The sequence below is a fragment of the Pseudomonas gingeri genome, from assembly GCF_013386165.1.
GTDB classification, from domain to species: domain Bacteria; phylum Pseudomonadota; class Gammaproteobacteria; order Pseudomonadales; family Pseudomonadaceae; genus Aquipseudomonas; species Aquipseudomonas gingeri_C.
In genome coordinates this window covers 1-109,698 of sequence record NZ_JACAOS010000002.1, presented here as the reverse complement: position 1 = coordinate 109,698, position 109,698 = coordinate 1, and the positions used below count along the sequence as shown (strand labels likewise).

The following is a 109,698-nucleotide window of genomic DNA, read 5'->3' as shown; positions in this document are numbered from 1 at the left end:
CGCCGGTATCGACATCGCCATCCGCATCGGTCGCCTGCCGGATTCGCAACTGATTGCCCGAGCGCTGGCGCCCTGCCGGATGGTGCTCTGCGCAGCCCCGGCATTCCTGCAGCGTGAAGGTATGCCGTTGCGCCCCGAAGACCTGCGCAACACCCCGCGCCTGGCCTTCAGCGAAGCTGTCTCCAGCGGCGCCTGGACCTTGAACGACTCACAACGACAACCCCATCTGATCGACGGGCCGCTGCGCATGCACGCCAACAACATGCATATGCTGCTGGCGGCGACATTGGCGGGACTGGGTATTGCCTACGGCCCGACCTTTGTCTTCGGGCAGGCGCTGGCTGCGGGAGATCTGGTAAAGCTGTTGCCCGATTTCAGCATCCCCGACCTGACCATCCAGGCCGTCTATCCGACCGCCCGATACGTGCCGTCCAAGGTCCGCTGCTTTATCGACTACATGGCCGCTGAATTCGAAGGTCTACCGGCCTGGGATCGTTTCTGAAAACGGGCGGGACAGTAACGTCCCGCCCGATATTCGACTCAGAACGCGAAACACGAACAGCCAAAGGCACCCCAGAAACCCTGGAAGTCACTGACCGGCACACTCGACATCCGCGCCCGCTCATGACCGTGGGCATGCACCCCGCAAGGACCGCTGCACTGGTGAACCTGGGCCTGCAACGGCGAGTTCGGCCGCCAGTGCCCCGGCACCTTGACCACCGGCGACCAGTCCGGGGTCACGGGCAGCGTTGGCGGTGCGAGCTTGTCAAAATCCCCCGCCCCATGCACCACCTTGCCGTCGACCACCGTCAACACCGATTCGATCCACTTGATGGCCTCGGCCTCGACGCTGAAATAGTCCGCCGACAGCGCCACCAGGTCGGCCAGTTGCCCGACCTTGATCTGGCCTTTCTTGCCCTGCTCCGAAGAAAACCAGGCGCTGCCATGGGTGTACAGCTCCAGCGCGGTTTCCCGTGGCAAGCCCTCCGGGTAGAGCTCAAGCCCACCGACGGTACGCCCACTGACCATCCAGTACAGCGAGGTCCAGGGGTTGTAGCTCGACACTCGGGTCGCATCGGTACCGGCACCCACCGGCACGCCCTCGGCCAGCATGCGCTTGATCGGCGGTGTCGCTTCGGCTGCCTTGGCGCCATAACGCTCGACGAAGTATTCGCCCTGGAAGGCCATGCGGTCCTGAATGGCAATACCGCCGCCCAGCGCCCGTACCCGCTCGATGTTTTTTGGCGTGATGGTTTCGCAGTGATCGAAAAACCACGGCAGACCATTGAAGGGAATATCCCGGTTGACCTTCTCGAAGACATCCAGCATCCGCGAAATGGATTCGTCATAGGTCGCGTGCAGGCGGAATGGCCAGCGTTGCTCCACCAGATGGCGGACCACCGGCTCCAGCTCCTCTTCCATGGTCTGCGGCAGGTCCGGACGCGGCTCGAGGAAGTCTTCGAAATCCGCCGCCGAGAACACCAGCATCTCCCCTGCCCCGTTGTGCCGCAGGAAGTCGTCGCCCTGGCCGTAGGTCACCTTGCTGGTCCAGTTCTTGAAATCCGCCAGCTCTTCCTTGGGCTTCTGGGTAAACAGGTTGTAGGCGATCCGGACGGTCAGTTGCTGCTTGGCCGCCAGTTCGTTGATGACCGCATAGTCGTCTGGATAATTCTGGAAACCGCCGCCGGCATCGATGGCGCTAGTGACGCCCAGGCGATTGAGTTCACGCATGAACTGGCGGGTCGAGTTGACCTGATACTCCAGCGGCAGCTTCGGCCCCTTGGCCAGGGTCGAGTAGAGGATCATCGCGTTGGGCCGGGCAACCAGCATACCGGTCGGCTCGCCCTTGGCATCGCGGACAATCTCGCCACCCGGCGGGTTCGGCGTATCGCGGTTGTAGCCCACCACCCGCAGCGCCGCACGGTTGAGCAAGGCACGGTCATACAGGTGCAGGACAAACACCGGGGTGTCCGGCGCCGCCTTGTTCAGTTCTTCCAGGGTCGGCATGCGTTTTTCGGCGAACTGGAATTCGTTCCAGCCACCCACCACCCGCACCCATTGCGGCGCCGGGGTGCGCTCGGCCTGGTCCTTGAGCAGGCGCAGTGCATCCACCAGGGAGGGCACGCCTTCCCAGCGCAGTTCCAAGTTGTAGTTCAGGCCACCACGGATCAGGTGCAGGTGCGAGTCGTTGAGCCCGGGGATGACGGTGCGGCCCTTGAGGTCGATCACCTTCGTGGCGCTACCGCGCAAGGCCATGGCCTCACCGTCGTTACCCACGGCGATAAAACGACCGTCCTTGATCGCCACCGCAGTGGCCTTGGGTTGAGCCCGGTCGACGGTGTGCAGACGGCCGTTGTGCAGAATCAGGTCAGCGATCACATTGCTCATATCAGTTCTCCTTGCTTGACGGAATGTAGCGGTCAGCGAAATCAGTGGTTTGCCGGTTGCAGCCAGCGGCTGAACAGGCGGGTCGCACGGGGCATGAACACATAGACCACCAACCCGACAATGCTCATGGTGATCAACACGTTGGATTGCACGTAGCCACCCAGCCAGGGCCACAGGGTGAACACCGGGCGCCACACCATAGGCACCAGAAAAATCAGCGGCATGATCACCAGAAAGGTCACGCAAGCCTGTTTCCAGCGCGGCACCGGGGCTGGCGAGCCGACTTCGGCCGGCGTGAACCAGAACTCGCGGTCGGCGTTGATCTCGGTCTGGTCGCCGTCGGCCAGCATCGGCTGGGCCTCCTCCACCAACTCACGCCGGTCATTGGAGTCCAGCCAGTGTTGCAGTTGTTCGGTAGACGCGAAACGCAGCACGCTGGTAAACAGCGTTTGTCCGTGGCTGTGCCCACGCACCACATCAATGCCAAGGTGCCCAGGATAGCTGCGAGCCATGGCGATGGTGCGACGTAGCCAGGTTTCATAGGCCTGGTCCTGGCCCTTCTTGATCCGATGGCGGACCAGCAAGGTCACCACGCCATCCAATAATTCGATATTCATGGACGTTGACTCCCCAGGCGGGCGAACAATGGGAAACGCCGGTCCAGGGCGATGCTTCCGGAACCGCCGATCAGCAGGGCGAAGAAGACAATCACCAGCAACCAGGCGAACTGCCCTTCGGCCAGGCTCCACTCAGGGTGCACCCAGACCAGCGAAACCAGCAGCAGGAAGAGTAGCGGCAATGTGGCCAGGCGCGTCAGCAGACCGAGGATGATCAACAGCGGACACAACACTTCGGCAAAAATCGCCAGGCTCAGGGTCAGGTGCGCCCCCAGGCCGAAAGGGTCTTCGATCAATGTCAGTTGGTGCTGAAAGTCCAGCAGCTTGGGCAAGCCATGAACCCGCAACAACAAGGCCGAACCGGCCAGGCGTAACCAGAGCAGTGCCCAGTCAGCCGAAATGCGAGAGGACAACAAGGGACTAGCGACCATGTCAGGTCTCCCAGGGAGGGCTCGAGGAAATGAGGCGTCGGGCGCGACCGGCGCGCCCGACTCACTTCACTACTTGGCTTGGCGTTGCGGTGCGTTGTGAACCATGGTGTAGGCATAGTCCACCCCCATGCCGTAGGCGCCGCTGTGCTCACGCACCAGATCCATCACCGCGTCGTAGGTTTCCTTGTGGGCCCAGTCACGCTGGAATTCGAGCAGGACCTGTTGCCAGGTCACCGGAACGGCGCCAGCCTGGATCATCCGTTGCACGGACATGTCGTGGGCCTCCTGGGTGGTGCCGCCGGACGCGTCGGTGACGATGTACACCTCAAAACCTTCGGCCATGGCTTCCAGGGCCGGGAAGTTCAGGCAGACCTCGGTCCACAGGGCGGCCATGATCAGCTTCTTGCGACCGGTGGCCTTCACCGCCTCGACGAGCTTCTTGTCTTCCCAGGAGTTCATCGAGGTGCGCTCGATGGGTTCTGCGCCGGGATTGACCGCCAGCAGCTCAGGCCAGATATAACCGCTGAAGCTCTTGGTTTCCACCGAGGTGTAGATCGTCGGCACGTTGAAGATCTTTGCTGCCTTGGCCAAGCCCACGGTGTTGTTCTTCAGGGTCTGACGGTCGATCGATTGCACGCCGAAAGACATCTGCGGCTGGTGGTCGATCAGGATCAGGGTGGAGTTGGTTGGGTTGAGCAGTTCACGGATAGACATGACGAGTTCCTTTTGGCTGTCGAAGATCTGGGTAGTCTGGTAGCTCGACGCGCTCTGCGCTTGGACGTATGTGCTGCCGGCTTGGAATGGACTTTAGGGTATCGACAAAAAAGGAACAATCACCCTAAATAGAGAATCATTGATTCAATTATTGTGACAATAAAAAGCCCCGGATCTATCGGGCAATCTTTAGCTGTATATTCATACAGATAAAGATTGCCCGACGCGCCAACACTGAGCATCCTGTAGCACTTGCCAGGTACTGATGAAACAAGGTGGTTATGCGGTTGTTCCTCTGCGAGAAGCCCTCCCAGGCCAAAGACATTGCTGCCGTACTCGGTGCCACGCGCCGTGGCGACGGCTGCTGGGTGGGCCCGAACACCACCGTGACCTGGTGCATCGGTCACTTGCTGGAAACCGCCCCGCCGGATGCCTACGATGCCCGCTATAAGCGCTGGGTGCTGGCCGACCTGCCCATCGTTCCGGAAAAATGGAAGATGCAGGTCAAGCCCAAGACCGCCAGCCAGTACAAGGCGGTCAAGCGCCTGCTGGGCGAGGCCTCGGAACTGGTGATTGCCACCGACGCCGACCGCGAAGGGGAAATGATCGCCCGGGAGCTGGTGGAGCATTGTCGCTATCGCGGGTCGATCCAGCGGCTCTGGCTGTCGGCGCTCGACGACGCCTCGATCCGCAAGGCACTGGCGGCGCTCAAGCCCGGCGGCGAAACCTTTTCGCTCTATCATTCGGCCCTGGGGCGCTCCCGGGCCGACTGGCTGATCGGCATGAACATGAGCCGCCTGTTCACCCTGCTCGGCCGCCAGTCCGGTTACCAGGGCGTGCTGCCGGTGGGCCGCGTGCAAACCCCGACCTTGCGCCTGGTGGTGGACCGCGACCGCAGTATCGCCGACTTCGTGCCCGTGGCCTTCTGGGCGATCGACGTCCACCTGCTGCACGACGGCCAGCCCTTCATCGCGCAATGGCGCGCGCCGCAGGACGCCTGTGACGATCAGGACCGCTGCCTCAACCAGACCCTCGCGCAACAGGCCGCGAGCGATATGGGCGCGGCGTCCAGCGCCAGGGTGGTGAAGCTCAAGACCGAGCGGATTCGCGAGGCGGCGCCCCTGCCCTTCGATCTCGGCACCTTGCAGGAAGTCTGTTCGAAAAGGCTCGGACTGGGCGCCCAGGAGACACTGGATATTGCCCAATCGCTGTATGAAACCCACAAGGTCATCACCTACCCGCGCAGCGATTGCGGCTTTCTGCCCCTGAGTCAGCACGCTGACGCGAGTCGGATACTGGCGGCACTGGAGCGGGCCGACCCGAGCCTGGAAAAACTGGCGCCGTATCTCGATCCGACGCGCCGCTCACGGGCCTGGAACGATGCCAAGGTCACTGCCCACCACGGCATTATCCCGACGGGCACGGGCGCCAGCCTCGAGCGCTTGCAAGGCAAACCGCGCGCCGTCTACAGCCTGATTCGTGCCCGTTACCTGGCGCAGTTCCTGCCCAATCACGAATACGACCGGACCCAGGCCGATTTCGATTGTGCAGCGCAGGCACTGCGGGCCGTGGGCAAACAGATCGTCGAGCCAGGCTGGAAACGGGCCTTGCCGGAAGCGCTGGCGCCGGCCAAGGGTCGCGAAGCCCCCGAGCCCCAGGCCTTGCCGGCGTTGCGCGAGGGCACCGAATGCGCGGTGAGCCGGATCGATCTCAAGGACCTCTGGACCCAGCCGCCAAAACCGTTCACCGAAGGCGACCTGATCAAGGCGATGAAAAACGTCGCCAAGTACGTAGAGGACCCGCGCCTCAAACAGAAACTCAAGGACACCACCGGCATCGGCACCGAAGCCACCCGCGCCGGCATCATCCAGGGCTTGCTCGATCGCAGCTACCTGGTCAAGCACGGGAAAAGCCTGTCCGCGACCCCCGCGGCCTTCAGCCTGATCGATGCGGTACCGCGGGCGATTGCCGACCCGGGTACCACGGCGATCTGGGAGCAGGCGCTGGACATGGTGCAAAGCGGCGAGATGAGCCTGGAAGAGTTCGTTGCCAAGCAGGCGGCATGGATGAGCAAGCAAGTGGGACGCTGTGTCGAATTGAAGTTGCAGATCAGCATGCCGGCCGGGATGGCGGGAAAAGGTGCCGCGCCCTGGAAGAAGAAACGCAAGGCCACGGGAGCCAAGACAACAAGGACCCGACGCCCCCCGAAATCAGCGGCTAACGCCTGACGAATCAATCATTCCCACGCAAGAGTGTGGGAATGATCAAATCCGGGCTTAAGTGAGCGCCATTGCAGCTGCCGTCACTTCACCTTTCTGCTCAGGTCATCCACGTTGCGCTTGAGCGCGTCGATAACGCGAGCCTGATCATTGACGATCGTCTTCAGGCTTTCCAACTCGTCGGCATTGCGCTTTTGCAGCGTTTGCATCTTCTGAAAATCATCAACGGTGAAACTGGTGTTGTGCAGCGAATACCCGGACCCCGCGCTGCCATGGAGCGCGGCGAGATTATCGAAACCACGGGCCTGCTGGTTATCGACCTCCACCGCCGCCTGAGCCGGAAGCGCCAAGCCGCCAAGCAGAAGGACCAACAAGCCGGTGACGGGAATCGTGAGAGAGAGCTTGAAACGAGCGAGCATCACTGGGCGTCCTTGTGAAGTGCCGAGATGGCACATAGCTATGACTCGCTTTTCCAGAAGTGGTTCCTCGCCCGCGGCCTCCCGGAAGCAGAAGAATTCCGACCTCGCGCCTGACCGCCACACATCGCAACGGAGGGCGTTTCGATTGCACTCAGGATCTCAGAATGAATAACGCACGGCATTGACCCAGCGGCTTTGCTCCTCGTAGTAACCGAAGCTGCTCCGGCTGCCGTCAAAGACATCGAGCCCGCTGCGCAGTTGCCAGTGGGCATCGAGGTCATAGCGCATTTCCAAGGCAGCATACTGCGCGGACTGCCGTAGGTCCTGGGCGAGGTACGCCGTCAGGTAGAGCCGTCCCTGGAGCATTTCCCGGCGTATCGCCAGGCTGACGATTTCCGAGCGATCCTGGTCAAGGGCCTGGTCGACATCGTCCTTCCACAGGTTGTAGTACTGCACGCCGAAGAACCAGTCTCCCGTGAGGTAGTCGACACCCAGCAACAATTGCTGCTGGCGGTTCTTCTTCACGTCGACGATCCCCGTCTGCGCCTGGTAGTAACGATAGGCATCCGGGGTCAGTGCCGCCTCGCCCTTGACCACCACCGGTCCGACGGGCACGGCAAAGGACCCGCCAAACAGGGTGCGGCGCTGCAATTGCTCGCGATAGCTCAAGCCGCTGCGCGTGAGCTGCGGGGTCAGGGTGTCTTCGGTTTGCCAGCCGTGCCAGGCATTGAGGGAATAGTCGATGCCCGCGGCATTGCCGCTCCAGCGCAGTGCAGGCGTCCAGTCCGCCGGCTTGCGCCAGTCCGGGTCGGACGCCTCGCTACGGGGTACGCCGGTCAGCAGATCGTTGACCCGGGGTTCGGCGAAACGTCCATCGCTGGCCGGCAGCAAGTCTTTGCGGGTCTGCGGAATCAACAACACCTGCAACGACTGGTCCTCGAACACCGAACACTCACTGTTGAGCATCGCTAGCGGCCGGCGCTGCTGGACATAGTCACCGAAGTAACCTTCGCGCCGGTCGAACGGATGAATGACATCCAGCACCCGCAAACGATCGGCACTCCCCCACACCACTTGCTGCACACCAACGGTCGAGGTGCAGCGTTCACCCTGGTATTCGGCGAACAGCTCGCGCGGCTCGATCTCGTGATAGTCGCCGTCGAGCTTGTTCTCCTGCAACGCCCTGACCTGTGCCTTCAAGCGCCAGCCCGACTCCCCTTGCCAAGCACTGCCCAACAGCGCGGAATACTCGTCGAGCCCCCACTCGCCCTCACGGGTCACGGCCTGGCGGGTCTCCAGTCGGCCATTGAAATCCACGGCATCAAGGGCGCCAGCCTGACTGTCGACACTGACCAGCAACAGCAACGCACCCAGGCTCAAGGTTCTGTTGATCATGCGCCGTCCCCACACACGAGCAGCTCATCGAGCACGACCTCCTCATCGGCACGCGGCCGATCGAAAGCACCGATCCGGGCATCGACCCAGCCACCCAGCCCCGCCAGGGAGAAACGCGGCGAGGCCAGATGCTCCCAGTCGCGTTCCGCCGCCGCCAGGCGCGACATCACCCAGGGCCGGCAATGTTCCTCCAGGGCCTGGGCCGACAGCATCAGCCAGGCGACACACTGTCCTAACTGAAGCACCTGCTCGGACAAACGCTCGTTGCCCCGTTGCGGCAGCCGCTCGCCGGCTATCCAGGTTTCCAGGCGCTGGAGGGCCAGTTGACCGTAGGGCGTGAACGCCAGATATGCCCTGATGACAGCCGGTTGCTCCAGCACGCGCTGGCCGATAAAGGCCGCCAGGGTCTGCGACGGGCCCTCGAACAGACGGGTGATGCGCGCATCGCGCCAGAGCTGGCCGATAGGGTTGTTATCGCAGTAGCCACGTGCGCCGAGCATCTGCAAGGCGCTGTCGCTGACTTCACCCAACAGTTCGCTGGCCAACCACTTGACCGCCGCCAGGACCTCGGCCGGTGGCACCGGCTGTCCCTGGTCCAGACCCGTGGCCAGGTCATCGACCCAACCACCCAGGGCGGTAGCGGCGCAGACCGCCCCACCGACCAGCGTCTGTGTATGTTCATGATCCCAGAGCCGCTGGCTGCCCAGGGAGCGGCGTGTGCTGTAGCGAGTCATCAGTTGCACACAGCGCCACAAGGCACCGACGCAGGTGGCGGCAATACCCAGGCGCCCGAAAACCATGGTGTCGCTGGCGACCGCCATCCCGGCGAACGGACTGCTCAGCACCTGCTCCGCACGGGCCTCGACGGCTTCGAAATGCACCTGGTTCTGCACCATACCCTTGAGACCGAGGGTCAGCGCCTCACTGCCCTGGCGCAGGCCAGGCTGGTCGGCGTCCAGGCAAAAGCCGATATACCCGCAGTCACGCCCCTGCTCGTCCAGATGCCGCGCAAACACAGAGATCACCCCGGCCCAGGCGGCAGAGCCACACCAGGACTTGCGCCCGTCCAGACGCCAATGCTCGCCCTGGCGCCGTGCCGTTGCCGCCATGTTCAGCGGGTTGGAACCCGCCCCCTGCTCGGTCAAGGCGAAGGCGGCGAGCATCCGGCCAGTCGCCAGTTGTGGCAGGTAGCGGGCTTTCGCGGCGGCTGAACCGAAGCGCTGGATCGGGCGAATGCCCAGGCCGTTGTTGAGCCCGACGAAAAACGCCAGGGTCAGGTCGATGGCTCCAAGCTGGCGCTGCACCCGCAACAGCTCAAACGTCGAAAGACCAAGCAGGCCACCCTGCTCCTCAGCGACCTGCATGCCGAGTACCCCGCGATTGCCCAAGGCCAGCACCAAGTGCGGCGGCAGGCAACGGCGTGCGTCCATCAAACGGAAATCCAGGCGCCCGGCCCAGTCCTGCAACCACAGGTTCAGCTCGACAACGGCCGGGGTGTCGGAACGTGCCGCCTGGGCAAATGCCGTCCATGCATTCATTGCTCAATCTCCTGTCGGGCCCGCAGCCAACGGGCCGTCTCGCCGACCATCTGTTCCAGTGTCTGCCGGGGCGCGAACCCCACCTGCTGGCGGGCCTTGTGGGTGCGGTAATAGACGTTCATCCCCAGCAGGCGGACGACATCCGCCGAGAGTCGCAAAGGGATGATCGAGGTCAGCAGGTCCAGCGGCCGCAGCAGTGCCACGATCCACTTGAGGGTCGCCCCCGCAGGCAGCCAGCGCGGCTCGGACACGCCCAGCGCCCGCCCCATGCCGGTGAACAATTCGCGATAGCTGACGTTCAGGCTGCTGAGGATGTAGCGCTCACCGCGCTGGCCCTTTTCCATGATTGCCAACAGGCCTTGCACCAGGTCCTCGGCACCGATCACGGCAATCCCGCCAGGGGGGATAAATGGCAGGCGACGCTGGTGCAGGTCGAGCATGACCTTGCCCCAGCCATGCTGTACGTCGCAGTGCGGCGCGATGACCGCCGAAGGGCAAGCAATGACGATGTCCATGCCCTCCTGGCAAAACCGCCGGACCCGCTCTTCGGCCTCGCGCTTGCTGTGCATATAAGCCAGCTTGAAGGCGGCGCCGTTATAGGCCATGTGTTCATCGGCCTCGCCGGCCGGATAACCCACCGCGGCAATCGACGAGACATGCAACACCCTTCGCACACCGGCACGGCGTGCGGCGTGCAGCAGGTTGACCGTGCCTTGCACATTGACCGCGAACATCCGCGCCCGGGCACTTTCGTAAGGCAGTGCCAGGCCGGCGGCGTGATAGATCTGCTCCACGCCCTCAAGCGCACGTTCGAGGCTGGCCGGATCGAGCAGGTCGGCCACCCGCCACGCCACCCGGTCACTCACCTGCGCCAGGGCCGGCGCCGGGTCGTTCGCCAGCACCAGCACGGCAACCACCTCACCGCGGGCCAGCAAGGCCCGCACGATATGGCTGCCCAGGCAACCGCTGGCGCCCGTCACCAGGATCATTGCCCAGGCTCCCCGGCTCGCCCCAGGGCCAGGGAGACATTGAGTCCGCCGAAGGCAAAGGAGTTTTTCAGCCAGGCGTCGACCCGGGCCGGACGAGCCCCTTCGGTGACGTAGTCGAGGTCGCATTCGGCATCCGCCGCCTGGTAATTCAGGGTCGACGGAATCTGGTCCTGCAAGGTCGCCATCAACCCGCCGATCAGTTCCACCGCACCCGCAGCGCCCATCAGGTGACCGATGGCCGACTTGACCGAGGACACCTGCAAGCGGTCCGCGTGGGCGGCAAACACCTGGCGGATCGCTGCCGTTTCACAGCGGTCGTTGAGCAGGGTGCCAGTGCCATGGGCGTTGATATAGGTGAAGCTTTCCGGGGCCAACCCGCTGCTGGCCATCGCCTGGCGCATCGCCAACGCCGGGCCGTCGACCGACGGTTTGAGCAGGTCTCCAGCATCGCTGTTGACGCCATAACCCAGCACCCGAGCCAACACCCGGGCACCCCGTGCCCGGGCATGGGCCAGGGTTTCCATGACCAGGACACCGCCGCCCTCGCCCAGCACCATGCCGCGCCGACCGGCGGAAAACGGCCGACAGGTGTCCGGCGCCATGGCCCGTAACGCTTCCCAGGCTTTCCACACCAGCGGATTGAGACAGGCATCGGTGCCGCCGGCCAACGCCAGGTCGGCATCGCCATGGCGCAGTAGCCGATAGGCCTCGCCGACGGCCTGGGTCGAAGAGGCACAGGCGGTGCTCAAGGTCATCGCCGGCCCCTTGAACCCATGGCGCAGGCTCAGATGACTGGCTGCGGCATTCGCCATGACCCGGGGCACCGTCCAGGGCGCCAGGGTCTGGCTGCCGGCCTGATAAAGATCCAGGTAGGCGCTGTGCAGAGAATCGCTGCCGCCCACCGCCGTGCCCATGTACACCGCACAGCGATGGGCATCGACCGTGGCCATGTCCAACGCCGCCATGCCCAGTGCTTCACGCCCGGCCAGCAGGGCGAACTGGGTCGAGCGGTCGAACATCAGCAATTCGTTGGCGCTGAAACAACCCTCCAGCGCCTGCTCAGGCAGCGCACCGGCATTGCAGTTCCCCGGCAGCCAGGGCACCCGGCCAATCGCACAGCGCGCCTGGGCCAAACCATCCCACAAGGCTTGCCGACCGATACCGAAGGGCGACACACAACCGACGCCCGTGATCACCACCTCATTCATGAAGCGACCCGCAGGCCGGCCAACTGTTCGCAGAGGATCTCGATCAGACGTGCTACCGAGCTGATGTCGGTGTGGCTGTAGCTGGACAGGTTGACCTGGAAGCGCTTCTCGATGGCGTACGTCAGCTTCAGCACGTCCAGCGAGTCGAGCCCCAGTTCGTCGATGCTGAGATGGATATCCAGCTCGGTGATGTCCAGTTCAAGGGTCGTGGCCAAGAGTTCCAGCACCACGGTTTCCAGGGGTTGAGTCGACATGATGGGTACTCGGATCAATGTTCGGTGCGCAGGGCGCGCTGGGTGAAATTGGCCTCGGCGATGCCGGGGTTGATGCTGACCTTCTCGACGATCATCCGAGTGCTCTTGTTCGCGGCCAGGTTGAACATGGTCTGGGCGGTCGGTCGGCTGAAGCCGCCCACCACCTGCAGGCCATCGGTCTTGAGCTGCTTGACCAGCGTGCCCTGGGCATCGAAGTAGTCGATCTGCACCGGGTAGCGACTGCTCTCCTCGAGGTAGTAGACCTTGCGCGAATAACCCGAGATGCGTGCCTCTTCGGTCTGCGCCCGGGCCTCGATCCGGCGGCAGGCCGGCCAGCTCAGACAGGGTTCAGGCTTGCCCAGACTGGCGAACTGGTAACTGGCCAGCTTGTAGTCCTCGAAGTCTTCATAGGTGAAATCGGTGCCCATGAACCAGTTCTGTTTCTGCGAACCGGCCAGGCGTCGCAGGTTCTTGGTCGAGGGGGTGTAGGACCAGATATCGTTGGTCGCCGTACCGCTGTCTTCGATCAACAGCGCGACGTTCTTCACCGCCGCCGGCGCCGTGAAGCGCACCAGCGTGCCGGTGCGGTCGCTCATGCGTTTGTCCAGCCGCGTGAGCTGGCGGGTGAAGGTCAGGTGATCGGCTTCGAACAGCTCCATCCGATAGTCGATCTGTTCATCCTGGGCCTTCATGCGTCGGTCGGAGTCCTGCATGATCGACAGGGCATCGTCGGCCAGCGCCGGCCCGGAGCAGGCCAGCAACACGGGTAAAACGGCAAGCAATCGGCGAGTCATCCGAAATTCCTGAGTTTGAGGGTATCGACCGCGGGGATACGCAGCACATGGCGAATGGCAGGCATCGCCGCGAAGGGAATGATCAACAGCGCGGGCAGGATCACCCGCAGGAAATCGCTCGACGCCGGATCGGTATTGATCTTGAACCAGACATCGGTGAGGCGATGGTTGAGCACCGCTCCCAGCCCGTAGCCCAGGGGCATGGCAACCAGGCCGGCGAGCACGGCGATGCTGAAGGTTTCACAGAGCATGATCAGCGACACGTTACGGTCGCTGAAACCGAGGATGCGCAGCACCCCGTACTCGGCGCGGCGCCCGACAATGCTGAAGTTCATGCTGGTCACAGCGAACAGCAAGGCAATCGCGATGCTCATCAGCGCCGAGATATGGATGATCACCCAGATATGCGAGCTGATTTCGAGGATGGCCGCGACGATGTCCTGCTTGGAGGTCACCCGTACCACGCCCGGTACGGCGTAGATCCGCGCGTCTTCCAGAGCGCCGGCGCCGGCGTCGACCAGATAGGCACCAGTGAACTGCTCATCCAGTGCCAGCATCCGCTGGGCGTAGTCCTTGCTGGTGATCACCTCACCCGGCAGGGCCCCGGAAAACACCCCGACGACCGTCGTCGAGTAGTCGTTGCCACGCACCTTGAGGTTCAACCGATCACCCGGACCGACGCCCTGGGCAATCGCGATGCGGCGCTCGATCAGCACGCCGTCACGATCACCGTCCAGCAGCATGCGGCCTTGCATCAGGTTGACATGACGCACGCCATCGGCCGGCGCTATCCCCAGCAGGCTGGCGTTGTCCAGCTGTCCATGGCCACTGACCTGGGCGCCACCCTTGACGAAGGTCGACCAGCGACTACCCGGCGCCAGCGCCTCCAGACGGGCGATATCCTCATCCCACCAGGGCACATCCAGATCGACCACACGGCTCCAGCTGTCGCGCTCGACGTTGCTGATGGCGGTGCGCTCCATGGAGGTCAGGGAGATGTAGAAGGCAATGGTGATCGCAATGCTCGCCGCCATGGCGAGCACGGTCACCAGGCTGATACGCCAACTGCGCAGCAGGTTGCGCAAGGAGTAACGGAACCAGAACGGGCCGCCGATATGTCGCAGGCAGGCGACCATGCGCTGGGCCAGCGGTTGTTCCTGGCCGGCACCGACATCGCGCAGGGCGTCCATCGGCGTGATGCCCAGGATCGAGCGCATGGGCAGATACATGCCCAGGGCCACGGTGCCGCACAGCACCAGGCCGGCACGCCACAGATAAGGCAACTGGAACACCAGGTGCGGTTTCGGCATGCCGATGGCCCGCGCATAATTCAGGCCGAACGCGTACATGTCGAACAGGGCAAAACCGCAGCCCAGCAGCAGCGCCGCCACGATCAGCATCAACGCCGGCAAGCTGTAGGCCCAGGCAACCTGCCGACGGGTATAACCGAGGGTGAGGAACATGGCGATCAGCGGCCGCTCTTCCTTGGCCCACTGGTACATCAGGAAGAACACCACCAGGGTCGACGACAAGGCGAAGATCAGCACCACCGTGGGCAGGAAGACCTTGAAGGTGTTGAGGTCCAGTTCGAGGAATTTCTGGCTGAACTGCTCCTGGCGCGGCAGCACGTAATCGACCGCCAGGCGGGTCTGTGCCCGTTCGGTCACGGCCTGCTTGATCCGGCCCAGGTCGGCATCCGCCGACAGGCTGAAGAGCAGGCTGTTCACCGCCGCGAACCCCAGTTGCTGGCTCATCAGTGCCTGGTCGGCAAATACCACGCACAACGAACCGTTGCTCGGGACATAGACGCTGGGGTTCAACGGTGCCACCAGGTACTCCGGGCTCTCGACGATACCGACCACCTCGACCGGGTAATCCGCCTGTCCGGAGACGAAATTGAAGCGGTCGCCGACCCGTTTGCCATGGAACTCGGCGCAGTTGCGCTCCAGCACCACCCCGGCGGCATCTTGCCCGTCAGGAAGCCGGCCTTCGAGCACTTTGAGCCGGTTGACCGTGGAGAAATCCTGCGCCGGTGAACTGATCATCAGTGCTGCCACCGGTTGCTCGCCACCCAGCGGCACCAGCCCGGGCATCAGCAGACGCGGATAGGTGGCGCTCACCCCGGGGATGTCGTCGAACGCCGGCAGATTGATCTGCTCGTCCGGGGCGAAGATCACTTCCAGCCCCGCCATCGAGGCCGATGACTGGATGTCCTCCACGGTATTGAACAGGCTGTCGATCGCCGAATAGGCCCCTACCAGCACGCCGAAGGTCGAGGCGCAGATCAGGGCGATGGTCAGCAATCGGTAACGAATGACCAGGATCGAACGCAGCACATGCCGGACCAGCATATTCATGGGGCGGCCCTGTGCAGGTGACCGGAACGCATTTCGTAGACCTGGTCGGCATGCTGTCCCAAGGCCGGGTTGTGGGTGACGATCACCACGGTCACCTGTTTCTCTTCCTGCATCTGGCGCAGCAATTCGAACACCCGCATCCCGGTGTCCTCATCCAGGCTGCCGGTCGGCTCGTCGGCCAGGATCAGTTGCGGTTCCTTGATCAGCGCACGGGCAATGGCCACACGCTGCTGCTGCCCGCCGGAGAGCTTGGCGGGAAACTTCTCGGCATGTTCCTGCAACCCGACCTTGTGCAGGTACTCCTCGGCCCGCCGATGGTCCTGGGCGGTGACCGTGCGGATCGGCTCCAGGCCGGTCAGCACGTTCTCCTTGACCGTCAGCGTCGGGATCAGGTTATGGAACTGGAAAATAAACCCGACCCGCTCGGCGCGAAAACGCGTCAAGGCAACAGAGTCCATGGCGTTGAGCAGCGCATCGCCGACCCGCACCTGCCCTTCGTCGACCCGGTCCAGGCCACCCAGGATATTGAGCAGCGTGGTCTTGCCCGAGCCCGAGATACCGCGGATCACGGTCATGCTGGCCCGCGCGATCTCCAGGTCGATATGGTTGAGCACCAGGCTGCGACCATCGCCGCTGGGGTAATACTTCTTCAGTCCCGTGAGGGAAATCAGGGGTGTGTCCATACGGTTTGCAACTCCGTTTCAGAGCGATGGTTCAACGAGATCGAGGCCGAAAACGCCATAGCGTTTGGTCCGACGCATGCCCAGGTTGCGCGCCAGCACATAGCTGGAAGGGTTGCGGTCATCGATCCACATGGTGTCCACGCGGCTAAAGCGTGGTTCGGCATAACGCACGATCTCCTCGCCGATCAGCCGGCCCAGGCCACTGCCCTGCACGGTGGGATCGGCGCCGATCAGTGCGATCACCGCACCCTCGACGCTGCGTTTGTAGTGGCCCAGCTTGAGCAGGTCGAACAGTCCGAAGCTGCCCTTGAGCTTGTCGAGGATCTGGTTGAGGTCCGGCAGGATCAGGAAAAACGCCACGGCGCGGCCCTCGAGTTCGATCAGCTTGATGCCCTCCAGGTCGATGAAGGTCTTGATGCTGTCGATCTGGAACTTGAAGCTCGCCGTGGAAATCGGCGCCACTTCGTAGTTCGCGGCGAAGGCGCTGTTGAACAGGCAGCGGATTTCGTCGAGGTTGCCGCGCAAATCAGCGCGGGTGGCGGTGCGCACACTGAACTGGCTGCCCGGCATCACCCGGTCACTGCGGCTGGCCTTGCGTCGTACCCGGTACTCCTCGGTGGTCACACCGTAGGTGCTGAAGGTAAAGGCCAGTTCAAAACCCAGGTGCTTGAGGGTGTCGGCATACCAGAGCGGGTTGTAGGTCTGCAGCAGCGTCGGCGCACGGCCGTCGAGATTCTCCAGCAGCAGCGCCGCGTCCTGGGTCGAGGTGTAGCTGTAGGGCCCCAGCAGGCGCGACTTGCCACGCACCTTGGCCCAGTTGCCGACGGCGTCGAACAAGGCACGGGCGACCGCGGGATCCTGCGCGACCTCGAAGAAACCGAAGAACACGTGCTCATCGCCAAATCGCTCGTTGTAGGCGGCATGAATACTCACGCTGATCCGGCCCTGCACCTGCCCCTGAGCATCCACGGCGAGGAAATGCTCGATCTCGGCTTCGCGGAAAAACGGGTTGTGCCGTGGCGAAAGCATGCGTTTCATGTCACTGCGCAAAGGCGCAATCCACAGCGGGTCATTGGCATACAGCCGGAACGGCAACTCGATGAACTGCTTCAGGCGCTTGGCGCTGTCGACGACTTGAACGGCGATCATACGATGTCCAACAGCTGTTGCATGTTGCGATGGCGCGCATCGAAGATGCGGTTCATGTAGTCATTGACGAACAACCGCTCCAGCAATGCACCACCGATGGCCCGGTAGGTGACCCGGTCGGTGTAGAGCGTCCCGCCCTCGGCGGCCTCCACCCGATGCTCATGGCGAAAGGCACTGAGCGGTCCCTTGATCATCTCGTCAATGAAGTGCTGGTTATCCTTGACCTCGCGAATACGCACGGTCCAGTTGGCCGGGATGAAACCGAACATCCAGTGCCGGAAGCGAAACTCGCGGCCTTGCTCGATGCGCAGGTCGGCGATATCGATCTTGCCCAGTGGCGTGACCCGCTCCGGGAAGATTTTCGGAAAGTTGGCGCCTTCCAGGCAAAAATCGAACACTTCGGCGCAACTGCGCCCCTTGATCAACGTGGTCTTTTCCAATACGGGCATGTGAGGTGCTCTCTCTTCAGATGGGTTCGGCAACCGGTTGGAAACGTTCGGCGTAACGCTGCCAGGCCTGCGGGTCCAGGGCCTTGTCGAAACTGCGCAAGCCCGCCAGCTTGAAGCCGTGGCGCCCCGCCAGGCCTTCGATCAGCTCCAGGTCCTCATTGCTCAGGTCCAGCCCGAGGCTCGCATGACGCCACTCGCCTTCAAGGGCGAGCATCATGGTCTCGGCCATGCAAGCGTAGGCCAGGTCGTCGGGGATCCCGTAGCGCGAGCCCAATCGTGCAGCGCCCGGCATCTCGACAATGCCGCCATCGAGCACCAGCACATCGGGCCGGCGAGCGGCGATGTCCTGGCTGACATTGGCCGGCCGCGAGATGTCGCAAAGGATGGTGCCGACAGCAATATCGTCAGCACTGATGAAACGCTCGGCGCTGTTGGTGGCGATCAGTACCAGGTCGGCATCCGCCAATGACGAGTGGACATCGTTGCTCCACTTGAGCGGCGTCCGGCTGCCGTTTTCGTCCAGCAGCGCGCGACCCAGCTCAGCGGTATCCTGGCCCTCCAGACGCTGGGCAATCCGCGCCAGGACACTGCCTTCTGCCGCCACGCTCTGCGCGCCATAGGCCACCAACTGGCTAATCACCGAGGCGAAACGCGGTGTATTGAAGCGTGCACTCTTGGGATTGCCGACCAGGGTCAGCTGGCCGGCCTGGCCGGCGATCAACCGGGCGATGGCCGAACCGATACTGCCCGTGGCTCCGATCACCGCGACACGCATGTCCTGCATGCGCCGCCCCGTCAGGTGCACCGCGCGACAGGCGGCTTCGACCGCGGTGAGCAAGGTATAGGTGTTGCCCGTGGTCAGGGGGATGCCTTTGTCCAACAGGCGCAGGCCACCACCGGTGACGATCGAGGTATGCCCGCCCAGGCCCACCAACTTGGCTCCGCGCCCCTTGGCCATGTCGATGGCCTGGCCAATCAGGGCACAGGACTCTTCCACCGGCATCGCCGCCATCTGCGCCGCCGAACGCGGCACCATGATCAGGTCTCCGCTGACCTTGCGCCCGGTGGCCGGAGAGGTCAGTTCGACCGTGGAGACGAAAAACGGATCGAGCAGCGGGTTGAGGCGATCCTCAAGCAGTTGCAGGGAATGGCGCGAGTAATGAATGAGGCTTTCATCGAACTCGGCGTAGTTCTCCAACTCCAGCGGATGCAGGATAAAGGCGAAATGATTGTCGGCGACCGGCTCGTCAAAACGTGCCACATGTAAAGGCAGGCCACGGGCACCAGGGAAACCGGCCTCGGCCTCCAGCAGGTGAGCGAGCAATGTGCCGGTGCGTCCTTCAGCCACCAGTTGCAGGGTCCGCGCCAGGGCTTGCAGGAAGTGTTCGCACTCGGCACGTCCGGCAATCAATGGCGGCTCTACGCGCATGACACTGGCGCCATTGAGTGTCGGTGCCACGCGTACGCCTTCGACATTCAACAGGTAGCTGGCCAGCACCGGGACCAGGCTTTCCTGTTCGCCCATGATGCCGGTGAAACCACCATGGAATTGCGGGTAGTGACTGCGGTCGAGGGTGAACTCGATGCCAATCAGGTAACCGGCACCACGCACCTCGCGGATAAACGTCGGGTAACGCTGCGCCAGCGCCTGCAGTTGCTCCAGCAGATAGGCACCATTGTCGCGGACGCCGTCCAGCAACTCGGGCTGGTCGCGCAACAGGTCCAATACTTTCAGGCCGATGCGACAGGCCAGGGTATTGCCGCCGAAGGTCGAGGAGTGCCGGTTCTGGAAATCTTCGCTGTAGGCGCTCTCCGCCAGCAGGCAGGCACCGATCGGCATGACCCCACCGCCCAGGGCCTTGGCCAGCAGCAGACAGTCGGCCTGCACACCTTCGCTGGCGAAGAGCTTGCCGGTGCGCCCGAGCCCGGTCTGCACTTCGTCGATGATCAACAACGTACCGTGACGATCACAGGCCGCGCGAACAGCCTGGAGGTAATCGGCCGGCGGCAGGTTGATGCCGCCCTCGCCCTGGATCGGTTCGACGATGATGGCCGCGTAGGCACCCGGATAGCGCTGCAATTGCGCCTCGATGGCCTGGATATCGCCGTAGTCGACAAAGTCGAACCCCGGCAGCGGTGCCTGGAAGCCTTCCTGGTATTTATCCGAACCGGTGGCGGACAACGCGCCCAGGGTCTTGCCATGAAAACTCTGATGGGTCGACAGGATGCGCTTGCGACCGGTCTTCACCAGACAGGCTTTCAACGCCGCCTCGACGGTTTCCGCGCCGCTGTTCTGGAAGGTCACGCTGCGGTATTGGCCCGGCGCCAGTTCCAGCAGGCGTTGGGCCAACCGGCCGCTGGCCGCCAGGCAGGATGGCTGGACGAAGATCGGCTCACGGCTGATTTGGAAGCTCGCCAGCTCAGCCAGCAACGCATCCGGGCTATGACCGAAAGGCAGCGCTCCATAGGCGCCGAGGAAATCCAGATAGGCCTTCCCCGCCGCGTCATAGAGATAGCAACCCTCACCCCGGACAAAGGTCTTGTCGAGCCCAACCCGGCGGATCAACTCACCGATGGCCGGGTTGACATGCTGTTCGAAGGGACTGATTTCTTGCCAGCGGCTCATGAAGGATTCTCTGTCGGGTAAGGAGTGGAAGTCGGCGCCAGGTGCGCCGCGGCGGTCTGCCGGTACAGGTCGGCGGCCACGCCGTCTGCCGCCATGACCCGCTCATGGGCGGTCTTGAGGGCGTGATAGGGCAACGCCGGGAACAGGTGGTGCATCGCGTGATAACGCTGGCTCAAGGGTTCGAACAACTCGATCCAGCCACCCTGGCGGGCATGGGTGGCGGAGTCGCTCAGTTGCCATTGCAACGAAACGGGATGACCGGGCGAGGCATATCGGTGCGCCAGCCAGGTGCGAAACATATTGATGAACAGCACCCCGTAGATCACCGCGAGGAACCAGCCGATCCGGCTCCAGGGCAGCAAGGCAGTGCCCGCAGTGGCCACCAGTGCCCAGGCATACAGGCAGGTCAAGCCTTCGAGCAGGCGGTTATAAGCCTGGCTGGCGGACAGCCGCGCCGGGTTGTTGCGGTAGGCGGCATGCAAGGTCACGGCGCTGTAGCGTTCGACCACCACACGCCGCAACGCCGGCACAAACCAGGACAGCGGGCCTGCCAGGGCGAAGCGCACCCACAGCAACAACGGGGTCAGCAATGTGCCCAGTGCCAGGGTCGCCATACTGCTGGCGAAACGCCGTTCGAACGGCAGGTACTCCGGGTCCTGGCGCGTGCCGTAACGCGCCAGTGTGTGATGGTCCATATGGCTGAGGTAAAGGAACGACGGCAGCAACAGGGGGATGCCACAGGCCAGGTTCCACGCCAGGTTGAATCCGCGCACCGCACGCCGGGGCATATGGCTGAGTTCATGGATAAACATCGCGCAGCGATACAGGGTGAACACCGCCACCAGGTAACACCCGGCCTGAAGCCACGGGCCGACGATCTCCAGCAGGGACAACGCCACCCAGAACGCCGCGATGTTCACACCGAAGTCCAGCCAGTAACGCCAGGCCTGATGACGGCGCAGGTCGTCGACCAGCGGCCGCAGGGCCTCGATAAAGCCGCGCTCACCTCGCCCGGGCGCTGTCGGCCTGCGATTCAAGGACGCTTCCAAATCACACCGTCCAGATAAAAGTGGTGGAGGACGACGATCAAGGGCAGCAGCCCGACCGAAGGCATTTCCAGACTCAGGACCAACAGGCTGGCCATCCCGAGGCTGGCGAACCAGATCCAGGGCCGCTCGCCCATCTGCCTGACCCAGCGATGGCCCGCACCGAGAAGACCTGCCGGTACCGGCTGTTCGCGGGTTCTGCGCAAGCCGGCCTGCACGGTCGACGTGCAGACCAGGTGATATTGCAAGGCGTGGATACTGGTGCCGATCAGGATCAGCGCGTACAGATCACCCACCAGCAGGTAGGCCGCGTTGTAAAGCCCCAGCGAGACCGCCAGCATCACCAGCACGAACCTGGGCAAGGCCTCGCCACACTGACTCTGGCGCCATTGCATGCCGATAAACCGCAGGGTCACGACGGCGAACACGCCATAGGCCAGGACCGCCCAGATCGGATCAATCGGTGGCGTGGGGATGGTGATATTGGCAAAGGGCAGCGCTTGTCCGAAGAGCTGGTAGTCGCCGAAATGAAAGCCGCCGTGACTGATCCGGTACAGCAGCGGCGCGGCGAATCCGGCCAGCACCATCGTACGGATCGGCGCGGTCGAGTGCTGGTAGCCGGATTTGCGCGCATACAGCGCGGCCACACCAAAGTGTTGCTTGCACACGTGATACGGCTGCCAGTACACCCAGATCGCCACCAGCCAGGCAAAGGCACCGAACGCATACAGCCCGAGACACAGGGCACTGATCAGCCCCAGGCTGGTCCAGAAACGCACCTTGTGCCGTCGGTACTCCAGCGGCTCGGCCAGCAGCCGCACATGGGTGTGCAGCACATGGGGGATATCCAGGAACAGGGCGAACAGCAAGGCGCCGATCAGAAACGCCGGGCCGTGCAGGATCGCCAGCAACAAGGCCACGGAAATCAGCGGGCCACCGATCAGGATGGCCAGGGTGTCGGCCCTGGCGCTGACGAACCAGCTAGCCGCTTTATTGGAAAGACTGGACATGTTCGTGCCCCCTCAGATGGCCGGAGACAGGTCGAACACATTCGCCCCTTCAAGCATTTGCGCCAACTCGTGCAAGGTCGTCATGCCGTCGAGGAGATCAGACGGAAGGCTGACCTCCAGGCGCCCGCGCAACTCGGAGAGCAAGGTCAATTGGCTGAGGGAATCCAGCCCGAGGTCGAGCAAGGCGTCGTCGGGTTGCAACGGCATGCTGTTCAGATGGGCTGGCAGAATGCCTTGCAGCGAAAGACTACGAATCGTCTGGCAGATAACGTCGAACACAGGTGCTCCTTGCACGCAGGCAATCCATGCGGCTAAGTGGGTTAGATGGAAAGAGGGCTCGGGGTCGCGCCAACAGGGCTCAATTCGCCGCCGAGATAGCGTCGACACAAGGCCTGGCGTTGGATCTTGCCGCTGGTGGTCCTGGGAAAGTCCGCGCGCCGGATCAGCACCAGTTCATCGACCTGGACGCCCGCATGGCGGACCGCCGTACGGGCCACCTCACGGCGCAGATCGTCCAGCTCGCGCCCGGCCAGTGCGTTGCTGGCCATGACCACCACCACACTCTCCCTGGCCAGACGGCTGTCGATGCAGGAAAAGGCGGCGACCGAACCGGCGGCCAGTCCGAGTGTGCTTTCAAGGGCCCATTCGATGATCTGCGGGCTGACATTGACGCCAGCACGGGTAATGAGGTCCTTGGTGCGCCCGGTGATATAGATTTCGTTGTCGAGCAGAAAGCCCAGGTCACCGGTGCTGTACCAGTCGCTGTCCTGGCGGCGGACCGGCTCGACCTTCAGGTACTGGCCGATCACCGAAGCCCCGCGAATTTCGATATGGCCCAGGCTGCCCTCACCCAATGCGAGCCCGTGCTCATCGGCAATGCGCAACTCGACCCCATCGACCACCTCGCCGTTCCCCAGGTAAGCAGCGGCACCCGGCGCGCCCTCGCTCAGTTCGATGACTTCTCCGAGGGCATGCAAGGCGCGGGTATCCAGCCAACGAACACGCAACTGCTGTCCCGGCGGATTGAGGGAAACCGCCACCACGGCTTCGGCCATGCCATAGGCTGGTTGCACCACCCCGGACTGTAGGCCATGAGGCGCGAACGCGGTTTCGAACTGCCGCAGATGGTCATGGAAGACCGGCTCGGCGCCGACCCAGGCGTAACGCCAGGCGGACAGATCCAGTTCACCGTCACGGACACGTCCCGCCAGACGATTGAGCAAGGCAAAGGCCGAGGTCGGCGCGGGTGACAAGGTGCCCTTGTAGCGCGACAGCGCCTGCAACCAGGCAAGCGGTTGACGGGAAAACTCACGCGTCGGCATCAGGACCAGATCGATGCCACACCACCAGGCGAGGGTGATCGCCGACAAGCCCATGTCGTGGTGCAACGGCAGCCAACTGACCATCCGGTCCTGCGGGGTGACGGCGACACGTTCGGCAATCGCCTGGCAATTGGCACTGAGCATCGCCTGGCTGATACACACGGCCTTGGGCGCACCGGTGCTACCGGAAGTGAACTGCAAAATGGCCAGGTCGGCGGGGACACAACGCGCCGGCTCATGCAGCGCTTGCACGGTACCCAGCGCTTCGCCCAACGCGACATCGGTCAGGAACCGGCTCGCCCATTCATGGGGCAACTGCTGTTGAACAGGCTCACCGCCGAGAATCAGGATCGGTTCGATCAGCTCGAGCATGGCGCTCAAACGACCGTCATCGGACTTGCCGGACGCCCCACCCCACTCATGGGGGATCAGGGAAATGGCCAAGCCTTCGGCCCAAGCTGCCAGGATCATCGACAACACGTCGAAGCCGGACGCCAAGGCAATGGCCACCACCTGCCCACGCTGGAGGCCACGGTGGCGCAGCACACTGCGCACCCGTCCAACGCGGTCGAGCAACTCGGCATGATTGATCGAGGCAGCCGCATCCTGCGTCAGAACAGTGGTTTGACGAGAATGAGAATTGATCAGAAATTTATTGAACAAACACAAACAGGCAGGCTGGACTATTCCGTTAGCCATTTTTGTCGCTCCTTGACACAGGCGGCGCAATTTACAGATTGTCCGACAATGGGTCAATATGGCTTTTCAATGTCACCGAAAAATAATGACTGATAGGTCACTCGACCCAGAACGAGACAGAATGCTGATCGCGGCTTGCGCATCGACCTGAGAGTGGCGTCTCAAAATGGAACAGGTCAGTTGGTTATCATGTCGGACCGCCGATGCCGGCGGTCGTGCAGTTGCCTGAGATCACTGCAACCGGCTAAGCAACCTCAAAATCGATCCAGCTCTTGAATGCATCAAGGGCTGAAACGATTTGCCGGCCAATCAGGGGATCCGCCGCAATGCTCGCTTCATCCATGTCTTTTGCCAGCAGATTTATCGTAATCGACGCTGGTTCGACGATATTCGCCGACATCGTTTCCAGCACCAACCTCAGCGCCGCCTGCGCATGACTTGCCCGTGGCGATGCATTGAACAGGGCCACCGGCTTGCCAGGAAACTCGTGGCTGGCGACAAGCCAATCCAGCGCATTCTTGAACGACCCTGGAATGCCACGTGCGTACTCAGGGCAAGAAATCAGAATGCCATCTACCCGACCGATCAGCTCACGCAGCGCCAAAACGATTGCCGGAGGCGTGTCAGCCAGGTCCGGATCGAAATGTGGCAACTGCCCCACGTCCAGATAATGCTGGATCAACATTCCTTGCGGACTGAGCCTCTCGGCAGCGCGAAGCAACGAGGAGTTTGAAGAGGCGACCCTGAGGCTGCCGGAGACTGCCAGTAACCGAATCATTGATATCCCACCATGCAGCCGAAACGCCCTGGGAAAAAGCCCGCCCGCCAAACGCAAGACGCAAAAAAGGGCCAACCTTTCGATTGACCCTTTCTAGACCGCCCAGCAGAGCGGATTTTATTTGGTAGGCGCGATTGGACTCGAACCAACGACCCCCACCATGTCAAGGTGGTGCTCTAACCAACTGAGCTACGTGCCTGCTGTGAGGCGGCATTCTACGGATTTCCGAAAGGCTGTCAACCCCTTTTCTTTCCGCTAAGCCTATGAATATGCGTATTTTTTAGTGAACACCCGAAAAACAAAAAAGGGCCAACCTTTCGGTTGACCCTTCCTGACCGCCCAGCAGAGCGGATTTTATTTGGTAGGCGCGATTGGACTCGAACCAACGACCCCCACCATGTCAAGGTTGCCGGGAGAAACAAGTTAACTTTATGATTTTTATAGAAAAACATAAAAATCAGCCAAGTCGAAAAAGCACCATTTCACTCTATAAGAATCAATAAGTTACGAGAGGGTTTTGCAAAAGCAATTTAGTCTCAAGAGCCACTCACCCAAGTCCCCCTGCCCGCAGACATGTACCGCGCCAGCCCATCGTAGACCTTGTACTTGCCCTGACCGCGGCAGGAATTGGGAAGGCTTGATCTTGATAACGGTCAGCCTGGTACGCGAGCCGCCATAAATTAATGGATTCCAGGCTGGCCGGCCGAAACACGAGATCACGACTGTAAAAACTTACTGTAAGGGGGCTGAGCAAGCGCTAAGGTGAATAAGAGACGGTGACGGCTGCGCTATCCTGTAACACCACTTAATCTGCGGAGGACGGTCATGACCCTGATATCGATTACCGAAGCAGCAGATTTATTGGGCATTGGTCGAACGACAGCCTATCGCCTGGCAAAAGAGGGGCGAATCCCTTGCGTGCGAAGCTTCGGGCCATTGAGGGTTCACGCTGAAAGACTCCAATCCATGATCGATGCAGAGGCTGATGCAAGCGTTGCGCCAGGACAACCACGCCAAAACCGCAAATGCCACGCCCCTAACTCCAGCAAGCAATCCGAGCACATCGGATCAAGATCTGCAGCTCAAGCAGAACGCGAACTGGACAAGCTACTTCAGATCAGACCCAAATAAACCAAATAACCACCTTGTGCCGCCATTGGGGCGGCATGGAGCTCTACTATGTTTCTGACAGCAGAAGAAGTGGCCGAGCTAACCGGCTACGTGAAGACCTACGCCCAAATCAAATGGTTACGGGCGGAGAAATACGGATTTGCGATTGATGGGTACGGTAAACCCAAGGTCCTGCGCCAGGTTGTACTCGGGCGCCTCGGCGGGGTTCAACTGAAGAAGGAGCCGGAACTCCGGCTTGCATGAGGATTGAGAATACGCGCCCGAAAGAAAGACCAGCATCTGCCGGCGTACATGTATCTGAAGCACCGGGCCTATTATTTGGTGCGCAAGGGGAAATGGACTCGCCTGACTACTACGCTCATCAGTAGTGGTGCTAGCCCTCTCGTAAACTCTGGAGAGAACTTATGGAAGATGAGTGCGAAGTCGTATACGTAGCAGGCTTGGGGAAAATGCTCGGACGAACTGAAGCGTCGGTTAGGGAGGGGATCCGCCGCGGCGTGGACTGGCTGCCCAAGAGCTTCAAGATGGGGGCCAGGCATTGCTGGCTGAAGGATGACGTGCGGGAGTTTTTGCGGGCATGCCGCGACGGGGAGAACAAGGTGCCGAAGGTCGGGCGGAAGAGGCGGGCGCCTCCGACACTGATTAAGTCTCAGGTGCAGTGAATGCCCCGTTTAGAGGAGAACATATGGAACATCCTCAAGAAAAGCCGCCAGTCGAGTTTATCCGCCTATCAGAAGTGAAGAGGCTCACTGGGCTGAGCACCGCGACAATCTACCGTATGGTGGCCGCAGACCGCTTTCCCAAACAGATCAAGCTGGGTATACAAGCCGTAGCGTGGATCCAGTCAGAGGTACTGACCTGGAATCAACAAAAGGTAGACGAGGCACGAGCCTCAGAATCCCCAATGGATTCCGACAGAGCGATTGGCAAAATAGTCCGTGAGTGAGCCGGAGCAACACCCGACAACCTGCACACTATAGGCCACCTCGCACTTCACGTCCTGGGCTCGGGCCTGGTCAAGCAGATCAGTGAGCCGCTTCACCGATGAACGCCTGGGGCCAGGGAACAGCACAACAAGATGATCAGCTGTCGAATGACGTGAACGCCTTGCAAATAGGAGGAGTCCATGAACACCCCGCAAGAAAACCCATCAATTGAGTTTATCCGCCTGCCCGAGGTAAAGAGACTCGTCGGCCTGAAGACCACTACCATCTACAAGATGGCAAACGAGGGGACATTCCCCAAGCAGATTAAACTCGGCGCCCGCTCCGTGGCCTGGATCAAGTCCGAGGTACTGGCCTGGAGTCAACAGAAAGTCGACGATGCACGCGCGTCAGAATCCCCCCTGGGCTCCGTCAGAACGATTGGCAAGAAAACCCGTGAATGAGCTGGGTCAATACCCAGTAACCACCGCACCATAGGCCGCCTCGCACGTCACACCCAGGGTCGGGCCTGATCAAGCCGATCAGCGCACCACTTCACTACTCACCGAAATCAGAGCGCCACGTATGATCGAATTCCTCACCCATGAAGAAGTTTGCGAACTGACTGGATCACACTTGAAGGCCGGGCAGATCAACAACCTTAAGCAGAACAACATCAGGCACACCATAAAGGTCAGTGGGTGGCCCTGCGTCACCGTAGCGGCAATTGTAGGCCCACCGGAGAAGCGGTCTACCAAGCCTGAGGAACCAGTCTGGACTCTCGATCTTTCCAAAATTAAATGAGTACACCACAGGACGCGCCTGAACATGCCCAACACTGACCTGTTACCTGCCCTACTCACCAAGCTCAACGAGAACCAGCTCGCCCTGGGAGCAGCGATCGAGGAATTGTCCAATTGGGTCGAGCAACGCGGCTCTGTCGAGGTGGCCGACAACATCCGCGCCGCACTCTGGCCGCTGGACAACAACCTCGAGTTCATCAGCATGAGCCTGGCGGTGCTCAATTCGCCCGAGTGACACTCGATAGCTCAGCGCTCTTGAGTTCGACTCAAGGTCTTGTTCATACTCAGCCATCACCCGGCCACCATCTGGCGTAGCGGGGTGTGTAGGAGTGTCTATGGGCCTGACGAAACCGAATCAGCAGTTGCAGCGCGACCTCAAAGGGATCGCCTTCAACCTTGAGCAGTCCTGTATCGACCTGGGAAGGCTGGCAAGCCGCCTCAATGAGCCTGATACACTGGAGCTGATGAGGGTTGTGGGCGCCCTGTATGGGGATGCTGATCGACTGAAGGTGTATGCGGATGAGGTGAAGGCTGGGAGGATTGTGCGGGGGAAGGATGAGCAAGCTTGAACAAACGAAACACCATCTTTACACTAGGTGTAATGACGTCACTTGACGGGATTTGCACCTTGATCTAGAGTAGCGCCATGGACGTTGAATTTGACGATGATGACCTGGATAGGCTTGAGGTCGAGGCCCGATTCACAGCAGGTCATTCACAGGATGTGGTTCGCGCCTACCGAAGGCGCATGCAGCAAATTCGAGCATTTAATGATGAAAGAGATCTTTACGCTTTGAAGTCGCTGCATTGTGAAAAATTGAAAGGAAGCAGAGAAGGCCAGCATTCTATAAGACTAAATTTACAGTGGCGTCTAATTCTGGAAATCAGAGGCAATCACCCCTGCAAAGTCATCGGAATTGTTGAAATAGCCGACTATCACTGACAGGAGAATTATTATTATGAGCGCACGCGTGCCTGCTGAAGTTTTTCCGCCGGGAGATTTCCTGCGGGAGGAGCTGGAAGCGCGAGAGTGGAGCCAGCAAGAGCTTGCAGACATACTGGACCGCCCGCCGCGCCTTATTAGTGAGTTGATCGCTGGGAAGCGAGCCGTAACGCCTGAAACTGCGAAGGGGCTTGCCGAAGCTTTCGGAACGTCTGCTGAATATTGGATGAGCTTAGAGAGTCAGTACCAGCTGTCTAAAGTTAAGACAGAGAACAGCAGCGTCGCTAGAAAGGCGAATTTGTATAGTAAGTTCCCGGTACGGGAAATGCTGAGGCGAGGCTGGATTCAAGCAAGTGAGAATCTTGATGTTCTTGAGCAACGGTTTTGTGACTTTTTCAACATTCCTACGCTACAAGACAATCCAAATCTGACCCACTACGCAAAGAAAACGGATGTAGCTTTAGATGTTAGCGCTCTTCAGCTTGCATGGCTCTTTCGTGTCAGGCTTATGGCTGACAGGCAGATCATCACGACTTATAAAAGAGAAAAGCTGCTAGCCGCCGTAGAAAGCTTGAGAACTCTCCTGCTCTCTGCTGAAGAAGTTAGACATGCCCCGAGAATTTTAGCGGAGGCAGGTGTTCGGTTAGTGTTTGTTGAGGCGATATCGGGTTCTAGAATTGACGGCGCCTGCTTTTGGTTATCAGAGGACAAGCCGGTGATCGGCATGACCTTGCGTTATGACCGGATAGATAATTTTTGGTTTGTATTGCGCCACGAGATTGAACACGTTCTGAGGGAGGACGGGCGGCACTCAAGCATGCCGATTGTTGACTTAGATTTAGGGTCTACTGATGGCGAGCTGGAAGAGTGTGAAAAACTTGCCAATGAGGCTGCTCAAGAATTTTGCGTTCCTACAAAGCAGCTAAACGATTTTGTGTCTCGTGTACAACCGTACTTTTCAGAGCAGAAAATCACACTGTTTGCTCAACGAATTAAGGTGCACCCTGGGATAGTTGTAGGTCAGCTCCAGAGAAAGCTCGATCGCCATGATTTCCTCAGAAAGCATCAAGTTAAAGTAAGAGGTTTCGTCCTACCTTCAGCGGACGCTGATGGTTGGGGATCGCTTTCAAGCTGATGGAGTATTTATGACTGCTTATTCCAACCAGATAAAACTGTATCTCGAAAGGTACAAAAAAGAAGTCGGTGATGATGGCTTGATTGATGCCCACGCCATCGCGGCATGGGCTTATAAAAATGGCCTACATAAGCCGAACACTAAAACAATTATCGACGCGATTGCTTCAGATATCTCTCAAGCTTTTCGCGAAGAATACAGAACCAACAAGAATGGTCAGCGCTACCGGGCAAAGCATGCCGTCAGGTCAAAGAAAGGGAATAAGACACTTTCGCTCTGGGCTGATATAGATGATGAGCAGGCACCTCGCGAGCACTTTGTGAGGTCCTTTGCTCAGCGCAGACAGCAAATTGTCGGTGATTGCTATCAGTTGAAAACGGATGTAGATGTCTACAACATGAAGGACCGTGCGCAAGAGCCGATCCAAATTGTTCTCGACTTCACGTACGACGTCGAGGAGCTACAGCTTCCCTTCCAGGACAGCGCTGCCGCTTAAAAAAGCCCGGCCCAGCGCCGGGCTTTTTGTTTCTGCCCTACCCCGCTCCGCCCATGCACTCTGCAGTGCTAGCAAGAGACGTCCCTGTCTGCTGGACAAGCTTTCGCCATTCCTCGCTAGTGATGAGGTCTGCGCGCTCCATGTCGTCGGCCCTCTTCAACAATATGAAATACTTGTCCTCCGCACGAATTTCGCTTACGGCCAGAACGAATAGCTTGCGCCAGGCCGTCATCGCCTGCTCTCGCCGTGCTTCTCTCATTGGAGCCCCTATTAGTATTCTATTGGGGGAGATGTGAGACTACTGGAGCGTTCAGTGCGGCACAGTGCTAAGCGACCAATGGTGGCTCCTTGCCATTAACAGTAAGACGCAGACGCAATTAAGGGAGAGATCGCATGCGCCTAAAAAAGGAGTTCGATGGCACGCCCATAGCCCAGGCCGGTGCTCCGCGATCCCTTCGCTGATCAATAGCAAGCCGAAACCGCCACTACCAACTCCCGTTCGTACCCCATCCTCTGACGTCGCTCGGCCAGCAAAGCCCTCACCTTCACTTCCAGTCTGTCGGCTTTCTTCAGGTCAGAGGCCGCCCAAGGCGGCACCACCACCTCCTGCGTCTTGCACGGCACAGGTACAGGCACCGCCACCTCCACCCGCACGGTGCGCACCTCCGGCTCCCGGGCCGCGCATCCCGCCAGCAACACCACCACACCCACCAGAAACGACTTCATAGCCCCAATTGGCTGCGCGTGTTTCGACGAATGAAATCGAGCTAGGCATAGGTAGTTTTAAACAACGAAAATCCTCTCGCCCCTATCTGAAATATTTGGTTACTCGTTTGCAATGTAGGTCGACTTGAAAGCCATCTAATTGCCACCATCTGAATAGATGCCCCAATTCGAGGGAGCTACCGAGCTGACGAACATGCCTGCACTAACCAGAGCTGACCTGAACTACGAGTACGAATGGACCGCCACGAAGGGCGATGATCCAAAAAAAACAGCGGGTGACAGCCATCATCTGAGCAGAAAGGAAGGGTATGAGATGCTTCCATACCTGAACTCGCTGACCGGGGAAGGCGGGGCCGATCTCAGCAAAAAGACGCGATTAATTGTTGAGTGGATGCTCCATGAGCACTACGAATCCACCGCCCCGAGTAGAGCCACGGTCACAGCATGGGTTAGCAAAAACTTCTCCAAGCTGAAAGATGGCTACCCGTTCTGATAATGTGTCACTCCATGGCTTGGTAGGACTTGCTCCTACCAGCGCCATACCGACGCATAGCAACCGCCGTCAGCTCACAGTCGATACTCTGCAGCAGGTAATTCAATATGCCCCCCGGCGTCCCTGCTGAACGAACACCCTTCCCTATTTCAGCTTCACCAGCGAGTCATACGCTGCCTCGCACGTCATGCCCCTGGCACGGGACTGATCAGCATCTGCCGCCAAGATTCCCGCTCTTTCATCAGCGCGCTTGAACACGTCGGCAAGCACTCTGGCGGCGTGGGCAGCTGCCTTGCCTGCGGCGGCAGTGCAGGAATTGCGGCCGGCCTCACTGGCTGCGAGTCGATTGGCGAGATCATCGGCTGCATCCCGCACCCGGCCAGACTCACGATTAGCAGCAGCAACGGCAGCAGTTGCCGTGTCGATGAACACTTGACCATTTTCCACCACCTTGTTGATTGCATTTTGCCGGGCCTGCTCTTTGTCACGCTCGGCGCGTTCGTTGAGTGCTTTTGCTGCCTGGTCGGCGGCGTCCCGCTTGTTCCACTCGGCCTGCCACCAGTCATTCCTGACCGTCTCGCCATGGTGGTAGGCGCCGAATAGCGCAGCAGCCACCAGGGCCAGGACAATCAGGTAGGGGGCGATTCGCCCCAGTAGAGTCATGCGAGCACCTGCTGCGCCGTCGCGTAGAGGGCCTGGCGGTCAGCGGCGCCGTTCTGGCCGCCGTTGATGCGCTGGGTGATCGCGTCGAAGCTTCCGGCGTCGGCCAGGCCGTTCAGGCCGTTGGTTGCCCAGTACCAGGCCGCCGACAGCGCAGCATATTGCGGCTGCGCCAACAGATCTGGGTTACCAATCAGATCAACGCCCAGGGCATCCCCGCACGCCTGGTAGTTGTCGCGCCCGGTGATCTGGATCAGGCCACGGCCACGGTAATTCCAGCCGTCGCCGGACGACGCATCACCGTTCCCCATGCGCGAGGCATAGGCGATATTCGCGATCTGCTGTGGCTGCCGGGCGACCTGCGCGGCTAGCGTCGAGGTGAATCGGCTTGGCCAAGTCGCGACCAGCGCCTGAGCCCCGTAGTTCAGGTTCTCGACCACCGACCGGAGCTGCCCGGACTCGTGCCCGACCTGCGCCAGGAAGGCGGCAATCCGCTGCGGGGTGATGATCTGATAGGCGTTCATGGCTGTATTGAGCAGAGGAACAAAAACGCCGGCAACAGGGCCGGCGTTCGGGAGGATCTGCAGCAACTGCTGCTGAGTAATCGGCATGGCTTTCTCCAGGCGCAAAAAAACCGCTCAATGGCGGCTAGTGGTGTTCAGATGCTGGTCATGCCGGCGGCGCTGGCCAGTCTATTGTCGTGGGGAATCCGGCCTGGGCCGAAACGCCATTGACTGCAACCCGATATTCCTTCCAGTTCTTCAGGTTTGCCGTGTCGGCGGCTGAGGCGGTTCCGAGATCGACTGCGTCTTGCAGCGGGGCGACGCGAAGTCCGGCGGTAGCCAGAAGCGAGTCACGCTGCGCATTCGCCGCGGCGATAACTTCCGCCGGCGTCGGTGCGTTTGCCGCAGCCTGTGCGGCTCGGAACGCAGTAACTTGGTCATCATCGGCAAGTTCAAAACCTGCCGTTATGAATGAATCTTGAGAACCGTCATCTTCAAGGGCCAACAGTTCGTTCGTAGCACTATTGATATAGTATTTCATTATCGAATCTCCCACCATGACACGATCGACCCAGAGGACTGGGTCACGGTATAAGTCTGCCCAGGTAAAACTCTGAATGACACACTATAATTTGTCGTTGGGCTGGCCATCGGCACAGATTGAATAGTATTACCAGCAACTACTGCTGTCATAAGTGACCCACCCGAGCCACTGTACCCGGTATAACAAACCTCGATTACCCTCCCTGTAGCATTCGGATATGACGTGCCAATTACTCTAGTTGAAGTCACATTTTGATAGGTCTGGCCGATGCCAAACCCGGACATATCGACTGCATACCAGCCGTTGGATCCGTTCGAAACCAGTGTAACCCATGCCCCCTGGGGTACAGCTACCGTGGTGTTGGTCGCGGGAAGATAAATGCTATCCGAGCCAGCAGCTGTAACGGTCATCCCGCCAGCACCATAGCTCCAAAGCTTGATGGCAGTCTTGGACGGCATTGTAGAAGATGCGGGCAGTGTGATTGTCAGCAGCGATGCGGAGTTTGCAATAATCACAGCCCCGGCGTGAGTTGCCGCAGTCAGTGTGGTGTTTGCAGTCGGCGTAAAAATACCGCTGAACTGAAAACCAACACCTTGGACAAATGCAGTAGTAGCCAGAGCTGTGGAGCCATTGAACTGCGCTGGAGTTACGCCTTGAGTCGAGTTTTCAATTGCAAACCAGGCCGACGCCCCATTACCAGCGATAGTGATGTAAGACCCTGTCTGTAGGGTAAAAGAGGTTCCTCCACCAGGGGAATAAAGGCCATCTGCACCAGCACAAATAAGAGTTATAGGCCCAGAATTAAAGTTCCAGAACTTAATAACGGTTTTTGCGGGCATCGACGATACCGCCGGCAGCGTGAGATTGATTGCCGATGAGCTATTCCCAACAATCAGAGCCCCCGCATGCGCAGCAGCAGTAAGCGTCATGCTCGCCGAGGCAAGCACAAGGCTACTGAACTGAAGGCCCACACCTTGTACGAAAGCGGTAGTTGCAAGGTTGGTTGAGTTGTCGAACTGTGACGGAGTAACACCTGACGAGTTCGGCAACTGGTCGAGCACCACCAGGTCGGCTCCGTCATAAAAGACGTCCGAGGTCTGGCCAGCGGCGATAACGGCCGCGATCTTCACGCCGGTCGCCGTGTATTGCTTCAAATTCTTCGGGCCGATTCCCGACACGTTCAGTGTCGGCGCTGCCCCGCCAGCCGCCGCGAATGCCACTTGAAAACGCTGGTTCGCCGCATATGCCGTGATCGCTGGCGAGGGAGTCAGCGTGAAGGCTGGTGCGGTACCGGCGGCGGTGAACGCGGTAAACGCCTGAGTCTGGATCCCAGCCGCCAGTTTTTGCGGGGTGATCGCGGTAGTGTTATCGACGCCGGCGGTCGCGAGGGCACTCGTGGCCAACTTCAGGATACCGGCCGATGTCTCGCTGGCAGCGCCTGCAGCACCGTTTTGTACGATCTTCGCAATCGCCAGGGCGAGTTGGTTGAACTGATTTTTAACAGGAGTAATCCCGGCGGCCGCCAGGACATTCAAGTTCTCCATCATGAGCATGTTCATGAATTCGGAGGGCATGATTGTCGCTGGCACGCCAGTAGCCGGGTTGCCGTCGGTGAAATAGCCGATCGTGCCCAGTGCGGTGCTGGCCGGGATAGCTGCGACCGCCGTTGAGTTGTCGATTTGATACATCTAGGGCCTCACGAATAGTGAAATTGCAGACGGGTATGCGATGGCTTGGCTTCGGTGAGTTCGCACTCGAGTACAGCGTTGCCCCAAGAGGCCAGCGGATCACCCATGGCTGACTGACCTGTGCGGAAGTGGCTGATGGTGTTCAGCTGGCAGTTGACAGCCCAGGTGAAGAACCAGTCGGCCCCCCCGAGTTGCTGTCCGCAGGTGCTTTGCCCGCAACGGAACGGTGCGTATTGAGTGACGGTAATTGCATATCCAAGACCGGCCGCGTATGCAGTGAAGAACTGGATGGACTGGCCGCCGGTATTGGTAAATCGAGCCACCACCTGGTTGCGGCGTCCCTGGAAGGTCGGCGACATCCCGGAGCATGGATCGGGAAGCCCAAGAGTCGCCTCCCACTCTGCGAGGAAGTTCACGGTTGTCGCCGGGAACATGTCGTCGAGCAGTCCTAGCGCAGAATCACTGATCCGTGTGAAGGTCGGAGCAAAGCAGGAGATAGCCTGGGCCTGAACAGATGTCAGGTCCTTCGGCCAAACCCGGCCGCGCGGCAACAGCCCGAGCAGCGCCGATGTGAAGTCGGCATCGGTATAAGACGGTTTTGGCATGATGATCAGCCGTAAGTAATGACGCCCAGGGTGGGCAGATGGCCGAGGGTGTTGGGGATATTTGCAACCGGGGACGTGATCACAAACCCTTGCGTTCCCGCGATCGCGGAAATGGCCGCCCCCACGTCAGAGACGTCGACAGAAGATCCATCAGCCAGCGGTGCGCCCTGGTCAAACAGAACTCCCGAGATTGCGGCAGCTACTGCTGTCCGGGTTGCGGTCGATGCGCCTGTGAGCCCGGTAATCGTCCAGGCAATTGGTTCAGCAATCGGCGCGCAGTGGTAGACCATGGCGGTCACCGGCTGCTGGATATAGACGCTGTTCGCGATGATCAGCTGATCGCCGGCGGCAAGGTTTCCAGATGTGGCCCGGTTGTCGCTCGATGAGATGCCGTTCGTGCCTTGCGGAAAGCCGCCATAGGCAGCGTTGGCATCATCAAGCATCGAGTACACAACCACGGTGCCGGTACCAAACCCGTTGGGCATACACCAGGCTCTGGTAACGCCAGGAACATCCAGCGCCCAGGTCACGTAGTCGTTGTCAGATCCACCGTTTGGGGTGCTCTGATATGCCGCCAGCATACGGCCGAAAAACGCCTCATCAAGTTCCTGGTCTGCGCCGCCGGTAATGACAGTGGTCACCGCGCCGGTGGATTGCACGCCGGTGATGGAAGTGCCCAGCGTCATCAGTCCACCAACCGGGGTATTCCCGGCCTCCCCTGCCAAATCAGCCGTCACCTGGACCACCAGGTTGCTCCCAGGGCCGACAGTAGCTGACGCCTGCGTGGTGAATGTCGCCGTGTCGCTGCGCACCACCTGGGTACCCGCAGGAACTATCGCCCCGGGCGTACCCGGGAACGTGACAGCACCCGACGCAACAGTCGGCGATTTTGGATAGACATTTTTCATGGCTCCCCAGGCATAAAGGAACTCGCCAGAGGCCGTATAGGGGACGCCCTGCTTGGCGATCCAGTCGAGGTAGCCGTAGTTGAGGTAGGCCAGCCCGGCGACAGCCTTGCCGGTGATCTGCAGATTGGAGAAACGCAGCAGGCCGTCGGCCGTCGGCAGGCCAGAGGTGATGTCCGAGGCCACGCGAGCGCGCAGGTCCGAGAGCGTGGGTCGCGGATATGGCATAAGTGGCTTGCTCCAGGCAAAAAAATACCCGCTCAAGGCGGGTTTAGTTGGTTACTCAGAAGTGGCTGTACGAATTTCCAGTAGCGCCTGGCGCAATAGAAATAGTAGCGTTCTGCCTTCACGCAATGGGATTTCCCGGTCCCTTGCCTGCAAGCCCAGGGACTGGGGCGCGCCAATTTCGGCGTATATAGCAAGGAGAGTTGAATGAGCAGCTTTGAAGGCGCACTAATAAAAGAGCAAGGCATCACCTTTGCGATCGTATTGGTCAAGCACCATGTGACGGGGTCTTCTCACGAATCCGGCAAGGTCCGCGAATCGTTCCAGCCACACTTTCCAGGTACGCCCGTCGTTCTGGCGTCACAGGACTCCCGAGGTACATTCCGGTATCAGGGTCGAACTGACTTGGTGGACTTTCTTGCAAGCGTTGATGCTTCTCGCATCCCGTGGAAGAAGTTTTCTTACTGACCATCAGTATGTGATTTTGCATACATCCTCCTAATTGCCTGGCTGCAACAATGCTGCCAGGCATCCGATATGAATCGCTAGGCCTGGTCCCAGACCCAGTTGTAGTTGAGCGCGCTCACGGAGCCGTCGCGATGCGTGATGGTGACGATGGCATTGAGCTGGCTGCGGCCGGCAATGACGGTGGCCGCGCTGACACTGAGGGCCACCTGATCATCGATGAGCCACTTCAACGCCTCTTCGATATAAATCTTGGCGGTGTTGGCCACGGCGGGGGTGAGCCTGGAGCGATCCAGCAGCCAGAGCCGTGAGCCGATGGGCACATCCTCACCAGCATCGCCCCACCAGCCGCGGCGATCGTCCCCGCCGTCAGGTGGAATATCGTCGTCATCGGCCAGGCGATCGGTGAACAGGCTGATCAGCACGGCGCTGGCCAAGTCGTCGCCGCTGGCCAAGGCACCGCCGCTGATCGACCAGTCGCCATTGCCGGTGCTTGCGATCCAGGTGGTGGTGATGTCGGTCATTGTTGTGGTGTCGGCGTGGTGGTGCCGCTCCCGTTGGTGTGCGCGTTGAACAGCACACGGTCGGCGGCCATCGTGCGCACGCCGTCGCTGACTTGGCCGGCGACATGAAGGTCGCCACTGCACGTGACCAGAGGCGTCATGAAATTGATTTGCTCCGCCGCGTTGATCGTGACCGTGGTGGCGTTGTTCACCGTCACCGGTGTGCCCTTGGCTTCTACGACAATCCCGCCTGACTGGGTCAGGTAGACCGACTTGCCCGCCAGGTCGTAGAGCATCGACTCACCCGCCAGCAGGTTGACCGGGCGGCTACCCTGGTGCCCAGTGGCCACGACAACCCCCTTGGATCGGTCGCCTCCCAGGAACACCACCAGCACGTCGGAACCATCAGGCGGTACAGAGGTAAAGCCAAACTCTGCGATCCGCGGGGTGCCGTCCCGCGTTTCCGAATCGTTGAGCTTCACCTGAAGTAGTTGTGCGGTTTTGCTGTCATTCGCAAAGGACACCCTCGCCCAACCAGCCAGAAGCTGTATGCGGCGCTGGAGGCCTTGAAGCACACTCGGCGTGTCAACTTTATTAACCATAATGCCCCTGCGGAACGTCGCCCCAGAGCGGGGTTAGGTTGATTGGTTGTGGCGCGAAAGCTTCAGGCGGCATCAGTGTGAGCTCGGCGGTTGTTCCTGAGTAATCATTTCGCTGAAAGGTCACTTCACTGATTAAGAGCAATGCAGAGGGAAGCTTTAGACGAGGAAGCGAAACCGGAATCAATGTATTAGGCTCCCACAGCGCGCCCGACAAGTCTCGCCAACTATCTACGATGACCTTAACCACTCTAGATCTTCCGAATCTCCGGACCGACTCCCACACCGCACGCTTTTCGGCGATATCAAGTCCCATACTGCCACTTTCGGAAATAATCACCATTCTCCGGTGACGCTTACAATTTATGTCCGAGGCAGTGAACTTAAGATTCCCGCTCGTTCCAGCATCCATAAACAAATCGGTCGACTGCAAGTACACATCATAAGTCGAGTAATTCAGATCAGCAGAATAATCTATATAGGCTCGCTGGACATTCACTCCCTCAGCGACACCACTATCCAGCTGTCGAGTTCCTACCCGGGATAAAAATAAGCTTCCATCAGGCAAGTCATAGGCCAGCACTGCCGAGAACCTGGACATGCGTTCGATGATATCGAACGGGCTTTCTCCAAGCATGATGTTGGTTTGCGGAATGATAGGCAGCAAAAACGATGAAACGTTGGTGGCTACAGCGATCCCTTCCGGAACCCCGTTAGGCCTTGGCCCGTACACAGCAGCGAGCTTCTGCGCAACCTCCAGGACGGTCGCGTTACTGATTTGACCGCCGGCCCACTCCGCTGCGCAGTCAACGAGGTCCGAACATTTCGACCGGCCATTGATTTGAATGGAGTGATCGCTTGGTCCGATGGAGGGCACGTAATGGTCGATATAGCCCGTGACGACAGGATCATCGCCAAGTCGCACCTGACAAGCATCGCCTGGCGACAGAGCGATCTTGTCAAATTCCCCTGGGTGGAGTTCCGTCATTCCAATGCTGAAGTCGCTGGGTAGCCTTTCGATGCCGCGCGTAACGCGAATATCGGTCCACCCGGTGATAGTCAAGCCACCGGAGGTTATGGTTAGATCATCAGAAACCATGGAAAACCCGTAGAAGGTAGGTATGAAAAAACTCTTAATTCTTGGGGCCAGCTTTAGCTACAACACGAAGAGACGCCAGCCAAACACCTGCGTCAAGCTGCGGCCAAGGCATCAATATCGACCAGCGAATAAACAAAAGGACCTCGTAATGCGCTTACTATCCCTCGCCACAACTCTCATTGGCATGACTATCGCAACGGCAGCTTCCGCAGGGTGGTATGTCGATACGAAAGACGACATCTTCTCAGGCGGGAAAAGTGCATTTCTGGCGGGTGACATTGACACCTACCACTCACTGATATTCGACTGCGACTCAGATCATCTGACGATGGCTATCGTCCAAAAGATAGCGAAGAATGATTTGGAGACAGGGAGCTTCAGAATACTGATCAAGACTGGTCAAGAAGCAATACATGAATTTCAAGGAGAGCTATCACAACGCAATGAAAAATACTCTCAGATAGCTACGACCGACGCTGATAAAGATGCACTCCTTAATATATTGAAGGGAATACGAGCTGCCAAGTCTAAAATTCAAGTCGGCGTGCAGCTCAAAGACTCTGATTTCAAATGGTCTGGAGTGGTTTCATCAGCGGGAGCTACAAAAGACGCTGACACATTTATGAGCGCTTGCAAGTTGAAGTGAATGCAAAAAACGGTGCTTACCTTGAGAGTAGCGTCAGAACTACCATCAAGGCTGCACAGGATCACACAACCTAGGGGGCATTGACGCTGGCAATGCCCTTTCATTTGGCCAATGCACTTACCATCGTCGGCATAAAGGCAGGATGAACCGGGTTAGCCTGCTGGATCAGCTCGTCAGCCCGGGTGGAGTCTCGGTAGAGACGATTGGCCATGGACAGGGCATTCATCGGAGCCCGGAAGGAAAACGTCTCCAGGCGTGGCAGCGTTGCACCGGCGGTGGTCAGATCGGTGACCACGGCCTGGCGCAGACCAATCAGCGCGTTATAACTCTCATCGTCCCCCGCATCCCCCGCCACCAACAACTCAGCGTCGATAAACCCAGTGACCACGCCCATGGTGCTGATGGCTTCGTCATAGGAGATCGGAACGTAGGCAGCAACCACCTGACCGATAGAAGCCAGGGCCGCCCGGCGCAGCAGTGCACTGGTGGCATCCTGCGCAACCTCGCGGGCCGCGCCGATAGCACCACCCCCGGCGAATGTTGCCGGCGTGAAGCAGGCCAGCGGCCCCAGCAGCGCGATCGCGTCACCCGGATCAGCGATGCTGGTCACCAGAGCATCCATAACGCCCTGCACGGCATCCGTGAAGGCGGTCCCGCTCGATGCATCCAGGTTCGCTGCGGCGCTCACCAAGGTATTCATGGCCGTGTCGACTGCCACGCGATTGGTGGTGTTCTGGGCGATCAGGTCGGCCATGGTCGCACTTGCGTTCCGGGCGTTCTTGCTGGTAGTGAGCGCGCTGCTGACGTTGCCGTTGGCATAGCGCCCAAAATCGCCAGTGAGCAATGCCCCCAGGCTGGTGATGCTGCGCACGTCATGGGTGATACGCCCGACCAAAACCTTGAAGTCGGCGATCACGCCCACGACCATCCCGACGATGGCCTTGCCGAACTTGATGACCCCTTCAACCGCATTGATCACCGCCGTAACGCCGCCGATCACCTTGCGAGCAAAGTCCAGTGCCGAAGATAGCCCGAGCGCAGCTGCCAGCTTGTCCAGCAGCGAACCGCTGTCCGAGGTGATGGTCGGAAAGACCCGGTCGCCAGACTCGATAAAGCTGAAGCTGATTTCAAAGTAGCGCCCCATGTCCCAGCGCTCGACAACGCTCAACCCCTCGGTCGGGACGCTGACCTTCAACGCCCCCAGGGTTGGATGCACCAGTGCGCCGGGGCCGGCCTTCTCCGCCGCAGCGACGAGTGCATCACGCTGCGCCAGGACACTGCCGCCGCCATAGACCAAGCTGTCGGTCACAAGAAAGCCGCTCATGCGAATCCGGCGCGTCGAGCGGCCCATGTCCTCGATGTACGGCTTATCTCGGCCAGGGTATTCGTGCATAGCCAGACGACGACCGAAGCGCGCATCGCCGCCATAGACTGCGAACGGCACGCCACGGAACGACGCCTGGTTGAGCATCTCGGTCCAGGTCTTGTTGGAGTCCTGGGCGATCTGGATAATGTCGGAAAGCAGGCTCATGCGATTGCTCCCACTCCGTTATATGCGATACGACTGGATGCCTGGGTGTTTCCCTGGGCTTTGACCTTGGCTGTAGTTCCCTCGGGCGCACCCTTCAGGTTCACATCAACCTGTATTTTCCCACCAGAACCGGCCCCCTGAGCAGCGCCTTGGGTATACGGCCCGTCAGGTGCTGGGTTTGATAGCATTTCCGCCAGCTTTCCACGCCGAGCGGCCTCCCAGTCCGCAGCGGCAGGCCGCTCATATTTTCTGGAAACAATCTCACCCGCTTCGCTCGCGGTCTTCGCGCCGCGCAACTGATCCCCGGCGGATTTCTCGGCGCCCTGTGTCAGTTCGTATTGAACAAAGCCCAGCTGCTCTTCTACGCTGGAGCCATGAATGCTTTTGCCCGCCCACTTCGCGAAAGCCTGCTGCCGGTCCTGATGCCACTGGCCAAGGCCGTAAGCGCGCCCACCATCACCATAGGCAGAAGGATCGAAGTTGCTTTCAGCGCCGAGGTTTACCGCAATGCCACTTGCCTGAGCTTTGGTCCAACCATGATCTTCGAAAAACTTGGACACCGACGTGGACTTGTCGCGACCTCCAGGAATCACTCCATTGGATATATCTGTGGTGGCAACAGCCTGCTTGGCTTCGTCATTTCCGAAAAACGCCAGGCCTCTGGCGATCTTGTCACCAAGCCACCCCTGGAATTTAGTTCCCTGAACAAAGTGATCGTTGATCAGCGTGCCAGCACCATAGCCAGCGGCACCTGCCGCCCCCACAAAACCTGCCTTGCCCAGAAATCCGGCAGCAGAGCTTGCGGTCAGCGCACCCTGCGCCGCAGCCGTAGCAGTAGCAGCGGCCTGCCATTGCCAGAGGATGCCGATGAAGGACAGAATCCCAGCACCGCCGGTGACCAGAGTCACGCCGAGCGAAATGACACCGGCGATCAGCCCGGCATTCATGACACCAACCACCAGCAGCGCGGCGTTCTCCCAGCCACCAAGCCAGTCGACGAGCTTACCAACGCCCTTGCCGAAGTTGATGATCCCGTCCCCGACCTCCTTCCAGTCGATCTTATTGATCCAAGTGGCAAAGCCCTTGGCCCAATCAGCGATGTTGGTGGCGATCAGTTCTCGGTTCGTCGCCAGCCAATTGGTGAACTGGTCAATCAACGGCTTCATGATCGGAATCAACTTGTCGCCGATCGCATTCTTGGTACCGTCGACGGCGATGTTCAGGCCAGCCAAGCTTTTGGAAAACTCCTTGCCCTGCTTAACCGCGCTGTCGCTCATGACGTAGCCGAGACGCCGGACGGTGTCCTCGTATTGCTCAATGCCCGCAGCGCCCTCGCGCAAGAACGGCAGCATGCCGCCCAGGCCCAGGTTGTTGGCAATCAGCGCCTGAACCTGGGGGCTCTTCTGTCCGGCCACGGCGTTGGCAATCGCCTTGTACTGACCGACCACATCCCAAGCCCCGTCCTTCGTTTTCTTGAGTCCGATGCCGAGCTTGTTGAGCATCAGCAACGCACCCTGATTTCGGCCCCACTGCGCATCCTGCATGGTGGTAGCCAGGCTATCCATACTGGCAGTTGTGGTCCCAGCGTCGATGCCGACCATCTTGGCGGCGCCCTGGAAGCTCTGGAGCTGCCCGGTAGATATACCGATACCGCGTGCACTGTTGTCGATTGAACGCCCCAGGTTGGCCCAGTTGTTGGCCAGGGCAGCGATACCCGCCACAGTCCCAACACCAGTGAGCGCAGCCATGGGCGCGACGATCATCCCAACGCTTCGGGCTGCGCCGCCGGCCTCGCGACCGATAGTGGTGAGGTTTTTACCGATTCGCTCAAACCCAAGCTCGCGACCGAGACTCTTGAAGGACTTGCCGACCTCTTCGAAAGGCCGTGTCAGGCGACTGACGCCATCATTGACCTTGCGAAATGTAGCCGTCGCCTTGTCTACGGCGCTGATGACTATTTTGAAGTCAGGCATTTTGATTACTCGTCATGCGAATGGCCTGCTTGTTCCATTCGATCAGCTCCGCCAGGGTGAGCGACCACGCATCGCGCGGCCCCCAGTGGTAATACCGGGTCAGTTCGGCAATCAGTTCTGGCCAGCCTCCTCCACCTGACCAGCGTCGGAAAAACCCTCGAGGTACTTGTTCGCAGCGACCAGATCGCGCTTGCTGAACTTCTCGACGACACCGCGCGGAATAACAGCAATCAGGCTGATCAGTGTGATGGCAGCCCCGACCGAGGTATCAGCGCGCGACGCTTTTTCCATCTCGCCGGCAGTGGGTTCGCGAAGCTTGATTTCGTCATAAGTGATGGGGTTGTCGCCCTTGCCAACAATGATGGGCTTGGCAAGGGTGATGGTGATTTCGTCTTCAGGCATGGATTAGTTCTCCGTCACGGAAGGGCCTTCCCACTTGACTTCGATAGTCGCGTCGGAGGACTTGGATTCTTGTTGCTCGGTGGTCCACATGTTGCGACCAATGATCGTTTTGCCATTCGCGAGCTCGGCCACGACGGTGGCGTCGTTCATCGCATTGATGTCGGCAATGCTCAGGTTCGAAGCGTCCCGCAGGGTTGCGGCGATGTAGCCAGGCTGCGGGGTTTCGCTGTAGCCGTGCACCCCGTCCTGTCCCTTCAGGGTTTCGCGGGACACCCCGGAAACCTTGTAGGAGAAGTCGCCAGCCAGCATGTAATTCACGCCATCGATGCTCAGGTAGCAGGTCCCGGCCAGGCGGTTGGTATCAGCCATGTTTTTCTCCAGGCGAAAAAAAACCGCTCAAGGCGGTCGTTGACGAAAGGCCTGGGTTACAGGCGGAATTGGGCGAGCAGCGCGAAGGTGCGCAACTGGTTCATCAGAGTGCCAGGCCAGAGCACATCCACCCGGTTGGGGTTGGTCGCATTCTTCTCGACGATCAGAGCTTGGGCGAAGGCCTTGGTATCCTGCGCAAAGCCGTTGTATTCAAGCGTGCCATACCCGGCGATCAAGTCGGCTCGGATGATGTTTGGGGTGACAATGGCCGAGCCAGGCGCAAACCGAGTGCCATTGGCGGCGAGCTTTACTCGACCATACTTAGACGTGACGATCGAGCGCAAAAAACGCAGCACATACATCAGCGAGAACAGCGTTTCCACCTGCAGGTAGCTATCGTCCGGCGAGCCAAACCCGTTGACCTGGTAGGTAGTGATCAGGTTCTCGATGGCGACAGTGCCGTCGCTGGCCACGGTGAACGTCGAGATGCCGTCCCACAGCAGCGTGTTGCGCTCGCCCAGGTCGAAGCGAGAAGCAGGCGGCGGCGCAAGCACAGTACTCAGCGCCAGGGTCTGCAACGGACGGCCAGGATCCGCACGCAAGGCTACAGCAGCAGTACCCGCCAAGTCCGCAGCCCAGATCCAGGCCGGCGACGGGGAGTCGTAGAATCCCATGATGCTTTCGTGCTGGTTGTTGCGAGCATTGCCGGCGGTGGAAAGCGTCGACAGTGTGCCGCGCTGGGCCGCAAAGACATGGCCATAGAGTTGACTGGCATAGCTCCAGCGCCCAGTCTTGTCGTTGAGCAGGTTCTTCAACGAGTTCAGTGAAGCGGTGTCGGTGTAGGGGCTGACAATGATGTCGAACGCCTCATCACCCAGGGTCGACAACGCGGCGTCCAGCACCGGGTTGGTCGCCCCGCCAGCCATTTGGGTCAGGGTTAGCGTCAAGCCGGCAGGGGTGCTTTCACCACCAGCGGTGCCCAGGTAGTTCAGGCGAAGGTCAATCTCGTTGCCACCGGTGCCCCCGTTCTTCGCAGTGAGCGTCACCGTCGAGGTGGCTGCCGTAGCCGTTACCGGCAGCAGGTCACCCGATCCGTTCACCAGCGCCGCCAGGGCGGTGGCGATATCAGCCGCGAGCTCGCCGGTGGTGACTGTCAGGCTGATCAATTGCCCCCCGATATAGAGGGAGATCACGCCAGTAGCGGTCGGGGTGCCAACGATGGCAACGGTACCCGTGGCAGAAACGGCACCAGAGGCATCCGCCAGCGGCAGAAACCAGACCTCTCCGAAGCTATCCGAATTCTTATAGGCAGCGGTCATCAGTGCCAGCATCGAGCCCAAGCCGCCTTTGGCCTGAGCATCGCTGACGCCCTGGCCAAGCACCGGAACCCCGGGCAAACCGTTGCCAGAGGCAGTAATCTGACCGACGATCAAGGTGCGCTGAGTCTGCGCACCGCTATTGGCCTGGGAGTTGTCGACCTCGGCGTAGAACAGTGGAACCCGCAGGTTCGACGGGATGTTGCTGAACGGGACGGTCATTGACTGTCGCTCCCTTCATGGGTTTCAGGGGGCTCTGCCGAGGGCTGAGTCGGGGTGTTTTTTGCGGGGGCTTTTGGCTCGACGGATATCTCGTCGGGCTGGGTCAACGTGGCATCACCACAACTCAGCCGGCGTAACCAGTAGAGGTCGTCGTCCGGAACCTCGCGGCCTTCGGATGGCAGGAAATCGCGTTTGACCGGGTCGCGTACCAGCAACCCAGGAGAGGCATAAATGCGCATGATCACTCCTGCGGAAATTCGAACGTGAGACCGCCCTCTGCGCGCCCGTCAGGGCCGACAGTGCGCGGAGTTGGTGTAACTGCGCCAGGGAATGGCGGATCGGAATAGGTGCCCGTGGTGTCGACGACGTTGATAAGGTCGGCAGTGACGTTGAACTCGGTCAGCGGCACGATGGGCTGAACAGCGGCAGCGGCCACCGGATCGAACGGCGGTTCATCGGCAGCCCCTTCCAGTGGATAGAAGTCCTCGGGGCCCTGGTAAAACTCCATACCGACATCCATGACCAGTTCGCCAATGTTTTGCTCGCCCTCGCCGTCCTCACGCATATGGGAACGAATGAAGGGGAACTGCTGCAGCCTGCTCATAAGCGGCGGGAAGTTGATCAGCGCCATTTCAATCTGGCGTTGCATGGCTTCCAGCGCCAGAATCATCGCGCCGGCTGCTGCATTCTTCGGGAGCGCCTTGAGTTGCAGTCGAGCACTGATCCGGATCGTGGCCGTCACAGTGAACTGCGGACCGCCCTGACGCCCCAGCGAATCCTTGTCCTCCTCCGGCGCGTGTAGCCAGATAATGGGGTAACTTCCGTTCCAGGTCGGCCAGGTCCTGGCCGCAAAAACATTGGCGCCGGCGGCCGTCCCCACCTTCAGCGCCTCGGCCGTGATCTGCCGTAGTTCAGAGGTAGTCGTCATCACATTTCACTCAGCATGAGTTTGGCCCAGCCGTGACTATCTGGACGAACATCCGTCACCAAAAACCGCTTGCCAACACTGGGGATATAGACCTGATCATCCTGAACTGGGGGTGCCTTAAAGAGCGTCTCAAAAAGAGCGAGGCGAACACCCAGTACCGGCTGAGCCGAGGTTGCCCCGGTCAGCGGATCAGAAAAATCGACGTCGCGATAAGCCGCATCAAAAACGCCATCAATGGGATAGCGCGCGCCCAAGGCTGGATAAAACATCGGTTGGTTATCCGGGCTTTTTCCTTCGCCGAACACTTTCTCCAGCGGCGCCAGCACAGCGCTATCCCAATCAATGGCCATGGCTATTTCAACTTGGCGGACATCAGGACTTCGGGGCGAGTGCAGATGTGCAGCGGGTAGCTGTACGCCTCGACCTTCCACCACGCCTTCCGCTGGATATCGAAGATCGGGAGGATATAAATCGGCTTGCCTGGAGTGTTCACCCACTCGAAGGTCTCACCAGGGGCGTAGGCGACCTTGAAGATGCCTGGAGCACCTTTCGGGAAGAACTTCGCCTCGTTTGGCTTGACGCTGATGGTGGTTGCATCATCCGAGCCACGGTAGTTGAACCAGTTAATGCCCCCGAAGCGCATCGCCTGGAACGCATTACCTTGACGCAGCTCCTGTGCCGCCGCCCAGTTGTAGTAAGTCTTGATCACGTCAGGGTGGTTGGTCAGCGAATCCCAGAAATCATCGCCGCACAGCGCGTATACCTCAGTGGTGCTCAAGAAAGCGCCCTGGGATTTGCGTGCCATGGTTCGCACGATGTTGTTGCACATCGGGCGTACGGTGTTCGGCTTGGTGGCCGAGCCATCAGCAGTGAGGGTCAGGTCGAAAACGATGTCGCTTGGCCTTTCGATGCCAAACTCTTCGAACCAGTCGAACTTGATCGTGCCATCCGCATCCAGGCATTGCCCTTGAATTGCAGCCAGGCGCTGGAACTCCCAGGTAAATTCAATGTTACTGGTCAGGCCGGTGGGACCATTGACGCGGCGGGCGACCTCGGTCTCGATCTGCATCAATTCGGACTCAGTACCGAACGCCCGAATGTTCTGGATCTCTTGGGCGGTGATGGTGTCGTCATGCATCAGGCGCGGCACGTCAAAATGGAGTGCTTTGCGCTTTTCAGTTTCGCGCTGCGTCCCCTCCTCACCACGCTCACTGAATGGGATGAGCATGAGTTTGCCCTGGCGCTGCTCAACAGCCAGCGTCGTGGTACGGATCGGGTTGGGCTCGAACAACTCAAGATCACCGATACCGGTAGGCTTGAAGGGAAACTTCTCAACAGCAGTGGTCAGGGAAATCGTAGAAAAGATGTCCTGATTAAAGACGTCCAACGAGGCCATGGGTTCGGCTCCTTAAAAATGGAAAAGCCCGCAAAAGCGGGCTTCAGTCGACGGGTTAAGGCGCCGGATCAGCGCGAAATTACGCCCTGGGTCTTGAGCCCGAGCGCGGCCGCGTTTTGCTGAGCAGCGGTCAGGGACGTGTCCCAGACCAGTTCAGCCATGTTCACCTCGGCATAGCGCACAACGGCGGTAGCACGGGTGTCGCCATTGGTGGTGTCGACGCCGCCATACAGCAGGCCGTACTGGGTAATGCCACTCGATGAGGCGGTCACTGGAGCCCAGCCACCACCGGTATCAGTGACGGTGATCGTGAAACCGTCGCCTGCGATGAAGGCCGTCGCGCCAGCGGCAATCAGGAAGCCAATGCCCTTCGAGTTGAAAACGATACCGACCGTGCCAGGTCCGGTAACGACCGTGCCGCCTTCAGGATCAACCGTGCCACCCAGGGCCGGAACCGGTTCGCCATTTGGATTGGTCACCATGAACTCGGTGTCCGAGATCATCGAAATGGTGTAGATGCCTGCCACGGCAGGCGCAGTGGCGGCGAGGCCACTCATAGTCCCGTTCCCGGTATTGCCGGTAACGGCAGCTCCAGTAGCGGTGAAAGTTTCGCTGGTGAAGCCAATGACAGAGCCGGCCTGGAGGCGGCCGTGTCCGCCGGCCAAAGTCACACCGTCAATAGACTGGTGACCATTGGAGAGCGAAACGATAAAGCCCGCGGCGTGGCGGTTTTCCACCAGCGGCGTTTGTGGGGTGTAAGCCATGTTGAATCTCCTGGTGAGCTATGAGACGGCGCGATCAGCGGCCGGTGACCTTTGACATGGCACGTTCCCAGCGAGTGGCAATCGTGGCCTCGCGACCAGGGGACTGTTCGCCACCAGCACCCAGGTGCGGATTTCGGTCAGAGCGGCCACCACCAGTAGCGGCGCTACCTGCAGGCGCATCACGCAGCACGCTCAAAGCTTGCTTGCGGGTCATGCTGGTGTTGAAGGCCAGGCTGGCCGCCAGGACAGGATTCTTGGCAGCGAAACGCGAAGCGAAGATGGCGGCGCAGCGCGCACGCTCGCGACGCCGCGCTCGGGCAGCAGCGCTCTTGCCGTGCATTTCGTCTTCATCATCTTCGGCGTCGGCGTCGTCATCGTCATCTGCCGCCGCTTTGCTTTTGGCGCGGCGACCCTTCTTGCCGTCGTCGTCTTCGTCGTCATCCGGATCGTCTTCTTCAGCCCGGTCGTCATCCCGATCATCGTCATCATCATTGGCGTCATCGCCGGCCTTGGAGCCATTGGCGCGCTTGGCGCGGCGGGAACGCTTACCCTTGTCGTTGTCGCGATCATCTTCATCGTCGGGCTTGTCGTCATCATCCTGGGCATCATTTTTACGTTCGTCTTCATCGTCTTCGGCGCGAGCATTCTTGCTGCGCATCGATCCGATTCCGGCCAGGTGGGCGAACGAAAGCGCGCTCGCCACGCGGGAGGAAAGCTTGGTCATGGTGAACCTCAGTATTTAGGGAGGATTGAAACTCAACCCAGCTCGGCGAGCAGGGAACGGAAGGCCTCGTCCGGCGCCATCACGGCATCAGCGAAGCCGATCTCGACGCCAGCGGCGCCAAGAAAGGTAATGGCCTGGGTCCCGCGAACAGTCTTGACCGAGAGCCCCCGATTGCGGGCCACTGTCTTCACGAACAGTTCACCCATGGCATCAACGTCGGACTGGTAGCTTGCGAGTGCTTCTTTCGAAAGAGGCTGAGAATCAGCACCATCGGCCTTTCGGTCGCCATAATGGATCAGCGTCACGTTGACGCCGGCAGCACCCAGAGCCTTCGACATATCGACGTGCATGCAGATGACTCCGACGCTGCCCGTGCCACCAGTACGTGGAACCACGATGTAGTCACAGGCACTGGCCAAGGCATAGGCCGCCGAATAGGCGCTCTCGGTCAGAATGGCCCAGATTGGCTTTTTCCCCCGAGCCTTAAAGATCGAGTCGGCCAAGTCAAAGCAGCCAGCTACCTCACCACCCGGACTGTCGATGTCCAGGACAATGGCTTTCACCTTCCGGTCATCCAAAGCCATGCTCAGACAGGCGCGCAGACCGTCATAGCCGGTCATTCCACTGTAGGGGTGCAAGGTGCCAAGCTTCTGCACCAGGGTACCGGTAACAGGGATGATTGCCACTCCCTGCACCACCTCATAAGCCCGGGCTTCTGCCGGCTCGCCGATGTCGCCATCCCAGTCGTCCAACGCCACTACGCGACCGTCGGCATGGAACAACCGGGCCAGGCCGAACCGGTCAGCCAGGGCAGCCATAACGATCTCGGCCTTCTGCGGAGTGATCGCCAGCGGCACGTTGAAGAGCTTCTGCGCGAGGTGTGGATAATTGGTCATTGTGCTGTTGGCTCTTCTTCAGGGGTCGAGGCGTTCGTAGCGTTGTCACCGAACCAACTCGGCATTGGCAGCCCAGCCTCTCGGAACTGCGCAACCTCTGCCGCGCGTTGCTGGATGACCTCTTCGTAGTCGAGGCCCTGCTCGGCGCACTCGCGCTTGAGCGTGGACAATCCGCCGTCCATACCAAGGATTGCGCCTTGTTTCTCCTTGACCGGGTCGACCCAGCCGCGGGCCACACCGAGCCATTCGCATCGCGAATAGGCCGTGCGAGCTTCCATGAAGTCAGGGGCATCGCTCGGGAGCGGTAGCATGTTGCGATCCATCGCCTCATGCAGCCAGCCGGCATACATAGGGGTCGCGGTACCACTTTTGAACTCAGTATTTCGCCGGGTCAGGGTCTTCCAGCTTTCGAGCAGGGCCGCCCGTGCACTGGAGTAGTTTGTCTTCGACCAGTCCTGGGAAATCTGCTCAGCAGACACGCCTGCAGCGGCTGCGAAGGTGCGCAGCATTTCGTGCGCAAAGTCACCGAAACCGCTATGCGGGTGCTCGGCACCGACCGATGTGATCGACTCACCAGGCGCCAGCGTTGGAATGCGAGCTCCATTCAACATGGCCGGGCGCTGTTCGGCCCAGTCAGCTCGCAAGCCTTGATAAGCGGAAAGCTCGTCAGTGGCCTCAAGGGCCTCCTGAACCTGGTCCGGGTCGTAAGGGCTGGTGACGTAGGTGCCGAAAGTAGCTGCGATCGTCGCCGCTTGTAGCTCGACACCGTAGTAGCGAGCCAACATCTTGAACCGCGCCAGCACCGGGGTGAAGACGCCGACACCACGGTTCTGGCCCGCGCGATCGCGCTCGAAGTCGTGGATCACTCGACGCCAGCCATCGCCGTCCTCACGCAGGACTCGCTCCCACTCCATACTCTCGACCGAGTTGTACCAGTCGTTCTGATGAGCTTTGCGGATGTGGTAGGCCACCGGGACGCCATGCTCGTCGATTTCGACGCCGCCGCGCATATATTTGCTGTCGACCATCTGGTACGGATTTGATAGCCGGTCCGGGTCCACCAGCATGAAAGCCGTGGAGAAATTGGCACGCCCATAGCCAACGCGCTCAGGCATCCAATAGGCGACAACGAGCGAATCACCGTCGACCAACTTGTGGCGCAGCGCGAGACGCAACTGCTGAGAAATCGTCAGTTGCCGGGAAACATCGTTGTACCGCCCAATATCATCGGAATACCCGCGCCATAGAGCTTCAACTTCGCGCCGGAATTCTTCAGCCCACTTAGCATCAAACTTGCGATTTCCGGTCAAGGCAGCCAAACCCCGATAGTCCGGGTTCGCCGACAAGCGCATTGACGCGCCAACGGTGTTGTCGAGAATCCGGGTGATCCCGCCCGCCGCCCACCCGTCATTGCGGACCAGGTCACGGCTACGCGCGACCATCCGGTCGCGGAACTGGTTGATCTCCGAATCAGGGGAACGGATCCACGGGAGCCAATCCCCCATTTCCTGGGTAGACCAGTTGGCCCCTTCATAAGGGAATACCGATTGGCCACCCATCCCCTCAGTCAGGATCGTTGCATTGCCCTTCGCCTTTGGAGGAGCAGGCACCAGGGGCTGCCCCCGGAAATCCACAATCAGAGATGGAGTAGTCATTTAGAACACCGGTCGGATAGCTCTGCGGCGCTTCATGCCGAGGGCATAAAGCAGTGCGTTGATGTGGGCCTGCAGATCACCAAGATTGGCGCGCGTGTAGGTCACTGACTTGGTGCCGTCGCCCTGGGTGTAGCTATACGACTCGCCTTTCCCACCGACGCTCAGATCGTGCAACGCCTGCTGCGACTCCGCCAGCCATTGCTGCAAGGTGGCCGTTGGCACGCCACTGAAGTTATTGAGGCGTGGTGTGAACACAGCGTTCTCCTATGCCATCCTCGAGATCGAAGACGAACGTTTTGTAGGTTGGGTGCGCGGCGGCGGTATGGGCGCCGGTGCGTGCTCAGGAATCTCCTGCGGCGAGACAGCGACACGCTGGATCGGTAACCCGATCAGGGCGTTGACGTCTTCGGCCCGCTTGTTGAGCTTCAATCCCAGGTGCATCAGCCCGCACAGCGCGGCGTATGCGTACACCCTGCAGTCGAGCGCCTCGTTGGCTCGCCCGGGTGGCAACTCCCAGACCCGATAGACCTGGCCGCCGGATGTCTTTCGCACGGACCGCTCGGCCGTGAGCTGAGCAAAATAGTTGATATCTCGGTCAACCGGGAAATGCATGAAGCCCGGGCCGTGTGCGGTAAGGTGTAACCGGGACCGGATAGAGTCCTTCGCGGCATTGACGCCGATGATCACTGGCCGAAACGCAGACTTGTTGCGCTTGCTGGGTGTCTTCGTTGGCCAGATCGGCGAACGCTTGCCACCCACTGCCGATTCGCCTTTGATCGCCCAAACGCGGCGCCCCAAACGAGCCTTGGCGAAGTTGTAGACCTTCTGCGTGTGATGCCCGCCGGAGTCGTGACAAACCGCCATGACTTCGAATCCCCGGCCATCGCCCCGGTACCAGATCCTCTGCAGGTAGGCGTCAAGACGATCCCAGGGATCAGGGGTTTCCATATCGCCTTCGATAACTTCGAAGTCGATGGACCAGCTTTCTTCGTTCATCCCCCAGCCGACCACCTCACATTCGAACCGGTCGTTCTGGGTGTCGACGCCGACAGTCACGACAGCTACACCATCAGGAACCTCTGCGGGCCAGACTTCGCAGCGAGCGGCCAGGCGCTCCTCTTGAAGCGCCCGATCACCGCGATCCTCATATGTTTCCCCGAGCACCAGGTTGACGAAAGTCTGGCGCATCAACGGGTCGTCTTTGACCTCCAGCCACTCAGCCACCAGCTTGTGCCAGGCAGCATTGACGAAGAGGCTATAGGCCGCCCAGATGTGAAAGCCAGCATGACCAGTGAAAGGCTTGGTCGCCCGCCACTCGCCCCGCGCGACCATTTCGTCCTTGTCGACCTCATGGATCACGCAGCCCGTAGCCTTACAGACGTAAAACACGCTCTCGGGAATCCCGAAGCCGTTTTCGTCCTTATCCCATTTCATACCGTAGGGCGTGTCTGGGCCGCCCCACTCCAGAACCTGGTATTCACCACAGTGCGGGCACGGGACGAAGTATTTACGCTGATCGCTATTGGCGTAGCTTTTCTCGATCCGGCTTTCGCCTTTCACCGTGGGCGTACTGCCCAGGATGATCTTCCGATTCCAGAAGCTTTCAGTCCGCTTGATGCCAAGCTTGATCTGGTCGCCTTCCTTGCCGGCACCCATCACGGGGTAGCCGTCGACCTCGTCGAACATCACCACTCGGGCAGTGATGCGGCGGAAGCCACCAGGGCTGTTCGCACCAACGAACGACATTGAGGCGCCGTTGCGAAACATCCGCTTGTTGATTTTCTGCTTCGAATCCTTCTTCTTGAGGTCGCCTACGATCGCCTTCAGCACCGGAGTGTCCCGAAGCATCGGCTCGATTTCGGTGACGCTGTAGTCCTCTGCGTCCTCTACCCGGGGCTGGACAACAAGAACAGGCGCCGGGTCCTGGTGAATGAAGAACCCAGCAGCATGGTCCATGATCTTTGTGTAGCCGACCCTGGCCGACTTCTGCACCGTGACCATTTCGACCGTAGGATCTGTGATCGCATCCATAATCCCGTTTTGGTACGGGAATGCGTGAAATCGACCGGTTTGAGCGCTGGTCTCAGCTGACAGCATCGCGTATTCAGCAGCCCACTGGCTGAGGGTAAGCTTCGGCGGAGGCTGAATGTTACGGCGGCGAGCCTTGAACAAACCGGCTTTCAGCGCTTCATGGCCCTCGGCATAACGGCGGGCGTCATTGGTTGATCCCATCTCCGTCACGGGTCAACTCCTCAAGCGCGTCAACGATAAGCCCATACATGGCGTCCTGGACCTCCAGCACCGTCTTCAGGCGATGAATCCGTGGGGCATTCTCCGATGGGATAGCCAGCAGCTTGGTGCGAACCTTCGCGTACTCCTCGCCGACGGCACGGGTCACATCTTCAACGGCCACCACCAGGCGGGCGTCGCGGTCGTATTCAAGCTGCGCCTGCAGAGCCAGGTAGTTCTCCTTGACCCGCTTCGCCTCATCGATGGTCATGTTCGCGCCAGTGGCCATCAGGATGCGGGTCGTGGCCTGCTCAACTGATTCGCCGGGCTTGATTGTTACCCGCGCAGAAGCTTGGGTAACGCCGGATTTTTTCGGAGAGGGCTTGTTACCCTCTACGTCCTGGGTAACAACCTCGCTCCCATCGCGACGGTATTTCGCGATGAGCGCGTTTGATGCGTCGACATCAAGCTCACCGTCCCGAAACACAAGCCAGCCGCGCTCTTTCCACTTGGTCACGGTCTTGCGACTGACGCCATGGAGGGTTGCGAACTCGCTCTGATTCATGGGGCGCCTTGTTACCTGTTACCCAAATTGAAAAAATTCTCAGCTAGAGAAACAGCGCGGCGCGCAATGCCCTCGGTGCAGGAATGCTCAGGAGGGACCCATGACTAGGGGGGGGGTGGGCATTCCCTGGCGCACCACGGCGGTGCATTTCTCAGCGACACCCCAGACCACGGAGGGTTTCGCTATCCTTGACCGCCAACCCCAACCAAAGGATCGGACAATGCCATCACCAGAACAGATCGAAAGCCATACCATCGATGTCGGTACGCTACTGGATCAACTCAACGGCCTGCCAAGGGATATGCGACTTTCGTTCAGCGGCCTCGACTTCTACCGAGTGAAGCTGCGTGGACCAAACCTCGTGCAGATTGAGTTCAATCAATCGGTGTATCGCACGAGCGAAGATCTCTTGGTGGTTGAAGACCACTCACAATAGCTGTGGCATACACCGCGGCTGTCGGGATCGAAACGGGCGGGTAGCTTTCCTCTATCCGTCCATTACCGATGCGCCTGAAGCTGACACGGTCGTCGTACACATCCACCGTCCAGGAAGAAATGGGTTGTTTGTCGCGGATGTCCATCGTGATCTCCAATGCATGGAACGCTAGCCTACTTGGCCGAGAGGATCGCCCTGCCGATCGACGCACCGAGCACCGCATTGAACCTTCGATCAATCAGCGCCTTCGCGCGACTGCGGTAGTTCAATCGCTTTGTCACAGCAACCGCGTCACCGAAACGAATCAGCAATTTCAAATGAGCCGGCTGTTTCTTCTTCGCTGGGATGCGCTGCCAGACACCATTGACCGGTCCGGACTTCGTCTTGACTGGACCAATGAAGATGTCCTTTCGAGCCTTCAGCCGCTCCAGCACCTTACGAGGCAACTGGCCGTATTGATCGAGCTTGATGTTCTTCGGGTTGAAGAGCGCACGACCAGCCAGAACATGGTTACCGCCGTCTTCGTAGGGCTCGAGGTACTTCGCGGCAATCGGCCTGACGAATACGATTGCTGTGAGCGTGTCCTTGCGAGCGCCTTGCATGCCCACCGACTTCTGAGTGAATGGCTTGGGCTTCTTGAAAGTAGAGGCGATGTTCTGGATCTCATCGGCCTGCACTTCCTTTGCAATTGCGGTCAATGCCAGGGCCGTGGCGAATGGCATTTGTTTATAGGCAAATGCTGATAGCGCCTTGGATATCTCCTTGACGTTTCCACGCACCGAAATGTCGAACGGTCCGGACATGCCTAACTCCTCTCCGCACTGGCTTGGTAGTCACCTTGGATGAGCAAATCCTGGCCATCCATTCTGAAGACGACTGTCAAGATCGGAGAACCATCGGAATCGCTGCCGGTACTCGTGCTGACCTGGCAAGGCAAGATGCTGCCCTGCTCGTCATGTAGCGCGAATGGACGGTGGTCAACGACACGGCGACCGAAATCACTCAGAGGGATTACCGACCGGGGATCGGCTCCAGCACGTTTCAGAACCAGCTTCATAAGCACCTCTCGCGCCACGAATTCAGTTTCACCAAATCGTGGCGCGCACGATCACACCGCTTTCTTGGCCAGGGCGACAGCTTCACGCCAGTACACAGGCAGTTTGTGACCGATAGCCTCGAGGATGCCTTCGAGCTTTTCGATGACGTCTGGCGCCGGCGCGTCCAGATCATCTGCAAGTGCAGCAGCCGCGACGATTGGCTTGGCAGCAACCAGGATGCCGGCGTCAACAACAGACACTTGAGAAGAGCCAGCTTCCTGCGGCTGCAAGGAAGACTGAGCGCCTGCTGGGACGCCAGACTGGATCAGGTCATCGGGCATTTTTGAATCCTCATTTTGAGTTGTGGCCACGCGGCCGGAGAGCCAAGAGTGGATAGTTTTCAGGATGTTCATGGTCGTCCTGCCTTGCGCCTCTCGGCGCCCCGCCACGAGGTGTCGCTCGAGAAGATGTATTGGCGTCTGCCCCAGGCATAAGTGACGATGCCAAGGTGCAGCAAGACAGACCAGCCCGGTACCAAGGCGCCATGAAAAAGGTCGAGCAAGATGCCGAAGGAGCCGATGGCCACCAAATAGAACGACAGGCTCAGAACAGGGTGATCAAGAAGACTCGCCGCGCGCAGGTATTCAAGTGCTGCGCCGATGACCAGCATGCACAGCAGCGCATCAACGACCGTCAGAATTGAACTCATCATGATCAAGCACCTCGCGAGGCCACGAACTGCCCGAGACCGGCCTTGATAGCCGGGATAACGTTCATCGCTGTGAGCCCCAGCACGAACGAGACACCGCACAGCAAATTGTCATTCGGCATCAGCCCAAGCTTTGGGGCCAGCCATGCAGTCACCGGCTGAGTGAGATAGATCGAGAAGAAAAAACCAACCGCTACCGCGGTGGCCGCTTGACCTCTGGTCAAATCTTTCAAGAAACCGAGCGACCCAATCGCACCGATGAAGGCGGCAATGGCCACGCCATACTTGGCCAGCAGCAAGCCGGCAGCTGTGGTGCTCGCTGGTTCAGCCATGGGGATCTCCGGGAATAAAAAAGGCCGACAGGAGGCGGCCAAGAGCGCAGCGAGGTAGCAGCACCGTGAATTTGAGGGCCTTATTCGGCCAAGGTGAAGTCGATGTAGTACGCCCTGCCCGGCTCGAGCTTGTCGGCGACAGACTTCACAATCTTGGCCTTATACTCGGCGACCGGCGTGTACTTGCCGAAAACAGCGTTCTCGCCCGGCGGATCTTTGGGCAGCGCACATACGGCACCGAATCGAATATCACACAGATGGTCGTCGCGCTCTTGATTGGCGTGGCGAGTGTGGGTGATTTCGTGGCAGATCATTTTGCAGCGCATGACTGGGTGCATGATGTTTCCTCGGGTTGTAAGCAGGAGGGCCTATCAGTCTTGCGCCTGCGGGAATGAATCAGCCCTCACAGCACTCCCAGCTAGGAGCAATGGGCGTGGTGGGGCCGAAAACGAAAAAGCCCAGCGCGATGGCTGGGCTTCGATGTTCAAGTTTCCCCTACTGAGAAATCTGTCGGCTGTTTCGCCAGTAAAGGTACGCGAGTCCTAAGGGCGCCACGAAAATTGCAAACGACCAGCACATGACCATTGTGAAAACCTTGACCGCCAGCATCAGCACGGCATTCACGAAGAAGACATTGTTTCCCATGACGTATCCAACGGCGCTTTCGTAAACGAATCGAGAGTACGGGTAAAGCAGCGTGCATACGACTGACATCACAATCAGCCCTGGCTTACCCATGAGACCTGTAGGACTGTGGGCCGCGAGAAAAAGAATCAGGATCGCGAACAGTGACCCGAAAATAAACTGACGGACGTAATAGCTGGTCGTAAGACCGCCAAAAGTCTTCGAAAAAAACGAGTGCATAAGGTCCCTCTAAGACGCTAGTTCTAGTGAGGTGCCACCATATCAGCATCACTTTCCAGCACAAAGAGAAACGATTCAGGAAATGCTAAAAGCCCGACACGATGGCCGGGCTTTCTCTGTGGTGTCGCGCTGAAACAGCTGAACACCGTGCCATGAAAACAGGTCGTTATCCGCGCGGAAAGCCTTTTTTACGCAGCCTCACGAATTCCTTCAAGCGCACAGTCAATCCAGGCAACACCTGTCCTGATCAGCTCGCGAGCCTTGGCTTCGCTCAGGCCGAACTCCCGGCCAACCCTCAACGCTGGCCACTTGGCTCCGAAGTACAGCCAGATGAAATCGCCCATCTGCTGATTGCGCTTCGTAAGACGAGCAACGGCGCCGTCGACCACCAGGGCCAGGTCGTCCGTGATCACGTAAGCCCTGCTCCCTCCCTCGCAGGGCGTGTTCTCCCGGATAAGCGCTTGGAGCGGGGAGACATAGCGCGGAACACCCATCCCATCCATCCGCCACCAGCCCCATTGCTCCAGCAGGTATTCAGTATCGCCAAGGGGCTTGCCCAGGTATGTGCGCTTCTTCATGCCGCTTTCCTCGGATCTGGATCACTCAGGCCAAACAGGTCGCGAAGCAACCGGTCGGCGGGCTTGTTCTTGGCGCCACCATCGATCAGCCACCGCTGACCGAAGTCATGGAAACCAATCTGGGCGCGGCTGCCGTGCCAGCTGGCAACCATGTCCAGCAGGTAGGCCAGCGCGAGAGGCCCGCCAACCTTGACCTCTGCCAGCTCGGTGCCCGCGATCTTCAGGAAGCGGCGCTCAAGGTCGCTCATGCTTTTGCGCGGCAATGCCGCCGTGACGTTACTCATTTGCGGCACTCCCAGAGGCTTTTCCAACCTCCACAATCATGTATTTAGCAATCACCGTGCAGGCCTTGTGTGGCGTGACCTGTAGGCAATTATGTGAATCTTTAAATCTAACACCTGTCTGCTCGGCATCAGGGCTTTGAGCGATCCTGTCTAACGTTTTGATCGTCTTCACTTTGTCCACCTCTGCACGACGAGGTGTCTGCAACCACCCAACTCATCGCGGGCCTGCGCTGAAACTGCCGCCAGCCAGGAATAATATGCATCTTCTGCGGTATCCCCGACGCCAAGCCACGGGTTACCAGGGGAGCAGCACCAGAACACACCATCCCACCGGCATAGTCTTGGGCGCACCGGTCGGCCTGTGAACCCAATCTTGCGTCGTGCAAGCCATGCCTCGACTGCCGGCCAGATGATCGCCTGCTCTGGCTTGGAGAAGTCCGTCTTGCCGTTGTTGTCGTGGACCTCGGCCAGGCCATAATCCTGATTCGCCACCCAGAGTTTGAAGCCGCTCGGAACGTGTCGGAGGTCGAAGCTCTTGCGTGCCCACACCCAATCATCAGGGAAATCTCGAATCGACTGGGCGATGCGCTCGGCCTCTGGATACTCAGGCACGTGGACAATCACCATTCCCGGATCAAGCATGGCTGGCTCACCGTCACGCAATGCCTGCCCAGTGTCATGTAACTCCTGCCGAACAGCATCCACGTTCTCCCGCTCATCCTGTCTCCTCAGCAGGCACCCCAGCAGTTTAAAAACTCTCATCGTTCTTCCTCCCCTTGATACGGCCGGCGAAGGGGCGACTCATTTCAACCTCTTCGTTTGACGGCTCACGATTGCCGGCGAAATTGACGAATCGAGCGAACTGGCCTTGCTGCTGGACCAGGCACGACCCAACCGGCGCATGCCTGCACTTGGGCATGATCAACTCGGTGACGCCGTTCTGGCCCTCCTCGCTGTCCATGTCGCGGTGAACCAGGATGATGCAGTGGGCGTCGGCCTCGATCTGGCCGGAGTCGCGCAGATCCGAAGCGATCGGCTTTTTGCTTGGGCGCTTCGTCGAGTCGCGGTTGAGCTGCGCCAGCAGGATCACCGGCACTTCCAGTTCCTTGGCGATGTTGACGATGCCGGTCGAGATCTTGCCTAGCTCCGCGGTGCGGTTGAACGCCTTACCGTCCGAGCCAATCAGGCCGATGTAGTCGATCACCACCACATCCAGACCGTGCTTTCGCTTGACCTGGCGGCAGATGCTGCGGATCCGCGCGACGGTGAGACCCGACTTGTCGCTGATGTACAGCGGGGCATCCATGATCTTGCTGACAGCCGAGGTAAGCCTGGGCCAGTCATCGTCCTGAAGCTGCCCGTTATCGAGCACCCGAAGATCAATGCTGCCGATGGATGCTAGCGCGCGGTTCCCGATCTCTTCCTCGGGCATCTCCAGCGAGAACACCATCCCGACACCAGCGCCGGAGCAGGCGATGTGCTGGGCGATCTGCAGGCCCAGGGTTGTTTTGCCGCTGCCCGGCAGCCCGGCGACGATGGTCACGGTCTTTTTGCGCAGTCCGCGAATCAGCTTGTCCAGGTCCACCAGGCCGGTGGATAGCCCAGACTGCACAACCCCGTTGAACTTGGCGTCGATGATGTCGACGTTTCGGGCAATCACCTCATTGATGTGCTTGTAGTCCGGCTCCCCGGTGTCCAGATCGCGCAAGTCGGCCATGGCCTGCTGAGCGCTGGCGACGATCTCGGCCACCGGCCGGTTCTCGCTCGCAGAATCGCGAACAGCGTCAGCCGCATCCACCAAGCGCCGCAACACAGCGCGCTCCCTCACCGTTCGGGCGTAGGCCTTCCAGTTCGCGGTGCTTGGCGTGTTACGGGCCAGCTCGATGGCATAGTCCAGGGTCGCGCGACCACTCGGCAGGTATTGCTTAAAATCGGCTACCGTCACCGCATCGATGGGCACGCCCGTACTGCTAAGTTCGATCATCGCCTGGAACAGCGCAGCGTTTTCCGGGTCGTGAAAGTCGGCCGTGGTCACGCTGGAGGTGATCGGGTCGAACAGTTCGCCATCCAGCAGCAGGGCGCCGAGCAGTGCGTGCTCGGCCTCATCGCTGTAAAGCTCGCGGAAGTCGTTCATGCGCGCCTCCGTGCCGAAGCCCAGGTAAAGCCAGCCAGCAGCGCGCCATTCTCGCGAAGCCGATCGAGTGCCCGGGCGCCGATGTACTGCTCAAGGCTTGGCGCGTGCCGCCCTTCTGCATCCTGCTTCGAGGTTGCGGGCAGGTTGGAAACGAGCACCATGGGCTTCACATCCTGATACCGGCGATCAATCACCTCATGCAGGACCGCCAGTTCGTACTGCGTGCCCGCCTGGGCGCCGACCTCATCGAGCACCAGCAGGTCGAAGCTCGCCAGCTCGTCGATCACGTCACCCTCGCTGAACCCTGAGTTGCGATCCATGGAGCGCTTGAACGTGCGAATAACCTCCGCGGCGGTGGTGATGACCGCCACCGCCCCCAGATCGATGACGCGCCGGACAATACCGCTCGCCAGGTGCGTCTTGCCGGTACCCACGTTGCCAGTCAGCAGCAGATTGCGGCCGGCGGCGAAGTGCTCGCCAAAGTTGTCGGCGTACTCCTGGCACAGCTCCAAGGCCTGGACCATGGCCGGGGTGGCGGCGCTGTAACTGGCGAACGTGCTTTCAGCAAACCGAGGGCTGATTCCAGAGCCCACAAGCGCGCTGTTGAGCTTTTCGGCTTGAAGGTGAGCCAGGGCCTGCGATCGCTCGGAGCTACCGGCAGGCGCCACACGCAGGCCATGGTACTGGCACTGCTTGCATGGACGTACCAGCATCGAGCCGTCGAACTGCTCGACCTCGGAACGATCAACTTCCCCATGGATTGGGCAATTGCCGGTGAACATCCGGTGTTCGGGCTGACGGCGGAAAATGTTAGAACGCTGGGCCATTTTCGCCTCCTTGGTACATATCCGGGGTGTGGGTGGGCAGGTTGTTGAATGCCGAGGGTTTACCGTTCTTGGCGCCAGCACCAGGCAATACCGAATCCGGGTAGATGTCCGACCAGCTGCTGGTGGTGGACTTATCCAGCACCGCGTCGGGCTCTGGATGGTTGGCCAGCTTCTTGGCGATCAGCTCACAGGCGCGAAGTGTCAGTGGAGCCCGCTTGGCCTTTCGCATTTCGCAGAAGTCGGCCCAGGCCTGTTCGGATGCATTCGAAGGTCGGGCCGTCAAAGGATCAAACTTTTTACCCTTACCAACCTTCTCTGATGCCTTGGCGCCGTCTTTTTGGTTAAGGATGGTTAATGGGTGGTTAATGGGTGGATTGGGTGCACGCTGTGCACCCCGCTCGGTCGTGGCGTGCACCCCGTTCTGTTCTGGCGTGCACCCCGTTGCGTCTTCACGTGCACCCCGTTCGGTGCGGGGTGCATCCTGTGCACCCCGTGAAAGGTCGAGGTCGTAGCACACCGGGACGCGATCCCGCTGGGTGATGTAAGCCGCCGCTACAGCTTGATTTCCGCGCTTGATTAGCCCGATCGACTCCAGTTCTCGAAGGCGATATTGAACGGTGCGCGGAGCCAGGCCGGTATCAAGCGCCAGGCTCGATACCGCCGGGAATGCAGCGCGCCCGGACTGGTCCGCATAGTTGGCCAGGCACAGCAGCACGTGCCGCGAATGCGACTCCGTGACAACCTGCTGCGTCAGGGCCCAGGCCATGGCTTGAACGCTCATATGTCCAGCTCCCGCGTCACCCGGGCAATGAACTGGTCGTAGCTCTCATCCATGACGATGCCGCGATCTTCCAGGGCTGCACGACCGGCCTTAGCAAGACCGTAGACCTCCCAGCGCTCGCGCTCTGGCAAATGACGGCAACCGGAATAGTTGGGCCAGGGGCCGGCGATCACTTTGGCGCTGGCGGCCGCCTGAGGGGAGTTGCCAGTGGCAATAGGGTCGATGGTCATTGCAACGTCTCCCCGCGAGCTGTGGTGCGTTTTACTGCCGCCGAGGCATCACCCGGAGCGTCACCGGCAACGCGCTGCTTCAAGACGTGCATGGCGGTGGTGGCGTCAATGGAGAGCACCCGCGCCTCTGCCATATCCAGCGCTTCAGGCGAATGCGTCATGATCGACTCACTGACTCGCCGGGCATAACTGAGGCTGGCGGCAGCCAACTGTAGGTCCGTCATGTCATCAAAGGCGCTAGGCGGATGAGGATTGCCGGGCACGGTGACGATGGGGATGCGCTGCTCGGGCAAGGGAGCGCCTTCCAGCAGGTGCCGCCCCATGGCTTCCCAATGCTCGCGGGCGACCACGTCAGCGTCATGCCCAGTCTTACGTTTGAACAGCACCTTGAGCGCGTAGAAGGCTCGAATGAGGTCAATGTGCGTGTCGTCCTCCTTTTCGATGGAGTATTCGGGCTCGTCGATCACTTCTAAGGTGTCTTTCACGATCTCGAAGCACCTGAGTAGTAGAGCCGCATCGCCATGCTTGGCCATGTTCTCCTCATCGATATGCTCCATGGGCAGCGGCGCCGGAAAATCGATAACGTTGGTCATTGGGCACGCTCCAGACGCTCAACCAGGTTGCGCAACTTGCGCTTGAGTCGTGTAGTGAGGGCGCGCTGATCAAACCAGCGGCTGTACGCCCCCTGGGTGAACTCCACTACCCCGCGATACGCCGGGTCTTCGAAGTCGAACCGGGAGCGTTCGCCGTTGCCTGGGCGACCGTGGGCGCGGAAATAGGTCGCGTACATCGCACTCAGCTCGCGCTTCAGCGAGTTGCGCAGGATCTCGGCCTGCTGGAAGTCAATGGCGGCCTCGGCGATCAGGGTCATGAGCTGTTCGTGGGTAGGTTTCTTGATCATGCTTGTTCTCCGTCGGCGCCAAACAGGTCAGCCAGGTCAATTTGGTAAACGGCTGCCCAGGCAGCAGCGGGCCAGGATCGAACCCAGCCATAACGCGGATCGTGGACTTTGGGGGCTTGCACACCATTGGCGGCGCACCAGGCCTTGAGGGGGCGGAAGCCCTGCTTGCCGAACTTGCGCTTGGTGACCTTCTCTACCGCAGCAACAGTTGCCTGCTGGAGGCCACGCCCGAGCTCGTTCTTGAGTTGGCCAACCTGCCGCACCGCCGCCGATGCGGTGGCCATGGCCGTAGCCTCCCTGCGCGAACCGATCTCAGCCTTGGTTTCGATAGCATGATCGCGCTGTTCGATCGCAAGCTTTTCTGAGCGCTTGGATTCCAGAAGGTGTTCCAGAGCTCCGATGTAGTCCTGTGGCAAGACCGGTACCTGGGGTTGCTTCCGGACCTGCTGCTCCAACTTCTGCCATCGATCAACGAGGTTGGCAGTGAACTCCGGGCAAAGCTGGGCCACGACGACAATTGAGTCGCGCTTACCCTTCTCGCCCGAGAACACATAGACACTTGCTGGTTTAGTCGCGGTGGGAATCTCCTCAATTTGAGGCAATTCAATAACGCGGCCAGCTGCAAGGCTCTCAATGGTGCGCTTCACGTTGTCGTGACGCTTGCCCACCAGATCGGCGATCTCTTGCGAGGACATGGTGGCGGCTTCGCCGCCGGTGAATGGGGTGATAGTCATTGGCCGTCCTCCCCAGACTTTCCGCTTGGGAATGGGCGTTCCTCAGTAGCGGTGAAGCTGCCATCGGCATGCCGCGTAACAAAGATTTCCCGCTTGACGCGAACGGCCTTGCTGATCGCCGCCTGCTGAACACCAAGATCATGCGCAGCAGCGTGCTGGCGCCCCTTCGAGAACACAGCCAATGGAATGCGCGCCACGCTTTCTGGATTCACGTTTTGTGGCGCGGAATTGTCCACACCGAAAGCAGCCTTCGTGCGCGTCTCCAGACTCTCGCGCTCACAATCGAGTTGGTTGTGCCAGTCATCAGCGTTGAAAATCGCCAGGTTCGCGACGGTGGCGTAGTGCTCATCACGGCCCTGCTTCAAGCGATCCTCCAGAACATGGAGCACTCCACGCAGCCAGTTGATATGTTCCATCGCACAAACAATCTGGAACGTCGCGTCCTGGGCAATACGCTCTTGCTCGCTCATGCCTCACCTCCACGGCCATCACCTGGCCCAACACCGGCCTGGGATGCGTAGACGAGAGCCAGCGCCGCCTCTGCAGCAAAGAAAATCAAGGTCGCCTGATTCGAAACCTCGGGGGTAGACATCAGATCGCGAATGCCGCCCACCACAGCTTCAAGGAGCTCAGTCGCAGCCTCAAGAGAGTCGTAAACCGAGACGCCGCCAGTAGCATTCAGGACCGCGCATGGCCCGCGCACCATGTATTCATGCTCACGAGTGAGAAGTTCATCGCTCATTGGGCACCTCCGGCGTCTGCTTCAGCGCCGCGCTGAACCGACCAAACAAGCGCACTGACTGTTTCAGCCAGGAACGCCATTGCCGCCATGCCGTCGCAGTACGCCATTTCGCCGGCATTCAGGCTGTCATGCATATGCCGGCAAATCTGGCTCAGGCCTGAGGAAAGGACCTTGGCGGTTTCAAGGACGTCTTCTGCGTTCGTACCAGCCGCAACGCTGAGCATCTGGATCGTCTTGTTGTCGATGGGGGTTACGCAAAAACCGACCTCAGCGGTCAGGATGTCTTGCGCTGCATGTTGGGTAGTGCTATTTTTTGGGTGTGACATATCGTCTTCCTCGACGAAGATTCAAAGAAGTCCCTTGCAGGGGACTGATTAAGAAGCCAGCCTCGACAGCTGGCTTTTTGCTGTCTGGGGTTTAGCCGGATAGCAAGTACAGGGATGGGCAGATCTTCATAACGAAGCCTGCGGGGTGTGGTTTTCTGGGTTGTCCAGTGCGAGGATCATTTGAAGCTGGTTACGTCCGCGCTCGACTTCGGCGATCAAGCTAGGCTTCTCGCGCTTCCATTCAGCGAGATCGCGACCACTTGCACTTGCCCGTGACTGACGATCATCAAGCAGCTTGCAGGCGTGGTTGAACCGCCCCATCGCAGTCGGAAAACCGCGAAGAAGCGCATCAATCTGCGTGTCGCACCAGACGGCGAAGTCGTCATCGAGCCATTGCGCGAAACGCACGCCCAATTTCGGGTGCAGCCACGTGCCTGCCTTGCCGCGCCCCCTGACAGTCTCGACAAGTTTGAGGTCCGATTTTCGGACCTCATTAGCGAGGTGCCTGGTCATTGCCGCCATATAGCTCTTGGTGCTTGGGAGCTCCAGCCATTTGATGGGTTTCTTGCCGAAGCGCTTTGCTACTTCGGTGGCATTGATCCAGCCGGCAGTGTTGAAACGCACCAACTGCCCTTCGAAATCGAGCCGGATGACGTTGTTCATCACGCCACCTCCGCACTACTGGACAAAACACCAGCACCGACAGTGGACTGACGGCCAGATGGGTTTGAGCGTACATTTGCGTTCAAGGTCGGCAGCGCCTTAGCCTTGGAAAATTGATCGACACTCCAGGATGAGCCCCACTGAAGATCCGGACGAAGCGCATAGCGACTAACGAGCCCATCCGTAGCGCTTTCAATCTGGAGAGCCCTTTCGGCGGTGATTGCTCTGTCACCTGAAACGAGTCTGGATAGATACGAAGCAGTCACGCCCAACCTGAGCGCAAGCACTTTCTTGCCGCCCCTGGGAAGCTGCGCAAGGTATTCGGACAGGTTCATATAAATTTACCTAATGGTGCATTTATGATGCAGGCTACCTGATTCATGTACCATTTCAAGGTAATTTTCCATAAGGGAAATAAAAGGTACAGTCAGGCATGGAAATAAATGACTCGAATCAACTCAAAAATGTGCGCAGGCTCCGATTGCGGGAGCTCGTGGCGACTCGCTTTGGTGGGAAGCAATCTGCATTCGCGGAAGCTATAGAGCGTTCCCCATCCTATGTGGCCAGGATGTTTTCGGAAAACCCGGCACACTCAAGGAATATCGGAGAGTCGCTGGCTCGGCAGATTGAAGGCATATGCCATTTGCCTAAAGGTTGGCTGGATGAACCTAAAGGCTTAGGTTTGGCCCTTTCTGCAGTGAGCGAATCAGAATCCAGTGCTGGTGAAGCCGTTGAGTCTATAGATGTCAGAAAATGGGATTCCACAGATGACCATGAATATCCATTCCAGCATGTCACCATACCCACGCTTGAAATTCCCGAAAGCTGGGGGAAGCACTCGCAGGGTGCCGATAGCGAAACCCCTGTAAGGGCGGTCGTGTTTGACCTAGCGTGGTTGCGAAGATCGATGTCCATGACAGACATTTCGAACCTGCGCATGTCAACGGGTCTTGGGGATAGCATGGCCCCGACGATCAAGCATGGGGACCTGCTCGTCGTAGACGTAGGTGTCACAGAGGCCCTTTACGATGCAGTGTATGTAGTCCGGATTGGCAGCGTGCTCACCATCAAGCGGATCCAGGTGGACATGGATGGAATTCGTATCCTGTCAGATAATCCGCAGTTCAAAGAAGTAAGCATTCCTCGCGACATGATGGATCGAATCTCGGTGGTAGCGCGCGTTGTCTATATATGGAGTGGAGCTAGGACGTAATATCCATCGTTAGATGAACCCGCTCAGGCGGGTTTTTTTTGGTAATTTTTTTCACCCATATGATTGACATAAATTTACCAATTGGTACTCTTGACTCCATCGCAACCCGCCATGGAGTTTCCCAGCATGAACGCAGCAACCACAATCACAGCGCACGGCCTAACCGGTTTCCTCGGTCGCGGCGCAGCTCCGCGTGAGCTGGAGTGCCTGCTGGCGGTTGCTGGCGGCGCTAGCGGAAAGGAGGCTGCGCGTGCTCTTGGCGTTACAGAGGACACCGTCAAGAAACGGCTGTTGTCGCTGACGACCAAACTGGGCGTCACTCGTCGGGCAGCTCTCGTAGCAAAAGCCTTTGCACTCGGCCTGATCCAGGTAGCAGGCGTCATTGCTCCGAACCCTGGGCCTCAGCGCCAAGAAGACAGCGACCAGTTCCAGGGCGTCTTTACCGCCTAACCCTAACCTGATTTTCGCGAAAGCCAACAACGCGGACGGGAATCGGCTTGCCTGGAGAAAGTAAAATGGAAAACGGCATCATCATCAACATCCACCAGCTGGTGATCAATTACTCGCTCCCAGGCCCTTCGGTCTTGGGTGCTTCCATCGCCCAGTTCGCCGAGCCTTTGCAGTTCGGGGCAGTCCAGATGCCTGGTTCAGTGCCGGCCATTGGCACCTACTGGGAGGGCCAGGGTGGCGTATATGCCGGCATGATGCGCGGCGAGAACGGTCAACCGGACTACCCGCTGATTGTTCCGATCCACGAGTCAGTGCTGAACCACAAAGCGGTGTACGGCGGCTACGAGGTCGATCAGCCTGGCGCCACCCACCGGTTTGACGGCATGGCCAACACTCAGGCCATGGCCGAGGAAGGGAGCGCCATAGCCCGCAAGGTCTTGGGTATGAACGTCCGAGGCGCCTGGGGTTGGCACATCCCTTCGATTGAGGAGTTGCAGGTGCTGCGTAGCAACCTGCTCCAGCTCGAGGACTGGGACTATCGTGGCATGGGGCAAGACAAGAAGGCGATTCAGGCCTTCACCCTGACGGAGTACTGGTCCAGCACACAAAAAGAGAACGCGGCGACGGCTTGGTGCCTGCATATGCTCCCCTGGTGCGTACCCGATACCAACTGGGTCAGCGGCTCGAAGGGGATCCGCCCTGTGAAGGTGCTGCAGATCAAGGCCGACGCCTTTGTGCACGAGGCCGCCAACGATGCGCCTGCCGCCACGCAGGCCGACCTGCACGGTCTTGTCGCCAGCCCGGCCGTAGCAGAGGTGCTGGGGCACTTCATCAACGAAGACACCGGCCGCTTTTACGGGCGCACCGACGACCTTCTGGCACAACTGGCGATGATCGCAGGGGAGGCCCGCGCATGAACAAGTTCAAGCGATTCGAACTCAACACCTCCGGCCGGGACTTCGCCGTCGGCGACGTGCACGGGCACTTCACCAAACTGCAGACAGCGCTTGATGCCGTCGGCTTCAATCCTGGCACCGACCGGCTGTTCAGTGTCGGTGATCTGATCGACCGCGGACCGGAGTCTGCCGAAGTGGATACCTGGCTGGCGAAGCCATGGTTTTTCGCAGTCCAGGGCAACCACGAAGCAATGGCTGTCGACGCCTATCGGTTTGACTATGATGGTCGAGCCAGCGACATGCACGTCATAAACGGCGGCTCCTGGCTGTATGGCAGAACATCGGTCGAGCGCGGTTGCTACGCCGAACTTTTGGCAGACCTGCCGCTGGCCATTGAGGTCGTGACGCCCCTTGGCCTTATTGGGATTGTGCACGCGGACTGCCCTTTCACTGACTGGAGCATGCTGCGCGACAAGCTGGAGAGAGGCTTGCACGGACGACAGCAGGTTGAGGCCGTTTGCCAGTGGTCGCGTAGCCGCATCACGAACGAGAACCACGAAGGTATCAGCGGCGTCAGGGCGGTCATCGTCGGGCACACCCCAGTGCGTCAACCGGCAATCCTCGGGAATGTCTACCACATCGACACCGGCGCCTGGATGGGTGGCCACTTCACTTTGATCGACCTGGCCACGCTGCAATGCTTCCCGCCGATCAATCCGAAATTGAACTGGGACTGGGAGGAGCGCCCATGAAAACCATCATCACCATGATCCTGCTGCTAATCGTGGGCCAAGCTACCGCTGACGAGCAGCTCATCGACGTGCAGCACGACAGCGCCCGCGGCGTCACCTGCTGGATTGTGAACAACACCGGCATCAGCTGCTTGCCGGATGGCTCATTTCAACACCCGCAGAAGGCCACCCCCTCAACCGAGGCGGGGCGCGCCTCTCCGACCAGCTCGGCGTCTGAAAACGGGCCTTTGCAGGCCACCCCAAACCCAGGTGATGAGAGGTTCCAGTTATGAGCCGCCGGAACGGTACCAAGGGCCAGCGCCTGATCGAACTGTTCAACGCCCTGCAGCGCCGGGAAACCACGTTCGGAGAAATCTACGAAATGTCGGCGTCGTGCGGGGTAGACGCCCGCCGGGTGCTGGCCGACCACTTCGCCCGGCCGGCACAGTCGGTCGGCACGCTGGAGGCGTGATCATGGGCAAGCCGGTTCCCCCTGGAAGTGTCGCGACACTGTTCGCGAATAACGAAAACGTGTCGCGACATGAAGGCAGGTAGATATGGCCAAGGTCATCGCTCAAATAACCGCTCGCCTGCCTCGTCTGATGGAGGCAGGTGAGTATAGGAAGTTGCGTTATGCTGGAGGGAAGCCAAGTTTGCAGCAGTTGAAGAAGTGGATTGAGGAAGGCGAAATCGTGGGCGAGGTAAAAGGCGGAATGTATTTCGTTGACCTGCAGGCCGCGATCATCGGATCTGAAGATCCGCTGCTTGCCCAAATGATGGATGTTGAAAGATGAGTCCCCGCCCCCGCTCGCCGATCAACAAGAAGCTGCCACCGAACCTTTACGCCAACGGTAAGTACTGGCGGTACAAGAACCCTATCACCGGCAAGATGACCAGCATCAATCGCTCACTGGAGGAAGCCATCAAGATGGCAAAGGCTGCGAACGCACGCCTAGCGCCACTGATGGCCGGTGACGGCGAGATGCTGACGATGATCACCGGCGAGAAGCTGCCAAATATGCGCACCCTGCTGGATCGGTTTGAAGCGGAATGGCTGCCAGATCGGAAGTACGCGGCCAGCACACTCGATGAAATCGGCTACAAGCTTGAGCGGTACCGCAAAGAGTTAGGTGATCTGCTGGTCGGTCAGCTCGATGTTCTGGCTGTGGCCGAGTACCTGGACCAATTCAGCAACAATGCCTATACCAAGCACCGCGGGCTGCTGGTGCAGGTGTTCGCCTTCGCCGTGGCCAAGGGCCTGGCCGAGAGGAATGTGGCGGAACTGACGCTCGTGAAAAAGGAAGAAGAGAAGAAACGGCAGCGCCATACCCTTGAGGGTCTGACGAAAATCATTGAGGCAGAAACCACACCAGTGTGGCTTAAGCGGGCCATCAAGCTGGGCTTGGCCAGCCTACAGCGTCGCGAGGATATTGTGACCTGGACGAAAGCATCGGTAGACCTGGAAAAGAACACCATCAGCGTCTCACCCGGAAAAACCGAGGGCTACGAAACACCGATCCACCTGAAGATCGTCATGGGGAAATCGCTGCGCGAGGTGGTGGTGGAGTGCATGAAGTCACCGATCCTTTCGCCCTACCTGATCCACTACCGGCCGCGCGCCAGGCGGAAGGAGCAGGTCGATGCCAAGGCTCACTGGACCAGCGTCACCCCGGATTATCTGACCAAGGAGTTCAGGAAAGCCCGGGACGCCGCCAAGGCTTATGACCACATGCCAATCAGCGAGCGCCCCACGTTCCATGAAATCCGCGCTCTTGGGTCATGGCTTTATGAGCAGCAGAAGTTCCCGACCGAGTACGTCCAGGCGCTCATGGGGCACGCCGACGAAGAGATGACTAAGCACTACCAGGAAGGTCACGAAAAAAAGGGAATCGAATACGTCGAGGTAGGCGCCGGACTGGCGTTTTGAGGTGGGGTTTTGCAAAAGTTTTGCAAAAGTTTTGCAAATCTCAGAAAGCAAAAAGGGCCAACCTTTCGGTTGACCCCTCTAGACCGCCCAGCAGAGCGGATTTTATTTGGTAGGCGCGATTGGACTCGAACCAACGACCCCCACCATGTCAAGGTGGTGCTCTAACCAACTGAGCTACGTGCCTGCTGTGGGGCGACATTTTGCCGATTTCCTCAAGAGTGTCAACCCCTTTATTTCTCTAACCCCTTGAATATGCGTATTTTTTATTAAATCCCCGGCAAACCGGCTTTTTCCCCAGGCGGCTGGCGGGGGTATTTCATCTGAGGTAGGATCAGGCCACTCGTAAAAAATATAAAACAGAGGTTGCAGGATGGCGAACACGCCCTACCCCCAGTCCTATTACGCCGCTTCGGCGAATCCGGTTCCTCAACGCCCTGCCCTGCAGGATGAGGTCGAGACCGATGTGTGCGTGATCGGTGCCGGCTACACCGGACTTTCCAGTGCATTGTTCCTGCTGGAGAACGGTTTCCGGGTCACGGTACTGGAGGCCGCCAAGGTTGGTTTCGGCGCCTCGGGCCGTAACGGCGGGCAGATCGTCAACAGCTACAGCCGCGATATCGATGTCATCGAACGCAGCGTGGGGCCCAAACAGGCTCAACTGCTCGGGCAGATGGCCTTCGAAGGCGGCCGGATCATTCGTGAGCGAGTGGCCAAGTACAACATCCAGTGCGACCTGAAGGACGGTGGCGTATTCGCCGCCATTACCCAGAAGCAGATGGGCCATCTCGAATCCCAGAAGAAGCTCTGGGAACGCTACGGCCATACCCAACTGGAACTGCTGGACGAGCGACGCATTCGTGACGTGGTCGGCTGCGACCAGTATCTGGGTGGCATGCTCGATATGAGCGGCGGCCATATTCATCCCTTGAACCTGGCGCTGGGCGAAGCGGCCGCCGTCGAGTCGCTGGGCGGGACGATCTACGAACAATCGCCAGCGGTGCGCATCGAACGCGGCGCCAATCCCGTGGTGCATACACCCCAGGGCAAGGTCAGGGCCAAGTTCATTATCGTCGCCGGCAACGCCTACCTGGGCAACCTGGTGCCGGAACTGTCCGCCAAGTCGATGCCCTGCGGCACCCAGGTGATCACCACCGAGCCCCTCGGTGACGCGCTGGCGAAATCACTGCTGCCCCAGGACTACTGCGTCGAGGACTGCAACTACCTGCTGGACTACTACCGCCTTTCCGGCGACAAGCGCCTGATCTTCGGCGGTGGCGTGGTCTATGGCGCTCGAGACCCGGCCAATATCGAGGCGATTATCCGGCCAAAGATGCTCAAGGCCTTCCCGCAACTCAAGGATGTGAAAATCGACTACGCCTGGACCGGTAACTTCCTGCTGACGCTATCGCGCCTGCCACAGGTCGGTCGCCTGGGGGACAATATCTACTACTCCCAAGGCTGCAGCGGCCATGGCGTGACCTACACCCACCTGGCGGGCAAGGTCCTGGCCGAGGCCCTGCGCGGCCAGGCCGAGCGCTTCGACGCGTTTGCCGACCTGCCGCACTACCCTTTCCCCGGCGGCCAGTTACTGCGCACGCCGTTCACCGCCCTGGGAGCCTGGTATTACACGCTGCGGGACAAGCTGGGGATTTAAATCCCACAGCCTGATGCAGCTCTTGCCATCAGTGCCCGGCCAACGCCTTGGTGGCCTGGGCCGCCGCCTGCTCCTGGCCGGCCTGGGCCAGGTCGTTGGCGGCTTTCAACCAGCGCTGCCGATCGACCTGGGCCGGCAATTGCGTCGGTGCCTGAATCAGCACCGCCCAACTGCCGGCATCCTTCCAGGCGGAAGCAAAGGCGCTGAACTTCATCGGCATCCGCGGGCTCATGCCCGAGCGCAGCAATACCGTCTGCTTGGTCCGGTTGTAGCCCACCAGCACCCCATAGTGCGGGGTCGACCAGAACCGACCCTCGTTGAAGCGCACCAGCACCGGATACCCGGCGGCAACCTGGGTCAGCAGCGCCGACAACTCGGGGTCCAGCGGATACACCACCATCCCGTATTCGCGTGCAAGAACCTGCATATTGCGCTCAAGACCGTCCTCGGCCCCCGGCAATTTCAGCGGTTTCTCCAGCAATCCCGGTGTCACGCTGACACTCTGCTGCGACAACATGGTGGCCAGGGCCATGGTGCCACCTTGATAGGCCTCGCCACGGAAGAATGGCACTGCGTTGAGTTCAACCCGCTCCGGCAAACGCTGGAGGCCTGGCGCAACGCCGCCGGCGCAGCCGCCCAACCCCAGCAACATTGCACCCACCAGCCACAAGCGCCGCCCCGGTACTGTTCGCAAACCTGTTGATCCCTTGAACATCTTCACTCTCTTGGTCAATCGCCAGGCCGCTCAACACCTGGCAGGCCCGCTGATCATAGGTCGCACATGGGCGAGGGTATAGCCTTTCGTTGCAGATTGCCTGACGCAATAGAGCGAAATGACTGACCCCACACGACCTTTGGTCAATGGACTGAAACACAGCAACGTCTAGACTGGAGTGGCAGGAAAGACGAAGTGAGTGAGCCCGAACGGGCGAAGGAGGCACTGATGAGCCTTGTAGCGATAATTGCACTGTTGGTGTTCGGCTGGGTGACCGTGGCAGCAGCCATGTTATGGGGCGTCCTGAGAATTTCCCGCCGCCATCACCACCCCACCCTGCCGGCACACCCCAAAGCGGCCGCCCCCTCCCAAGCCCGCGCCGCCACTGTTCACTGACGGTTTTTTAACGAGAAAGGCCGCCTGAATCCAGGCGGCCTTTTTCATTGCGGCGAGTATCAGCCTTCTGCAACCTGACGCTTATGCCGGGCACGGCGGGCCAGCATGTTCAAGCCTTCGATCACCGCGGAGAAGGTCATGGCCGCGTAGACATAACCCTTGGGGACATGGGCGCCAAAGCCTTCGGCGATCAGGGTCATGCCGATCATGATCAGGAAGCCCAGGGCCAGCATCACCACCGTCGGGTTGTCGTTGATGAACTTCGCCAGGGGTTCGGACGCCAACAGCATCACCAGCACCGCCACCACCACCGCGATCACCATGATCGGCAGATGCTCGGTCATGCCCACGGCGGTGATGATGCTGTCGATGGAAAAGACCATGTCGAGCATCAGGATCTGACCGATCGCCGCCGCGAAGCCCAGGGAGATACCGGCCGTACTGTCTTCAGTCGCCTTGGCCTCGGGGTCCATGCTGTGGTGGATCTCGGTGGTGGCCTTCCACACCAGGAACAGGCCGCCGGCAATCAGGATCATGTCCTTCCAGGAGAACGCCTGGCCGAACACCTCGACCACCGGTGCGGTGAGCTTGACGATGTAGGCGATGGTGCCCAACAAACCCAGGCGCAGGATCAGCGCCATGCCGATACCGATGCGCCGCGCCTTGGTGCGAAACTGCGCCGGCAACTTGTTGGTCAGGATCGAGATGAAGATCAGGTTATCGATACCCAGCACGATTTCCATGACGATCAGCGTCGCCAGGGCAATCCAGGCGGTGGGGCTGACAGCGAGCTGCAACAGGTATTCCATGGTTCAGTCCTGATTCCGAGGTAAGGCGGCCACGTCCTGGCCCACCGATAGCGCAGCATTCTAAAGACACGAACACTTCAGTAAAATTCGTATTTTTAAGCGCTATACTTCGGTTTTTACGAACTGAATAGCGCCTGATGCTCAACTATCGCCAGCTTCACTATTTCTGGGTTGTGGCCAGGACCGGCAGTATCGTCAGGGCCTGCGAGCAGTTGAACCTGACGCCGCAAACCATCAGCGGCCAGATCAGCCTGCTGGAACAGACTTTTGGCGTGGAACTGTTCCGCAAGGTCGGACGACAGCTGGAACTGACCGAGGCCGGTCGCCGGACCCTGCCCTATGCCGAGCAGATGTTCCAACTGGGCAATGAACTGGAAGCCATGCTGCGCACCCAGCCGAACGAGCAGCAGCGACTGCTGCGGGTCGGGGTCGCGGACGTGGTGCCCAAATCCATCGTCTACCGCCTGATCGCGCCGACCATGGAGCTGGATGAGCCGATCCGTATCACCTGCCGCGAAGACAAGCTCGAACGCCTGCTCGCCGACCTGGCGATCCAGCGCCTGGACCTGGTGATTTCCGACAGCCCCATGCCCAGCCATCTGGACATCAAGGGTTATAGCCAGAAGCTGGGAGAATGCGGGATCAGCTTTTTTGCCACGGCATCACTGGCCGCGCGCCATACCGATGATTTTCCGCGCTGCCTGCACGGCGCCCCGCTGCTGATTCCCGGGCAGGAAAGCGTGGTCCGCAGCCGACTCCTGCGCTGGTTCGCCGAACAACAACTACACCCGAAGATTGTCGGTGAGTTCGACGACAGTGCCTTGATGCAGGCATTCGGCCAATCCGGCAGCGGGATTTTCATCGCCCCAAGCGTGATCGCCGAGGAAGTCTGCCGGCAGTACAGTGTCGAGCTGATCGGCCAGACCGATGCGGTGAGCGAGTCGTTCTACGCGATCTCGGTGGAGCGCAAAGTCAAGCACCCCGGCATTGTTGCCATTACCGAGGGCGCTCGACGCGAGCTGTTCACCACGCTGGAAGACTAGGCGCTGACCGTCCGCGATTTGGCGCTCATCAGTGCCAGCGCCAGCAGGATCGACAGCAGGATAAAACCGGCGGCGGCAAAACCCAGGCTGCCCAGGCCCAGGTTATCGATCACCCGACCGCCCACCAGCGCCCCCAAGCCGATGCCCAGGTTGGCGCCGGCGATGTTCAGCGATGCGGCGAAAGCCGGCGCATGGGGCGCGACCTTCATCAAACGCACATGGCTGACCAGGAACAGGGCCGCCTGGGTCACGCCCCAGACACCCATGGCGGCGGCAAGGCCCAGGGTGGAGTGAATGCTCGGCACCAGCGCCACCATTCCGCCGATCATAAAGGCACAGAACACCATCGAAGCGATCAGTGGATGGCGATCGACCATGCGCCCGCCCAGGGAATTGCCGATCAACCCCACCGCGCCGAAGCCCATCAGGCACCAGCCAACCACCGTGCCGTTGAAACCGGCCAGGCGTTCGAGGATATCCGCCAGATAGGTGTAGGCCGTGAACATGCCGCAGAACACCAGGATCGACAGCAATACATGGCCGATCATCAGCGGACGACGCAGGATGCCGAACTGCGAGCGCAAGGACACTTGCTCCAGGTGCAAGCGCGTGGCGGGCAGATAACGCCAGAGCAACAAGGCCTTGACCAGGGCCACCACCGCCAGGATCGCAAAAGCACTGCGCCAGCCCCAGGCATCGGAGATCAGCGTACCGACGGGAATGCCGAACACCGTCGCACAAACGATCCCGAAACCGATTTTTTCGATCGCACGCCCGGCGTAGTCGGGGCCGACGATATCCACTGCTGTTTCACTGGCCAGGGCCCAGAACACGGGCAACCCCAATGCCGGCAGCAAACGGGCAATGGCCATGACGCCGATATTCGGCGCCAGCGCCGCCAGGGTATTGGCCAGACCGAACATCACCAGGATGGTGATGAACAGGCGCCGGCGCTCGAAACGCGAAAAATACGCGGTCAGAAAAGGCCCGAACGCGGCGACGGTAAAGGCGAACAAGGTCACCAGCAGGCCCGCCTGGGGAATGCTGATGTCAAGGTCGCGGGAAATAGAAGGCAACAGGCCGACAATCACGAATTCCGTCGTCAGCACGGTAAATCCGGCGGCTGACAACAGCAGAATGGGCAACAACATGAATCACTCCAGAAACGACAACGCCAGCGATAGCCCGAGGGCCCGCTGAATAAGAGATGAGAACAGAGGGGAAGTGACCACTATAACAGAAGGTGTGTGACAAGCGGGCAGGCCCGCTTGCCACAAGGTCTCACCGGTCAGTCAGATACCGGATCAGCCTGTACGAAATCAGAACGCGCCCATGTAGTCACGCTTGCCGATTTCCACGCCGTTGTGACGCAGGATCGCGTAGGCAGTGGTCACGTGGAAGAAGAACTGCGGCAGGCCGTAGCTCAGCAGGTAAGCCTGGCCACTGAAGCGCTTCTCTTTCGGGGTGCCTGGACGGGTCACGATCTCGATGCCTTCCTTGCCGTCGATCTGGGCCGGGGTGATGCTGTCCAGATGCGCCAATACCTTGCTGATCAGCGCCTGCAGTTCGGCGAAGGTGGTTTCGCTGTCCGGGTAGGACGGCACTTCGATCTCGGCCAGACGCGAAGAAACGCCCTTGGCGAAGTCGACGGCGATCTGCACCTGACGGTTCAGTGCAAACATGTCAGGAGCCAGACGGGCTTGTACGAAAACGCTCGGCTCGATGTTCTTCGCTACCGCATGGGCTTCGGCCTTGTTCAGAACGTCGCTCAGGGCGTTGAGCATTTGTTTGAAAACCGGAATGGAAGCTGCGTACAGGGAAATGGTCATGAGGATCTCGCAGTAAAAATGGCAGGAGTGAAGCCGAGCGATTATAGCCAGGGTAAAGCCCATCGCGGCTTGTCTTTTTACGGGTGAAGGCCCTACGCTTACGACCTTTCAACGCACAGGGAAACGCACAATGGGCAGCGAACAAGAGACTTCCGTCGATCAACCACAATTGAACAGCACGGAAATCCGCATCCTGGGCTCCCTGATCGAAAAACAGGCCACCAGCCCGGAAACCTATCCCCTGACCCTCAACGCCCTGGTCCTGGCCTGCAACCAGAAGACCAGCCGCGAACCGGTGACGAACCTCAGCCAGGGCCAGGTCGGCCAGAGCCTGCGCGCCCTGGAAGGCCGCGGCTTCACCCGTCTGGTGATGGGCAGCCGTGCCGACCGCTGGGAACATCGGGTCGAAAAGGCCCTGGAACTGGTGCCGGCCCAGGTGGTGCTGATCGGCCTGCTGTTCCTGCGCGGCCCGCAGACCGTCAACGAACTGCTGACCCGCAGCGGCCGGATGCATGACTTCGAAGACAGCGAGCAGGTCGTGCACCAACTCGAGCGCCTGATTGCCCGCGGCCTGGCCCTGCTGATTCCACGCCAGGCCGGGCAGCGGGAAGACCGCTACACCCACGCCCTGGGCGATCCGGCGGATATCGAGACGATCCTTGCGGCCCGTCAGCAAGGATCGGAGCGCAGTGTGGCTGGCGCGGTGTCCGTGGAGCGCATCGAAGAACTGGAAGCGCGGATCGCCGCGCTTGAAGAGCGTCTGGCGCGACTCGAATAATCCGGTTTAGCTGCGCGCAAACGCCACCGCTTTCTGGAACTGTTCGTCATCCGGCCGCACACCGGTGTACAGCACGAACTGTTCCAGGGCCTGGATGGCGATCACCTCGAGCCCGGTGATCACACGCTTGCCCTGGGCCCTGCCGCGCAGAATCAGCGGGGTTTCCGAAGGCACCGCGACTACATCAAACAGCGTGTCAGCCGCATCCACCGCCGCCGTGTCGAAGGCCAGTTGATCCGCTTCCGGGCCACCGCTCATACCGATCGGCGTCACATTGACCAGCATCTGCGGGCGCAACGCCCCCAACTCCGCCTGCCATTCATAACCGCAACCCTGAGCCAGTGCCTTGCCCGCCACTTCGTTACGAGCCACGATCACGCCATTGCTGTAACCGCCATCACGCAAGGCCGATGCCACGGCCTTGGCCATGCCGCCGCTGCCGCGCAGGGCGAAGCTGATGTCCTTGGGCACCGCATGGGTTTCGAGCAACTGGGCAATGGCGATGTAGTCGGTGTTATAGGCTTTCAGATAGCCAGCGGTGTTGACGATGGTGTTGATGGACTGAATCGCCGCGGCGGACGCATCCAACTCATCGACCAAGGCGATGCACGCCTCCTTGAATGGCATCGACACCCCGCAACCACGAATACCCAAGGCCCGAATCCCACCGACGGCGCCGGGCAGGTCCTGGCTACTGAAGGCCTTGTAGTAGAAATTCAGCCCGAGTTGTTCGTAAAGATGATTGTGGAAACGCAAACCGAAATTCCCGGGGCGCCCCGACAACGACATGCACAATTGGGTGTCTTTGTTGGGGTTCATTTGCATGTTTCATCTCCTGAAGGGGGTTTTCGGACAAATGGGATTAGGCATTTACCCGGCTTTCGTCGATCATAGCGACCTGCTGCAAGGCTCTGGCACCGGCCTCGGATGACCTGTCAAAGAAGCCGCGCCAAGAACCTTACACAAAATTTACTCAACGGCTTCGCAATTTTTCAGAAAGTCGTTGTCATAGAAGTATCCCCACGACAGTCCTTGAGTCTATTGCAGACAACAAGCGCTGGGGTTTGGAACCCGAGGAATAATCATGATTCGTACAATCCCCAAGATAGCCTTGCTCATTGGTGCACTCGCTGTCGCAGGCCAGGCCTCTGCCCACGGCGGCAACTGGGTCGGTCCTGCCTTGTTGGGTGGCGTGATCGGCGGAGCCATCGTCGGTTCGGTAGTGTCAAACAGCCGCCCGGCTTACGTGCAACAGCCCGTGTATGTGCAACCGGCCCCTGTCTATGTACAGCAGCCGCCTCCGGTTTATGTCCAGCAGCCGGTCTATGTCCAGCCGGCCCCGGTCTATGTTCAAGGTGGCTACTACGGTCGCCCGGTCTACTACGGTCACCCGCATTACTACGGCGGCCCACGCTGGTAAGCGACAGACAGAACAACCAGGCCCTGCTCGCAAGAGTGGGGCTTTTTTTTGCGATGTCTGAATTACGCTATCAAAGGTCGCAGGCAAGACAATCCCTCACCGGCAATAAAAGGCATGATGTGACCTGTCGTCGCCCAGGATGGGCGTTAATACGACTGTCATATTTATGCCATGCCCGATCAGCAAGATCGGGCTGACTGATAAGAACAAGGACGAGTCATGCCTACACAAAACCCGCACCGCACTGCCGGCCTCTGCACTTCCAGCAAGGTCTACAGCGCCCTCACCGAGCTCAAGCAGCTCGAAAGCCATCGCACAGCCAAATTTCTCTCCTTGCTGGCCGAAAACCTGGTCCGCAAGGGGCTGCTGAATGAGCAGGAAGTGCTGAAGATGCTGGATCAGGTCGTCGACTGACCGCCTCCCGCTTGCAGCCTGTCGATCTCGTCGATGTCCACTATCGAGCGTGATGATTTTCCTCGGCCAGAGCCGGGCCTTAAGGTAGCCCCATAGATTGATGGAGGTCCTCATGGCCAAGGTACAAATCATGTCCGTAATCGGCAGCGCCGTTCCTGCTTCGCTCAGAGAGCTGGGTCTGCTCGCCTGCTGGTACCTGGTTCAAGACGGTGTGCCCATCAGCGGCCCGTTCACTTCACTGCTGGCGGCCAAGACCTCGTCGCAAAGCATGAACCTGTCTGCACTGAACGCCTGACCGCCAAAGATTCCCGAAAACGTGCGTTGCTCCGCACACCCCTTTGCCCGCATTCGTTGCGGGCTTTTTTATGGGGGCGCGCCGATCAGCCACGCTCGGCCTGGGTGGCATTGACCTGGGCACGGTGGGTGAGCTTCTGCAGGCGTTTTTCCAACTCGATCATCACCACGCGATCGCTACGACCACTTTCCAGTTCGTCGATCAAGGCCTGGGTCACCTGGCGCAGTTCGTGGCTGATGACAATCCGGTCGTCGTTCAGGTCGTGCTTGTGGGACTCGAACAGGCGGTGCAGGAAATCCTCGAGGGTGCGCTGGCAACGATGCCGGTCCGTGGCCCGCAAGTGGACCAGGCTGGCGCTGATACGCCCGAGCAGATCCAGCAACTCGATGCCGAAATAGTGCAGTCGCCGTGCATAACCCACCTCGCGCTCACGGCGCTGCTTGCGCTGCTCCTGGAACTCCTGCTTGCGCTGGATCGCCGGCACACTGATCGCCACCATCAGGCCGACCACCAGGCCCACGGCCTGGATCCAGCCATACCAATCCGCCGATTTCGGAAAAAAAGCAAAGCCCAGCAACAGCACCGCCACCATTCCCGCCCAGATCACCATGGGCAGGTAATCCCTGCTGATCAAACCCTTCGGCATTGCCGGACTCCTGAGTCATTGGATCGCGTCGATTACGCCGCAAGCGCCGATGCTAATCGGTGCGCGAGACCGGCACCACCACGTGTCAGGCTGGATACACAATTAAATAAGCGCCATTACAACTGCCACCCTCCGTACGCTAACATATGTCTTATGGCCAGTATGACCCCGACCTTCATTGCCAACTGCCGGGGTAGAGCGTTCAGGTCCTCTTGCGACCTGTGCACGCGGGCTGAGTTCGACCATGGATTGGACCGAGATTGGAAAGCTCGAGGAGAGAATGGGTACAAACCGGACGCAAAAGTAAATTTTGTGTCAGTTAAGCCCAATATCTACAGAGATGTGGCAACTTTCTGAACTATATTCATAAAATGTAACGCTTTTTTCAGAACGACCCGTTGCCAACGGTTTACCCATTATTTTTTTGCGAGTCCATCCGCGTGAACATTCGTCATTCCATTTTCGGCCTGGTTTTTGTCCTGGCAGGCGCCGTCATCACCCCTAACGTAGAAGCCCGCGAAACCGTCTCTGCCCCTCGCGATACCAGTCACCTGCAAGTCGCCTCCGGCAGCGCCCTGGTGGTCGATCTGCAAACCAACAAGACCCTCTACTCCAGCAACCCGGACGTGATCGTGCCGATCGCCTCGGTGACCAAGCTGATGACCGCCATGGTGGTGCTGGACGCCAAGCTGCCGATGGACCAGTACATCTCGGTGAACATCGCCGACACCCCGGAAATGAAAGGGGTGTTCTCCCGGGTCAAGCTCAACAGCGAGCTGCCGCGCAAGGAAATGATGCTGATCGCCCTGATGTCTTCGGAGAACCGTGCGGCGGCCAGCCTCGCCCACCACTATCCTGGCGGTTATGCGGCCTTTATCGCGGCGATGAACGCCAAAGCCAGGGCCCTGGGCATGATCAACACCCACTATGTGGAACCCACCGGCCTGTCAGTCCATAACGTCTCCACCGCCCGTGACCTCAGCAAGTTGCTGATGGCCGCACGTCACTATCCGATGTTGAGCGAACTGAGCACCACCAAGGAAAAGACCGTGGCGTTCCGCAAGCCCAACTACACCCTGGGTTTTCACAACACCGACCACCTGGTCAATAAAGCCAACTGGGACATCAAGATCACCAAGACCGGCTTCACCAACCAGGCCGGTCACTGCCTGGTACTGGTCACCAATATGGGCGGTCGCCCAGTGGCCCTGGTGATTCTCGATGCGTTCGGCAAGTACACCCATTTCGCCGATGCCAGCCGGATCCGCAACTGGATCGAAACCGGCAAGAGCGGTGGCGTACCCGACGTGGCCCTGCGCTACAAAACCGACAAGAACCTCAAGAGCCGCGCTCAAGCGGCAAAGTAAGCCCTGATACCGTGGCCCGATTCTTCGGGCCACGCGCTGCCGTGCTTGAATGTCTGTTCCTGCGTGTCTATCACATGGCCGAACTGGGCCCATCCGCCTGCCTCGCCGGCAGCGATGTAACCTCGCCGGTCTTGCTCGATCTGCCGCAAGCGGAGTCAAACCCACCGCCATAAGCCAGCAGGTGCCGCCGCGCGCCCAAACCGGCATAATCACGCTCCGCCTCCGTGGTACAGGACGTCATTCGTGAGCGCCGCACGCAATCCACCCCGCGAAAACAAAAACATCGGCCGCCTGCTGCTCGAACTGCTGTGGCTGCTCCTGGTGCTGCTCGTGCCGATCTTCTTCGTGACGATCCTGCCGCCCTTTCTCGCCCTGGCCGTGGTTCTCGTCTGCGCCGGGGCGATGTGGTTCTGTGTGAAACTCGGCTGGCCCAAGGGTGGGCGGGGCTTTGCCCGACTGATGATCTCAGCGGTCTTCGGCCTGGGCTTCAGTCTCGGACGGGCACTGCCCGACTACTGGGACATCGCCGCCGCCTGCCTGGCAATTTTCCCCGGACTGGCTTGCGTGAGCATTTGGGAAAGGCGTCTGGGCCTGGTCAAGCCCACACCTCCCGGCAACGGTGCCAGTGCCTGGGGCGGCCAGGAGCCGACACTGACCCCCGAAGGCGAACCGATCAGGGTGTTCAACCACGGCGAAATCGCCATGGGCGGCCCGGTGATGTGCGACTACCTGTTTCCCGACGGCGTCCTGCTCGAAGGGCTGGGCGCCTCGGCGCGCTTTTCCAACGATGCCCGCTACTTCGCCGCACCCATACCCTCACGCGGAAACTGGGGCCTGGTGATCCTCGACCGCACCTTGCGCCGCCTCTATCGCTGCCAGGCCGACCAGTTCTGGGAACTCGACACGTTTAATGAACAAGGCCTGGGTGGGCGTTACAGCCCGCTGGTGAACAACGACGCCCACCAGAATACCCTTGAGGATTTATTGCAAGACGCCCAGGCCATCGACCTGCTTCCCGTCAGCGACCTCTGGCTGGAACCGGGGAACTGGCAAGAAGCCCTGGCGCGGCAACGGATCGAATATCGTTCCGCCGATGGCCAGCGTTTGCTGGAAGGCCAACTGACCCTGCCCGTCAGCCTGCGGGAGCTGGACCAGCCGACCCAGTCGATCAGCCATCCCGACTACCGACTCAGCATTGATGGTGTCCCCTCCCCCTTGTTGATCACCGCCCAGACATCGATCGTCTGGAGCGCTGACAGCCGCAGCCTGGTCTGTCGCGCCCGCACACTCGACTCGTCAGAGCCCCATCGGCCACTCTGGCTCTGGCAGCAGGATCGGGGCTGGCGGCCACTGCGCAGCCCCTGGAGCCGTGACGATCGCAGCCCTAACGGATACTGGAGCGACCCGCTGGCGCTGGACGAGCAACAGGTCTGGCTGGAGAGCGACCTGCCGCTGGCGCAACTTGACAATGGGCGTTTCGGCTACCAGTTGCATAGCATTCATAGCGACTCGCAGATCCTGGTCGGCCACGACCCGTTGGGCCGCGAGCAGACCGCCGAATGGAACAGGCCTCGTATCCGTCTGGCCCTGCCGCTGGACAGTGATGCCAGCACGGCCAGCGTGACCGTCGAATCGGAGCCACTGGCAAATGGCACCCGTGCCTGCTTCAGCCAGGTGCAGATAGACCGGGACGAATCAGTGGGCTATCAGTGCCAGATCGGCGACTGGACCCTGCCCGGCCTCTGGTGCCTGGATCATCGTCTGAGCGATTGTTCCCGCTATCTGGCGCTGCTGCCGTTTGCCCTGCATCCAGCGCTGCCCGACCACGCGGTAGTGGCAGATCCCCGGCAACGTCGACTGATCGAAAGCCCGTCGATGCCCATCGCCGGGCTGGTGGATTTCAGGGCAGCGACGCTGAGCGTGGCGTCGATTGTCGGGCGCCTGCCCCGGGAGGTCGCCAGCACGCCGTTGCAACGTTTTACCGAAGTCGCTCCCGAGGCGTCCCAAGCCGCCGAGTTTTGCCGATACCGCGAAGACTCACGGCTCTACTACGCACTGCACAGGTGGCAATTGGCTGCCGACAAGTTGCAAAACCTACCTGCCTGGCGTCTGGTTCAACAGCCACAGATCGCCACCGCCGAAGGCGAGTTTATCCAGCCCTCCCCGACCGGCCAGGACGCCGCCTGGTTGTTCGGCACCCGCACCGAATATGGTGACGACCTGGGCCGGGGGCATATCGCTCGCCTGGGCGGGCATCTACTCACCGCTTCCGGCTGCGCCCTGTCGGACCTGGCACCTTCCATGGCCTGGTCGCCGAAAGGGCGTTACCTGGCACTGACCCGGTTGTATATCGAACACCGCGATTTCGCCGACAGCTACAATCGCCGCGCCTGGAAACTCCTGCTACTGGACGTCGAGGCTCATACCTTGCGCACCGCCCCGGGTTGGCTGGGCAATCGGCCGCAGTTCACCGACTTTGACGCCGACACCCTGCATTGGCGTCAATTCGAAGCGGATTGGGACCAGCAGGATGGCTCCGACCCGGGCACTCGTGTGAATATCGCCTTGAAAGAGATACTGACGTGGCCGTCCGAACCCTTGCTAGCGCAAGCAGACCTTTGGCTGACCGCAACCGAAGCCTCCCATGCGCAGGCTTGGCACGCCCTGGAAAAACCGGGACCGCTACGGCATCTGTCGGAGCAAGCTAAGCTACCAACCCGTCCCCCATCCGAATCCTCCCACAGCGGACCCGCTCATGAGTAAAGCCTCCTGCACTGTCCCCGATGACAAGGCCCCCTACTTCTGGCGGGACGAACATCTGCCCTTCATCGAGGCCCGCTCGATCCAGGACGGTCGCAAGGTCTGCTATTCCCGGCATTCCCACGAACACTTCTCGATCGGTGCGATCACCCACGGCCAGAGCACCTATATCAACGAGCAGAACCAATGGCGGGTCGCTGCCGGCACCGTGGTGCTGATGAACCCCGGCGAGGTGCATGCCTGCAACCCCATCGAAGACCAGCCATGGGCCTATCGGATGTTCTATGTGGAAATAGCCTGGCTGACGTCATTGCAACATGAACTGGGGTTCAGTCCGGATCTGGACTTCCGGGCATTTTCCACGCCACATACCGGCGACCCGGTACTCTACGAGGGCTTGAACCAGCTGTACGAAACGCTGGTAGACGACGAGCGCGCGCTCCTGGAAAAGCAGTGCTCCCTCATCGAATTCTTCACCCTGCTGCAACACCGCTTGAACCCGGCGCCACGGCCAGCCCGGGAGATCAACCAGAAACTGGAACGGGCCGCGGCCTACATTCACAAACACTGCACCGAAGCCCTGAAGCTGGAGGACATCTGCCAGGCGGCGCAGTTGTCGGCGTCCTACCTGACTCGGGCCTTCAAGCAACACTACGGAATGACGCCCCATGCCTTCCTGGTCAACCGGCGCATCCAGTACGCACGCAATCGGCTGCGCCGTGGTGGCCTGATTGCCGACGTCGCACTGGAAGCCGGCTTCGCTGACCAGGCGCACTTCCAGCGGGCGTTCAAGCAGCACCTGGCGGCGACACCGGGGCAGTATCGCGGCTGATTCGCCTCAAGGCAGCAACAGGTAGATCGAGCAGAGTACCAGCAGCAAGGCCATCAGTCGGTTGAACAAGCGCATACCCTTGGGGTTGTCCAGGTACTGACGCAAGAAGGTCCCGGCAAACGCCCAGCAGGCAATCGAGCCGTAGCAGATCACGAAGTACACCGCCGCAAACTGCCACACCAAGCGCGCCTCGCTATTGGCCGCAAATGCCCCCATTCCCGCCACGCAGGCCAGCCAGGCCTTGGGGTTGAGCCATTGCATCACCGCGCCGACTGACATCGTCGGTTGTTTACCGGGCTGGCTGGCATTGAGGCTGCCATCGTCGAGCGCCAGCTTCCAGGCCATGTACAACAGGAACGCCACGCCGGCCAGCTGAATCACCCGGGTCAGGCTCGGTACAAATAGCAGCAGTTCATTCAATCCGAGGCCGATCAGCACCAGCAACAGGGTGAAGCCCAGGGTCGCTCCGGTCACATGCCGCAGACTGGCACGCCAGCCGAACTGCGCACCGGCACTCAGGGCCACGATATTGACCGGGCCCGGAGTGATGGAAGAGGCCAGCGCAAAGGCCGCCATGGAAACAAGGATGCTCATCGTCTACCTTCTGCATGAATGGATGTCGGAACTGAAGGTACCCATGCACACAGGTAGCGGTATTGAAGAAAACACCCCTGTACAGCCTTTTACCCCACCGGCGAAATGTTTCATCCAGACGGGCAATCAAGCGGCGTAAGATAGTCGAGGAGTTATCCGTGCATCGTATCCAGCCAGGGAAAACCAAACATGAAGCCGAACCTCGTCAAAGCCGCGCTGGTACTGAGCGCCCTGCTGCTGGGCGCCTGCTCCGGCACAAGCACGATGACCAGCAACAGTGCCTGCTATACGGAAAGCTGTAATCAACACTACGACAGCCACCCCGTCACCCAAAGTTTTGGCGGCTCGAACCTGGGCAGCAGCTTCCGTGAGTACGGCACCAGCATGCTGCGTGACTAAGCTCAATCGCTGATCAGCGGCTGGCTGCATCCCCGGCAGCCACGTTGATTTGCGCGCAAAAAGCCAGGCCTGGTCCTGCTACTCCATAGGAAATGTCCGACTTTCCACTCCGTAGCTTTGCGTCGATTATCTGAATCTGGATCGCTGCCCCTGACAGCGCCTGCCCAGCCCTCGCGTTTGACGGGAGCCTGCCGTCAGGCGGTGCCTTCTGGTCACTTGTCCTTTGCCGGAGATACGATGAAGCTATCGATGAACTTATACGACGCACTGACGACCATCAACGTGCCCCCGAACAAGGCCAAGGCGGTTGTAAATGCCTGGGAGTCGGATATGGAAAAATTCGCGACAAAGTCTGATCTGCTCCGAACCGAGACACACTTGCAAGCGTCTATTACGGAATTAGGCTCAGAAGTTCGCTCACTGGGTATCGAGCTGCGCGCGCAGGGAGTAGAACTAAGAGCTTCCATCAAGGAGCAAGGAGCAGAACTGCGAGCCTCCATCAAGGAGCAAGGTGCGGAACTGCGAGAGGCTATGACGAAGCAAGGCGCGGAACTGCGAGAGGCCATGACGATACAGGGCTCAGAACTGCGAGAAGCCATGACGATACAAGGCTCAGAACTGCGATCCGCCATTACAGAACAGGGTGCAAAATTCCAGATATCCGTTACGGAAATGGACTCACAGAACAAGATCCTGCGCTGGCAGCTCAGCATCCTGCTCGTCTGCATCACCATTCCCCTACTCAAGCTGGCCTACGACATGCTGATCAAGTTCACCTTGAACTGAGTCACTCAGGTTGCGCGCAGACTTGCCGAAGGCACCCGCGCAACCAGCGATGCGCGGGGTCGGCATCCAATCGCGGATGCCAGAGCATCGCCACCGTGAACATCGGCAGCGAGAACGGAAGTTCAAAGCTGTGCATACGGGTACGCAGGTTGCCGGTGTGACGTTCGGGCACGGTGGCGATCAAATCGGTGGACCGAGCCAGTGACAACGCGGTCGAAAATCCGGCGACAAACGTAGCCACCTCACGAGAAAGCCCAAGCCGCTCCAGCGCCTCATCCACAGCTCCCCTGTCGAGCTCTCGTCGCGAAACGCCGATATGCTGACAGGCCGCATAGCGGGCCGCAGTCATCTCCCCTTCGCTCAGCGGATGCTCGCGGCGCACCACACCCACAAAACGATCGCGAAACAGCGCCTGGGTCAGCAACTCCGGACCTTGGCTACTGCCCACCACCCCGGTTTCCAGATCGACACTGCCGTCGCGCAGTGGCGCGCTGTCCTTATCTGGTTTCTGCAGAAAGCGTAAGCGCACTCCGGGTGCCTCTTCAGCGATCCGGGCCAGCAGCGCAGGACCGAAGTTCTCCACAAAACCATCACGCGTCCGCAACGTGAAAGTGCGCACCAGTTGCGTGAGGTCCAACTGCCCGACAGGTCGCAGCACAGCTTCGGCATCCTGCACCAGTCGAGCAACCCGCTCGCGCAACTCCAACGCGCGGGGCGTGGGCACCAGGCCGCGCCCGGCCCGAACCAGCAAGGGATCGCCGGTGGTTTCCCGCAAACGCGCCAGCGCCCGGCTCATCGCCGAGGGGCTGAGGTGCAGGCGCCGGGCCGCACGTGCCACGCTGCCTTCGGCCAGCAGCACATCCAGGGTAACCAGCAGATTGAGATCGGGTGTGGACATGGACCGGCCCTGATATGGCGTGATCGGATAGCGCGCAAAACGCACCAATACAGTACAAATGGTGCGTTTTACGCCATATTAGGCCCCGGTGTAGATTTCTGACAGCTCCGCGTTGGGAGTGGCCGAAAAGAGAAGCCGGATGAAACACCAAGAAAAGATCAGCACCGATCCTGTAACTACAAGGCAGGGCGCTGGAACCCGACCCACTCCTGCACCGCCGGCCGCTGCCACTGGCGCTGCGCATACTGCGCCAGCACAGGCGGCACGTCGTCACCGTTGAGGACCAATCGGTTGAGCATCAGCGCCAGGTCGGTATCGGCAATCGACCATTGACCGAACAAGTGCTCACGACCATCCACCAGAAGCGCCTGCGCCGCCGCGAACAGCTTGCGCGCAGCCGCCTCGGCCACTGGCGACAAAGGCCCCGACTTGACGCCATAAAACACCACCACAGTGGAACGCTCCTGCCGGATAGGTATCAGGTCACTGCGCAACCAGGCCTGGATCTGCCGGGCCTTCGCCCGTTGTTGACGGTCTTGCGGATAAACCGGCACCTGCGGGAAGGCTTCTTCCAGATACTCAGCAATAGCCGAAGACTCGGACAAGGCAAAACCGCCGTGCACAAGGGTAGGTACCCGCTGGGTCAGCGACAAGCTGGTGTAACCCTCGGCCTGGTTTTCCAAGGTGTCGAGGTCGAGCGGAATCACTTCGAAGTCGATGCCTTTTTCCCTCAGCACGACAAAATCGGACATGGCATAAGGGCTGGTGAATTGAGCATCAACGTACAACTGCAGGCGGGAATCACTCACGACACATCTCCATATCCATAGTTGGGTAGAGACACGCTACGAGATTCGTCGACATAAATGAAATGCATGATTTTCATGCGCGCATTCCCCTGGGGAATACCGTGGTTTCAGCGGTCCAGGGCTCTCTGTACGCACCAGGCCAACGGTAACGTCAGCAACACCGGCGCCAATGCCCCGCCGCCGCATCGACGAAACCTCCAGACTGATTCCAAAGCGCTACCATCCTAATGGAAAGAAATGTACGGTAATCACACCCGCGTGAATCCCCCCTGTACACCAAGGATCGGTCAGCCTATGAAGTTCGCCTGCCTCGCGCTTGCCGCCTGTTTGGTTTTCCAACCCGCTTTCGCCAGATCCGATACGGATCGTCAGGTTGTCACCCCCGACGAATCGCAACTGATCGAACATGGCTCCTACACGAATAAAGACGGAAACACCGTACACAGCCCCGCCCATACCCGGTCAGACCAGGTACCGGCAGGTGCCACGGCCAAATGCCGCGACAAGACTTACAGTTTCAGCCAGCATCGACGTGGCACCTGCTCACGGCATGGTGGTGTGATGGCTTGGTTGTAGAGAGCGTCTAGGGGAGAATGACGAAGCGCTTATTCGCAATCCTCCAGGTAGCCAGACAATGACGAAACCCTTTTGCTTCAGCATCGCCCTCACATTGCTCCTCGCGCTATCCAATACCGCCTCTGCTGAAACAGCTCACGAAGCAGCCCGTAGTTTCATTGTCCAGTCCCATGCGGGCGATGATCTTGCCGCCATTGCACTGTCGGCCGCCAAACGAACCCAAACCTACGGGACGCTTGTTGCAAAGCTGGGGGCTGTCGAGGCCAACACTGCCGTTTCGAACGAAATCAACGTGCTTCTCCCGCAGTACCAGCCGAAGTGGGACCAGAACCTGGCTGCAGCCTATGAAAAGTCGTTCTCTGCTGAAGAACTGTCATCACTCGCGTCTGAAGGTCGGACATCAAAGTACGCGGGTAAAGTGATACAGCGACAATCCGAAATCGGGAAAGCAATGCAATCAAGCTCAGGCCCCATTTTGATTTCCCTGGTGACCGAGGCACTGGAGGCATGCATTTCCAAAAATGGCCTGTGAATCAGGGCACCGGTTTGTTTCCTGAATATGCCGGACCGCACACATTTTTATCCGGAACCTAATGTCAGACCCAATCATTTCTGACAATAATCCATCTGCTTTGCCAGTCAGCGGTCTCTCCTGCCCTCGGGAGTCCCCAGGCCCCGTCGCTCACCGCCCCCGGACAAGGACCGTCGCCATCATGCCTTCGATCTACCAACTCAAGCCCCGCTTCCAGAACCTGCTGCGGCCCGTCGTCCAGCGTCTCTTCGACAATGGCACCAGCGCCAATCAGGTCACCCTGAGCGCCGCCGTGATCTCCTTGCTGGTGGGCGCCATGGTCGCGACCTTCGCCGGGCATGCCTGGGTGTTCGTGATCATCCCGTTATGGATGATCCTGCGCATGGCCCTGAACGCCATCGATGGCATGCTCGCCCGCGAGTTCGGCCAGCAATCGAAGCTCGGCGCGTACTTGAATGAACTCTGTGACATCGTCGCCGACAGCGCGCTGATCCTGCCGTTTGCCTTGTTGCCCGAGGTCAGTCTGCTGGCGGTGCTGCTGGTGACCCTGCTGGCGCTGTTCAGCGAATACGCCGGTGTACTGGGGCCGATGGTCGGAGCCTCACGACGCTATGACGGTCCCATGGGCAAAAGCGATCGCGCATTCGTCCTCGGGGTTATCGCCACCGGCGTCGCCTTTGGCCTGATCAATGCCCAATGGATAAACGGGTTGTTCGGATTGATGGCGCTGTTGCTGTTGCTCACCCTGGTCAACCGGGTCCGAAAAGGTTTGAAAGAAGCCGGAACCATCGCAGAACAACCGGTCGAATAACCTGAATCGCAACATCGCGGCCCTAGAGACTTGCTTCAAGCCTCACTCCTCCAAGATCCGGCAAAAGGACATTGCAATGCGCGACGAGCAAACCCTGACCTTCAGCGCCCATGATGGCGTCGAACTGTTTTATCGTCACTGGCCGGCTAGCGCGCCGGTCGCCGGCGAACCGCGCAAAGCCATCCTGCTGTTCCACCGAGGACATGAGCACTCCGGTCGGATTGCTCACCTGGTGGATGAGCTCAACCTGCCGGACTTCGATTTCTTCGCCTGGGACGCCCGTGGCCACGGCCAGTCACCCGGCGCGCGCGGCGACAGCCCAAGCTTCGCCACCAGCGTGCGCGACGTACAGACCTTCTGCGATCACCTCGGCGGCGCTTTCGATATCGCCGAGGAAAATATCGCGGTGATTGCCCAGAGCGTCGGTGCGGTGATCGTCGCTACCTGGGTTCACGATTACGCACCAAAAATCCGTGCCCTGGTGCTGGCATCCCCGGCCTTCAAGGTCAAACTCTACGTGCCTTTCGCCCGTTCGGGCCTGGCCCTGATGCGCCGCTTTCGCGGTAATTTTTTCGTCAACAGCTACGTCAAGGCCAAATTTCTCAGTCACGACCCGGAACGTATTGCCTCCTATGACAGCGATCCGCTGATCACCAAGGCCATTTCGGTCAACGTCCTGCTCGGGCTCTACGAAGCCGCCGACCGCGTGGTCGCCGATGCCAACGCGATCCAGGTACCGACCCAACTGCTGATTTCCGGCGCGGACTTCGTGGTCCACCGCAAACCCCAGGAGCAATTCTTCCAGCGCCTGGGCAGCCTGAAAAAAGAACGACACATACTGCCCGGCTTCTTCCACGACACCCTCGGCGAGCGCGACCGGCACCTGGCCGTCAGCCGCGCCAAGCGCTTTATCGAACAGAACTTCCTCTCGCCGGTTAACCGCCCCGCCCTGCTCGACGCCGATCGCATCGGCGAAACCTGCGCTGAATCCGAGGCGCTGGCAGCGCCCTTGCCGCACAACTCGCCACGCGATCTCTACTGGCGTCTGACCCGCGCCAGCATGGGCCTGGGTAGCAAGCTGTCAGCCGGGGTCAAGCTCGGCTTCGACACCGGCTTCGATTCCGGCAGCACCCTGGACTACGTCTACCGCAACACCCCCACCGGCCATACCGCGCTGGGCCGGATGATCGACCAGAACTACCTGAACTCCATCGGCTGGCGCGGCATCCGCCAACGCAAACTGCACGTCGAGGAACTGCTGCGCCTGGCCATGGCGCAACTGCGCGAGCAAGGCCGCGAAGTGCGGATCGTCGACATCGCCGCCGGCCACGGACGTTATATCCTTGAGGCCCTGCACGGGGTGACGCCACTGCCCGAGTCGATCCTGCTGCGGGACTACAGCGATATCAACGTGCGTGACGGCAGCGCACTGATCGTCGAAAAAGGCCTGGGAGACATCGCCCGTTTCGTCAAGGGTGACGCCTTTGACCGCGCCGACCTGGCCGCGCTGGACCCCAAGCCAAGCCTGGCGGTGGTGTCAGGCCTGTACGAACTGTTCGCCGACAACGGCATGGTCGGCAACTCCCTCGCGGGATTGGCCGAGGCCTGCGAACCGGGCGCTTACCTGATCTACACCGGGCAACCCTGGCATCCCCAGCTGGAGCTGATTGCCCGCGCCCTGACCAGTCACCGCCAAGGCCAGGCCTGGGTCATGCGTCGGCGCAGCCAGGCGGAAATGGACCAGTTGGTGGAAGCCGCCGGTTTTCGCAAGATCAGCCAGCGGGTGGATGAATGGGGAATCTTCAGCGTGTCCCTGGCGCAACGCGTGCAAGAATGAGCAGCGCTCCCCGCGAAGCCGGCGTACTGAAGCGCGCCGTGCTCTGGCTGGTCCTGCTGGCGCCGTTGTTCTTCGCCAGCTACGGCTTTGCCACCTGGTACACCGCCCGGCGCAGCGATGTCGGCAGCTACGTGTTCGGCTGGGAAAGCCAGATGCCGTTCTGGGCCTGGACCATCGTGCCCTACTGGTCCATCGACCTGCTTTACGGTTTGTCGTTGCTGCTGCCCAGGAGCAAGCGCGAGCTCGATCGACATGCCTTGCGCCTGCTGACGGCCCAGGTGATCGCCGTCTCCTGCTTCCTGCTCTGGCCGCTGACCTTCACCTTCCCCCGTCCACCGTTGGACGGTGTGTTCGGCTGGCTGTTCGCGGTGCTGGCGGGCTTCGACAAACCCTTCAACCAGGCGCCTTCGCTGCATATCGCGTTGCTGGTGATTCTGTGGGTCATGTACCGCCGGTATTTCACCGGTGCCGGACGCTGGCTGGTGCATGGCTGGTTCGCACTGATCGGACTGTCGGTGCTGACCACCTATCAACATCACTTTATCGATGTCCCCACCGGCGCCCTGGCTGGCTGGCTCTGCGTCTGGCTATGGCCGGATGATCGCGCCAATCCGCTGACCGTGGCGCGCCTGGCACAGGATGGCAAACGCCTCGCCCTGGCCGCTCGCTACGGGTTGGGGGCAGCATTGCTGGCCCTTGTCGGCTTCGGCTTCGCCGGTGCCGCGTTGTGGCTGCTCTGGCCGGCACTGGCCCTGGCGCTGGTGGCGCTGAATTACGCGCTGTTCGGTGCCCAGGGCTTCCAGAAACGCGCCGACGGCAGCTTGAGCCCGGCGGCGAGCTGGCTGTTTGCGCCTTACCGGGCAGGTGCCTGGATCAATTCGCGACTCTGGACAACGTCTCATCCACAGCCCGATCACGTTGTAGACGACGTTTGGCTCGGGCGACTGCCGAGCCGACACGAACTCCAGGCCGGCCCGTTCGCGGCCATCGTCGACCTGTGTGCCGAACTGCCACTGGCGCCCCAGGGCCGGGCCTATCACAGCCTCCCCGTACTGGACCTGATCGCACCGTCCGCGGAGCAATGCCGGGAAGCCGCCTTGAGCATCGAGAAACTGCTCCCCCAGGGGCAGCTGCTGGTCTGCTGTGCCCTGGGTTATTCACGCAGTGCCACGGCAGTCGCCGCCTGGCTGCTGCACAGTGGTCGCACGACGCAGATCGATGAGGCCATGGCGCTGATACGGGCGGCACGTCCCGCCGTGGTCCTGCATCCGCAACATCGCCAGGCACTGGAAGCCATGATCCACCTCAAGCCTGTCGAAGCGGTCACCCAAACGAGGATCGCCGATGCCCGCTGACATGCAACTGCACGTGGTCGCCAGCTTGCTGCGACGTGGCCGCGCACTCGACCAACTTTCCATGGGGCTGACCGTACTGGGTCTTCTGCTGGGGCTGGCCCCCTTGTTCTTCAGCACCATCAGCCTGTGGTGCCTGGTGGTCAGTGCCTGGCTGGTGCTGTCGGGCCTGCTGCAAAAGTACCTGGCCTTTCGCGTCGCTTTCGACGCTGACCTGTTCCAGTTGATGGCACAAGACCCAAGCAACCTGAGCGACCGCACCGAGGCACTGGACCAGGCGCTGCAAGACCTCGGCCTGCAACCGCGACAATCCATCAACCGCCCCTGGGTCGAGCGCAGTCGTGGCGCGCTGGGCCTGCTCAAGCGTCAGGCGTTGCTGGTGCTGATACAGATTTCCCTGCCACTGATCGTCATTCTGGCCAGCCCCTGGCTGCCCTTCGCCGGATAAGGAATCGTCATGTTCGAACCCGTGGTTGCCACCCTTATCACCTCCGGCGCCCGCCTGATCACCGGTGCCCGCAGCCTGTGGATCGGCTGCGGGCCCGATCCGGAACAGCGCATCTACTTCGCCAACCACAGCAGCCACGGCGACTTCGTGTTGCTCTGGGCCTCGCTGCCACCGGCGCTGCGCAAACTCACGCGGCCGGTTGCCGGTGCCGACTACTGGAACAAAAGCGCCCTGCGTCGCTACATCATCCGGCGGGTGTTCAACGGCGTGCTGATCGACCGTGAACGCAAGGAACCCGGGGACAATCCACTGCAACCGATGCTCGATGCGCTGGAACAGGGTCATTCACTGATCATTTTTCCGGAAGGCACACGTAACCAGGAGGAGGGTCTGCTGCCGTTCAAGAGCGGGATCTTCCACCTGGCCCGGACCTACCCCCAGGCACAACTGATTCCGGTATGGATCGCCAATCTCAACCGGGTCATGCCCAAGGGCCGTGTGTTACCCCTGCCCCTGCTGTGCACCACCAGCTTCGGCGCACCGCTGCGGCTCGAAGAAGACGAAAGCAAAGAATATTTCCTGCAACGCAGCCGCGATGCGCTGCTGGCCCTGGCACCGGAGCAACACTGAAATGGATAGGCAGACCCTGATGTTGTTCGCCGGAATCGGCATGATCCTGGTGCTGGCTTCGCTGATCGGTTTTGTCCTCAAGTGGCGTAGCCGAGGCACGCCGAACGCGGTCATCGATAACCTCAATGCGCGGATCAACGCCTGGTGGGTGATGGTGCTGGTGATCGGCATCGCTTTCTGGCTGGGCACCGGCGCGGTGATCCTGCTGTTCTACGCGGTGTCCTTCTACGCCCTGCGCGAGTTCCTGACCCTGACGCCGACCCGACGCAGCGACTACCCGGCGCTGGTGGCCGCGTTTTATCTGGCCCTGCCGCTGCAGTACCTGCTGATCTATAGCGACTGGTATGGACTGTTTTCGATCTTCATCCCGGTCTACGTATTCCTGTTGTTGCCCATCCTCGCGTCCCTGGGTGGCGACAGTACGCACTTCCTGGAGCGTGCTTCGAAGGTTCAGTGGGGCCTGATGATCGCGGTGTTCTGCGTGTCGTTCGTACCGGCGCTGCTGACCCTGGACATTGTCGGTTATGAAGGCCGCAACCTGCTGCTGATTGCCTACCTGGTGATCGTGGTGCAGTTGTCGGACGTGCTCCAGTACGTCTGCGGCAAGCTGTTCGGCAAACGCAAGATCGCGCCCAACCTGTCACCCTCGAAGACCGTCGAGGGTTTTGTCGGCGGCATTACCCTGGCCTCGCTGATCGGTGGCGCGTTGTTCTGGATTACCCCGTTCAATCCCTGGCAAGCGGCACTGATTGCGTTGCTGATCAACCTGCTGGGGTTTGCCGGTGGCATCGTCATGTCGGCGATCAAACGCGACCGCGGGGTCAAGGATTGGGGTCATATGATCGAAGGTCATGGCGGCATGCTCGACCGATTGGACTCGGTATGCTTCGCCGCACCGATTTTCTTCCATCTGGTGCGCTACTGGTGGACATAAGAGAGGGCTGGTGAACTCCGTGTCCAGAGTCCTTTCATGCATTTGCGGACATCATCTCTGCCCGTTCAATCCTTGCCTTTGGTGTAACCGCTACGCTCAGCCAGCCAATTGAACAGCAGACACAAGCTGCCCGAGAGCAAGCCGATAAATACGAATACGATAACCGGCCATATTGGAACACCTTTTGATGAGACGTCGGGATAAGCCAGAAAGGATGACGCGGCAGGTACCAGCCAGATCAGCAAGCCACTGAGCATGCCGGCGATGATATAGCGTAAATCTGTTCTCAGAAAACGCTCTACCCCCCACAGCACCGGCCAACCGACCAGCACGCCGAGCAGCCCCCCGATCAGGAAGAACAGAATAAAAGCCCCTCCGCTCGCGAGGTACCACGTCGCCGCCGCGCCCAGCGTCAGTCCACCCGAAAGAGGAACGGCAATAATCGCACTCCATCTCGTGCGAAGGGGTGTTCCCATTTTTTTCGGTAGCCTCTCGACCCAACGAACTACGACGCCGTACAGCACGCCCAGTACCAGCCCACCCAGCACCGACATCACCCACAGATGCCACGAGGTGGCGCCAACCAACAGGCACGCCGTCAGGCTCTGGATCAGACCGCTCACCACATGGCGAGCCCTGAACTCGTCAAAACGGCGATCTCCCAGCAACAGCAAAGGAATGCCCAGGACAATGGCGATGACACTACCGAACAGAAACCCCGAAAACAGCGCCGGCCCCGTCCAACCGATCAGCATCCCCTTCACGACCGCGTAGACAATGCCGCCACACAAGGGTACGGCGAACAATCGGAGTTCGCCGTTGGGCCTCAATTCGTCCCGCCTTGTTTGCTATTGCTGTCCCAGTTGAAGACCGGGCTGTTCCTGAACAATTCCTGCCCGGCAATCCAGGCGCTATTGCCGCCCCATACCCCACCGGCGCCCCAATCATTGGCGTTGAACAGCGGACTGCTACCGGTACCCCAACCGTGGGTTTCGATATCGAAGCCGCCCGAAGCGGTAGGCACCACGGAACGCACGACAAAGCCGGGATCCAGGGCATGCATGCCCGGCAAGGTAATGTTGATCACACTCTTGCTGCTGTCGTCCGTCAGGTGAGCCACATACCCGAGCTTGAGCTTCATCAGATACAACTCACTCACGTCTCCGCTTTTGACCACCGTCGTCCCATCGCCACCAGGACCCGCGTTGCGTTTCAGTGCCTCATATTCATTTTCCAGGGTACCGCAGCCGCCCAAGGTCACCATGCATCCCGACGAGACATCGTTGTATTCATGGGGCTGCTTGGTGCTGCCAGCAATGTTTTCCCACGCGTCGAAGGCCTTGGGAATTGCACCGCCCACCTCACCTTTGCTATTGATGAACGTACCGCTTTTCACCACGTCGGCAAACTTGAGCTGACAGGCCGCCATCCCCACCGACTCACAGTTATTCGAGGCCCATACCTTGAACCCCGGCAGCCCGGCAGCCATGTTGGCCGCAACCAACAGGCTATTGGTTTCGATATCACTGATAGCCCCAAAGGTATCTTTATCCTTCGAGTTGACCGCCTTGTCGGCCGCATACAAATCGCCAAAGCTCTTGGCTCCGTCGACGATCTGGGCAATATGTTTGTCCAAGCAAACTTGGTCCGTGCACTTCAGAAGCTCAGCATCATTGGCGTCGCTCAGCCTTTTGGCCTCGAGTTGCACGCGCATGCGGCAGGCCGTGTTATCCGCTGCACATACCGCCAATTGCTTGGACAACAGCTCAACGTCTTCATGTTTGAGATAGTTGTTTTTGACTTCTTCCATCCCCGACTGAGCGCCGGTAATCCCACCAACACCCGCAGCCGCCAATCCGGAAGCACCCAATATCAGGGATTTCTTCACGTCCAGAGGCAGGTCCATCTGCGCGACCTTTTCAGCGACCAGAGGCGCCGTCAGCCCCGCCACACCGGCGCCCAATGCATTGGCGCCCACGGTGTTACCCGAAAGCCCCTGGACTGCTGCCGCCAAGGTGTGCATGAGCACCCGTGCACTGCCGCCCTCTTTCCATGCGGCTTGGGTGGCCGGGTCCTTGGCGCCTGCAAGCTGTTGGTCGGCGTAGTCGCCAATCCGCTTGTAGGTATCCGCTGCGGTGGTATTGGCGACGATACCCAGGGTCGTTGCCGCACCGGCACCGCCCATTGCCGCGCCGATCAGGCCGCTAGCGATATCGACGAGTACCTTCTTGTCTCCGCCAGCATCCCAGCTATCGCTAACTGTCTTGAGATTGAGCAGGGCATCTTTCAAGTCCTGGTCGGTGCCAGAGTCCTTGGCCTTTTTTACTCGCGCTTCCGCATCTTTCTTCTCAGCGGAAGCCACCAACCCCACGACACTCTGGGTCAGCGCTATCGAGCTCTGAATCAGATCAATACGCGTCTGCAAGGCACCCACGTCCGGTTTGTCCAGCTTCGGGTTGGCATTGGCCGTGTCTCGATTGAGGCCCACCAGATCGTTGGCTCCCTCGGCATTACGCACGATGATCGTACCTTCGCTCACCGCACTACGGGTTTTACTCTCGCCCGATTCACTCAGCGCCAATGGCATGCTGCCGCCAAAGCCCAGGCCGTCCTTGCCGTAGGAAAGCGAGATACCCGCTGATTGACTGCTGGCCTCGCTCTTGTTCTTGATGTCGCTGACCACCAGACGATCGGTGCTGAGGCGGTTCTTGTCGGCACTGGCGTCACTGGCAATCACCGCCCCTTGCAGGTTGGTGGTCTGGCCCACGGTGATGTTGTAGCCACCTGTGCCTGCAAACAAGCCACTCTGATCGGTCACAGCCTTGTAGTCGCTGTTCATGTTACCGACGGAGAGGTTGGCAGAAGCGCTGACCGTTGAGCCATAGCAGAACGGTGGGATGCAGATACTGGCACCAAAACCGGCACTGCCCTGTTTGCTTTTCTGGCTCTCGGTGTCCTGACGCGAAACGATATCGAGATTGCCCCCAATAACCGCATTGATGCTGTCCGCCTTGACCTGAGCACCCGCCAGCGTGGTGTCCTTGCCACTGTGCAGTACGAGAGACCCGGTATCCAGAGTGCTATTGACCTGGGTTACCGAATGACCGTCGCCCATTTGTTTGCCGATCTGTGCCCCCAGATCAAGGGTGAAACCGTTCTGCTCACCCAAGTTGAAGCTCGCACCAATGGCAGTCTTGCTGTTGCTGCTGTTGCTGGACTTATCCGTGGTGTTCTGTGCACTTTCGAGAAGGATATTGTTCTTGGCATCCAACACCGTATTTGCGCCTTTGAGTTGGCTACCGATCACATGGATATCACCCGCCGTCCCTGCTGTTGCACCCGTGGCAATGATCGTCAGGCCCGCGCCGGAATTGATCGTGCTTTGCTTGGCCGTCTGACTTTCTTCATGGCTACTGCTTTTGCTGCGCGTGCTTGCCAGTTCGGTGCCGATTTTGATCAGCGACCCTGAACTCCCTTGACCTTTCAGGTAGTTGGAAGCCGCCCCACCGACATCCTTGGCCATGCCAACAGGATCGATCCCACCAACGGACATCGCCAGTTGCGCCTGTTTGACGGCTCTGAGTCGCGGATCATCGATCGCCTTGGTGGCCTCGACGGACTCACGCAAGTTATAGATCGTCTCCAAGGTACTGATCACCGAACCGCCCAGCACCCGGCCGACGCCCAGGCTGGCGGATTTGTCGGTGCTGCTTTGACTGGCACTTTCCATCCCGGCAGCAATGGTTACGTTGGAGCCAGTCAAATTCATGTTCCGGGTGCTGACCAGATCACTGGCGACAACTCCCAGATTGCGACCCGCCACCAGGTTTACATTGCCCTGGCTGGAACCGATGGTGCTGCCGGTCAAGGTGGTTTGAGTCGCCTGGCCGTTATGGCTGGAGCTGCTCATATTCAAGTGCTGATTGCCTGTGATGTCATCAATGCCCAGCTTGTTGGCCGTCAGGATACCCGTGAAGTCGTGGCCCTTTTCCTTATGCATCTCGTCGCGGGTAAAGGTGTTTTGCGCAGCATTGATGGTCAGGTCCCGACCTGCCTGTACGGTCAGGTCACCAGTACTGGCAAGGGCCGAGCCCGTCACCGTTGCATCGCGCTTGGCGACCACATCCAGAGTATCGCCGGCGATAAGACTGCCCACTGCCGTGGTCTGGGTTTCGGCCACTTTGTCCTGGGCCTTGCTCGACTTCAACCCGCCCCAGCTGCTTTTGCTTTTGCTGCTCTCGTGGCGAGCACTGGCGGAGTCAGTGACGGCAAGAATCTGCACGTCATTGCCGGCGCTCAGTTGGGTGCCGCCTTTTTCAGTCACCACCGCGCTGCCTTTGACAACAATATCGTTGCCCGCTACCAGCGAGGTGTGGCTACCGCTGGTGACAGCGCTCGCAATGTTGGTGGTGCTCTCCATCTCATCCAACCGGCTCTTCTTGCCCGACGAGCTTTTCTTGGTCTTGCTGTAGAAGCTGTAATCGTCGTTGGTTGCGGTTTGCAACGTCAGGTTGGCACCGGCATTCAGATAAGCCTCGGCTCCCGCATTTACCTTGCTCGCCACAAGCCCCAGGTCCTTGCCGGCCGTCAACAAGACATTGCCGCCAGCCGTCACACTCGAAGATACCTGCTGGGTGTGGTCTTCCTGGCTGGTGACTTTCTTGGTCCGCCCATATGAGTGCTGTTCATTCGCTGCCGAAGACAGTGTCAAATCGTCAACTGCGGAAAACGCGATATCGCGCTTCGCATCGATCTGGCTGGCGACAACACTCAAATCCCGCCCAGCGCTGACCAACAGGTCACGCCCCGTAGAGACAGTGGAACCGTTCTGGGTGATGGTTGCGTCACTATGGCGATCCCCCATTGTGTTGCTATTCAACTGTTGCGCAGAGGTGATATTGACGTCGCGCCCTGCCCTGAGGGCAGTGTCGGTCGCACTTCTCAGGACACCGCCGCTGTTATTGATATCGCGGCCCGCACTGACGGTGAGATTGTTGCTTGCTTCGATACTCGCCGCGTTGTCTGCAAATCCGCGCTGTTCGGTCTTGTAGCCGGTACTGCTCTGATGAGTAGTAATGGTACGTTCGTTGGTAACGTCACCATTGATTGCAGCCAAGCTGACGTCACGTCCTGCGATGATCCCACCGGCTTTGTTGGTCAGGTTGTTGTTCGCCAGTGCATCGAGACGCTGGCTGGCCTCAAGCAGCCCACTGTTGACCAGATCATTACCCGCCGCCGCCGACAGGTTATTGCTGGCCCGCAAGGTCCCGGCATTGTTCAGGTCCTTGCCGGCAATCAGCGTCACATCGCTGCCCTGGATCAACGCGCCATTGGCCGCCAGGCGGTTATTGGCATTGGCCAGGTACAGCACCGGCACCAACACTTGCTCACCATTGACCGTCGCGTTTTCCATCCAGACGATGTCGTGGGTCAGGGCCGCAACCTGCTCGGAAGTCAGGCTCACCCCCAGTTGCAGGTTCAGTTCCTGCTTGCTGGCGATGGCATTGTTCATCAGGTACTTGAACATGCTGTCATCCGAGGTCTGGCCATCGATGAAGCGTTGGCCGGTACGGGAGACCACCGCCTGCTGGATCAGCTTTTGCTCGTAGAAACCGTCCCCCAGACGCTTGGCGCTGGCGTCCGGGTCATAACCCAGGTTGGCCAACAGATAGTCCGAGCTCATGAACTGCTTGAGATCAGTCAGGACAGGGTTGGTTTCAATCAGGTACTTCTGTGGATTGGATTTGCCCGAAGTATCCGGCAACCCCTGCACCCGGGTCAGGCTGGTAGCCTGGCTGCCTTGGGTGCTGTCTGCCGCCAAGGCGGCTTGACCGCTCGGTGTGGAAAGATCGCCCGCCGACTGGCGCTGGGCCGCGCCCAGGCTCGTGCCGCCCAGCGTCCAGCTTTGCGGGGTAATGACGTTCGACGAACTGCCCTCGCCGCTCAGACGGAACAAGCCGTTCTGGCCGGTCGGCAGGCTGAAACCCGGCAAAGTCAGCGGGTTGACCTGCTGCTGCGCGAGATTCGGCGGCAACTGCGCATTGACGGTGATCCGCGTGGAGAAGTTGCTGCCCGAGGACTGGGTGTCAGTGCGAGCGCCCGCGCCGACGTAGGTGTAACCCGGACGTACGACGCTGTTGTCGATGCCGTTTTGCGCCTGGACATTGACCGCACCACCGGCCTGAATCACCGCGGCGTAGCTCTGGTCGCTGGAAGCGATCTTGCGTGTGGTGCGGAACTGCCCCAACTCGGTCTCGGTCATGCCGATAAAGCTGCTCATTGCCCCCTGCAGACCACCCAGGTTATTGGGGTTGTAACCGGCAGCGCCGATCGAGTAGCTGTTGTTGAATGCCGCGGCAGCGGCGTACCAGCCACCCGCGTCCTTGGTCCGCTCGGACATGAACGTACGCGACGTCTCGGTCTCCCCGGTTTCCAGGCCGCTGTTGGTCAGGTTGTTGACCCGGGCGCTGAAGCTGCCGCCGGCAGCAATGGTGCTGCTCTGGTTGAGCAGGTCACCACCCTGGACATTCAGGTTGGCCCCGGCGGTGATGCTGGAGGCCGCACTGGCCTCGGTCACTTCGAACTTGTCACGCTGGATGATCTGCCAGACGTGGTTCTGCTTACCGCTGCAGTCGCCGGCGTTATAGCCTTCGATACATTGGACCTCACCGATCGAGGCGGTGTAGATGCCCTGGTTGTTGGTGGTCAGCACCGCCCGTACGTTACGGATCGTGCTCGCCGCCAGGCTCATGCCGCCATCGCTCTGGATCGAACCGGAGCTGTTGACGATGCTGCTGGCCAGGCCGCCCTGGCCGTCACGATCGATTGCCAGGTTGCCCAGGCTGTAGATATTGCCGTAGCTGTTGGTCAACGAATCGAGGCGCAGGCTCATGTCGCCGCCGCTGAACACCAGGCCGTGGTCGTTGAGCAAGGCCCCGGTGCTCGCAGTCAGTATCTGCGCGCTGCCGAGGGTCCCGTAGTTGTTGATGCCGCCGGCGGTCAGGCTCATGCTGGCCGCCGAGGTCAGGCGACCATAGTTGCTCAGCACGCCACCGACATTGAGGGTGGTATTGCCACCACCGGCGATGCTCCCGGTGTTGCCCAGGCTCAATTGCGCGGCGCTCAGGCCCAAGGTGCCCAGGCTGCTCAGACGGCCGTTGCCGGTATAGCTGCCACCCAGGCCCAGGTTGACGCTGCCATCACTGGCGATCAACCCGTCGTTGTTCCAGTTGCCACCCGTACCGGTCAGGCTGGTGGAGGCCAGCAACTGGGCGCCGGCGAGCTGATTGAGGGTACCGATATTCAACGTCAAGCGCCCGGCCTGGATCACCCCGCTGTTGGTCCAGCTATCGGCGGTCAGGGTCAGTCCACCTCGGGTCACCAGATTGCCACCGGCATAGAGCACATTGGCCGTGGCGATATCAAAGGTGCCATTGCCCACATGCAGCACACTGCCGCCCTGGTTCATGAAACTGCCGGCGCCCAGGGTCAGGTCGCTGCTGGCGATCTCCAGGTTGCCGCTGCGGTTATCGAAAAACCCGCCGATCTGGAACAGGGTCTTGCCGCTGGTCCCCAGCGCATGCAGCTGGCCGGTCTGGTTATCCAGGCTGGCGGCAGTGATCGAAAGGCTGTTGTCGCTTTCGATGATGCCCTTGCGGTTGTTCAGGGCACCAGTGAGGCTCAGGTTGATCTGGCTACCGGCGATCTGGCCACCCATGTCGCCACTGTTATCAAAGTCATTGCCGCTGACCTTTACCTGACCACTGGCATACAAGCCGCCGTTACGGTTGTCGAGATTACCGGTGGCGAGCACCAGGTCCCCGGCCCGGGCGGCGATGCGGCCGCCATAGTTGTCGAAACCACCGAGGGCGTTGAGGTTCAGGCTCTGGCCCTGGATGCTGCCGGCCTGGCGATTGTTGTTCAGGTCATAGCTGTTTCTCAACACGCCGACGACACGGGTTTCCAGCGAATTTCTGACACTGGAAAGCACCCCGCCGCGGTTGTCGAGGTTGGCGGCCTTGACCAGCAAAGTGCCGTCCTGGGCAATCACCTTGCCGCTCTGGTTGTCGATATCGCCGCTGACATCCAGGCTGACCGCGCCCTGCCCCTGCAATAAGCCCTTGCCGTTGCCCAGGCTCGCTGCGCTCAATTGCAGATCGGCGTTGCGACTGGCGATCAGCCCCCCGTTGTTGTTCAGTACCGTGCCGCTCGCGGTCACGAGCAATTTGTCGCCGGCACCGATAGTGCCGCCATTGCTGTTGTCCAGGCCGCCGGTGAGCAAGGTCAGCAGACCCTGGCTGGAGAGTTGGCCGCCCTGGTTGTTGATCTGGGTGGCACGCTGGACCAGCAGCGGACCCACGGCAGAGATCTGGCCGTGGGTGTTGGTCAAGGCACCGAGCAGATCCAGGTTGACCGAGGTCTTGCTGCTCAAGCTGCCGTTGCTGTTGTCGAGGTTGGTACCGGTAAAGCTCAACGCCTGCTGCGCCTGGACCGTGCCGCTGTTGTTCAGGGTCATGGCATTCAACGTCAGCGTCGTGCCCGCATCGATCAGGCCACCCGGGCCATTGTTCAGCAGACCGGCGACGGTCAGTTTCTGCGCGCCTGCGCTGGACAAGCTACCGGCACTGTTATCCAGGCTGCCTGCGCTGATCGTCAGGACTTGCTGGCTGGCCAGTGCCCCCGCATTGCTGTTGAGCAGCGCTCCACTGAGGGTCACGTCGACATCGCCGCTGCGGCTGGAGACGGTACCGTTGTTGCGGTTATCCAGGCTGCCAGCGTTGATCACCAACCCCTGCCAGCCGGACAAGAGACCGCCGTTCTGGTTGATCACGGTAGCGGCGTTCAGGGTCAGCTGGTTGTTGCTGATCAGCTTGCCGCCGTTGCTGTTGTCCAGGGTGCGCCCGCTCAGGTTGAGGCTCTGCGCACTGCTCAGCACACCGCCCTGGTTGTTCAGGTCACGCAGGTGGTTGAGGGTCAGGTTGCCGGCCGTGGTGATCTGGCCACCGGCGTTGTTCAGGTCGCCCGTTGCCGCCCCGAAATCGAGGGCGATGGCACTGCCCAGTAGGCTGCCACCCTGGTTGTCGATCCCCGCCGCGTTGAGCGTCAGGCCGTTGCTGGCGCTGATCTTGCCCTGGTTCTGGTTGGTCAGTTGACCCTCGACGCTCAGGCCCAGGTCAGCCAGGCTGGTCAGCGACCCGCCGCTGTTGTCGAGGCTGCCGACGTGCGCATCAACCGCAGCCGCCGCGATCATGCCCTTGATAGTGCTCAGGGCCTGATCGATACGCAGGGTCAGGGCCTGGTTGCTCAACAACTTGCCGTTGTCGTTGCTCAGGCTCTCAGCCGCCAGGGTAAAGGCCTGGGCGCTGGAAATTTCACCGCCCTGGTTGTTCACGCCCTTGAGGTTGTTCAGCACCAACAGCGGCGCGTTGATCAGGCCGCCCTGGTTGTTCAGTTGACCATGGTTGAGGTCCAGGGTCAGGGACGTATCGCCTTTGAGCGAGCCGCCCTGCTGGTCCAGACCGGTCACGCTGGCGACCAGGGTCTTGGCGCCGATACGGCCGCCATCCTGGTTGGTCAGTTGCGCGCTGGTCAACTCCAGGCGATCGCCGCTGCTGAGGAAGCCGCCATGACTGTTGTCGAAGTTGCCGGTGCTGATCGAGACCGGGCCTTGGCCGCTGATGGCGCCCTGCTGACGGTTGTCCAGGCTCGCGCTGTTCAGCACGATGCCGCTGTCGGTGAGCACTTTACCGCCCTGGTTGATCAGGGCGCCGTCGCTGGTGAGGCTCAATTGACCGGCACTGGAGAAGCTGCCACCGGTGTTGTCCACGCTGGCGGCATGGGCCGTCAGCACGCCTTCGCTGTTGATCAGGCCGGAAAGCTGGTTGGTCAGGGCACCGTCGAGGCTGATGACCAGCCCGGTTTGTGCGCTCAGCTTGCCACCGCTGTTATCCAGGCTGCTGCCGGTCAGCGTGGTGCTGCCCTGGCTGACCAACTGGCCCAAACTCTGGTTAATCACCTGCGCGACCTTGAGACCCAGCGCAGTGTCCGACAGGACCCTGCCACCTTCGCTGTTGTTCAGGAACTGGCCGTTGAGGTTGACCGCCTGCACGCTGGAGATTTCCCCGGAGCGGTTGTCGATAGCGCCTACATTCAGAGTCAGCAGTTTTTTCGCCGAGATCAGCGCCGCGTTGCGGTTATCCAGGCTGCTGCCGGTCAAGCTCAGGTTGCCGTCGGAGACCAGAGCGCCATCCTGCTGGTTAAAGGTGGTGACGTTAGCGGTCAGGTCGCCCTGGCTGGAGATCCGGCCCGTGGCGTTGTCGACGATGTCGGCGGTCAGGCTCAATGGGCCGTTGGTGATGACCGAACCACCGGTGTTATCAAGGTGGGTAGCGCTCAGGTCGAGTTTTTGCTGCGCAGTAATGCGACCCTTTTGGGTGTTATCGAGAGACTGGCCCTTGAAAGTGAAGCTATTGTTCGAACCCAGGCGACCGTTCTGGTTATTCACCAAGCCCGTGGCCGTGATATCCAGCACGTTATTGGCCATGACCAGGCCCGTGAGGTTGTCCATCGTGCCCAGGGCCAGCGTGGTGTTGCCCTGGCTGGAGACTTCGCCTGCGTTGTTGTTCAGATAACCAAGGGTCGCGGTCAGGGAATTCTGGCCTTTGATCAGGCCGCCCTGGGCGTTGAGTACAGTGTCAGCCGTCAGGTTCAGGTGATCAGCACCCAGGACCCGGCCCTTGTTCTGGTTATCGAGGGTGCCAGCAGTGACGCTGGTTTGCCGTTGACCGCTCAGGGTACCGCCCTGGTTGTTCAGGGTTTGTGTGGCCGTGACGCTCAGGTCACGGCTGGCAACGACGCTCTGGCCGTTGTTGGTGACGTTCTGCGCGGTGATGCTGACATCAGCGAGCGCATTACGGGTTTTGTCGGCGTTGACCCCGGCCTCGATGATCCCGTTGTTGGTCAGTTGGCCGCCGCTGCTAAGAGTAATGCGGTCCTTGGCCACCAGATTGTTCTGGCTGGTCAGATCGCCCTGGGTTTTGACATCCAGGGTCGTACCGGCGTACATCGGCCCTTTGGCTTCAAGGCTGGCCGCCTTGACATCAATGGAACCGCTCGCCCCAGTCTCGACCATGCTCAGATGACCGTTGGCATCGAGTTGGATATCACCGCCACTGGCGACCATCTTGCCGTCGAGTTTTACCCCGACACCGGCTTCGGTACCCACCAAGCGGATAGCGCCGGCGTACATACCACCCAGTGCCGAGGAGTCGATCGCCAGTTGCGGCGCATCCGCCGGGTTGGCGGCACGTGCAGTGGCCTTGAGAGTCTTGGCATCGACATCGTTGGCACCAGCAATGATCGCCAACTTCTTCGCGTTGATCTCGGCATTCAGTTTGGCCGAGCGGGTGATGATTTCGAATTGATCAATGTTGCTGGCATTCAGGCCAGCCCCGTCGATGGACACACTGCCCCGGTCAACTTGATAACCCGTGACCTGACCGTTGGTGATCACTGCCTTGCCGGTGGTCAAGGTCGCTTGCGGCGTATTGATAAAACCGCAACCGTTGCAGCTGATGCCGTACGGGTTGGCGACGATCACATGGGCCGATTGCCCCGCCACTTCGGTGTAACCACGCAACTGACTCGAACTCGCCCCCGTCACTTCATTGAGGATGATATTGGCCGATGTGCCATTGAGGTTCTGGTTACCGAGAATGATCCCACCCAACTGTGTCGACTGGGTACGGCCGGTCGCGTTATTGAGGATGACCCCGTTGGCCCCGACGTTGTAGTCGCTGAACTGGTTGTGCGACAGCCCCTGGGCATTCGGTGCGGCGATATTGACGATCGGCACGCCATTGCCCGCCTGCCCCAACGTCGTGCCGCCTCCGCTGACGGCAATCCCGTCCGCCTGGGCCAGCAACGGCTGCCAGAACATCGCGTTAGCCAGGATAAATGCCAAGCCACGCTTGGACAGTCCCAGGAAATGCTCACGGTTTTTCAGGACAGCAGAAGGCTGACCTGCCAGGAAGGCAAACTGACGAACGTCCATGTCGGTCTCTCAATGCAACGAGTGCAGTTAATGGCGTTAAAGGAAGAAATCCAGACGGAAATAGATCGGTGCTTCGCGCTCGGTAATCGGCTCCGGTCGCTCCAGCGAATGAGCAAAAGTCACCGTCGCGGCAAGATGCT

Annotated in this window: 124 protein-coding genes and 2 tRNA genes (1 of these 126 only partly in view); 46 read left to right on the top strand and 80 right to left on the bottom strand. The window is 60.0% G+C overall.

Going from position 1 to position 109,698, the window contains the following annotated elements; translation table 11 throughout:
• Positions 1–502, top strand: the 3' portion of a protein-coding gene (locus tag HX866_RS04310; protein WP_177138221.1) for a LysR family transcriptional regulator. The gene continues 407 nt to the left of window position 1, outside the view; 502 of the gene's 909 nt are visible here — the last part of the coding sequence; its start codon lies off the left edge, out of view; it ends in the stop codon at positions 500–502.
• Between the two features lie 38 nt (positions 503–540).
• Here HX866_RS04310 and HX866_RS04305 read toward each other — a convergent pair whose 3' ends face one another.
• The 4 genes from HX866_RS04305 to HX866_RS04290 form a co-directional block, all read right to left on the bottom strand.
• Entirely contained in the window at positions 541–2,379 is a 1,839-nt protein-coding gene (locus HX866_RS04305; protein WP_177094371.1) for an amidohydrolase, read from the bottom strand.
• A gap of 50 nt (positions 2,380–2,429) precedes the next feature.
• Positions 2,430–3,005, bottom strand: a complete 576-nt coding sequence (locus HX866_RS04300; protein WP_177104933.1) for an antibiotic biosynthesis monooxygenase — start codon at positions 3,003–3,005, stop codon at positions 2,430–2,432.
• Positions 3,002–3,436, bottom strand: a complete 435-nt coding sequence (locus HX866_RS04295; RefSeq protein WP_177094240.1) for a DoxX family protein — start codon at positions 3,434–3,436, stop codon at positions 3,002–3,004. Before HX866_RS04295 ends, HX866_RS04300 begins: the two co-directional genes overlap by 4 nt.
• 69 nt (positions 3,437–3,505) lie before the next feature.
• A complete protein-coding gene (locus HX866_RS04290) occupies positions 3,506–4,150 on the bottom strand; it encodes a hydrolase (RefSeq protein WP_177094238.1) in 645 nt (214 codons plus the stop codon).
• A gap of 281 nt (positions 4,151–4,431) precedes the next feature.
• Here HX866_RS04290 and HX866_RS04285 point away from each other — a divergent pair, with 281 nt between their 5' ends.
• Positions 4,432–6,378: a DNA topoisomerase III gene (locus tag HX866_RS04285; protein ID WP_177138220.1), complete on the top strand. Its 1,947-nt coding sequence runs from the start codon at positions 4,432–4,434 to the stop codon at positions 6,376–6,378.
• A gap of 74 nt (positions 6,379–6,452) precedes the next feature.
• On the opposite strand, the gene HX866_RS04280 is transcribed toward HX866_RS04285, so the two are convergent.
• The 16 genes from HX866_RS04280 to HX866_RS04205 all read right to left on the bottom strand — a co-directional run bounded on the left by HX866_RS04280 (position 6,453) and on the right by HX866_RS04205 (position 24,184).
• On the bottom strand, positions 6,453–6,788 hold the full coding sequence (locus HX866_RS04280) for a hypothetical protein (RefSeq protein ID WP_177138219.1): 336 nt from the start codon (positions 6,786–6,788) through the stop codon (positions 6,453–6,455).
• A gap of 159 nt (positions 6,789–6,947) precedes the next feature.
• Complete coding sequence (locus HX866_RS04275) at positions 6,948–8,183, bottom strand: hypothetical protein (RefSeq protein WP_177104930.1); 1,236 nt, start codon at positions 8,181–8,183, stop codon at positions 6,948–6,950.
• Positions 8,180–9,721, bottom strand: coding sequence for an acyl-CoA dehydrogenase family protein (locus HX866_RS04270; protein ID WP_177138218.1), 1,542 nt, complete (start codon positions 9,719–9,721; stop codon positions 8,180–8,182). The genes HX866_RS04275 and HX866_RS04270 overlap by 4 nt, the downstream gene beginning before the upstream one ends.
• On the bottom strand, positions 9,718–10,710 hold the full coding sequence (locus tag HX866_RS04265) for an SDR family NAD(P)-dependent oxidoreductase (RefSeq protein WP_177094228.1): 993 nt from the start codon (positions 10,708–10,710) through the stop codon (positions 9,718–9,720). The genes HX866_RS04270 and HX866_RS04265 overlap by 4 nt, the downstream gene beginning before the upstream one ends.
• Positions 10,707–11,918, bottom strand: coding sequence for a beta-ketoacyl-[acyl-carrier-protein] synthase family protein (locus HX866_RS04260; RefSeq protein WP_177094226.1), 1,212 nt, complete (start codon positions 11,916–11,918; stop codon positions 10,707–10,709). The genes HX866_RS04265 and HX866_RS04260 overlap by 4 nt, the downstream gene beginning before the upstream one ends.
• Positions 11,915–12,172 carry an acyl carrier protein gene (locus tag HX866_RS04255; RefSeq protein WP_177094224.1) on the bottom strand — a complete coding sequence of 86 codons (258 nt, stop codon included), beginning with the start codon at positions 12,170–12,172 and terminating at the stop codon, positions 11,915–11,917. The genes HX866_RS04260 and HX866_RS04255 overlap by 4 nt, the downstream gene beginning before the upstream one ends.
• Positions 12,173–12,186: 14 nt before the next feature.
• Positions 12,187–12,966, bottom strand: a complete 780-nt coding sequence (locus tag HX866_RS04250) for an outer membrane lipoprotein-sorting protein (protein ID WP_177094222.1) — start codon at positions 12,964–12,966, stop codon at positions 12,187–12,189.
• Positions 12,963–15,323, bottom strand: a complete 2,361-nt coding sequence (locus HX866_RS04245) for an ABC transporter permease (RefSeq protein ID WP_177138217.1) — start codon at positions 15,321–15,323, stop codon at positions 12,963–12,965. The genes HX866_RS04250 and HX866_RS04245 overlap by 4 nt, the downstream gene beginning before the upstream one ends.
• Positions 15,320–16,006: an ABC transporter ATP-binding protein gene (locus HX866_RS04240; protein WP_177138216.1), complete on the bottom strand. Its 687-nt coding sequence runs from the start codon at positions 16,004–16,006 to the stop codon at positions 15,320–15,322. Before HX866_RS04240 ends, HX866_RS04245 begins: the two co-directional genes overlap by 4 nt.
• An 18-nt stretch (positions 16,007–16,024) precedes the next feature.
• Positions 16,025–17,155, bottom strand: coding sequence for a hypothetical protein (locus HX866_RS04235; protein WP_177094216.1), 1,131 nt, complete (start codon positions 17,153–17,155; stop codon positions 16,025–16,027).
• Positions 17,152–17,604: an SRPBCC family protein gene (locus HX866_RS04230; RefSeq protein ID WP_177104925.1), complete on the bottom strand. Its 453-nt coding sequence runs from the start codon at positions 17,602–17,604 to the stop codon at positions 17,152–17,154. Before HX866_RS04230 ends, HX866_RS04235 begins: the two co-directional genes overlap by 4 nt.
• Positions 17,605–17,620: 16 nt before the next feature.
• Positions 17,621–20,230, bottom strand: a complete 2,610-nt coding sequence (locus HX866_RS04225) for an aminotransferase class III-fold pyridoxal phosphate-dependent enzyme (protein WP_218179637.1) — start codon at positions 20,228–20,230, stop codon at positions 17,621–17,623.
• A complete protein-coding gene (locus HX866_RS04220; RefSeq protein WP_177094212.1) occupies positions 20,227–21,267 on the bottom strand; it encodes a fatty acid desaturase family protein in 1,041 nt (346 codons plus the stop codon). Before HX866_RS04220 ends, HX866_RS04225 begins: the two co-directional genes overlap by 4 nt.
• Positions 21,264–22,286 carry a hypothetical protein gene (locus HX866_RS04215; RefSeq protein WP_177094210.1) on the bottom strand — a complete coding sequence of 341 codons (1,023 nt, stop codon included), beginning with the start codon at positions 22,284–22,286 and terminating at the stop codon, positions 21,264–21,266. Before HX866_RS04215 ends, HX866_RS04220 begins: the two co-directional genes overlap by 4 nt.
• 12 nt (positions 22,287–22,298) lie before the next feature.
• Positions 22,299–22,565, bottom strand: coding sequence for a phosphopantetheine-binding protein (locus tag HX866_RS04210; RefSeq protein WP_177094208.1), 267 nt, complete (start codon positions 22,563–22,565; stop codon positions 22,299–22,301).
• A gap of 41 nt (positions 22,566–22,606) precedes the next feature.
• Complete coding sequence (locus tag HX866_RS04205) at positions 22,607–24,184, bottom strand: AMP-binding protein (RefSeq protein WP_371319217.1); 1,578 nt, start codon at positions 24,182–24,184, stop codon at positions 22,607–22,609.
• Here HX866_RS04205 and HX866_RS34650 point away from each other — a divergent pair.
• Positions 24,143–24,400 carry a hypothetical protein gene (locus HX866_RS34650; RefSeq protein WP_371316780.1) on the top strand — a complete coding sequence of 86 codons (258 nt, stop codon included), beginning with the start codon at positions 24,143–24,145 and terminating at the stop codon, positions 24,398–24,400. The two genes, HX866_RS04205 and HX866_RS34650, sit on opposite strands and share 42 nt — an antisense overlap.
• A 151-nt stretch (positions 24,401–24,551) precedes the next feature.
• On the opposite strand, the gene HX866_RS04200 is transcribed toward HX866_RS34650, so the two are convergent.
• Positions 24,552–25,085 carry an NADPH-dependent FMN reductase gene (locus HX866_RS04200; protein ID WP_177138213.1) on the bottom strand — a complete coding sequence of 178 codons (534 nt, stop codon included), beginning with the start codon at positions 25,083–25,085 and terminating at the stop codon, positions 24,552–24,554.
• Between the two features lie 122 nt (positions 25,086–25,207).
• A tRNA-Val gene (locus HX866_RS04195) sits at positions 25,208–25,284 on the bottom strand.
• Between the two features lie 626 nt (positions 25,285–25,910).
• Between HX866_RS04195 and HX866_RS04190 the strand changes: the two genes are divergently transcribed.
• From HX866_RS04190 to HX866_RS04145, 10 genes are all read left to right on the top strand, one after another.
• Complete coding sequence (locus HX866_RS04190; protein WP_177138211.1) at positions 25,911–26,216, top strand: helix-turn-helix domain-containing protein; 306 nt, start codon at positions 25,911–25,913, stop codon at positions 26,214–26,216.
• A 48-nt stretch (positions 26,217–26,264) separates the two neighbouring features.
• The gene (locus HX866_RS04185) at positions 26,265–26,459 is read left to right on the top strand and encodes a DUF4224 domain-containing protein (RefSeq protein ID WP_177138209.1); all 195 of its coding nucleotides are present in this window, start codon (positions 26,265–26,267) and stop codon (positions 26,457–26,459) included.
• Between the two features lie 442 nt (positions 26,460–26,901).
• On the top strand, positions 26,902–27,162 hold the full coding sequence (locus HX866_RS04180; protein ID WP_177138207.1) for a helix-turn-helix transcriptional regulator: 261 nt from the start codon (positions 26,902–26,904) through the stop codon (positions 27,160–27,162).
• A 180-nt stretch (positions 27,163–27,342) separates the two neighbouring features.
• Positions 27,343–27,603: a helix-turn-helix transcriptional regulator gene (locus tag HX866_RS04175; protein ID WP_177138205.1), complete on the top strand. Its 261-nt coding sequence runs from the start codon at positions 27,343–27,345 to the stop codon at positions 27,601–27,603.
• 121 nt (positions 27,604–27,724) lie between these two features.
• Positions 27,725–27,943, top strand: a complete 219-nt coding sequence (locus HX866_RS04170) for a DUF4224 domain-containing protein (protein ID WP_177138204.1) — start codon at positions 27,725–27,727, stop codon at positions 27,941–27,943.
• A 24-nt stretch (positions 27,944–27,967) separates the two neighbouring features.
• A complete protein-coding gene (locus HX866_RS04165; protein WP_100942795.1) occupies positions 27,968–28,177 on the top strand; it encodes a hypothetical protein in 210 nt (69 codons plus the stop codon).
• Between the two features lie 100 nt (positions 28,178–28,277).
• Positions 28,278–28,511 (top strand): hypothetical protein, encoded by a 234-nt coding sequence (locus HX866_RS04160; RefSeq protein WP_177138202.1) that lies wholly within the window; start codon positions 28,278–28,280, stop codon positions 28,509–28,511.
• A gap of 77 nt (positions 28,512–28,588) precedes the next feature.
• A complete protein-coding gene (locus tag HX866_RS04155; protein ID WP_177138200.1) occupies positions 28,589–28,885 on the top strand; it encodes a type II toxin-antitoxin system RelE/ParE family toxin in 297 nt (98 codons plus the stop codon).
• 16 nt (positions 28,886–28,901) lie between these two features.
• Complete coding sequence (locus HX866_RS04150; protein WP_177138198.1) at positions 28,902–30,020, top strand: HigA family addiction module antitoxin; 1,119 nt, start codon at positions 28,902–28,904, stop codon at positions 30,018–30,020.
• A gap of 10 nt (positions 30,021–30,030) precedes the next feature.
• On the top strand, positions 30,031–30,516 hold the full coding sequence (locus HX866_RS04145) for a hypothetical protein (protein WP_177138196.1): 486 nt from the start codon (positions 30,031–30,033) through the stop codon (positions 30,514–30,516).
• Positions 30,517–30,978: 462 nt separating this feature from the next.
• On the opposite strand, the gene HX866_RS04140 is transcribed toward HX866_RS04145, so the two are convergent.
• Positions 30,979–31,242 (bottom strand): hypothetical protein, encoded by a 264-nt coding sequence (locus HX866_RS04140; RefSeq protein WP_177138195.1) that lies wholly within the window; start codon positions 31,240–31,242, stop codon positions 30,979–30,981.
• A 193-nt stretch (positions 31,243–31,435) separates the two neighbouring features.
• On the opposite strand from HX866_RS04140, the gene HX866_RS04135 reads away from it, so the two are divergent.
• Positions 31,436–31,735: a hypothetical protein gene (locus HX866_RS04135; RefSeq protein WP_177138193.1), complete on the top strand. Its 300-nt coding sequence runs from the start codon at positions 31,436–31,438 to the stop codon at positions 31,733–31,735.
• A 144-nt stretch (positions 31,736–31,879) separates the two neighbouring features.
• On the opposite strand, the gene HX866_RS04130 is transcribed toward HX866_RS04135, so the two are convergent.
• Genes HX866_RS04130 through HX866_RS04105 form a run of 6 tightly spaced genes read right to left on the bottom strand, consistent with a single transcriptional unit; the run spans position 31,880 to position 36,868 of the window.
• Positions 31,880–32,398, bottom strand: coding sequence for a DUF2514 family protein (locus HX866_RS04130; protein WP_177138190.1), 519 nt, complete (start codon positions 32,396–32,398; stop codon positions 31,880–31,882).
• Positions 32,395–33,006, bottom strand: coding sequence for a glycoside hydrolase family 19 protein (locus HX866_RS04125; protein ID WP_177138188.1), 612 nt, complete (start codon positions 33,004–33,006; stop codon positions 32,395–32,397). The genes HX866_RS04130 and HX866_RS04125 overlap by 4 nt, the downstream gene beginning before the upstream one ends.
• 58 nt (positions 33,007–33,064) lie before the next feature.
• Positions 33,065–33,439, bottom strand: coding sequence for a tail fiber assembly protein (locus HX866_RS04120; protein ID WP_256344815.1), 375 nt, complete (start codon positions 33,437–33,439; stop codon positions 33,065–33,067).
• The gene (locus HX866_RS04115) at positions 33,439–35,130 is read right to left on the bottom strand and encodes a hypothetical protein (protein WP_177138184.1); all 1,692 of its coding nucleotides are present in this window, start codon (positions 35,128–35,130) and stop codon (positions 33,439–33,441) included. Before HX866_RS04115 ends, HX866_RS04120 begins: the two co-directional genes overlap by 1 nt.
• Before the next feature lie 8 nt (positions 35,131–35,138).
• On the bottom strand, positions 35,139–35,735 hold the full coding sequence (locus HX866_RS04110; protein ID WP_177138182.1) for a YmfQ family protein: 597 nt from the start codon (positions 35,733–35,735) through the stop codon (positions 35,139–35,141).
• Between the two features lie 5 nt (positions 35,736–35,740).
• Positions 35,741–36,868: a baseplate J/gp47 family protein gene (locus HX866_RS04105; RefSeq protein ID WP_177138180.1), complete on the bottom strand. Its 1,128-nt coding sequence runs from the start codon at positions 36,866–36,868 to the stop codon at positions 35,741–35,743.
• A gap of 204 nt (positions 36,869–37,072) precedes the next feature.
• On the opposite strand from HX866_RS04105, the gene HX866_RS04100 reads away from it, so the two are divergent.
• Positions 37,073–37,333 (top strand): hypothetical protein, encoded by a 261-nt coding sequence (locus tag HX866_RS04100; RefSeq protein ID WP_177138178.1) that lies wholly within the window; start codon positions 37,073–37,075, stop codon positions 37,331–37,333.
• Between the two features lie 77 nt (positions 37,334–37,410).
• Here HX866_RS04100 and HX866_RS04095 read toward each other — a convergent pair whose 3' ends face one another.
• Genes HX866_RS04095 through HX866_RS04085 form a run of 3 tightly spaced genes read right to left on the bottom strand, consistent with a single transcriptional unit; the run spans position 37,411 to position 39,531 of the window.
• A complete protein-coding gene (locus HX866_RS04095; protein WP_177138177.1) occupies positions 37,411–37,854 on the bottom strand; it encodes a phage GP46 family protein in 444 nt (147 codons plus the stop codon).
• Positions 37,851–38,435, bottom strand: a complete 585-nt coding sequence (locus HX866_RS04090; RefSeq protein ID WP_177138176.1) for a phage baseplate assembly protein V — start codon at positions 38,433–38,435, stop codon at positions 37,851–37,853. Before HX866_RS04090 ends, HX866_RS04095 begins: the two co-directional genes overlap by 4 nt.
• The gene (locus HX866_RS04085; RefSeq protein WP_177138175.1) at positions 38,428–39,531 is read right to left on the bottom strand and encodes a phage baseplate assembly protein; all 1,104 of its coding nucleotides are present in this window, start codon (positions 39,529–39,531) and stop codon (positions 38,428–38,430) included. The genes HX866_RS04090 and HX866_RS04085 overlap by 8 nt, the downstream gene beginning before the upstream one ends.
• Positions 39,532–39,553: 22 nt before the next feature.
• Between HX866_RS04085 and HX866_RS04080 the strand changes: the two genes are divergently transcribed.
• The gene (locus HX866_RS04080; RefSeq protein ID WP_177138174.1) at positions 39,554–40,177 is read left to right on the top strand and encodes a hypothetical protein; all 624 of its coding nucleotides are present in this window, start codon (positions 39,554–39,556) and stop codon (positions 40,175–40,177) included.
• A gap of 100 nt (positions 40,178–40,277) precedes the next feature.
• Here the strand turns inward: HX866_RS04080 and HX866_RS04075 are convergent, their stop codons facing one another.
• The 16 genes from HX866_RS04075 to HX866_RS03995 all read right to left on the bottom strand — a co-directional run bounded on the left by HX866_RS04075 (position 40,278) and on the right by HX866_RS03995 (position 55,147).
• Positions 40,278–41,708 (bottom strand): DNA circularization protein, encoded by a 1,431-nt coding sequence (locus HX866_RS04075; protein ID WP_177138173.1) that lies wholly within the window; start codon positions 41,706–41,708, stop codon positions 40,278–40,280.
• On the bottom strand, positions 41,705–43,681 hold the full coding sequence (locus HX866_RS04070) for a phage tail tip lysozyme (RefSeq protein ID WP_177138172.1): 1,977 nt from the start codon (positions 43,679–43,681) through the stop codon (positions 41,705–41,707). Before HX866_RS04070 ends, HX866_RS04075 begins: the two co-directional genes overlap by 4 nt.
• Before the next feature lie 111 nt (positions 43,682–43,792).
• Positions 43,793–44,083 (bottom strand): phage tail assembly protein, encoded by a 291-nt coding sequence (locus HX866_RS04060; protein ID WP_177138171.1) that lies wholly within the window; start codon positions 44,081–44,083, stop codon positions 43,793–43,795.
• A 3-nt stretch (positions 44,084–44,086) separates the two neighbouring features.
• The gene (locus HX866_RS04055) at positions 44,087–44,452 is read right to left on the bottom strand and encodes a phage tail tube protein (protein WP_177138170.1); all 366 of its coding nucleotides are present in this window, start codon (positions 44,450–44,452) and stop codon (positions 44,087–44,089) included.
• Positions 44,453–44,508: 56 nt separating this feature from the next.
• Complete coding sequence (locus HX866_RS04050) at positions 44,509–45,990, bottom strand: phage tail sheath subtilisin-like domain-containing protein (protein ID WP_177138168.1); 1,482 nt, start codon at positions 45,988–45,990, stop codon at positions 44,509–44,511.
• A complete protein-coding gene (locus HX866_RS04045) occupies positions 45,987–46,229 on the bottom strand; it encodes a DUF2635 domain-containing protein (RefSeq protein WP_177138163.1) in 243 nt (80 codons plus the stop codon). Before HX866_RS04045 ends, HX866_RS04050 begins: the two co-directional genes overlap by 4 nt.
• Before the next feature lie 2 nt (positions 46,230–46,231).
• Positions 46,232–46,918, bottom strand: a complete 687-nt coding sequence (locus HX866_RS04040) for a phage tail protein (RefSeq protein WP_177138159.1) — start codon at positions 46,916–46,918, stop codon at positions 46,232–46,234.
• The gene (locus HX866_RS04035) at positions 46,918–47,268 is read right to left on the bottom strand and encodes a head-tail joining protein (protein WP_177138157.1); all 351 of its coding nucleotides are present in this window, start codon (positions 47,266–47,268) and stop codon (positions 46,918–46,920) included. Before HX866_RS04035 ends, HX866_RS04040 begins: the two co-directional genes overlap by 1 nt.
• A gap of 2 nt (positions 47,269–47,270) precedes the next feature.
• A complete protein-coding gene (locus tag HX866_RS04030) occupies positions 47,271–48,314 on the bottom strand; it encodes a major capsid protein (RefSeq protein WP_177138155.1) in 1,044 nt (347 codons plus the stop codon).
• Positions 48,315–48,382: 68 nt separating this feature from the next.
• Positions 48,383–49,078, bottom strand: a complete 696-nt coding sequence (locus tag HX866_RS04025) for a head decoration protein (protein ID WP_177138152.1) — start codon at positions 49,076–49,078, stop codon at positions 48,383–48,385.
• A gap of 34 nt (positions 49,079–49,112) precedes the next feature.
• Positions 49,113–49,802: a hypothetical protein gene (locus HX866_RS04020; RefSeq protein ID WP_177138151.1), complete on the bottom strand. Its 690-nt coding sequence runs from the start codon at positions 49,800–49,802 to the stop codon at positions 49,113–49,115.
• Positions 49,803–49,834: 32 nt separating this feature from the next.
• Entirely contained in the window at positions 49,835–50,698 is an 864-nt protein-coding gene (locus HX866_RS04015; protein WP_177138149.1) for a S49 family peptidase, read from the bottom strand.
• Positions 50,695–52,353, bottom strand: coding sequence for a phage portal protein (locus HX866_RS04010; RefSeq protein ID WP_177138147.1), 1,659 nt, complete (start codon positions 52,351–52,353; stop codon positions 50,695–50,697). Before HX866_RS04010 ends, HX866_RS04015 begins: the two co-directional genes overlap by 4 nt.
• On the bottom strand, positions 52,354–52,608 hold the full coding sequence (gene gpW / locus HX866_RS04005) for a gpW family head-tail joining protein (RefSeq protein WP_177138145.1): 255 nt from the start codon (positions 52,606–52,608) through the stop codon (positions 52,354–52,356).
• 9 nt (positions 52,609–52,617) lie between these two features.
• Positions 52,618–54,585, bottom strand: coding sequence for a phage terminase large subunit family protein (locus tag HX866_RS04000; RefSeq protein WP_177138268.1), 1,968 nt, complete (start codon positions 54,583–54,585; stop codon positions 52,618–52,620).
• Positions 54,569–55,147 carry a hypothetical protein gene (locus HX866_RS03995; RefSeq protein ID WP_177138143.1) on the bottom strand — a complete coding sequence of 193 codons (579 nt, stop codon included), beginning with the start codon at positions 55,145–55,147 and terminating at the stop codon, positions 54,569–54,571. The genes HX866_RS04000 and HX866_RS03995 overlap by 17 nt, the downstream gene beginning before the upstream one ends.
• Positions 55,148–55,367: 220 nt before the next feature.
• Here HX866_RS03995 and HX866_RS03990 point away from each other — a divergent pair, with 220 nt between their 5' ends.
• Positions 55,368–55,583, top strand: a complete 216-nt coding sequence (locus HX866_RS03990) for a hypothetical protein (RefSeq protein ID WP_177138140.1) — start codon at positions 55,368–55,370, stop codon at positions 55,581–55,583.
• Between the two features lie 173 nt (positions 55,584–55,756).
• Here HX866_RS03990 and HX866_RS03985 read toward each other — a convergent pair whose 3' ends face one another.
• The 20 genes from HX866_RS03985 to HX866_RS03890 form a co-directional block, all read right to left on the bottom strand.
• On the bottom strand, positions 55,757–56,386 hold the full coding sequence (locus tag HX866_RS03985) for a hypothetical protein (protein WP_177138138.1): 630 nt from the start codon (positions 56,384–56,386) through the stop codon (positions 55,757–55,759).
• A 305-nt stretch (positions 56,387–56,691) separates the two neighbouring features.
• The gene (locus tag HX866_RS03980) at positions 56,692–57,033 is read right to left on the bottom strand and encodes a hypothetical protein (protein WP_177138137.1); all 342 of its coding nucleotides are present in this window, start codon (positions 57,031–57,033) and stop codon (positions 56,692–56,694) included.
• The gene (locus tag HX866_RS03975; RefSeq protein ID WP_177138135.1) at positions 57,030–57,332 is read right to left on the bottom strand and encodes a hypothetical protein; all 303 of its coding nucleotides are present in this window, start codon (positions 57,330–57,332) and stop codon (positions 57,030–57,032) included. The genes HX866_RS03980 and HX866_RS03975 overlap by 4 nt, the downstream gene beginning before the upstream one ends.
• A 2-nt stretch (positions 57,333–57,334) precedes the next feature.
• Complete coding sequence (locus tag HX866_RS03970; protein ID WP_177138133.1) at positions 57,335–57,661, bottom strand: peptidase M48, Ste24p; 327 nt, start codon at positions 57,659–57,661, stop codon at positions 57,335–57,337.
• Positions 57,662–57,741: 80 nt separating this feature from the next.
• The gene (locus HX866_RS03965) at positions 57,742–57,999 is read right to left on the bottom strand and encodes a hypothetical protein (protein ID WP_177138131.1); all 258 of its coding nucleotides are present in this window, start codon (positions 57,997–57,999) and stop codon (positions 57,742–57,744) included.
• 714 nt (positions 58,000–58,713) lie between these two features.
• Positions 58,714–59,103 (bottom strand): antiterminator Q family protein, encoded by a 390-nt coding sequence (locus tag HX866_RS03960; RefSeq protein ID WP_177138130.1) that lies wholly within the window; start codon positions 59,101–59,103, stop codon positions 58,714–58,716.
• Entirely contained in the window at positions 59,100–59,387 is a 288-nt protein-coding gene (locus HX866_RS03955) for a hypothetical protein (RefSeq protein WP_177138128.1), read from the bottom strand. The genes HX866_RS03960 and HX866_RS03955 overlap by 4 nt, the downstream gene beginning before the upstream one ends.
• A gap of 168 nt (positions 59,388–59,555) precedes the next feature.
• Positions 59,556–60,149, bottom strand: coding sequence for a hypothetical protein (locus HX866_RS03950; RefSeq protein ID WP_177138126.1), 594 nt, complete (start codon positions 60,147–60,149; stop codon positions 59,556–59,558).
• A complete protein-coding gene (locus HX866_RS03945) occupies positions 60,136–61,521 on the bottom strand; it encodes a replicative DNA helicase (protein ID WP_177138124.1) in 1,386 nt (461 codons plus the stop codon). Before HX866_RS03945 ends, HX866_RS03950 begins: the two co-directional genes overlap by 14 nt.
• The gene (locus HX866_RS03940) at positions 61,518–62,348 is read right to left on the bottom strand and encodes an ATP-binding protein (protein WP_177138122.1); all 831 of its coding nucleotides are present in this window, start codon (positions 62,346–62,348) and stop codon (positions 61,518–61,520) included. The genes HX866_RS03945 and HX866_RS03940 overlap by 4 nt, the downstream gene beginning before the upstream one ends.
• Positions 62,332–63,129: a helix-turn-helix domain-containing protein gene (locus HX866_RS03935; RefSeq protein ID WP_177138120.1), complete on the bottom strand. Its 798-nt coding sequence runs from the start codon at positions 63,127–63,129 to the stop codon at positions 62,332–62,334. Before HX866_RS03935 ends, HX866_RS03940 begins: the two co-directional genes overlap by 17 nt.
• Positions 63,126–63,359, bottom strand: a complete 234-nt coding sequence (locus HX866_RS03930) for a hypothetical protein (RefSeq protein WP_177138119.1) — start codon at positions 63,357–63,359, stop codon at positions 63,126–63,128. Before HX866_RS03930 ends, HX866_RS03935 begins: the two co-directional genes overlap by 4 nt.
• Entirely contained in the window at positions 63,356–63,952 is a 597-nt protein-coding gene (locus tag HX866_RS03925) for a hypothetical protein (RefSeq protein ID WP_177138117.1), read from the bottom strand. Before HX866_RS03925 ends, HX866_RS03930 begins: the two co-directional genes overlap by 4 nt.
• Positions 63,949–64,260, bottom strand: coding sequence for a hypothetical protein (locus HX866_RS03920; protein ID WP_177138114.1), 312 nt, complete (start codon positions 64,258–64,260; stop codon positions 63,949–63,951). Before HX866_RS03920 ends, HX866_RS03925 begins: the two co-directional genes overlap by 4 nt.
• Positions 64,257–64,994, bottom strand: coding sequence for a Rha family transcriptional regulator (locus tag HX866_RS03915; RefSeq protein WP_256344813.1), 738 nt, complete (start codon positions 64,992–64,994; stop codon positions 64,257–64,259). The genes HX866_RS03920 and HX866_RS03915 overlap by 4 nt, the downstream gene beginning before the upstream one ends.
• Positions 64,991–65,464: a Cro/CI family transcriptional regulator gene (locus HX866_RS34645; protein WP_371319216.1), complete on the bottom strand. Its 474-nt coding sequence runs from the start codon at positions 65,462–65,464 to the stop codon at positions 64,991–64,993. Before HX866_RS34645 ends, HX866_RS03915 begins: the two co-directional genes overlap by 4 nt.
• A complete protein-coding gene (locus tag HX866_RS03905; protein WP_177138112.1) occupies positions 65,461–65,736 on the bottom strand; it encodes a hypothetical protein in 276 nt (91 codons plus the stop codon). Before HX866_RS03905 ends, HX866_RS34645 begins: the two co-directional genes overlap by 4 nt.
• On the bottom strand, positions 65,733–66,062 hold the full coding sequence (locus HX866_RS03900; RefSeq protein ID WP_177138110.1) for a hypothetical protein: 330 nt from the start codon (positions 66,060–66,062) through the stop codon (positions 65,733–65,735). Before HX866_RS03900 ends, HX866_RS03905 begins: the two co-directional genes overlap by 4 nt.
• A 126-nt stretch (positions 66,063–66,188) precedes the next feature.
• Entirely contained in the window at positions 66,189–66,725 is a 537-nt protein-coding gene (locus HX866_RS03895; RefSeq protein WP_177138109.1) for a KilA-N domain-containing protein, read from the bottom strand.
• Positions 66,725–67,060: a transcriptional regulator gene (locus tag HX866_RS03890; protein WP_177138107.1), complete on the bottom strand. Its 336-nt coding sequence runs from the start codon at positions 67,058–67,060 to the stop codon at positions 66,725–66,727. The genes HX866_RS03895 and HX866_RS03890 overlap by 1 nt, the downstream gene beginning before the upstream one ends.
• A gap of 98 nt (positions 67,061–67,158) precedes the next feature.
• Here HX866_RS03890 and HX866_RS03885 point away from each other — a divergent pair, with 98 nt between their 5' ends.
• The 8 genes from HX866_RS03885 (at position 67,159) to HX866_RS03850 (ending at position 71,942) form a co-directional block, all read left to right on the top strand.
• On the top strand, positions 67,159–67,938 hold the full coding sequence (locus tag HX866_RS03885) for a S24 family peptidase (RefSeq protein WP_177138105.1): 780 nt from the start codon (positions 67,159–67,161) through the stop codon (positions 67,936–67,938).
• 126 nt (positions 67,939–68,064) lie between these two features.
• Positions 68,065–68,388, top strand: coding sequence for a helix-turn-helix domain-containing protein (locus tag HX866_RS03880; RefSeq protein WP_177138103.1), 324 nt, complete (start codon positions 68,065–68,067; stop codon positions 68,386–68,388).
• Between the two features lie 65 nt (positions 68,389–68,453).
• Positions 68,454–69,305 carry a hypothetical protein gene (locus HX866_RS03875; protein WP_256344812.1) on the top strand — a complete coding sequence of 284 codons (852 nt, stop codon included), beginning with the start codon at positions 68,454–68,456 and terminating at the stop codon, positions 69,303–69,305.
• Positions 69,302–70,036 (top strand): metallophosphoesterase, encoded by a 735-nt coding sequence (locus HX866_RS03870; protein ID WP_177138102.1) that lies wholly within the window; start codon positions 69,302–69,304, stop codon positions 70,034–70,036. The genes HX866_RS03875 and HX866_RS03870 overlap by 4 nt, the downstream gene beginning before the upstream one ends.
• Complete coding sequence (locus tag HX866_RS03865) at positions 70,033–70,308, top strand: hypothetical protein (protein ID WP_177138101.1); 276 nt, start codon at positions 70,033–70,035, stop codon at positions 70,306–70,308. The genes HX866_RS03870 and HX866_RS03865 overlap by 4 nt, the downstream gene beginning before the upstream one ends.
• A complete protein-coding gene (locus tag HX866_RS03860) occupies positions 70,305–70,487 on the top strand; it encodes a hypothetical protein (protein ID WP_177138100.1) in 183 nt (60 codons plus the stop codon). Before HX866_RS03865 ends, HX866_RS03860 begins: the two co-directional genes overlap by 4 nt.
• Positions 70,488–70,572: 85 nt before the next feature.
• Entirely contained in the window at positions 70,573–70,809 is a 237-nt protein-coding gene (locus tag HX866_RS03855) for a hypothetical protein (RefSeq protein WP_177138099.1), read from the top strand.
• The gene (locus tag HX866_RS03850) at positions 70,806–71,942 is read left to right on the top strand and encodes a tyrosine-type recombinase/integrase (RefSeq protein ID WP_177138098.1); all 1,137 of its coding nucleotides are present in this window, start codon (positions 70,806–70,808) and stop codon (positions 71,940–71,942) included. The genes HX866_RS03855 and HX866_RS03850 overlap by 4 nt, the downstream gene beginning before the upstream one ends.
• 107 nt (positions 71,943–72,049) lie before the next feature.
• Here HX866_RS03850 and HX866_RS03845 read toward each other — a convergent pair.
• Positions 72,050–72,126 (bottom strand) — tRNA-Val (locus HX866_RS03845).
• 186 nt (positions 72,127–72,312) lie between these two features.
• Between HX866_RS03845 and HX866_RS03840 the strand changes: the two genes are divergently transcribed.
• Positions 72,313–73,596, top strand: coding sequence for an NAD(P)/FAD-dependent oxidoreductase (locus HX866_RS03840; protein ID WP_177094201.1), 1,284 nt, complete (start codon positions 72,313–72,315; stop codon positions 73,594–73,596).
• 28 nt (positions 73,597–73,624) lie between these two features.
• Here the strand turns inward: HX866_RS03840 and HX866_RS03835 are convergent, their stop codons facing one another.
• Positions 73,625–74,248 carry a PA2778 family cysteine peptidase gene (locus HX866_RS03835; protein ID WP_371318777.1) on the bottom strand — a complete coding sequence of 208 codons (624 nt, stop codon included), beginning with the start codon at positions 74,246–74,248 and terminating at the stop codon, positions 73,625–73,627.
• Positions 74,249–74,506: 258 nt separating this feature from the next.
• On the opposite strand from HX866_RS03835, the gene HX866_RS03830 reads away from it, so the two are divergent.
• Positions 74,507–74,707 (top strand): hypothetical protein, encoded by a 201-nt coding sequence (locus HX866_RS03830; protein ID WP_177138083.1) that lies wholly within the window; start codon positions 74,507–74,509, stop codon positions 74,705–74,707.
• Between the two features lie 59 nt (positions 74,708–74,766).
• On the opposite strand, the gene HX866_RS03825 is transcribed toward HX866_RS03830, so the two are convergent.
• Positions 74,767–75,516, bottom strand: a complete 750-nt coding sequence (locus tag HX866_RS03825) for a TerC family protein (RefSeq protein WP_177138097.1) — start codon at positions 75,514–75,516, stop codon at positions 74,767–74,769.
• Positions 75,517–75,653: 137 nt separating this feature from the next.
• Here HX866_RS03825 and nhaR point away from each other — a divergent pair, with 137 nt between their 5' ends.
• The gene (gene nhaR, locus HX866_RS03820; protein WP_177125233.1) at positions 75,654–76,559 is read left to right on the top strand and encodes a transcriptional activator NhaR; all 906 of its coding nucleotides are present in this window, start codon (positions 75,654–75,656) and stop codon (positions 76,557–76,559) included.
• Here the strand turns inward: nhaR and HX866_RS03815 are convergent.
• Together HX866_RS03815 and HX866_RS03810 are read right to left on the bottom strand one after the other, a co-directional pair.
• Positions 76,556–77,710, bottom strand: coding sequence for an MFS transporter (locus HX866_RS03815; protein WP_177104917.1), 1,155 nt, complete (start codon positions 77,708–77,710; stop codon positions 76,556–76,558). The genes nhaR and HX866_RS03815 overlap by 4 nt on opposite strands.
• A 168-nt stretch (positions 77,711–77,878) precedes the next feature.
• Complete coding sequence (locus tag HX866_RS03810) at positions 77,879–78,388, bottom strand: DUF1993 domain-containing protein (RefSeq protein WP_177094189.1); 510 nt, start codon at positions 78,386–78,388, stop codon at positions 77,879–77,881.
• Between the two features lie 130 nt (positions 78,389–78,518).
• Between HX866_RS03810 and HX866_RS03805 the strand changes: the two genes are divergently transcribed.
• Positions 78,519–79,166, top strand: coding sequence for a YceH family protein (locus HX866_RS03805; RefSeq protein ID WP_177094187.1), 648 nt, complete (start codon positions 78,519–78,521; stop codon positions 79,164–79,166).
• Positions 79,167–79,172: 6 nt separating this feature from the next.
• Here HX866_RS03805 and HX866_RS03800 read toward each other — a convergent pair whose 3' ends face one another.
• On the bottom strand, positions 79,173–79,991 hold the full coding sequence (locus HX866_RS03800; protein ID WP_177094185.1) for a shikimate 5-dehydrogenase: 819 nt from the start codon (positions 79,989–79,991) through the stop codon (positions 79,173–79,175).
• A gap of 259 nt (positions 79,992–80,250) precedes the next feature.
• Here HX866_RS03800 and HX866_RS03795 point away from each other — a divergent pair, with 259 nt between their 5' ends.
• The 3 genes from HX866_RS03795 (at position 80,251) to HX866_RS03785 (ending at position 81,295) form a co-directional block, all read left to right on the top strand.
• On the top strand, positions 80,251–80,586 hold the full coding sequence (locus tag HX866_RS03795) for a hypothetical protein (protein WP_177094183.1): 336 nt from the start codon (positions 80,251–80,253) through the stop codon (positions 80,584–80,586).
• A gap of 219 nt (positions 80,587–80,805) precedes the next feature.
• The gene (locus HX866_RS03790; RefSeq protein WP_177094180.1) at positions 80,806–81,000 is read left to right on the top strand and encodes a hypothetical protein; all 195 of its coding nucleotides are present in this window, start codon (positions 80,806–80,808) and stop codon (positions 80,998–81,000) included.
• A gap of 112 nt (positions 81,001–81,112) precedes the next feature.
• Positions 81,113–81,295: a hypothetical protein gene (locus HX866_RS03785; RefSeq protein ID WP_177094178.1), complete on the top strand. Its 183-nt coding sequence runs from the start codon at positions 81,113–81,115 to the stop codon at positions 81,293–81,295.
• 85 nt (positions 81,296–81,380) lie between these two features.
• Here the strand turns inward: HX866_RS03785 and HX866_RS03780 are convergent, their stop codons facing one another.
• The gene (locus HX866_RS03780; protein ID WP_177094177.1) at positions 81,381–81,941 is read right to left on the bottom strand and encodes a hypothetical protein; all 561 of its coding nucleotides are present in this window, start codon (positions 81,939–81,941) and stop codon (positions 81,381–81,383) included.
• A gap of 440 nt (positions 81,942–82,381) precedes the next feature.
• Between HX866_RS03780 and pbpG the strand changes: the two genes are divergently transcribed.
• The 3 genes from pbpG to HX866_RS03765 all read left to right on the top strand — a co-directional run bounded on the left by pbpG (position 82,382) and on the right by HX866_RS03765 (position 86,900).
• The gene (gene pbpG / locus HX866_RS03775) at positions 82,382–83,308 is read left to right on the top strand and encodes a D-alanyl-D-alanine endopeptidase (RefSeq protein ID WP_177094176.1); all 927 of its coding nucleotides are present in this window, start codon (positions 82,382–82,384) and stop codon (positions 83,306–83,308) included.
• A gap of 243 nt (positions 83,309–83,551) precedes the next feature.
• Entirely contained in the window at positions 83,552–86,071 is a 2,520-nt protein-coding gene (locus HX866_RS03770) for a hypothetical protein (RefSeq protein WP_371319215.1), read from the top strand.
• Positions 86,064–86,900, top strand: a complete 837-nt coding sequence (locus HX866_RS03765) for an AraC family transcriptional regulator (RefSeq protein ID WP_177104916.1) — start codon at positions 86,064–86,066, stop codon at positions 86,898–86,900. Before HX866_RS03770 ends, HX866_RS03765 begins: the two co-directional genes overlap by 8 nt.
• A 6-nt stretch (positions 86,901–86,906) precedes the next feature.
• Here the strand turns inward: HX866_RS03765 and HX866_RS03760 are convergent, their stop codons facing one another.
• Positions 86,907–87,494, bottom strand: coding sequence for a LysE family translocator (locus tag HX866_RS03760; protein WP_177094174.1), 588 nt, complete (start codon positions 87,492–87,494; stop codon positions 86,907–86,909).
• Between HX866_RS03760 and HX866_RS03755 the strand changes: the two genes are divergently transcribed.
• From HX866_RS03755 to HX866_RS03745, 3 genes are all read left to right on the top strand, one after another.
• Positions 87,487–87,633 (top strand): hypothetical protein, encoded by a 147-nt coding sequence (locus HX866_RS03755; RefSeq protein ID WP_177094173.1) that lies wholly within the window; start codon positions 87,487–87,489, stop codon positions 87,631–87,633. The genes HX866_RS03760 and HX866_RS03755 overlap by 8 nt on opposite strands.
• Positions 87,634–87,683: 50 nt before the next feature.
• Entirely contained in the window at positions 87,684–87,893 is a 210-nt protein-coding gene (locus tag HX866_RS03750; protein ID WP_177094172.1) for a hypothetical protein, read from the top strand.
• A 237-nt stretch (positions 87,894–88,130) separates the two neighbouring features.
• Positions 88,131–88,679 carry a DUF1640 domain-containing protein gene (locus tag HX866_RS03745; RefSeq protein ID WP_177138096.1) on the top strand — a complete coding sequence of 183 codons (549 nt, stop codon included), beginning with the start codon at positions 88,131–88,133 and terminating at the stop codon, positions 88,677–88,679.
• Position 88,680: 1 nt separating this feature from the next.
• Here the strand turns inward: HX866_RS03745 and HX866_RS03740 are convergent, their stop codons facing one another.
• Together HX866_RS03740 and yfcF are read right to left on the bottom strand one after the other, a co-directional pair.
• Positions 88,681–89,577: a LysR family transcriptional regulator gene (locus tag HX866_RS03740; protein WP_177094169.1), complete on the bottom strand. Its 897-nt coding sequence runs from the start codon at positions 89,575–89,577 to the stop codon at positions 88,681–88,683.
• Between the two features lie 176 nt (positions 89,578–89,753).
• Positions 89,754–90,386, bottom strand: a complete 633-nt coding sequence (gene yfcF / locus HX866_RS03735; protein ID WP_177125229.1) for a glutathione transferase — start codon at positions 90,384–90,386, stop codon at positions 89,754–89,756.
• 294 nt (positions 90,387–90,680) lie between these two features.
• Here yfcF and HX866_RS03730 point away from each other — a divergent pair, with 294 nt between their 5' ends.
• The 8 genes from HX866_RS03730 to HX866_RS03695 all read left to right on the top strand — a co-directional run bounded on the left by HX866_RS03730 (position 90,681) and on the right by HX866_RS03695 (position 97,506).
• Positions 90,681–90,962: a DUF3761 domain-containing protein gene (locus HX866_RS03730; protein WP_177094165.1), complete on the top strand. Its 282-nt coding sequence runs from the start codon at positions 90,681–90,683 to the stop codon at positions 90,960–90,962.
• 58 nt (positions 90,963–91,020) lie between these two features.
• Complete coding sequence (locus HX866_RS03725; protein ID WP_177094163.1) at positions 91,021–91,494, top strand: hypothetical protein; 474 nt, start codon at positions 91,021–91,023, stop codon at positions 91,492–91,494.
• A gap of 181 nt (positions 91,495–91,675) precedes the next feature.
• Entirely contained in the window at positions 91,676–92,305 is a 630-nt protein-coding gene (locus HX866_RS03720) for a CDP-alcohol phosphatidyltransferase family protein (protein WP_177138095.1), read from the top strand.
• Positions 92,306–92,381: 76 nt separating this feature from the next.
• Positions 92,382–94,142, top strand: coding sequence for a bifunctional alpha/beta hydrolase/class I SAM-dependent methyltransferase (locus tag HX866_RS03715; RefSeq protein WP_177138094.1), 1,761 nt, complete (start codon positions 92,382–92,384; stop codon positions 94,140–94,142).
• A complete protein-coding gene (locus tag HX866_RS03710; RefSeq protein ID WP_177138093.1) occupies positions 94,139–95,497 on the top strand; it encodes a phosphatase PAP2/dual specificity phosphatase family protein in 1,359 nt (452 codons plus the stop codon). Before HX866_RS03715 ends, HX866_RS03710 begins: the two co-directional genes overlap by 4 nt.
• On the top strand, positions 95,487–95,942 hold the full coding sequence (locus tag HX866_RS03705) for a hypothetical protein (RefSeq protein WP_177138091.1): 456 nt from the start codon (positions 95,487–95,489) through the stop codon (positions 95,940–95,942). The genes HX866_RS03710 and HX866_RS03705 overlap by 11 nt, the downstream gene beginning before the upstream one ends.
• 9 nt (positions 95,943–95,951) lie before the next feature.
• Complete coding sequence (locus tag HX866_RS03700; RefSeq protein WP_177104910.1) at positions 95,952–96,572, top strand: lysophospholipid acyltransferase family protein; 621 nt, start codon at positions 95,952–95,954, stop codon at positions 96,570–96,572.
• Between the two features lies 1 nt (position 96,573).
• On the top strand, positions 96,574–97,506 hold the full coding sequence (locus HX866_RS03695) for a phosphatidate cytidylyltransferase (RefSeq protein WP_177138089.1): 933 nt from the start codon (positions 96,574–96,576) through the stop codon (positions 97,504–97,506).
• Positions 97,507–97,571: 65 nt separating this feature from the next.
• On the opposite strand, the gene HX866_RS03690 is transcribed toward HX866_RS03695, so the two are convergent.
• Positions 97,572–98,312 carry a hypothetical protein gene (locus HX866_RS03690; RefSeq protein ID WP_177138087.1) on the bottom strand — a complete coding sequence of 247 codons (741 nt, stop codon included), beginning with the start codon at positions 98,310–98,312 and terminating at the stop codon, positions 97,572–97,574.
• Between the two features lie 20 nt (positions 98,313–98,332).
• Positions 98,333–109,558, bottom strand: a complete 11,226-nt coding sequence (locus HX866_RS03685; RefSeq protein ID WP_177138085.1) for a two-partner secretion domain-containing protein — start codon at positions 109,556–109,558, stop codon at positions 98,333–98,335.
• Positions 109,559–109,698: the final 140 nt, after the last annotated feature.

Bases quoted from the DNA above. Each gene is read 5' to 3' on its own strand.
- HX866_RS04000 (WP_177138268.1), bottom strand. From the start codon at position 54,585: ATGGGATCAACCAATGACGCCCGCCGTTATGCCGAGGGCCATGAAGCG.
- HX866_RS04270 (WP_177138218.1), bottom strand. From the start codon at position 9,721: ATGAATGCATGGACGGCATTTGCCCAGGCGGCACGTTCCGACACCCCG.
- HX866_RS03810 (WP_177094189.1), bottom strand. From the start codon at position 78,388: ATGACCATTTCCCTGTACGCAGCTTCCATTCCGGTTTTCAAACAAATG.
- HX866_RS04080 (WP_177138174.1), top strand. From the start codon at position 39,554: ATGAAAAAACTCTTAATTCTTGGGGCCAGCTTTAGCTACAACACGAAG.
- HX866_RS03875 (WP_256344812.1), top strand. From the start codon at position 68,454: ATGGAAAACGGCATCATCATCAACATCCACCAGCTGGTGATCAATTAC.
- HX866_RS04275 (WP_177104930.1), bottom strand. From the start codon at position 8,183: ATGATCAACAGAACCTTGAGCCTGGGTGCGTTGCTGTTGCTGGTCAGT.
- HX866_RS04020 (WP_177138151.1), bottom strand. From the start codon at position 49,802: ATGACCAAGCTTTCCTCCCGCGTGGCGAGCGCGCTTTCGTTCGCCCAC.
- HX866_RS03850 (WP_177138098.1), top strand. From the start codon at position 70,806: ATGAGTCCCCGCCCCCGCTCGCCGATCAACAAGAAGCTGCCACCGAAC.
- HX866_RS04180 (WP_177138207.1), top strand. From the start codon at position 26,902: ATGGAACATCCTCAAGAAAAGCCGCCAGTCGAGTTTATCCGCCTATCA.
- HX866_RS04155 (WP_177138200.1), top strand. From the start codon at position 28,589: ATGGACGTTGAATTTGACGATGATGACCTGGATAGGCTTGAGGTCGAG.
- HX866_RS04280 (WP_177138219.1), bottom strand. From the start codon at position 6,788: ATGCTCGCTCGTTTCAAGCTCTCTCTCACGATTCCCGTCACCGGCTTG.
- HX866_RS03780 (WP_177094177.1), bottom strand. From the start codon at position 81,941: ATGCCGAAGGGTTTGATCAGCAGGGATTACCTGCCCATGGTGATCTGG.
- HX866_RS04115 (WP_177138184.1), bottom strand. From the start codon at position 35,130: ATGTATCAAATCGACAACTCAACGGCGGTCGCAGCTATCCCGGCCAGC.
- HX866_RS03885 (WP_177138105.1), top strand. From the start codon at position 67,159: ATGGAAATAAATGACTCGAATCAACTCAAAAATGTGCGCAGGCTCCGA.
- HX866_RS04050 (WP_177138168.1), bottom strand. From the start codon at position 45,990: ATGACCGTCCCGTTCAGCAACATCCCGTCGAACCTGCGGGTTCCACTG.
- HX866_RS03915 (WP_256344813.1), bottom strand. From the start codon at position 64,994: ATGACTATCACCCCATTCACCGGCGGCGAAGCCGCCACCATGTCCTCG.
- HX866_RS03750 (WP_177094172.1), top strand. From the start codon at position 87,684: ATGAAGCCGAACCTCGTCAAAGCCGCGCTGGTACTGAGCGCCCTGCTG.
- HX866_RS03765 (WP_177104916.1), top strand. From the start codon at position 86,064: ATGAGTAAAGCCTCCTGCACTGTCCCCGATGACAAGGCCCCCTACTTC.
- HX866_RS04130 (WP_177138190.1), bottom strand. From the start codon at position 32,398: ATGACTCTACTGGGGCGAATCGCCCCCTACCTGATTGTCCTGGCCCTG.
- HX866_RS34645 (WP_371319216.1), bottom strand. From the start codon at position 65,464: ATGAGCGAGCAAGAGCGTATTGCCCAGGACGCGACGTTCCAGATTGTT.
- HX866_RS03730 (WP_177094165.1), top strand. From the start codon at position 90,681: ATGAAGTTCGCCTGCCTCGCGCTTGCCGCCTGTTTGGTTTTCCAACCC.
- HX866_RS03995 (WP_177138143.1), bottom strand. From the start codon at position 55,147: ATGAATCAGAGCGAGTTCGCAACCCTCCATGGCGTCAGTCGCAAGACC.
- HX866_RS03785 (WP_177094178.1), top strand. From the start codon at position 81,113: ATGGCCAAGGTACAAATCATGTCCGTAATCGGCAGCGCCGTTCCTGCT.
- HX866_RS04025 (WP_177138152.1), bottom strand. From the start codon at position 49,078: ATGGCTTACACCCCACAAACGCCGCTGGTGGAAAACCGCCACGCCGCG.
- HX866_RS04165 (WP_100942795.1), top strand. From the start codon at position 27,968: ATGCCCAACACTGACCTGTTACCTGCCCTACTCACCAAGCTCAACGAG.
- HX866_RS03695 (WP_177138089.1), top strand. From the start codon at position 96,574: ATGGATAGGCAGACCCTGATGTTGTTCGCCGGAATCGGCATGATCCTG.
- HX866_RS03930 (WP_177138119.1), bottom strand. From the start codon at position 63,359: ATGACCATCGACCCTATTGCCACTGGCAACTCCCCTCAGGCGGCCGCC.
- HX866_RS04085 (WP_177138175.1), bottom strand. From the start codon at position 39,531: ATGGTTTCTGATGATCTAACCATAACCTCCGGTGGCTTGACTATCACC.
- HX866_RS03835 (WP_371318777.1), bottom strand. From the start codon at position 74,248: ATGTTGCTGGGGTTGGGCGGCTGCGCCGGCGGCGTTGCGCCAGGCCTC.
- HX866_RS03755 (WP_177094173.1), top strand. From the start codon at position 87,487: ATGCTCATCGTCTACCTTCTGCATGAATGGATGTCGGAACTGAAGGTA.
- HX866_RS04120 (WP_256344815.1), bottom strand. From the start codon at position 33,439: ATGAAATACTATATCAATAGTGCTACGAACGAACTGTTGGCCCTTGAA.
- HX866_RS03955 (WP_177138128.1), bottom strand. From the start codon at position 59,387: ATGAGTAACGTCACGGCGGCATTGCCGCGCAAAAGCATGAGCGACCTT.
- HX866_RS03795 (WP_177094183.1), top strand. From the start codon at position 80,251: ATGATTCGTACAATCCCCAAGATAGCCTTGCTCATTGGTGCACTCGCT.
- HX866_RS03740 (WP_177094169.1), bottom strand. From the start codon at position 89,577: ATGTCCACACCCGATCTCAATCTGCTGGTTACCCTGGATGTGCTGCTG.
- HX866_RS03800 (WP_177094185.1), bottom strand. From the start codon at position 79,991: ATGCAAATGAACCCCAACAAAGACACCCAATTGTGCATGTCGTTGTCG.
- HX866_RS03990 (WP_177138140.1), top strand. From the start codon at position 55,368: ATGCCATCACCAGAACAGATCGAAAGCCATACCATCGATGTCGGTACG.
- HX866_RS03925 (WP_177138117.1), bottom strand. From the start codon at position 63,952: ATGACCAACGTTATCGATTTTCCGGCGCCGCTGCCCATGGAGCATATC.
- HX866_RS03865 (WP_177138101.1), top strand. From the start codon at position 70,033: ATGAAAACCATCATCACCATGATCCTGCTGCTAATCGTGGGCCAAGCT.
- HX866_RS03705 (WP_177138091.1), top strand. From the start codon at position 95,487: ATGCCCGCTGACATGCAACTGCACGTGGTCGCCAGCTTGCTGCGACGT.
- HX866_RS04015 (WP_177138149.1), bottom strand. From the start codon at position 50,698: ATGACCAATTATCCACACCTCGCGCAGAAGCTCTTCAACGTGCCGCTG.
- HX866_RS03805 (WP_177094187.1), top strand. From the start codon at position 78,519: ATGGGCAGCGAACAAGAGACTTCCGTCGATCAACCACAATTGAACAGC.
- HX866_RS04100 (WP_177138178.1), top strand. From the start codon at position 37,073: ATGAGCAGCTTTGAAGGCGCACTAATAAAAGAGCAAGGCATCACCTTT.
- HX866_RS04170 (WP_177138204.1), top strand. From the start codon at position 27,725: ATGATCGAATTCCTCACCCATGAAGAAGTTTGCGAACTGACTGGATCA.
- HX866_RS04175 (WP_177138205.1), top strand. From the start codon at position 27,343: ATGAACACCCCGCAAGAAAACCCATCAATTGAGTTTATCCGCCTGCCC.
- HX866_RS03685 (WP_177138085.1), bottom strand. From the start codon at position 109,558: ATGGACGTTCGTCAGTTTGCCTTCCTGGCAGGTCAGCCTTCTGCTGTC.
- HX866_RS03985 (WP_177138138.1), bottom strand. From the start codon at position 56,386: ATGTCCGGACCGTTCGACATTTCGGTGCGTGGAAACGTCAAGGAGATA.
- HX866_RS04075 (WP_177138173.1), bottom strand. From the start codon at position 41,708: ATGAGCCTGCTTTCCGACATTATCCAGATCGCCCAGGACTCCAACAAG.
- HX866_RS04135 (WP_177138193.1), top strand. From the start codon at position 31,436: ATGCCTGCACTAACCAGAGCTGACCTGAACTACGAGTACGAATGGACC.
- HX866_RS04095 (WP_177138177.1), bottom strand. From the start codon at position 37,854: ATGACCGACATCACCACCACCTGGATCGCAAGCACCGGCAATGGCGAC.
- HX866_RS03700 (WP_177104910.1), top strand. From the start codon at position 95,952: ATGTTCGAACCCGTGGTTGCCACCCTTATCACCTCCGGCGCCCGCCTG.
- HX866_RS04150 (WP_177138198.1), top strand. From the start codon at position 28,902: ATGAGCGCACGCGTGCCTGCTGAAGTTTTTCCGCCGGGAGATTTCCTG.
- HX866_RS03860 (WP_177138100.1), top strand. From the start codon at position 70,305: ATGAGCCGCCGGAACGGTACCAAGGGCCAGCGCCTGATCGAACTGTTC.
- HX866_RS04125 (WP_177138188.1), bottom strand. From the start codon at position 33,006: ATGCCGATTACTCAGCAGCAGTTGCTGCAGATCCTCCCGAACGCCGGC.
- HX866_RS03975 (WP_177138135.1), bottom strand. From the start codon at position 57,332: ATGATGAGTTCAATTCTGACGGTCGTTGATGCGCTGCTGTGCATGCTG.
- HX866_RS04070 (WP_177138172.1), bottom strand. From the start codon at position 43,681: ATGCCTGACTTCAAAATAGTCATCAGCGCCGTAGACAAGGCGACGGCT.
- HX866_RS04250 (WP_177094222.1), bottom strand. From the start codon at position 12,966: ATGACTCGCCGATTGCTTGCCGTTTTACCCGTGTTGCTGGCCTGCTCC.
- HX866_RS03855 (WP_177138099.1), top strand. From the start codon at position 70,573: ATGGCCAAGGTCATCGCTCAAATAACCGCTCGCCTGCCTCGTCTGATG.
- HX866_RS04260 (WP_177094226.1), bottom strand. From the start codon at position 11,918: ATGAATGAGGTGGTGATCACGGGCGTCGGTTGTGTGTCGCCCTTCGGT.
- HX866_RS03905 (WP_177138112.1), bottom strand. From the start codon at position 65,736: ATGAGCGATGAACTTCTCACTCGTGAGCATGAATACATGGTGCGCGGG.
- HX866_RS04160 (WP_177138202.1), top strand. From the start codon at position 28,278: ATGGGCCTGACGAAACCGAATCAGCAGTTGCAGCGCGACCTCAAAGGG.
- HX866_RS03745 (WP_177138096.1), top strand. From the start codon at position 88,131: ATGAAGCTATCGATGAACTTATACGACGCACTGACGACCATCAACGTG.
- HX866_RS03710 (WP_177138093.1), top strand. From the start codon at position 94,139: ATGAGCAGCGCTCCCCGCGAAGCCGGCGTACTGAAGCGCGCCGTGCTC.
- HX866_RS03840 (WP_177094201.1), top strand. From the start codon at position 72,313: ATGGCGAACACGCCCTACCCCCAGTCCTATTACGCCGCTTCGGCGAAT.
- HX866_RS03890 (WP_177138107.1), bottom strand. From the start codon at position 67,060: ATGAACCTGTCCGAATACCTTGCGCAGCTTCCCAGGGGCGGCAAGAAA.
- HX866_RS04140 (WP_177138195.1), bottom strand. From the start codon at position 31,242: ATGAAGTCGTTTCTGGTGGGTGTGGTGGTGTTGCTGGCGGGATGCGCG.
- HX866_RS04295 (WP_177094240.1), bottom strand. From the start codon at position 3,436: ATGGTCGCTAGTCCCTTGTTGTCCTCTCGCATTTCGGCTGACTGGGCA.
- HX866_RS03940 (WP_177138122.1), bottom strand. From the start codon at position 62,348: ATGGCCCAGCGTTCTAACATTTTCCGCCGTCAGCCCGAACACCGGATG.
- HX866_RS04185 (WP_177138209.1), top strand. From the start codon at position 26,265: ATGTTTCTGACAGCAGAAGAAGTGGCCGAGCTAACCGGCTACGTGAAG.
- HX866_RS04060 (WP_177138171.1), bottom strand. From the start codon at position 44,083: ATGCCTGAAGACGAAATCACCATCACCCTTGCCAAGCCCATCATTGTT.
- HX866_RS03880 (WP_177138103.1), top strand. From the start codon at position 68,065: ATGAACGCAGCAACCACAATCACAGCGCACGGCCTAACCGGTTTCCTC.
- HX866_RS03815 (WP_177104917.1), bottom strand. From the start codon at position 77,710: ATGTTGTTGCCCATTCTGCTGTTGTCAGCCGCCGGATTTACCGTGCTG.
- HX866_RS04215 (WP_177094210.1), bottom strand. From the start codon at position 22,286: ATGTCCAGTCTTTCCAATAAAGCGGCTAGCTGGTTCGTCAGCGCCAGG.
- HX866_RS03790 (WP_177094180.1), top strand. From the start codon at position 80,806: ATGCCTACACAAAACCCGCACCGCACTGCCGGCCTCTGCACTTCCAGC.
- HX866_RS03900 (WP_177138110.1), bottom strand. From the start codon at position 66,062: ATGTCACACCCAAAAAATAGCACTACCCAACATGCAGCGCAAGACATC.
- HX866_RS03935 (WP_177138120.1), bottom strand. From the start codon at position 63,129: ATGAGCGTTCAAGCCATGGCCTGGGCCCTGACGCAGCAGGTTGTCACG.
- HX866_RS04200 (WP_177138213.1), bottom strand. From the start codon at position 25,085: ATGATTCGGTTACTGGCAGTCTCCGGCAGCCTCAGGGTCGCCTCTTCA.
- HX866_RS04300 (WP_177104933.1), bottom strand. From the start codon at position 3,005: ATGAATATCGAATTATTGGATGGCGTGGTGACCTTGCTGGTCCGCCAT.
- HX866_RS04245 (WP_177138217.1), bottom strand. From the start codon at position 15,323: ATGAATATGCTGGTCCGGCATGTGCTGCGTTCGATCCTGGTCATTCGT.
- HX866_RS04285 (WP_177138220.1), top strand. From the start codon at position 4,432: ATGCGGTTGTTCCTCTGCGAGAAGCCCTCCCAGGCCAAAGACATTGCT.
- HX866_RS03825 (WP_177138097.1), bottom strand. From the start codon at position 75,516: ATGGAATACCTGTTGCAGCTCGCTGTCAGCCCCACCGCCTGGATTGCC.
- HX866_RS04190 (WP_177138211.1), top strand. From the start codon at position 25,911: ATGACCCTGATATCGATTACCGAAGCAGCAGATTTATTGGGCATTGGT.
- HX866_RS04225 (WP_218179637.1), bottom strand. From the start codon at position 20,230: ATGAGCCGCTGGCAAGAAATCAGTCCCTTCGAACAGCATGTCAACCCG.
- HX866_RS04035 (WP_177138157.1), bottom strand. From the start codon at position 47,268: ATGGCCATTGATTGGGATAGCGCTGTGCTGGCGCCGCTGGAGAAAGTG.
- HX866_RS04090 (WP_177138176.1), bottom strand. From the start codon at position 38,435: ATGGTTAATAAAGTTGACACGCCGAGTGTGCTTCAAGGCCTCCAGCGC.
- HX866_RS04055 (WP_177138170.1), bottom strand. From the start codon at position 44,452: ATGGCTGATACCAACCGCCTGGCCGGGACCTGCTACCTGAGCATCGAT.
- HX866_RS04255 (WP_177094224.1), bottom strand. From the start codon at position 12,172: ATGTCGACTCAACCCCTGGAAACCGTGGTGCTGGAACTCTTGGCCACG.
- HX866_RS03920 (WP_177138114.1), bottom strand. From the start codon at position 64,260: ATGATCAAGAAACCTACCCACGAACAGCTCATGACCCTGATCGCCGAG.
- HX866_RS04030 (WP_177138155.1), bottom strand. From the start codon at position 48,314: ATGGCCTCGTTGGACGTCTTTAATCAGGACATCTTTTCTACGATTTCC.
- HX866_RS03760 (WP_177094174.1), bottom strand. From the start codon at position 87,494: ATGAGCATCCTTGTTTCCATGGCGGCCTTTGCGCTGGCCTCTTCCATC.
- HX866_RS03950 (WP_177138126.1), bottom strand. From the start codon at position 60,149: ATGAGAGTTTTTAAACTGCTGGGGTGCCTGCTGAGGAGACAGGATGAG.
- HX866_RS04235 (WP_177094216.1), bottom strand. From the start codon at position 17,155: ATGATCGCCGTTCAAGTCGTCGACAGCGCCAAGCGCCTGAAGCAGTTC.
- HX866_RS04290 (WP_177094238.1), bottom strand. From the start codon at position 4,150: ATGTCTATCCGTGAACTGCTCAACCCAACCAACTCCACCCTGATCCTG.
- HX866_RS03980 (WP_177138137.1), bottom strand. From the start codon at position 57,033: ATGAACATCCTGAAAACTATCCACTCTTGGCTCTCCGGCCGCGTGGCC.
- HX866_RS04230 (WP_177104925.1), bottom strand. From the start codon at position 17,604: ATGCCCGTATTGGAAAAGACCACGTTGATCAAGGGGCGCAGTTGCGCC.
- HX866_RS04145 (WP_177138196.1), top strand. From the start codon at position 30,031: ATGACTGCTTATTCCAACCAGATAAAACTGTATCTCGAAAGGTACAAA.
- HX866_RS03720 (WP_177138095.1), top strand. From the start codon at position 91,676: ATGCCTTCGATCTACCAACTCAAGCCCCGCTTCCAGAACCTGCTGCGG.
- HX866_RS03970 (WP_177138133.1), bottom strand. From the start codon at position 57,661: ATGGCTGAACCAGCGAGCACCACAGCTGCCGGCTTGCTGCTGGCCAAG.
- HX866_RS03895 (WP_177138109.1), bottom strand. From the start codon at position 66,725: ATGAACAACGTCATCCGGCTCGATTTCGAAGGGCAGTTGGTGCGTTTC.
- HX866_RS03945 (WP_177138124.1), bottom strand. From the start codon at position 61,521: ATGAACGACTTCCGCGAGCTTTACAGCGATGAGGCCGAGCACGCACTG.
- HX866_RS03715 (WP_177138094.1), top strand. From the start codon at position 92,382: ATGCGCGACGAGCAAACCCTGACCTTCAGCGCCCATGATGGCGTCGAA.
- HX866_RS04105 (WP_177138180.1), bottom strand. From the start codon at position 36,868: ATGCCATATCCGCGACCCACGCTCTCGGACCTGCGCGCTCGCGTGGCC.
- HX866_RS03725 (WP_177094163.1), top strand. From the start codon at position 91,021: ATGACGAAACCCTTTTGCTTCAGCATCGCCCTCACATTGCTCCTCGCG.
- HX866_RS04265 (WP_177094228.1), bottom strand. From the start codon at position 10,710: ATGATCCTGGTGACGGGCGCCAGCGGTTGCCTGGGCAGCCATATCGTG.
- HX866_RS03870 (WP_177138102.1), top strand. From the start codon at position 69,302: ATGAACAAGTTCAAGCGATTCGAACTCAACACCTCCGGCCGGGACTTC.
- HX866_RS04240 (WP_177138216.1), bottom strand. From the start codon at position 16,006: ATGGACACACCCCTGATTTCCCTCACGGGACTGAAGAAGTATTACCCC.
- HX866_RS04110 (WP_177138182.1), bottom strand. From the start codon at position 35,735: ATGCCAAAACCGTCTTATACCGATGCCGACTTCACATCGGCGCTGCTC.
- HX866_RS04040 (WP_177138159.1), bottom strand. From the start codon at position 46,918: ATGACGACTACCTCTGAACTACGGCAGATCACGGCCGAGGCGCTGAAG.
- HX866_RS04045 (WP_177138163.1), bottom strand. From the start codon at position 46,229: ATGCGCATTTATGCCTCTCCTGGGTTGCTGGTACGCGACCCGGTCAAA.
- HX866_RS03960 (WP_177138130.1), bottom strand. From the start codon at position 59,103: ATGAAGAAGCGCACATACCTGGGCAAGCCCCTTGGCGATACTGAATAC.
- HX866_RS03965 (WP_177138131.1), bottom strand. From the start codon at position 57,999: ATGCACCCAGTCATGCGCTGCAAAATGATCTGCCACGAAATCACCCAC.
- HX866_RS04010 (WP_177138147.1), bottom strand. From the start codon at position 52,353: ATGACTACTCCATCTCTGATTGTGGATTTCCGGGGGCAGCCCCTGGTG.
- nhaR (WP_177125233.1), top strand. From the start codon at position 75,654: ATGCTCAACTATCGCCAGCTTCACTATTTCTGGGTTGTGGCCAGGACC.